91 protein-coding genes and 1 tRNA gene (1 of these 92 running past the window's edge) are annotated in these 115,343 nt (G+C 35.2%); 28 read left to right on the plus strand and 64 right to left on the minus strand.

Features of this window, described 5'->3' with window-relative positions; genetic code table 11:
- Positions 1-193, plus strand: a 193-nt coding sequence (locus FLA105534_RS04895) for a hypothetical protein (protein WP_217427688.1), incomplete at its 5' end; no start/stop codon positions are given.
- A 447-nt stretch (positions 194-640) separates the two neighbouring features.
- Here the strand turns inward: FLA105534_RS04895 and FLA105534_RS04900 are convergent.
- Entirely contained in the window at positions 641-1,042 is a 402-nt protein-coding gene (locus FLA105534_RS04900) for a helix-turn-helix domain-containing protein (protein ID WP_173964917.1), read from the minus strand.
- 168 nt (positions 1,043-1,210) lie between these two features.
- Here FLA105534_RS04900 and FLA105534_RS04905 point away from each other — a divergent pair, with 168 nt between their 5' ends.
- The 10 genes from FLA105534_RS04905 to FLA105534_RS04950 all read left to right on the plus strand — a co-directional run bounded on the left by FLA105534_RS04905 (position 1,211) and on the right by FLA105534_RS04950 (position 12,811).
- Positions 1,211-1,360, plus strand: coding sequence for a hypothetical protein (locus FLA105534_RS04905; protein ID WP_173964918.1), 150 nt, complete (start codon positions 1,211-1,213; stop codon positions 1,358-1,360).
- A 176-nt stretch (positions 1,361-1,536) separates the two neighbouring features.
- Positions 1,537-2,478, plus strand: a complete 942-nt coding sequence (locus tag FLA105534_RS04910; protein WP_246253167.1) for a multicopper oxidase domain-containing protein — start codon at positions 1,537-1,539, stop codon at positions 2,476-2,478.
- 17 nt (positions 2,479-2,495) lie between these two features.
- Positions 2,496-2,924: a hypothetical protein gene (locus FLA105534_RS04915; RefSeq protein WP_173964919.1), complete on the plus strand. Its 429-nt coding sequence runs from the start codon at positions 2,496-2,498 to the stop codon at positions 2,922-2,924.
- 40 nt (positions 2,925-2,964) lie between these two features.
- Positions 2,965-4,431, plus strand: a complete 1,467-nt coding sequence (locus FLA105534_RS04920; RefSeq protein WP_173964920.1) for a tyrosinase family protein — start codon at positions 2,965-2,967, stop codon at positions 4,429-4,431.
- A gap of 211 nt (positions 4,432-4,642) precedes the next feature.
- Entirely contained in the window at positions 4,643-5,077 is a 435-nt protein-coding gene (locus tag FLA105534_RS04925; RefSeq protein ID WP_173964921.1) for a hypothetical protein, read from the plus strand.
- Between the two features lie 129 nt (positions 5,078-5,206).
- Positions 5,207-10,279, plus strand: a complete 5,073-nt coding sequence (locus tag FLA105534_RS04930) for a DUF4132 domain-containing protein (protein WP_173964922.1) — start codon at positions 5,207-5,209, stop codon at positions 10,277-10,279.
- A gap of 98 nt (positions 10,280-10,377) precedes the next feature.
- Positions 10,378-10,536 carry a hypothetical protein gene (locus FLA105534_RS04935; RefSeq protein WP_173964923.1) on the plus strand — a complete coding sequence of 53 codons (159 nt, stop codon included), beginning with the start codon at positions 10,378-10,380 and terminating at the stop codon, positions 10,534-10,536.
- 672 nt (positions 10,537-11,208) lie between these two features.
- A complete protein-coding gene (locus FLA105534_RS04940; RefSeq protein ID WP_173964924.1) occupies positions 11,209-11,817 on the plus strand; it encodes an RNA ligase 1 family protein in 609 nt (202 codons plus the stop codon).
- A gap of 208 nt (positions 11,818-12,025) precedes the next feature.
- The gene (locus FLA105534_RS04945) at positions 12,026-12,649 is read left to right on the plus strand and encodes a hypothetical protein (protein ID WP_246253168.1); all 624 of its coding nucleotides are present in this window, start codon (positions 12,026-12,028) and stop codon (positions 12,647-12,649) included.
- A gap of 21 nt (positions 12,650-12,670) precedes the next feature.
- Positions 12,671-12,811, plus strand: coding sequence for a hypothetical protein (locus tag FLA105534_RS04950; RefSeq protein ID WP_173964925.1), 141 nt, complete (start codon positions 12,671-12,673; stop codon positions 12,809-12,811).
- Between the two features lie 125 nt (positions 12,812-12,936).
- Here the strand turns inward: FLA105534_RS04950 and FLA105534_RS04955 are convergent, their stop codons facing one another.
- From FLA105534_RS04955 to FLA105534_RS05025, 15 genes are all read right to left on the minus strand, one after another.
- Positions 12,937-14,286 (minus strand): ankyrin repeat domain-containing protein, encoded by a 1,350-nt coding sequence (locus FLA105534_RS04955; protein ID WP_173964926.1) that lies wholly within the window; start codon positions 14,284-14,286, stop codon positions 12,937-12,939.
- A 60-nt stretch (positions 14,287-14,346) separates the two neighbouring features.
- Positions 14,347-15,528: an ankyrin repeat domain-containing protein gene (locus FLA105534_RS04960; RefSeq protein WP_173964927.1), complete on the minus strand. Its 1,182-nt coding sequence runs from the start codon at positions 15,526-15,528 to the stop codon at positions 14,347-14,349.
- Positions 15,529-15,549: 21 nt separating this feature from the next.
- Positions 15,550-16,356 carry a hypothetical protein gene (locus FLA105534_RS04965; protein WP_173964928.1) on the minus strand — a complete coding sequence of 269 codons (807 nt, stop codon included), beginning with the start codon at positions 16,354-16,356 and terminating at the stop codon, positions 15,550-15,552.
- 40 nt (positions 16,357-16,396) lie between these two features.
- Entirely contained in the window at positions 16,397-16,957 is a 561-nt protein-coding gene (locus tag FLA105534_RS04970) for a hypothetical protein (RefSeq protein ID WP_173964929.1), read from the minus strand.
- Positions 16,958-17,427: 470 nt separating this feature from the next.
- On the minus strand, positions 17,428-18,756 hold the full coding sequence (locus FLA105534_RS04975; protein ID WP_173964930.1) for an SWIM zinc finger family protein: 1,329 nt from the start codon (positions 18,754-18,756) through the stop codon (positions 17,428-17,430).
- 6 nt (positions 18,757-18,762) lie between these two features.
- Positions 18,763-21,867 carry a DUF6493 family protein gene (locus FLA105534_RS04980; RefSeq protein WP_173964931.1) on the minus strand — a complete coding sequence of 1,035 codons (3,105 nt, stop codon included), beginning with the start codon at positions 21,865-21,867 and terminating at the stop codon, positions 18,763-18,765.
- 21 nt (positions 21,868-21,888) lie between these two features.
- Positions 21,889-24,957 (minus strand): DUF6493 family protein, encoded by a 3,069-nt coding sequence (locus FLA105534_RS04985; protein WP_173964932.1) that lies wholly within the window; start codon positions 24,955-24,957, stop codon positions 21,889-21,891.
- 10 nt (positions 24,958-24,967) lie between these two features.
- Positions 24,968-28,006 carry a DUF6493 family protein gene (locus FLA105534_RS04990; protein WP_173964933.1) on the minus strand — a complete coding sequence of 1,013 codons (3,039 nt, stop codon included), beginning with the start codon at positions 28,004-28,006 and terminating at the stop codon, positions 24,968-24,970.
- A 21-nt stretch (positions 28,007-28,027) separates the two neighbouring features.
- Positions 28,028-31,120, minus strand: a complete 3,093-nt coding sequence (locus FLA105534_RS04995) for a DUF6493 family protein (RefSeq protein WP_173964934.1) — start codon at positions 31,118-31,120, stop codon at positions 28,028-28,030.
- A 315-nt stretch (positions 31,121-31,435) separates the two neighbouring features.
- The gene (locus tag FLA105534_RS05000; RefSeq protein WP_173964935.1) at positions 31,436-33,214 is read right to left on the minus strand and encodes an AMP-dependent synthetase/ligase; all 1,779 of its coding nucleotides are present in this window, start codon (positions 33,212-33,214) and stop codon (positions 31,436-31,438) included.
- 169 nt (positions 33,215-33,383) lie between these two features.
- A complete protein-coding gene (locus FLA105534_RS05005; RefSeq protein ID WP_173964936.1) occupies positions 33,384-33,818 on the minus strand; it encodes a hypothetical protein in 435 nt (144 codons plus the stop codon).
- Positions 33,819-33,950: 132 nt separating this feature from the next.
- The gene (locus FLA105534_RS05010) at positions 33,951-36,353 is read right to left on the minus strand and encodes a TonB-dependent receptor domain-containing protein (RefSeq protein ID WP_173964937.1); all 2,403 of its coding nucleotides are present in this window, start codon (positions 36,351-36,353) and stop codon (positions 33,951-33,953) included.
- 288 nt (positions 36,354-36,641) lie between these two features.
- Entirely contained in the window at positions 36,642-40,295 is a 3,654-nt protein-coding gene (purL, locus tag FLA105534_RS05015) for a phosphoribosylformylglycinamidine synthase (protein ID WP_173964938.1), read from the minus strand.
- A 324-nt stretch (positions 40,296-40,619) separates the two neighbouring features.
- Positions 40,620-42,476: an endonuclease gene (locus FLA105534_RS05020; RefSeq protein WP_173964939.1), complete on the minus strand. Its 1,857-nt coding sequence runs from the start codon at positions 42,474-42,476 to the stop codon at positions 40,620-40,622.
- 352 nt (positions 42,477-42,828) lie between these two features.
- Positions 42,829-44,346, minus strand: a complete 1,518-nt coding sequence (locus FLA105534_RS05025; protein ID WP_173965013.1) for a hypothetical protein — start codon at positions 44,344-44,346, stop codon at positions 42,829-42,831.
- Positions 44,347-44,599: 253 nt separating this feature from the next.
- Here FLA105534_RS05025 and FLA105534_RS05030 point away from each other — a divergent pair, with 253 nt between their 5' ends.
- The 6 genes from FLA105534_RS05030 (at position 44,600) to nadB (ending at position 51,035) form a co-directional block, all read left to right on the plus strand.
- Positions 44,600-45,031 (plus strand): PaaI family thioesterase, encoded by a 432-nt coding sequence (locus tag FLA105534_RS05030; RefSeq protein WP_173964940.1) that lies wholly within the window; start codon positions 44,600-44,602, stop codon positions 45,029-45,031.
- Positions 45,032-45,036: 5 nt separating this feature from the next.
- Positions 45,037-46,107: a chorismate-binding protein gene (locus FLA105534_RS05035; RefSeq protein ID WP_173964941.1), complete on the plus strand. Its 1,071-nt coding sequence runs from the start codon at positions 45,037-45,039 to the stop codon at positions 46,105-46,107.
- 201 nt (positions 46,108-46,308) lie between these two features.
- Positions 46,309-47,025, plus strand: coding sequence for a bacillithiol biosynthesis deacetylase BshB1 (gene bshB1, locus FLA105534_RS05040; RefSeq protein ID WP_173964942.1), 717 nt, complete (start codon positions 46,309-46,311; stop codon positions 47,023-47,025).
- 82 nt (positions 47,026-47,107) lie between these two features.
- Positions 47,108-47,181, plus strand: a tRNA-His gene (locus FLA105534_RS05045).
- 1,397 nt (positions 47,182-48,578) lie between these two features.
- On the plus strand, positions 48,579-49,511 hold the full coding sequence (gene nadA / locus FLA105534_RS05050; RefSeq protein WP_173964943.1) for a quinolinate synthase NadA: 933 nt from the start codon (positions 48,579-48,581) through the stop codon (positions 49,509-49,511).
- 18 nt (positions 49,512-49,529) lie between these two features.
- Complete coding sequence (nadB, locus tag FLA105534_RS05055) at positions 49,530-51,035, plus strand: L-aspartate oxidase (protein WP_173964944.1); 1,506 nt, start codon at positions 49,530-49,532, stop codon at positions 51,033-51,035.
- A 141-nt stretch (positions 51,036-51,176) separates the two neighbouring features.
- Here the strand turns inward: nadB and ypfJ are convergent, their stop codons facing one another.
- The 8 genes from ypfJ to FLA105534_RS05095 all read right to left on the minus strand — a co-directional run bounded on the left by ypfJ (position 51,177) and on the right by FLA105534_RS05095 (position 63,124).
- Positions 51,177-52,022, minus strand: coding sequence for a KPN_02809 family neutral zinc metallopeptidase (gene ypfJ / locus FLA105534_RS05060; protein WP_173964945.1), 846 nt, complete (start codon positions 52,020-52,022; stop codon positions 51,177-51,179).
- Positions 52,023-52,114: 92 nt separating this feature from the next.
- Entirely contained in the window at positions 52,115-56,167 is a 4,053-nt protein-coding gene (locus FLA105534_RS05065; protein WP_173964946.1) for a PAS domain S-box protein, read from the minus strand.
- 89 nt (positions 56,168-56,256) lie between these two features.
- Positions 56,257-57,045: a DUF2189 domain-containing protein gene (locus FLA105534_RS05070; protein WP_173964947.1), complete on the minus strand. Its 789-nt coding sequence runs from the start codon at positions 57,043-57,045 to the stop codon at positions 56,257-56,259.
- Positions 57,046-57,168: 123 nt separating this feature from the next.
- Positions 57,169-58,497 carry an aldehyde dehydrogenase gene (locus FLA105534_RS05075; RefSeq protein WP_173964948.1) on the minus strand — a complete coding sequence of 443 codons (1,329 nt, stop codon included), beginning with the start codon at positions 58,495-58,497 and terminating at the stop codon, positions 57,169-57,171.
- 77 nt (positions 58,498-58,574) lie between these two features.
- On the minus strand, positions 58,575-59,264 hold the full coding sequence (locus tag FLA105534_RS05080; protein WP_173964949.1) for an RluA family pseudouridine synthase: 690 nt from the start codon (positions 59,262-59,264) through the stop codon (positions 58,575-58,577).
- Positions 59,265-59,510: 246 nt separating this feature from the next.
- Positions 59,511-60,329 (minus strand): 3-methyl-2-oxobutanoate hydroxymethyltransferase, encoded by an 819-nt coding sequence (panB, locus tag FLA105534_RS05085; RefSeq protein WP_173964950.1) that lies wholly within the window; start codon positions 60,327-60,329, stop codon positions 59,511-59,513.
- A gap of 50 nt (positions 60,330-60,379) precedes the next feature.
- Complete coding sequence (locus tag FLA105534_RS05090; protein WP_173964951.1) at positions 60,380-61,579, minus strand: SH3 domain-containing protein; 1,200 nt, start codon at positions 61,577-61,579, stop codon at positions 60,380-60,382.
- A gap of 117 nt (positions 61,580-61,696) precedes the next feature.
- Positions 61,697-63,124: an L-serine ammonia-lyase gene (locus FLA105534_RS05095; RefSeq protein WP_173964952.1), complete on the minus strand. Its 1,428-nt coding sequence runs from the start codon at positions 63,122-63,124 to the stop codon at positions 61,697-61,699.
- A gap of 317 nt (positions 63,125-63,441) precedes the next feature.
- Here FLA105534_RS05095 and FLA105534_RS05100 point away from each other — a divergent pair, with 317 nt between their 5' ends.
- The 4 genes from FLA105534_RS05100 to FLA105534_RS05115 all read left to right on the plus strand — a co-directional run bounded on the left by FLA105534_RS05100 (position 63,442) and on the right by FLA105534_RS05115 (position 67,296).
- Complete coding sequence (locus FLA105534_RS05100; RefSeq protein WP_173964953.1) at positions 63,442-65,589, plus strand: cation:proton antiporter; 2,148 nt, start codon at positions 63,442-63,444, stop codon at positions 65,587-65,589.
- Positions 65,590-65,686: 97 nt separating this feature from the next.
- Positions 65,687-66,364: a DUF2625 domain-containing protein gene (locus FLA105534_RS05105; protein ID WP_173964954.1), complete on the plus strand. Its 678-nt coding sequence runs from the start codon at positions 65,687-65,689 to the stop codon at positions 66,362-66,364.
- A gap of 97 nt (positions 66,365-66,461) precedes the next feature.
- Positions 66,462-66,887, plus strand: a complete 426-nt coding sequence (locus FLA105534_RS05110) for an SMI1/KNR4 family protein (RefSeq protein ID WP_173964955.1) — start codon at positions 66,462-66,464, stop codon at positions 66,885-66,887.
- 46 nt (positions 66,888-66,933) lie between these two features.
- Positions 66,934-67,296, plus strand: a complete 363-nt coding sequence (locus tag FLA105534_RS05115) for a VOC family protein (RefSeq protein ID WP_173964956.1) — start codon at positions 66,934-66,936, stop codon at positions 67,294-67,296.
- Positions 67,297-67,323: 27 nt separating this feature from the next.
- On the opposite strand, the gene FLA105534_RS05120 is transcribed toward FLA105534_RS05115, so the two are convergent.
- From FLA105534_RS05120 to FLA105534_RS05185, 14 genes are all read right to left on the minus strand, one after another.
- Positions 67,324-67,692 (minus strand): iron chaperone, encoded by a 369-nt coding sequence (locus FLA105534_RS05120; protein WP_173964957.1) that lies wholly within the window; start codon positions 67,690-67,692, stop codon positions 67,324-67,326.
- 65 nt (positions 67,693-67,757) lie between these two features.
- Positions 67,758-68,225 (minus strand): SRPBCC family protein, encoded by a 468-nt coding sequence (locus FLA105534_RS05125; protein WP_173964958.1) that lies wholly within the window; start codon positions 68,223-68,225, stop codon positions 67,758-67,760.
- Positions 68,226-68,337: 112 nt separating this feature from the next.
- Positions 68,338-68,850, minus strand: coding sequence for an anthrone oxygenase family protein (locus FLA105534_RS05130; RefSeq protein ID WP_173964959.1), 513 nt, complete (start codon positions 68,848-68,850; stop codon positions 68,338-68,340).
- A gap of 138 nt (positions 68,851-68,988) precedes the next feature.
- A complete protein-coding gene (locus FLA105534_RS05135; protein WP_173964960.1) occupies positions 68,989-69,570 on the minus strand; it encodes an LOG family protein in 582 nt (193 codons plus the stop codon).
- A complete protein-coding gene (locus tag FLA105534_RS05140; RefSeq protein ID WP_173964961.1) occupies positions 69,570-70,097 on the minus strand; it encodes a GNAT family N-acetyltransferase in 528 nt (175 codons plus the stop codon). The genes FLA105534_RS05135 and FLA105534_RS05140 overlap by 1 nt, the downstream gene beginning before the upstream one ends.
- A gap of 33 nt (positions 70,098-70,130) precedes the next feature.
- Positions 70,131-70,661 (minus strand): GNAT family N-acetyltransferase, encoded by a 531-nt coding sequence (locus FLA105534_RS05145; RefSeq protein WP_173964962.1) that lies wholly within the window; start codon positions 70,659-70,661, stop codon positions 70,131-70,133.
- A gap of 29 nt (positions 70,662-70,690) precedes the next feature.
- Positions 70,691-71,797 (minus strand): MBL fold metallo-hydrolase, encoded by a 1,107-nt coding sequence (locus tag FLA105534_RS05150; protein ID WP_173964963.1) that lies wholly within the window; start codon positions 71,795-71,797, stop codon positions 70,691-70,693.
- Between the two features lie 2 nt (positions 71,798-71,799).
- Positions 71,800-72,222, minus strand: a complete 423-nt coding sequence (locus FLA105534_RS05155) for a DUF1801 domain-containing protein (RefSeq protein ID WP_173964964.1) — start codon at positions 72,220-72,222, stop codon at positions 71,800-71,802.
- 2 nt (positions 72,223-72,224) lie between these two features.
- On the minus strand, positions 72,225-73,268 hold the full coding sequence (locus tag FLA105534_RS05160) for a serine hydrolase domain-containing protein (RefSeq protein WP_173964965.1): 1,044 nt from the start codon (positions 73,266-73,268) through the stop codon (positions 72,225-72,227).
- 44 nt (positions 73,269-73,312) lie between these two features.
- Positions 73,313-73,681: a nuclear transport factor 2 family protein gene (locus tag FLA105534_RS05165; RefSeq protein WP_173964966.1), complete on the minus strand. Its 369-nt coding sequence runs from the start codon at positions 73,679-73,681 to the stop codon at positions 73,313-73,315.
- Positions 73,682-73,783: 102 nt separating this feature from the next.
- Positions 73,784-74,464 carry an aspartate/glutamate racemase family protein gene (locus tag FLA105534_RS05170; protein ID WP_173964967.1) on the minus strand — a complete coding sequence of 227 codons (681 nt, stop codon included), beginning with the start codon at positions 74,462-74,464 and terminating at the stop codon, positions 73,784-73,786.
- Between the two features lie 287 nt (positions 74,465-74,751).
- Entirely contained in the window at positions 74,752-75,168 is a 417-nt protein-coding gene (locus tag FLA105534_RS05175; protein WP_173964968.1) for a hypothetical protein, read from the minus strand.
- Between the two features lie 109 nt (positions 75,169-75,277).
- Positions 75,278-75,766 carry an SRPBCC family protein gene (locus FLA105534_RS05180; RefSeq protein ID WP_173964969.1) on the minus strand — a complete coding sequence of 163 codons (489 nt, stop codon included), beginning with the start codon at positions 75,764-75,766 and terminating at the stop codon, positions 75,278-75,280.
- 131 nt (positions 75,767-75,897) lie between these two features.
- Positions 75,898-76,683: a hypothetical protein gene (locus FLA105534_RS05185; RefSeq protein WP_217427690.1), complete on the minus strand. Its 786-nt coding sequence runs from the start codon at positions 76,681-76,683 to the stop codon at positions 75,898-75,900.
- Positions 76,684-77,086: 403 nt separating this feature from the next.
- On the opposite strand from FLA105534_RS05185, the gene FLA105534_RS05190 reads away from it, so the two are divergent.
- Positions 77,087-79,594 carry a M14 family zinc carboxypeptidase gene (locus FLA105534_RS05190; RefSeq protein ID WP_173964970.1) on the plus strand — a complete coding sequence of 836 codons (2,508 nt, stop codon included), beginning with the start codon at positions 77,087-77,089 and terminating at the stop codon, positions 79,592-79,594.
- An 80-nt stretch (positions 79,595-79,674) separates the two neighbouring features.
- Here FLA105534_RS05190 and FLA105534_RS05195 read toward each other — a convergent pair whose 3' ends face one another.
- The 8 genes from FLA105534_RS05195 to FLA105534_RS05230 all read right to left on the minus strand — a co-directional run bounded on the left by FLA105534_RS05195 (position 79,675) and on the right by FLA105534_RS05230 (position 84,788).
- The gene (locus FLA105534_RS05195) at positions 79,675-80,079 is read right to left on the minus strand and encodes a hypothetical protein (protein ID WP_173964971.1); all 405 of its coding nucleotides are present in this window, start codon (positions 80,077-80,079) and stop codon (positions 79,675-79,677) included.
- 116 nt (positions 80,080-80,195) lie between these two features.
- On the minus strand, positions 80,196-80,825 hold the full coding sequence (locus tag FLA105534_RS05200; protein WP_173964972.1) for a hypothetical protein: 630 nt from the start codon (positions 80,823-80,825) through the stop codon (positions 80,196-80,198).
- Positions 80,826-80,867: 42 nt separating this feature from the next.
- Positions 80,868-81,299: a GNAT family N-acetyltransferase gene (locus tag FLA105534_RS05205; RefSeq protein ID WP_173964973.1), complete on the minus strand. Its 432-nt coding sequence runs from the start codon at positions 81,297-81,299 to the stop codon at positions 80,868-80,870.
- A gap of 38 nt (positions 81,300-81,337) precedes the next feature.
- The gene (locus tag FLA105534_RS05210; protein WP_173964974.1) at positions 81,338-82,240 is read right to left on the minus strand and encodes a PhzF family isomerase; all 903 of its coding nucleotides are present in this window, start codon (positions 82,238-82,240) and stop codon (positions 81,338-81,340) included.
- Positions 82,241-82,347: 107 nt separating this feature from the next.
- The gene (locus FLA105534_RS05215; RefSeq protein ID WP_173964975.1) at positions 82,348-83,001 is read right to left on the minus strand and encodes a DUF2306 domain-containing protein; all 654 of its coding nucleotides are present in this window, start codon (positions 82,999-83,001) and stop codon (positions 82,348-82,350) included.
- Between the two features lie 80 nt (positions 83,002-83,081).
- The gene (locus FLA105534_RS05220) at positions 83,082-83,471 is read right to left on the minus strand and encodes a DUF1801 domain-containing protein (RefSeq protein WP_173964976.1); all 390 of its coding nucleotides are present in this window, start codon (positions 83,469-83,471) and stop codon (positions 83,082-83,084) included.
- A gap of 87 nt (positions 83,472-83,558) precedes the next feature.
- Entirely contained in the window at positions 83,559-84,467 is a 909-nt protein-coding gene (locus FLA105534_RS05225; protein ID WP_173964977.1) for an arginase family protein, read from the minus strand.
- Positions 84,468-84,602: 135 nt separating this feature from the next.
- Entirely contained in the window at positions 84,603-84,788 is a 186-nt protein-coding gene (locus FLA105534_RS05230) for a SymE family type I addiction module toxin (RefSeq protein ID WP_173964978.1), read from the minus strand.
- 95 nt (positions 84,789-84,883) lie between these two features.
- On the opposite strand from FLA105534_RS05230, the gene FLA105534_RS05235 reads away from it, so the two are divergent.
- Positions 84,884-85,099, plus strand: a complete 216-nt coding sequence (locus tag FLA105534_RS05235) for a helix-turn-helix domain-containing protein (RefSeq protein WP_173964979.1) — start codon at positions 84,884-84,886, stop codon at positions 85,097-85,099.
- A 248-nt stretch (positions 85,100-85,347) separates the two neighbouring features.
- Here the strand turns inward: FLA105534_RS05235 and FLA105534_RS05240 are convergent, their stop codons facing one another.
- From FLA105534_RS05240 to truA, 8 genes are all read right to left on the minus strand, one after another.
- Positions 85,348-85,839, minus strand: a complete 492-nt coding sequence (locus tag FLA105534_RS05240; protein WP_173964980.1) for a TPM domain-containing protein — start codon at positions 85,837-85,839, stop codon at positions 85,348-85,350.
- Positions 85,840-85,988: 149 nt separating this feature from the next.
- The gene (locus FLA105534_RS05245; RefSeq protein WP_173964981.1) at positions 85,989-86,735 is read right to left on the minus strand and encodes a DUF2314 domain-containing protein; all 747 of its coding nucleotides are present in this window, start codon (positions 86,733-86,735) and stop codon (positions 85,989-85,991) included.
- Between the two features lie 485 nt (positions 86,736-87,220).
- The gene (gene lpdA, locus FLA105534_RS05250; protein ID WP_121329580.1) at positions 87,221-88,609 is read right to left on the minus strand and encodes a dihydrolipoyl dehydrogenase; all 1,389 of its coding nucleotides are present in this window, start codon (positions 88,607-88,609) and stop codon (positions 87,221-87,223) included.
- A gap of 312 nt (positions 88,610-88,921) precedes the next feature.
- Positions 88,922-94,765 (minus strand): T9SS type A sorting domain-containing protein, encoded by a 5,844-nt coding sequence (locus FLA105534_RS05255; RefSeq protein ID WP_173964982.1) that lies wholly within the window; start codon positions 94,763-94,765, stop codon positions 88,922-88,924.
- Positions 94,766-94,982: 217 nt separating this feature from the next.
- Positions 94,983-95,567, minus strand: coding sequence for an NUMOD4 domain-containing protein (locus tag FLA105534_RS05260; RefSeq protein WP_173964983.1), 585 nt, complete (start codon positions 95,565-95,567; stop codon positions 94,983-94,985).
- Between the two features lie 546 nt (positions 95,568-96,113).
- On the minus strand, positions 96,114-96,407 hold the full coding sequence (locus FLA105534_RS05265) for a ubiquitin-like protein (RefSeq protein ID WP_246253169.1): 294 nt from the start codon (positions 96,405-96,407) through the stop codon (positions 96,114-96,116).
- Positions 96,408-96,635: 228 nt separating this feature from the next.
- The gene (locus FLA105534_RS05270) at positions 96,636-98,390 is read right to left on the minus strand and encodes an ABC transporter ATP-binding protein (RefSeq protein WP_173964985.1); all 1,755 of its coding nucleotides are present in this window, start codon (positions 98,388-98,390) and stop codon (positions 96,636-96,638) included.
- Between the two features lie 78 nt (positions 98,391-98,468).
- On the minus strand, positions 98,469-99,209 hold the full coding sequence (gene truA / locus FLA105534_RS05275) for a tRNA pseudouridine(38-40) synthase TruA (RefSeq protein WP_173964986.1): 741 nt from the start codon (positions 99,207-99,209) through the stop codon (positions 98,469-98,471).
- Between the two features lie 325 nt (positions 99,210-99,534).
- On the opposite strand from truA, the gene FLA105534_RS05280 reads away from it, so the two are divergent.
- The gene (locus FLA105534_RS05280; protein WP_173964987.1) at positions 99,535-100,029 is read left to right on the plus strand and encodes a metallophosphoesterase family protein; all 495 of its coding nucleotides are present in this window, start codon (positions 99,535-99,537) and stop codon (positions 100,027-100,029) included.
- Between the two features lie 7 nt (positions 100,030-100,036).
- Here the strand turns inward: FLA105534_RS05280 and FLA105534_RS05285 are convergent, their stop codons facing one another.
- The 3 genes from FLA105534_RS05285 to FLA105534_RS05295 form a co-directional block, all read right to left on the minus strand.
- On the minus strand, positions 100,037-100,711 hold the full coding sequence (locus tag FLA105534_RS05285; protein WP_246253170.1) for a sensor histidine kinase: 675 nt from the start codon (positions 100,709-100,711) through the stop codon (positions 100,037-100,039).
- Between the two features lie 275 nt (positions 100,712-100,986).
- On the minus strand, positions 100,987-101,649 hold the full coding sequence (locus FLA105534_RS05290) for a response regulator (protein ID WP_173964989.1): 663 nt from the start codon (positions 101,647-101,649) through the stop codon (positions 100,987-100,989).
- Between the two features lie 166 nt (positions 101,650-101,815).
- A complete protein-coding gene (locus FLA105534_RS05295) occupies positions 101,816-102,232 on the minus strand; it encodes a DUF4293 domain-containing protein (RefSeq protein ID WP_173964990.1) in 417 nt (138 codons plus the stop codon).
- A gap of 184 nt (positions 102,233-102,416) precedes the next feature.
- Here FLA105534_RS05295 and rho point away from each other — a divergent pair, with 184 nt between their 5' ends.
- From rho to FLA105534_RS05310, 3 genes are all read left to right on the plus strand, one after another.
- On the plus strand, positions 102,417-104,342 hold the full coding sequence (gene rho / locus FLA105534_RS05300) for a transcription termination factor Rho (RefSeq protein WP_173964991.1): 1,926 nt from the start codon (positions 102,417-102,419) through the stop codon (positions 104,340-104,342).
- A 249-nt stretch (positions 104,343-104,591) separates the two neighbouring features.
- Positions 104,592-105,173 (plus strand): TetR/AcrR family transcriptional regulator, encoded by a 582-nt coding sequence (locus FLA105534_RS05305; protein WP_173964992.1) that lies wholly within the window; start codon positions 104,592-104,594, stop codon positions 105,171-105,173.
- 53 nt (positions 105,174-105,226) lie between these two features.
- A complete protein-coding gene (locus tag FLA105534_RS05310; RefSeq protein ID WP_173964993.1) occupies positions 105,227-105,718 on the plus strand; it encodes an acyl-CoA thioesterase in 492 nt (163 codons plus the stop codon).
- A gap of 185 nt (positions 105,719-105,903) precedes the next feature.
- Here the strand turns inward: FLA105534_RS05310 and FLA105534_RS05315 are convergent, their stop codons facing one another.
- From FLA105534_RS05315 to FLA105534_RS05340, 6 genes are all read right to left on the minus strand, one after another.
- Positions 105,904-106,926: a M28 family peptidase gene (locus FLA105534_RS05315; RefSeq protein WP_173964994.1), complete on the minus strand. Its 1,023-nt coding sequence runs from the start codon at positions 106,924-106,926 to the stop codon at positions 105,904-105,906.
- Positions 106,927-106,933: 7 nt separating this feature from the next.
- A complete protein-coding gene (locus FLA105534_RS05320; RefSeq protein WP_173964995.1) occupies positions 106,934-107,911 on the minus strand; it encodes a DUF3667 domain-containing protein in 978 nt (325 codons plus the stop codon).
- Between the two features lie 146 nt (positions 107,912-108,057).
- Positions 108,058-108,831, minus strand: coding sequence for a dienelactone hydrolase family protein (locus FLA105534_RS05325; protein WP_173964996.1), 774 nt, complete (start codon positions 108,829-108,831; stop codon positions 108,058-108,060).
- A gap of 102 nt (positions 108,832-108,933) precedes the next feature.
- Positions 108,934-111,132 carry a penicillin acylase family protein gene (locus FLA105534_RS05330; protein WP_173964997.1) on the minus strand — a complete coding sequence of 733 codons (2,199 nt, stop codon included), beginning with the start codon at positions 111,130-111,132 and terminating at the stop codon, positions 108,934-108,936.
- A gap of 2 nt (positions 111,133-111,134) precedes the next feature.
- Entirely contained in the window at positions 111,135-111,998 is an 864-nt protein-coding gene (locus tag FLA105534_RS05335) for a cyanophycinase (RefSeq protein ID WP_173964998.1), read from the minus strand.
- A gap of 36 nt (positions 111,999-112,034) precedes the next feature.
- Positions 112,035-112,487, minus strand: coding sequence for an Lrp/AsnC family transcriptional regulator (locus FLA105534_RS05340; protein ID WP_173964999.1), 453 nt, complete (start codon positions 112,485-112,487; stop codon positions 112,035-112,037).
- Between the two features lie 256 nt (positions 112,488-112,743).
- Between FLA105534_RS05340 and rocD the strand changes: the two genes are divergently transcribed.
- A complete protein-coding gene (gene rocD / locus FLA105534_RS05345; protein WP_173965000.1) occupies positions 112,744-113,997 on the plus strand; it encodes an ornithine--oxo-acid transaminase in 1,254 nt (417 codons plus the stop codon).
- A 66-nt stretch (positions 113,998-114,063) separates the two neighbouring features.
- Here rocD and FLA105534_RS05350 read toward each other — a convergent pair whose 3' ends face one another.
- Positions 114,064-115,343, minus strand: the 3' portion of a protein-coding gene (locus tag FLA105534_RS05350; RefSeq protein WP_173965001.1) for a RagB/SusD family nutrient uptake outer membrane protein. The gene runs 118 nt beyond the window's last position; 1,280 of the gene's 1,398 nt are visible here — the last part of the coding sequence; its start codon lies beyond the right edge, outside the window — the gene reads right to left on this strand; it ends in the stop codon at positions 114,064-114,066.

Below are 115,343 nucleotides of genomic sequence, written 5' to 3' on the forward strand. Positions count from 1 at the left end.
GAGTAATACCATAACAGTAAAAGATAAAAACAGATATTCTTCGGAATTATTTAGAAATACTTTTTATGGAATGCATATAAATTTGATTGATCAATATGAAAATATTCTAAAGAAAGAGTTTAAGTTATTAGGAGATTATTATGAAGAAGTTTTAAGTGAGTTTTATTCAGTAAAAAATCTTTATTTTAAGTAATTTATTAAGAGTGTAAAACAATTTAAATAACAAAAAAAGCGCAAACCTCAAAGATTTGCGCTTTTTCAATTTTATATAAAAGAAAGAGAAAATCCCTATTTCACCTTCAGCCTGAACTCATTTTCAAATCGTCTGGACTTGATGTCTAATACTAAATAGTGCCTCAAGAAATAAAACTTCCTTCCTCAACAAAAAGTTGTGGCAAATTTGATTTTTATTTTTGTTTTGCCACAACTTCTGTGGCAATTTTTTTATGTTTTTTATTTTTGCCACAAAAGTTGTGGCAATTTTTTTTTTAATTTTTATTTTGACACAAAAAGTGTGTCAAAGTTTTTATTTTTTTAAAATTTGACACAACTTTAAAAAAGGAATGACAACAAAAAAATGCGCAAAATCAAAAGGATGATTTGCGCATTTTGTTATCAGAAAGTTCTCTTGGTGAGACTGTTATTTCAATTTCATCAACTTCTCTAAGTATTCCACTTTATCTTTTTCAGCCTGAACCAAACGTTCGTAAAGCTCTATCACTTTATCAAGAGGATTGAAGGTGCAATGATTATTATGAGTATTTCCTTGAGCACCAGTATTAGAACTATTATCGTAAAAGCTATTAAAGAAATTAAAAACAGATTCTTCTGTAAAATTTTCAATTGCTTCTACCGTCACGCCAAGTGCTTTTGCAATTAGTACTAGTTTTTCTTTGTCTATAATTTCGCTGGCTTCAATATTCGAAACAGATTGCTGGCTTACTCCAATAGCTTCTGCAAGAATCTCTTGTTTCATGCCGCGAAGTTCTCTTATTCGGCTGATATTTCGGCCAATATTTTTAGGTCGGGTTTCTGTGCTCATAATTCAAAGATATTTAATTTTTTTGATAAAAACAGCGATCCGTAAAATACAAGACTAATTAGTAATATACTTTCGGGTGTCTTTTTATTTGTTGTAAATATATTCTTTTTCTTACTTTTATAAAAGCAGTATTTGTCGCATAAATCGTAAAGTAGATTATTTAAAAGTATGAATTACAAAATGTCATTTAAGGAAAGAGCGGAGTTGAGTATGAAAATATTAGCGATGCAGAAACCTGTTACCTTAGATCAGGCCAGAGCGCAAGCAAAATGGCTTAGTGAAATCAGTGTTACAAAAGAAAAGAGGAAAAGAATCTAAAAAGAAACTTTTAAACTTCATTACAATCCACGAAGAATTGTATTCTTAAAAAACAAAACTCAAGGCAGATTTTTACTACAAAATCAGGTATTTATACGGGGTCTCAAAACCGACATTAATTCTAAATTTGAATTACGTTGCTGAATGTATTGGCAATGAATGATTTAAGTTAAAAAATGAAAGGATGCCCCAAATCCATATTGACCTTTTGCTTTTTACTAAGCACTATATTTTTGTTCTCTCAAAACGAATATTTAGTTATCGGGAGAACGACAGGAAAACTATTTCTCAAAAATAACGTTCCCATCCGGACTTTTGGCTTTACGAATTCGCTTTCGGGACAGGTCACTTTGCCCGGCTTGTCTATCGAAGCTGTGGAAGGCGAAAATGTGAGTATTGATTTTTGGAACATTTCGCAAGGCAATCCGGTCTCTTTATTCTGCAAAGAAATTGATTTTGTACAGCGGGATAAAGAAAATGTAGTACTGAAGAAAGAAGAAGCGATTCATCATATGGAACACGGCTACTATTCTTTTCAGGCTCAAAAAGCAGGAACGTATTTGTATTACAGTCCCGAAAATTATCCTTTCAATCTTCAGGCGGGAATGTTTGGTGTGATCATCATACGGGCGAAGGACCCTGATTCTGTGGCGCTTCAGCCTTTAAATGAAATACTTTGGTGCAGCAACGAATTGGACACCAAGTGGCATACCGATGCTATTATGGGAACTGAGTATGATTCCAGTAATAAACCCATAGTTCTTCCGAAATACAAACCTGAATACTTCCTCATTAATGGCAAAATTGCAACAGAAAATAAAGGCTTGCAAGCGCTGGATCATAAAAACGAAACGGTACTTCTTCGCCTGGTAAATTCGGGGGTGTACCTTCATGAAATCGTGTTTCCGTCTCAGGTAAAACTTCAGTTGCGTTACGGAAACGAGTCTTCGGTTACAACATTGCCTGACGGATGTAAAATTCAGCTTCATTCGGGGGAAAGTATAGAAGTGCTGGCTTTTTTAGAAAACGTGGGCGAGAAGGAACACATCGTGTACCATTTTAACGATCCGGTTTTAAAAAAGAAAGTATACGAAGCGGCTATTCCGGTTTTTTATTAAAATTTAAACAAACAATCATGAAACAATTCTTTTTTTATTGCATCTTGCTTTTTTCTTTTTCAGCTTCATTCGCGCAAAGCAAACCTACATTTTCTGTTGTAGGTACAGCTGTTAACAAAGAAAGTGTCCTTAAAAATAAACGACTGGATATCTCAAAAATTAAAGTCGAAAATATTTCTAATAAACCGATCTATCTGGTTTGGGAAACGGTATCCAATACGTTTCCCAAGGAGTGGGATTGTTCGATGTGTCAGCATGGAGCCTGCCAGATTGGAATTCCAAAAGGATCGGCTTTTAACAAACTCAATCCGGATCAGCAGGGATTTATTGCCATTCATGTAATCCCCGCCAACAAAATAGGCAACGGAACAGTGAAATTTAAAATCTATGACAAAGCAAATCCTAAGTATGCTCAGATTTTAACTTTTGAAGTCGAAGTGCTTTAATGTTAACTACCAATTTATTAATAACCCAAAAACAAAAAAAATGAAAAAAATTACTAACTTATTTTTAGTTATTCTGATCTCGGGATTGTCCTATGGTCAGAGTAAAGCAGATGCGAAGTATATTCGCTGGAATGCCAATACACCTCAGGGGAAAGCCAATCTTGAGGCGATGAAAGTGGCGTTTAAGAAAATGCGCGAAGCGGGCTGTGAGAAGGGTATTTCCTGGTATTACCAAGGCGCAATTCATAATATCCCCGAAAAGATAACAGGGGATAACAAGCTTTGTCCTAAATATCAGACTATTGATGATAAATTATGGGCTTGGGCAGATTGTACACACACTGACACCAATAATGCGGCTTTAAATTTTCTTTTATGGCATAGAATGTACATCTGGTATTTAGAAAAAATTGTTAGAGAATTGTCCGGAAAAGCAGATTTTGCACTTCCGTACTGGAACTACGGCAGTAAAGAAGAATCTCAGAATATTATGGCCGAACCTTTTAGGGAGCCATCAGGTTCTCTTTATACCGCAGCGCGATATACTATTTTGAACAATGGAAAACCAATCCTTCCCGAGCAGTTGGCTAGTATTCGAAATTCAATAGAAGAATTAAGAAAAAACCCTTCTTTTGCAGGTGAGGCCGGATTTAGTAGTAGTCTTGAAGGTCAGCCTCATGGTTATATGCACAATCTTATTGGTGGGAGATATGCTCATCCGCCTGAAAAATATTACAACGAAATATATCAGGTAGTAACTTCGGGTTTAATGGCCAATGTTGAGTCGGCCGGATTCGATCCTATTTTTTGGCTGCATCATAGTATGGTCGATCGTATTTGGGAATCGTGGGATGTTTCGGATCTTGGTCAGCGTCCAAGTTTAGAAGAATTAAAAGCGAATCCGTGGCCGTATGAGTTTATCACTCCAGACGGAGGTCGTATCACTTATACCATGGAGGAAGTGTACAATATCGTTTTTAATTTAGATTACAAATACGATGATTTGCTTTACGGATCTAAAACTCCGGTATTAGCGGCTAATGAAAATAAAGTAAAAACCAGGATCTCATTTCAGGATGCTAAAGAAGAAGTAATTTGGGAACAGAAAGTAGGTAAAGTATTAGGAACTTCTGCTTTTTCTCATAAAGTGAACAGTACCTTTGCAAGAAATACGAACAAAGTTTTTAGAACTGCCAATTCCAGATTAATTCTGAATTTGGATGTGTCCGTTTACAAAGAGCCAAGTGATTATTATACGGTTTATTTGCGTTATCCCGGAAAAAAAGACCAGTATGTTGGAATGATGACTTTCTTTGGAGTTGCTCATGATCACGGAATTGGGAAGAATCATGAAATTGGTGAAGATGGGGTAAAACTTAAATATGCCTACTATATTTCAGATGACTTAGTGAATACGGATGCGAATTTTCAAGTTATAATTAAAAAGACCGGAGGCGGAGATGCTAAAGTAACATTGGAAAAAATTAGTGTGATAAAAGCAAATTAAAGTCGGTTTGTAATTTTTCAGTAAAAAAAACTTAAGAAAAATACAGTAATAATTACACAAACCCTGCGAGTTTTAATTCGCAGGGTATTTTTTTTAAAATTAAATGCACAAGTATGTTAAAATACTTTTTTTAACAATAAAATACATTGTTTTTAAACCGACCTGTTTTATTATTTATTATTTTACACTTTCAAATAAAAGCCAGTAAAAAATGAATATAAGTATATCAGTCAGGCAATTAGGAAAAAAACATCCTATACTTCAGGAAAAAAATATCAGTTTAGATACTACCACTTCAATCGTTACTGTTCGTACTTTCTTAGAACTAATCGTAAAACATCAGGTAGAGTTGTTTCATTCTTCTTCCTTTGAGTTTGAGGACGAAGACAAAATCCATCTTCCAAAAGAAAATTACCTTCCCATTTTAACCGATACGGGAAAAGTTGGTTTTGGCGCACTTTACAACCACAACAAAGTTGATTTGGTCAAAGCACAGGAAAATGCCATTGTAGCTTTTGAAGACGGTTTATATGCCATTTTCTATGGCGATGATCAGCTGGAAACTTTAACTGAAGAAATCGATTTATCCAAAAACAAATCCGTCACTTTTATCAGGCTTACGTTCCTGGCGGGAAGCTACTGGTAAGATTTCAATGGCAATGTCAATGGCAAAAATCAATGGCAATGACAATTCAAAAATCAATGTCAAACGCAAAATTTAATTTATGTTGTTGCTTAGCGTGCAACTTATAACCTATAACCAAAATAATACAGTATGAAAATAGAAGATCTTATCAAGGGTAAGATAATTGAGAATCCAATTAAGCGATTCAAAAAAGAACTGGAAGAAATAGCAAACAGCAATCTGGTTTCTAAATTATTATCAAAAACAAAACTTAAAAAAGAAGCAGCCGAGTTTGGTTTGGCACTTTTAAAACTCAAAGACAATTATTACGGGACCTATATTTCTTTAGGTTCGAAAGAAGCTACAGCGTTTGAGAAATGGGTAAAAGACGATATGTGGGAAGATAATACTTACCACGAACTTTTGGTTTACTTTTTTGGAAAGGAAATCACTGTTTATGTTAAAGAAGCCTGGAACCGACTGCCGATGAAAATGTATCAGGACGGTTATACCCGACGTTCTTTCAGAGCACCCAATAATAAAAAACAGTTATTAATTAATCGGGTAAATTTTCTGCGATCTCTGCTTCATCCTTCACAAATCTACAGTTATCAGGATGGTGATACCGTTTATTATGATTTGAGTATCGAAGAACAAATTCGTTTTGATACCGAAGTCTCAAATTCTAAAAATCAGTACACGATTTGGTCTGCTGCTATTGATTTGGATAGAGAAAACCTGTTTCAGCTTTTTGAAGATATCATTTTCAACAAAGATTCAAGTGGAAAGGTTTCCCGTAATATTATCAAAGCGCTTTTAAACAGTGAGAAAAAAGAAAGCTGGGAATTGGTCGAAAAACTATTATTGGCGGCACAGCGTCAGGAAGGATTACGTCAGACGGTTTTAGAAGCTCTTGATGAAACCAGTATTGGAGCTTTGCAATACATGATCAAAGTAATCATCGATAATAAACTCACCCGTTTTTCATCTGTTGTTCGCGGAATAGATACCTGGACCGGCTTGGGCTGGGATTCTGAAAAAGAAACTACAGTTCGAAACATCATCAATCTCGCTTCGGGGTATTTCTCTAATCCCGAAACGATTCCGGCCGGTATTCAAAGCAAGAATAACAACGAGGTTTATATGGCACTTTGGGTTCAGGGAGTTTTTGATGTCGAAAAAACGGTTCCCTATCTAAAGGAATTACTAGAGAAAGGTTCGATTGAAAAGAAATCTCTGGCACTAAAATTTGCAGGAGAAACGGGCGATCCTTACATCGAAATGCCTCTTTATTTTAAAGCTTTAGACGACGAAAATTTACAGGTACTGGCATTTGCAGTGCCAGGAATGAACGCATTATTGGAGGCTAATGTTAAGTCGCAGTATTATACGGCGAATACAGATTATCCTGATTTCTTTAATAAGGTGTACAATCTTGCGCAGACGATAACCGTAAAAGAAAAAACATTTGAAGGCAAAGTATTTTCATGGTTAAATGTAAAATTCGAAAAAGATACTTTGTATTCTGCAGCGATTAATTTGGTAGGAGACAATAACGAAAGATTAGAACTTATTTTAAATCAGTTTGAAGGTTTTTCTATTAATTTAAGAGAGAAATTAACCCGTCAGATTCTGGGGGATTATTACTGCTATTCATTTTACAGTTTTAAAAGCAATAGCGGAAAAGAAAAAAAGGCACCAACAGATTTTCAAAGAAGTTTTGCATTGAGAATCTTAAAAGACAGAGGAGAATCTTTGGTGGCTTCGGCTATCTCAACTTTAAGTAATTTGACGTTAACAGAAGATGAACTGGCAATTTTTCAGGAATTGTATAAACGTAAAAATTCTAATTTAAAGAAGAACCTAACAGCAATATTGTTGAAACAGGAAGATCAAAAAGTGACTTCTTTTGTAGATAGAATTTTAGAAAAAGGTGATATGGAGCAGCGTATGTCGGCTTTGGACATTATGTTGCAACTTCAGAAAAATAGCAAACTGACAGATAAAGTTAACGATTGGGTTGCGGCTTACTCGGCAAGACCAAAAATCACAGAGAAGGAAACCAAATTTATCGAACAGCTTGAACCGTCAAAAAAGAAAAGTATTCTAAGTGCCGAAAACGGATACGGTTTTTACACGCCAAATGTCCTTTCTCCTTATGGCCTACCAAAAGTAGAGACAGATTCCCTGTATGCCAAAGCGGTTAAGGCAGAACAATACGGTTTTTCTAAATCGATGTCGCACATTAAGACCGAAATTTCGAAGTTGTACCAATTGTATGAAGACAACAAAAATTACGAATACGAAGTCGAAAACTACGACAACAGCAAATTGACAATTTTATTGGGAAATAGTTTCAGACCAATAAAAAATCTAAAAGACGAAAAGAATTCAGAATTAGCAGCAACAAATTACCCTTTGTATGAGGTTTGGTCCGGCTGGTTTGAAAACTCAGGTCTGGCCGAAAGAGACTTATTTTTACTGACTTTAATAAGCAGCTCCGACAGAAAAACATGGCGTGATTTTCTCGAAAAACATATTTTTTATTATAAAGAATTATTGCCACACCAAAACAAAAGAGGCTATGATTGGGACAATGCAATCTTAAATATTCTGAATGCTTTACAGTTAAAATACTCCTTTAAAGAAAAAACAGATTTCTTAATTGATGCCTGTAGTACTTTGTATGCTGATCTTCCAAAATCGGTATTAGAATTTGAGTACAAGCCTGCAAAAGACGAGTATTATTACAGTTCAGATCGTGGGAATGGCTGGCAAAACCAGAACTTTTTTGATATTTACTTGAATAAAATCAATTTAGATGATTTAACACAGGAGCAAAATGATAAGATTTGGAATCTGTATAGATGGAGACAGTTAAACGGATTAGAACAAAATATAGGTTTAAATAAACCGCCAATTTATCTGTATGCTGTGGCTTTTGAACAAAAAATAATTACCGAAGGTGAATTGTACGAAGGTATTTTAGAAAGTGAAAGAATTTCGGTTTTAACGGGTGAAACCAGACATTATAGACATTTTGGAAGCGAAGAACTCATTAAAAAATTCCCGTTTCTAGTTCCGATGGTTGATAAAATTCGCGAAACATTTTTGGATATCGAAGTTAAAAGGGGAGATTCAAACACTGCTGTAACTCATTTGGTTCAAAGTTTCCAGAAAATTTTTGGAATCAACCGTTTGGTCGAAATGCTTACTGCGCTCGGTAAAGCAAGTTTGTACAAAGGATATATTTATTCGTGGAGTTACACCGATTTAACCAAACAAAAATTGTTTAGTTATTTATTAAAAAGATGTTATCCGATAGAATCAGATACACAGGAGGTTTTTAATGAAGCTATTAAAAAAGCCAAAATATCAGAAGAACGATTGATTCAGACAGCTATATATGCACCGCAATGGCAAAAGTTAATCAGCAATTATCTGGATTGGAAAGGTCTTGATGAAGGAATCTGGTGGTTTCATGCACATACCAAAACGGCAAGCTACAATGCCGTAAATGCGGAACTGGAAAGCGAAATGGCGAAATTCTCCTCAATTGATTTGCAGGATTTTAAAGATGGTGCGGTAGATAAAGATTGGTTCGTATCGGCTTACAAACAATTGGGTAAAGCCAAATGGGAACTTTTATACGAATCAGCGAAATATGTTTCAGACGGAAACGGACACAGACGTGCACGATTGTATGCTGATACCATTACAGGAGATTTGAAAATTAGGGAGGTGACGGCCAAAGTAAAAGACAAACGAGATCAGGATTATTTAAGAGTCTACGGATTAGTGCCTTTAAGCAAAACAGGTCCTGAAAAAGATATTCTGGCACGTTATGAATATTTGCAGCAATTTAAAAAAGAAAGCAAAGAATTTGGTTCGATGAAACAAGCCAGCGAAGGTTTGGCTATAAGAGTTGCACTTGAAAATTTGGCTCGAAATGCAGGTTATCCGGACCCTGTTCGTCTGACCTGGGCAATGGAGACAAAACAAGTGCAGAACATCTTATCAAAAGAAACAGAGGTTAAATTAGATGATGTAACGGTAAGTTTAGTGATCAACAATGAAGGAAAAGCAGATCTGGTTACCTTTAAAGGAGATAAAGAGATAAAAGCAATTCCGCCAAAATATAAAAAAGACAAAGCAATTCTGGAATTAACCAATTACAGAAAAACCATGCGCGAGCAATGGACACGCTCAAGAAAAGGACTGGAAGAAAGTATGATTCGTGGCGATGAATTTTTGTTTGCCGAGATGCAGAATCTTTTTGAGCATCCAATCATTTCCAAACATCTTGAAAAATTAGTTTTTGTGTCAAATGATGCTAAAATAGGTTTTTATATTGATGGGAATCTGGTTACAGCTTTAGGTGAAGTTATAGCACTAAATGACAAGCAGACTTTTAGAATCGCGCATTGTGATGATTTGCATAAAAATAACGTCTGGATTGATTATCAAAGCTACTGTTTTGACAACAAATTGCAACAGCCATTTAAACAAGTATTCAGAGAATTGTATGTTCCAACTCCGGATGAATTAAAAGAAAAAGCAATTTCGAGACGTTATGCCGGACATCAGGTACAGCCTAAGCAAACCTTGGCTTTATTGAAAACCAGAGGATGGAAAGTAGATTATGAAGAAGGTCTGCAGAAAGTTTTTCATAAAGAAGGCTATCAGGTAAAAATGTATGCTATGGCCGATTGGTTTTCGCCGGCAGATGTAGAGGGCGCAACTTTAGAAACCATTGAGTTTCATTCGTTAAAGGACTATAAAAACATTGCATTTGAAGACATAAATCCAAGGATTTTCTCTGAAGTAATGCGTGATATCGATTTGGTGGTTAGTGTAGCACACGTAGGAGGTGTCGATCCTGAAGCCAGTCATTCTTCTATCGAAATGAGAGCTGTTTTATTGAGAGAAACGTTGCGTTTGTTTAAAGTGAAAAATGTAGAAATCACAGGAAGTCACGCCATAGTAAAAGGAGAAATGGCAGAATATAGCATACATTTAGGAAGTGCGGTAGTGCATCAGCTTCCGGGCAAATATTTGTCGGTGTTGCCAATTCACTCGCAGCATAGAGGTCGTTTGTTTCTTCCATTTGCAGACGATGATCCAAAATCAGCAGAGGTAATGTCTAAAGTTTTAATGTTTGCAAAAGACAATGAAATACAGGATCCGACCATTTTAAGTCAGATTGATAAAACCTACGCATAAAACGATTCCGTTTTGTTGGGTTTTTAAATGAAGATTCAGACTAAAATTGTTAGCGTGCGATAAAATTTTTAGTACTAACAAGGTACAAATGTTAAATTATGTTAATAAAAACACTTACTTTTGCTCCTGAAATGGAAATGAAAAATATAAATATCAATTGGTCAGTAGGACTATATAGTGATCGTTTGGCGGGATTTGCCCCTGCTAAAGGCTCAGGATGTGATATGTATTTTAATGAATTGAAGTGTAAATTGTAGTTACAAAGTCAACATAAATATATAAAAGCGTCCTCATCGGGGCGCTTTTTTTGTTTTTAGCGACAACTCAGCAAGGTGAAAAATAACGGAAAATAATTACAAATAAGTATGAACGAAAAAATAATTGAAGAAATAACACATTAAATGTTTAATGAATTATAAAAATACCAAAATATAGTCTTGAAAAGTAATCTGATGAGTAACAGTCATTTGATTTGAAAAAAGAGCTGCTTCGATAAGCGGACAGGGGTTTTTATGGCTCAAATTAAGGATTTAATTATTTGTAATTCAGCTAGTTATGTGAATGATAAATTTGGAAGTATGATTTTTTTGACATTATCTTTGCCGAAGAAAACACGGAGAACGAGTTTCGATTAATAACAATGATTTTATAATACAATACACAAAATGGACTTTAATAAAAATACATATATCACAAAATTATCAAACGCGGGTTTTTTCTCGGAATGTTTGATCATACAGGTGCATGAATACAGGCAATAGGATAGTCATATCTTGTTAGATCTCATGAAGCACCTTTAATCGGGTGCTTTTTTTGTGTCTGTTTTTAAGGAGCAAAGGTACAGAGGGACAAAGGAGCAAAAATAAAACTTTACGGTTTAGCGACTTTGCGAGAAAAGAAAAAACAAGTCTAATTTAAAAAACAAAAAAATGAAAAAGATAGGCACATTATTTGCAAAAGACCCTACGGATTTGGCAAAAGTGATTAATAAAATTTGTGATGAAAACAAATGGGTTATAACCGGAGAGGCTATTGCTACAAGAAAGTTTGATGGCTCGGCCGCTGCGATTATTAACGGAGAATTATTTAAAAGATTTGACGCCAAAAAAGGACGTGTAATTCCCTTCGGTGCGATTGCATGCCAGGAAGCAGATACCATTACAGGACATCATCCGCATTGGCTAAAATGCGATCGTTCGAAATCTGAAGATCGATTTTTCTTTGAAGGTTTTGATAATTTAAAGATCAAAACAGATGGAACATTCGAACTATGTGGACCTAAGGTACAGGGGAATCCTGAAAAATTAGAAAAGCATACACTGATTAAACACGGAAGTGAAGTTTTTGATTTTCCAAATCCAAATTTCGAGTTCGAGGATTTGAAGAACTTCTTATCGGAGTATGATATTGAAGGCATTGTTTTTCATCATGTTTCAGATGGTAGAATGTGTAAAGTTAGAAAATCTGATTTTGGAATAAAACGTTTAGAATTAGTCGAAGAAACAAAATTGTATAATTTGAATAATTCTAGCAAATGAGTAAAAAAAATACGTTTGACCATCATTTTGGTCATACAACTATAATTAGGTCTAAGGAGCGTCTGTTTGCTTTAGTAAAAGAAATGGAATCAGAGCTCACTAGACGAAGGAAGGGAACGAGAGTCCAGGAACGCTGTATATCATTCAGGTGATAGTTGGTCAGTAGATTTTTGAGATTCTCGAAAATTCCTAAAAAAAAAGTAATATTATGAAAACGAATACATTAGAAAAGTATAAAAAAGCGATTCGAATAAAATATGAGATAGAAAAAAACGGAGAAAACTTTGATTATTTGTACAATCCTTCTCGTGGAAAGCTACGTGATTTTTGTTGGCTTATTTTCGAGAACAACCCAACAAAGGATGATTTAAATGTTTTTAGAAATTTATTCTCTTTAGATTTCGATCACACCAAAAAGAATAAGTTTAAGGAGCAAAAAGATAAGTTCAGACCTATCGAAACCTTCTTTAAAGGAGAAACAAATCCATCGAATATTGATGCGATAAATTTGGCGGCGATTATGGTCGATTTTCAGCCACGTCCTTTTAAAAAGTTTAACGAATACTGTAGAACTGAAGAGGCAATACAGATTGAATGTTCTAATAAAGCTGAGGTGCTTGTTGAATTGAAGAAAGAAATCATAAAGGCAGAGCGTTTTGCAGAAAAACAAAATGAAGAGCCAATGAAACATTCTAAATCAGGAAATCTTTTTTTCAATTTTAAAGATTTATCAAAGAAAATGAATCAGGATTCCGATGGGAGAAAACGGCATTGGTCAATTGAAGAAAGTTTTCGTGAAATGAAATCCCGTTATAAGAGAAGATTAAATTAAAAAGAGATAAAAATGAAATTTATGGATAAAATAAGTAGTATCAATTTAGTGACAAAGCATTGGAAGAACACCGTTCTTGAAGAACAGGAAAGTACAATAACCGAATATGGATTGGCTGTTTTAAATGCGAAAAGGAGTAAAATATCTCAAAAGAGATCGTAATTCAACCATAACGCTTAAACGTAAGTCCGCTTTGTACAAGGCTTATATATACAATAATTCAGGATTATAAAATTGCCCCGCTATGGCGGGGCGATTTTTGTTTTCATTAAAGATCCTGACAGTTTTTAGTTACTTCTATTCAGAATTTTTTCTTTTTCAAAGTTAAATTCTTCTTGTGATAAAATTTCAGCATCTAATAATTCCTTTAAATCCATCAAAGCTTGTTTTTTCGAAGCCAGATCGTTTGTATGAATTGGATTTGTTTCCAAAGCAGTTGGCTTTTCTGAAGTTAGAATTGTTCCTGAAGGGCTTAGTTTTAAAAGCATTTCAGTAATTTCATTAAAGCCTTTTATATTAGAATAGTCTATTGCTTTTTGTTCTTTTACGTTTACAGAGCCTACGTCAGCATTGTTGTCTAATAGGTATTTAACAACGTCTTTTTTACCATTTGCGGCAGCATAATGCAAAGGGGTATTTCCTGATTCGTCCTGAATATTTATAGAAGCTCCGTTATCGATTAACAACTTTACCATGCTTAGATTACCGTTTTTTACAGCGATATGCAATAAACTTTCTCCTCCGTATTCGTAATTGTTTAGTGCTAAATCGTCGTCAAAAGCCAGATTATTTGCTGAGATGACCCAATCTAAATAACTATTCATTGAATCCTCGTTTCCGGCAATTGGTTTACTAAAATTAACATCTAGGCCGTTCTCTAAAAACAAACTAACTATTTCTTTTTGATTATTAGAACAGGCATACCAAATAGGGGAAAGGCCATTTTTAGAAACGGTGAATAAATCAGCCCCTTTTTCAACTAATAATTTAGCAATTGCTCGGTTGGTTTCGTAGCAGGCAATTAATAAGGCACTTTCGCCAGATTGATTAACGTAATTAATATCAGTTCCGCTTTCTAATAATATTGTAATTATGGGAATGTTTTTGGTTCTAACTGCGTAGATTAAAGGGGTGCTCCCATTTTTATTTGTAGCATTTATATTTGCTCCTTCATTAATTAATGTTTGTACAATTTCCTTGTTTCTTAAACCGGAAGCAATTAAAAGAGCAGTATCGCCTGCATTGTTTTCAGCATCAATTGTTACCCCTTTAAGAATCAGTTTTTGAATTAATTCTAATTGACCTGTTTGAGCAGTAAGATGTAGAAAACTATTTCCCAGTTTATCGTTGATATCGACTTTAGCGCCATTGTCCAGCAAAAAAATCACGACAGACTTTTGTTTTTGCAAACAGGCAAAATAAATTGGGGTTTCTCCGTCATGATCTTCATAATTTATATCAGCACCTTTTTCTATTAAAATTTTTACTATGTCCTGATAACCGTTATATGCGGCATAATGTAAAGCTGTACGGCCTTTTTCATCAGTATATTTTACATCTATTTCATTATTTTGCAGTAATAATTCTGCTATCTTTCTATTACCATTTTCGCAGGCAATTACAAATGACATTGACATATTCTTATATTTTTTTAATTTAATTTTTATTAGAGTAGACTTTACATTTTGTTACTAAGATTACTTATTTGACATTAGTAATTCTACAGTTTTAATTTTCAAATTGTCCTGTTGCGCTAGTGTAAGAGGCGTTTCATTGTTATTATTTGTGATATCGGGATTTGCGCCTGCTTCTAATAACACTTTCGTTTTTTTGTATAATTCTCTTGTAGCTTCTCTATCATAGTTTAAGTCATAAGAACAGACTTTATGTAGTAAAGTATTTCCTAAGTTATCTTGAAAATCCAGGTCTAAACTATTTAATTTTAAGGCGAACTCTAATATTGATGATTTTTTTTCAGCTAGCCAGTCGTATCCCGATTTTGTGTTTCCGTAATATGAACCAGATTGTTCAAAATTTGCGCCAGCCTCAATTAATTTTTCTAATATTTTTATTTGATTATCGTCATTTTCCATCATGCGTAAAAATTCACAAAATAGATTGTTGCCGTTTTTGTCCTGAATGTCAAAGTCAATTGAATCATACTCAAGTAATTTTGTTAGTGCTTCATAATCAAATTGTTCGTTTACAGCGTAGTAAAAAGTATTATTGCCGTTGTTGTCCTGTTCATTTGCACTTGCTCCGTTCTGTAAGAGAATTTCTAAATAGCTTTCTTTCCGTTTTTTTGCAGCAAGCATAAGTGGAGTTACTCCAGCTATGTTTTTTTGATTTATATCTACACCTTCTCTCGTGAGAATTTCTAAATAATTCATTCCTGTTTCAGAACTCAGTCTGTACTCATTGATTACCTGATAAATAAAGTTTTCGTTTGCATTATTTTTGTAATCAACCCTGCAGCCTCCTTCAATCAGTTCTTCGATAATAGCTGGATCAGTACCCTCCAAAAGACAATATCCTAAAAGTGTTTGGTCATTTACTTCGTCGTTAATATTTTTGAATCTTTTTAGAAGTTCATTTACAAATTTTATAGCAACATTACCAGAGTTGGATAGGTAAGCAATACTTGAAAAGATTGAATTTTCAAAACTATCATATTCATAAATATCAGTCTTTATAAAATCGTTTACAATTAAAAGGTCTATTAGATCGATCGCATTTTTGTCGATTAGGATCTCAAATATTCTGGAAGTATTATTTTTTACATATTGACCTGATAGTTGTTCTCCGTTTTTCATAAGCTCATGAGCTTCTTCCAGATTACCATTTAATATTGCGACAGCAACGTTGTTTTTTTCGTACATAACTTTATTTTTAATTATTGGTTAAGGTCTTTCAATTATATTTACTTCGCCACTCGAACGGTGTAATTGACCGATATACTGACTGACTGCAGCATTGCCACGGGAATTTTTACGAATAGAATCCAGAGTAGTTTTGTTGTAGTATTGCCAAATCGGTCTTTCTGAGATCGTGTCCATAAGTTTTTTAAAACTAATCTTATAGATTCTAGTTTCAAATGCATCATCGTTTCTGGATAAGTTTTCCCAATCACTTTCCTCATAACCATAATTTATAGCATGTTCTTTGTTGCAAACCATCGAAAGGGTATCTCCATTTATCTGTTTTAATTTAAACAAGGTCAATACTTGCTGTTTTCCGACTGTTTTTATATCTGTAAATTGAGGATAAATAGCTACTTTGTAAATATCACCAACCATAGGATGCTCTAAAAATTCTTCATTGTTTAGAGTGTTTTTCTTTCTGATTTCCTGATTTATTAACCCATAGGTCGCAATTCCGAGGATTGCCCAGCAAACGGTCCATGGGTATATCAACTGCCACCATGTTCGTTTGTGGTTAGTTCTGATATTCTTAATGGCTTCAATAATTGCAGGCGAGTAGTTCTTTTTTGCATAAAATGGAGCACTCGGATCTTTTATGACATGATCACATGAGGTACAATAAACTTCAGTTGCCCTTCCCATTCCAAAAAAAGGAACTAATGATCTCAGGTATCTCATGTAAAGTACCACTTCGAGACTATTTTTTTTACCACATACCGGGCATTCTTCGTTAGGTATAAGTTTAGCTGACAGTGGTGTATATTTAATTTGGTAATAATAAATCATCTTTTTTTATGTATTAGATTTAAACAATGTATTTTATAAGTTAATCATGAATCGATATGGAATCTTTTTCGATATTATTTTCTTCAATTTTTTTGTGCAATATTTTTTTTAATGTTATTTCATCATATTCTATTAAGGTCAGATTTAGGGAAAATAAGAGACGATTACCAATACTCTTTTTAATGGCTTTTTTGCGAGTTCTTATATCAGTAATTTTATTGATGAAAATCTCTGATTCTTTGGCATAAATGCACAATGTTTTTTTTTCTTCACTATACCCTTTTAAGGCACTCCACGGAACCAAACCTATTCCTGAATATTTATTCTCAAAAAATTCAATGCCTGAATCAGATAATTTTGCAAAACCATTAGTTAATTGTAAGATTTTAATAAGACGATATAATTGGATTAAAAGGAGAATAGTACCCACTAATCCAATGATTAGAAGTTCGGGACAGTAGTAGTTTTCTGTGAAAAGATGCCTGGATCCTTCCCAAAAGAAACTGATGCTGAGAAGTAACAAAAGACAAAAAAAGATTATAAGACCATAGACGGTTTTCTTTTTTACATTAATTGTCAAGGGTAATATTGGAGTGTTCATTCCGCTTTATTTTTAGAAGTTATGATTATTTTAAAAAGTGCTTTGTCATATTTTAAGTGATGTGTAATTTTTTAATGCTTGAAAAAAGTAATTACGTTATATGTATTTTTTGCATTTTTGCATGTAAAATTTACGCGAATTTAACCCACTGTTATAGATAATAACAGGAGGTTTAAATAACTGGCAGAACGATGAAATAACTGGTCGAATGACCGAATAACTGGTTGTTATTCGTATAAATGGTAAAGCTTAAAAGGACAGTTTGATGTGGTTTTTTTGCAGTTAACAGTATAGATTGAAAAGAAAGGGGAGTAGTGGTTTATTTAGAGATAAATCATAGGATCGTAATTCAACCACAACGCTTAAACGTAAGTCCGCTTTGTACAAGGCTTATATATACAATAATTCAGGATTATAAAATTGCCCCGCTATGGTGGGGCAATTTTTGTTTTAAGAAAAGGGCATTACTGTTAGGAGATCATCATCTTAACGCCCAGAATATGCTTGCAAATTCCTCTTTTGCCCTGATAAGCTGTAAACCAGTCACAGGTGCATTTTTGCGAATTAGCATCGATAATTACTTTGTGTAAAACGCCTGTACCTTTTACTTTAGCTTCGATATAATTGGCTTTTCGTTCTACGATTTGGATATCTTCATTATCGATTAGTTTTTTTGCATTTTTAAGTCTGGGGTTTAATGACAAAATTCGCTCGGTTTTAAACGGGAGACGACGGTAGAAATGTGATTTTTCGCTTAAATCATAGCCTAATAAACCCATTGAAGATAAATTAGAGGTCAGATTATCCATGGTTCCAAAATCAATGTTGTTTTCTATTGAAAGCATTGTTGGGTCAAAAGTTTCATTTGACTTTAGTAAACTGTTTAAACCATAAACCCATTCGATTGGTAAGTTCTCGGTCATGGTTTCCAGAACGTTTCCTTCGCCTGAAAAACCGCGGTAGGGATCTGGCGAAAATGCCATTAGCAGCTGCATTTTGCCAAACTCACAGACAATCGAGCAGGTTTGTTGATCTGATGATTCGTAAACAAAGATTTTATCGACGATAGAAAGAATTCCTTCTAACAATCGTAATCGATGCACTCCTCCTATACGCACGCTGTCAGCTGTTGTCAAAGTCGAAAGCACAAATTTTCCGGCTCTTTTGCTAATAAAAAAATCACCTTTTATATTTCCTTTTGGTAAACTTTGAAACAATTGTATGGTCTGAATTTTATTGAGTTCAAACTTTAGATCCATATCTGCCAGATAGAGCTGAACGCTTGTTAGGCCTTTGATCCAGCGCAGGGGTAAGGTTACTTTTTTTTCGATCACTTTTGCCTTGCTCGTAATTACCTGAACGTCTTGCTGACCTACAGCAAGCGTTACTTTTTCGTTTTTTTGAATGGCATTCAACGCATTAAGCATTGGATCATTAAAATCGACATTGGTTGTTCCGCTGGCAATAAATTCACCGTCAATGGCTTCGGGTTTCATGTCCAGTCGTACATATACGCCATTACAGGACGAAAAGCCTTCAAAACGCAATCGTTCTGATCCTGCCGAAACAATAGGATCACGCAAACTTGGCGGAACGGGACCAAAACTGGTACGAACTACTTTGGCAATTGTAGTCCAGCATTTTGCAGTAATATAAGGATCAGTCAAACTTCCCCAGAAAAAGCAGGGTATGTTATTGATTTCTTCAATTTCGGTTTGGTGCGCCAGAACCAGATTATTGATTCCCTTTGTCTTGCTGTAGGTCGAAATTCCTTTATAATTATATTCTAAATCTGTCATGTTTTGTTATTTTAAAATCTGCTTAATCAAGGATTTAAGCGAAGCATTGTCTTTCCATTGCTCAAAAAAAGTAATTACTTTTTCTGCTGGTTTCTGGTTGGTTTTGATCAAAACATCGACGTAGTTTTCGACCATTTTCTTGAAATTTGTCGGTAGTTCCTGTAACTCCAAATGAGCAAAAAAGACATTGAAGAATTTCAGTAATGCACTGTTTTGTAAAGGCGAAACATCTTTTATGGCGCCTATACCGTCTGCGATACGTGTGAACCTGCCATGATTTCTGGATACCAAAAAAGCTTGTTTTTGAGCAAATGCGTCCATATCTATCTCCTGTCTTTCGACCAGATTAATTAATTCTTCTGCTGCCAATAATCTTATCTCTTTATCTTCCTCAAAGAAACAACTGCAAAATAAAAACAACGTGATATTTGAGAATTGGAATTCCGGTTTACTTGTCAGATTCAAAAATGCCTTTAGTTGCAATTTTGGTTGACCACCATCCCTAAATCGTAATAAAAAAATCCCCAATGCATCTGAATTTTGTGGCGTATAACTGTGCCAGGAATTGACACTGACCCAAATGGCGATCTCATCGTGGTAAATATTAAGACTATACAATAAGCACTCATTTGGAAGTTTATAATAACTAGGTATGTTAAGCCACTCACTATTACGCCTATAACTATAAGCCCCGTATTTTTCATAACTGTCATCCTCGAAAGTCCAGTCACTCCATTTTTTATTAATTATCACTTCTGGATTATAAGGAGCTCCCACAAAGAAAATATTTTTTAAATAGGTAGTCTCAAATTCGGGGAAAACAGCAGTAGGATAAAAAGTTCGTGCCGCAACAGCCCAAACCGCTATCATGTTTTCCTGATTGCCTTTTTCCTCTTCAGGCAAATCTTTTGAAGCTAAAGAGGTCGTATTAAATTCGATTTTTTCGCTTACACCCAGACAAAATGACAACAAAGGCTTAAGTTCCCCTTCAACTTGATCTAATAAAGCAATTGCCTCTTCGACTTTTTCTCTGGGCATACGGGCAATTGCAAAGGCTAAATCTACAAAATCAATTTCTTCATTTGTTTTCTGATAAGCAATGATCCTTTCCAATAAAACCTTCGGAGCAATCCAATAGGGTTTATGGCTAGGAAAAGAAAGCAATGGCAGCTTAGAATTGGATTCCATTTTAAGCTGTATTTTTTCTAATAAGCGTAGACTTAAACCATTGATAGTTTTTTCAGATCGATTTCTAAAACCACCGTCAAATTTTACGTTGATATTGGCTATTTTTTGGCATAAGAATCTCTTCATCTCTCTTTGATGAAGAGATAAAGACTCTCTTTCAATCTGCCGTACATACGGCTGTAATTGTTCACTGTAATCATCAGGAAATAAATCAAGCTGCTGGATATAGGCGTTCATCAGGATTTCAGTATCTAACACTTTTCTCGAAGAAATAAATTTTCCAAACTGAAATAAAATCGCATTCCAATCCTTTGGCAATGTAACTTCTTCTATAAGCAGCAATTCTTTTTTGGGGATATATCTATATTCTTCGAATGAGGTATCAGCAATGGTTAAAGCATCCTGACCTAAGAAGGCAGCTAAATCAAATTTGATGCTTCCCTGTATTAAAGTACCGTACGATAACAGCTTTTCTTTAAGAGCCTCATCTTTTGCATTAGCAATTTTCATAATAATTTTTGTCGCACGTTCCTGCAAAGTCAGGTCTTCAATTACATACACATGTGCAATAATGGATGTTATAGCAGTGTTCAATTTTGGATTAGCCTCACTTAACTTTTCAAGAATAGGCAACACATTTTTGATGGCTGTTTTACAGTCGCTTCGCATCATTAAAGGCTCGAGCCATTCCAGAAATGATTGGGCATTAAATTTAGGATGATCGTATATTTTTTTTACCAAGTCGATTCCGTAGCTGGTTATAGGAGGGAACGAACAATGTAAAAGCGAAAAAATATTTTCCTGATGTATAATCAGTTCGTCTTCTGTTGGATTGAATTCTTCAATTCTTTTTCTAAAGAAAGTCTTCAGATCATTTTTCCATTCTTTGGTTTGAATTTGAATGGTATTTTTAAAAAAGAAAGCACGATCCATTTTTTTCTCATCAAGTAAAGATTTGTAGAAAAGCGCCCAAATACTAAACAGATTATCGCTTTGCTGACCATTATACCTAAAGAAAACTTTATGAACAGCCGTTTCGTAATTGAATATTTCAGGAATGTCTCGCTGATAAGCTGTTTTATCTGCCAAAAACTTAGCAATAACAAATTCTATTCCCTTTTCATATTTCCAATCATTTGATAGCGCCAAACACATAGCAAATAATTCTGGATTGAATTGGATCAATCCCAACTCTTCAAACTGACGCAAAATAGTGTATCTAAACCTTAGCCACTCTACTGATCTTCTCACTTTACCCAGAATAAAAGTTTCCAGCCAATCTGGCCTTGCCCATTGAAGGACTTCTAATACATACGGTTTCTGATCTGCTTCGTCTAACAAGTGAAGCGCTTCATCCCAAGGATTAATCTGGTTTCTGCTAAATAATGCAATAGCGCTCAACGTAATAATTTCTTTTTGAATAGAATCTCCTCTCGTTTCCCCTATCATAATTGGAAGTAAATCTGCACTCATTCCTGGTTTAACTTCAATATTGTAGGTTTCTTTATTTTTGGGAACCCAACGTACGTATTCGGTCCAATAGCTTTTACATTCCTTAATGTGTTTTTTTAAAGCTTCAATATTGTCTTCTGAATTTTTTTTCAGGAAAGGCAATAACCTATCGATATCTTTTGTCTTTATAATATCGTCGTATTCTTGTAAAATAGCTGCGATTACTGCTTTATCCGTTTTGGGCTTTAAAACGATACGAACATCATCCGTTTCAGAATATCCTTTTTTTATTTTTTCTGCCACCAGTTTCTCGGCAGTTTTCAGGCATTCTTCCTCGGTGGCAAAACTTTTAGTTTGCGAAATTCCCGCTGTTCCGTTTTTACCGTAGGTTACTTTAAATTGAGATCCTGTTACTTCGATCTCCCAAAACTTATCGGAATTTCCATCTATGTGTTTTAAACTCTTTTTCATTTTAATATGTTTAAGTAAAGTTTATTTTGAAATCTGCTTAATCAGGGATTTAAGCGAAGGATTATCTTTCCATTGCTCAAAAAAAGTAATTGCTTTTTCTGCTGGTTTTTGATTCGTTTTTGTTAGAACATCGATATAATTTTCGACTAGTTTCTTGAAATTTGCAGGCAGTTTTTCTTTTACATCTAAATGTTCAAAAAGAGAGTTTAACAGTTTTAATAAAGAACTGTTATGTAAGGGTGAGACATCTTTTAAAGTAATAATACAATCTGTCATGCGTGAGAATACCCCGTAATTTCCTGCTAACAGAAAAGCGAATTTTTGAGCTAAAGTATCAACATCGATTGCTTGCCTTTCAACTAAATTAATTAATTCGTCTGAGGCCAATAACTTTATCTCTTTACTCTCCTGAAAAAAACAACATGCATACAAAAGCAAACTGATATCTGAAAACTGAAATTCTGGTCTACTTATCAAATTCAAGAATCCTTTTAATTCCTGTTTTACTCCACTTGTGGTATAGCTGGATTCTAATAAGATCAGTGCCAGTGCATCTGTGTTTTGAGGTGTAAGACTATGCCAGTAAAACATATTTCCAGCTTCGTTTAAATTGTTTTCCCACCTTCTGGATCTTGTATAAATATCCAAACTGTACAACAAATAATTTGGTATTTCTGCATAATTAGGCATATCGAACCTTAACTCATACCAAGAGGGTGATCGAGTTATTTCACCGTTTATATAGTACCATTCCTTCGATTCTTCATTAAATATGATTTCTGGTACAAAAGGACTGACAACAAACGGGACATCTTTTAGATACGTATTTTCAAATTCAGAAAAAGTAGCATTAGGGTAAAAAGTTCGTGCTGCAACAGCCCAAAGAACCATGATTTCAGTTTCTAGATTGCCCTTTCTATCCATAGGCAATCCTTTGGGGAATAAAGATTTCGGATTTAATTCGATTTTTTCGTTTACACCCAAACAAAATGACAGCAAAGACTTGAGCTCCCCTTCAACTTGATCTAATAACGGAATAGCCTCTGCGACATTTTCTCTAGGCATTCTGGCAATTGCAATTGCTAAATCTAAAAGATCAATTTCTTCATTAGTTTTCTGATAAGCAATAATCCTTTCTAATAAAACCTTTGGAGCCACCCAATAGGGTTTATGACTTGGAAAGGAAAGCAATGGCAGCTTCGAATTGAATTCGATTTTATGCTCTACTTTTTCTAATAAGGGTCTAATTAAAAAATAGGTGTTTATTTTTGAGTACTGCCAAAAAGGAGTTTTAACTCCTGTATTACTCATTTTTTCTTGCAAGAATTTACTCATCTCTTCTCTATGAATACAAAAACCGTACGTTCCTCCTTGATAATATGCACTACAATCGGCAGGGAATAAATCTCGTTGCTGAATATAGGCATTCATTAGAATTTCTGCATCCAATATTTCGTCTGAATAAATAAAATTTTTAAAATGAAATAAAAGAGCATTCCAATCCTTTGGTAATATAACTTCTTCTATAAGCAGTAATTCTTTTTTGGGAGCAAATGCATATTCTTCAAAACCGGCATCATCCACAGTGAATGAATCTTTATTCATCAACTGTTTCAAATTCGATTTAATGTTTCCCTGCATTAATGAAGCGTAAGAAGACAGTTTCTCTTTAAGCGCTTTATCCTTCGCAGAACCTATTTTTAAGAGTATTTTACTTGCTCGCTCCTGTAAAGTCAAATCGGCAATCACAAAAATACCTGCTATAATTGAAGCTACCGAATTGTTTAATTTCGGATTGGTTTTGCCAATTTTTTCTAAAATGGGCAAGACGCTTTTTATTGTCGTTTTGCAGTCGCTTCGCATCATAAGTGGTTCCAGCCATTCGAGAAACGATTTCGTTTTGAATTTAGGATGATCGTAGATTTTTTTTACCAATTCGATGCCATAATTCGTAATAAGAGGATAGGTATAGTGTAAAAGATTGAATATATTTTCCTGATGCACAATAAGTTCTTCTACCGTAACATTAAACTCCTCTAATCTTTTTCTAAAAAATAATTTCAGATTATTGTTCCATTCTTTGGTCTGAATCTGAAAAGCATTTTCGATAAAAAAAGATCGATTCATTTTTTTCTCTTCTAGCAACGACTTGTAAATAGTTCTCCATATAAAACTTTCTATGTTCTCTTCATAATTAAAATATTCAAAATACAAATTTGTTTCATAGTTAAATAACTCAGGAATATCTCTTTTATATGCCGTTTTATCATTCAGTAATTTAGTAATGACATCTATTTTTTGTATATCCTTGTTCTCATCACAATACGCCCAAATCCTACTTAAACTTAAAGCATATAATTCCGGGTTAAATTGTATGAAATTATGATCTTCCAACTTGCGGAGATTAAGATAGTTAGGAACTGTTCTGTTTCTTCTTCTTCTAAATCTATCCAGAATGAAACTTTCTAACCAAGTGGGTTTGGCCCATAATAAAATATCAAATGCTTGGGGTTTTAACTCTATTTCTTCTAATAATATTAAAAACTGATCCCAGGAATTGATTTCTTTTTTATTAAATAATGCAAGACCGCTCAATGCGATGATTTCTTTTTGACGAAAATCTCCTCTAGTTCCCCACCTATTTACAATCTTACTGTTTTCCTTTTCAGGAAATTCAGGTTCGCTATATGTTATGCCTTGCGTCCAGTATCTTTTATTTTCGTTAATATGTTCTTTTAAAATTTCAATATTATCTTTTGAATTTTCTTTCAGAAAAGGCAGTAAGAGATCGATATCTTTTGTCTTTATAATATTGTCGTATTCTTGTAAAATAGACTCGATTGCTGCTTTATCTGTTTTGGGCTCTGAAGCGACACGAACATCATCCCTTTCTGAGTAGCCTTTTTTTATTTTTTCTGCGACCAGTTTCTCTGCGGTTTTCAGGCATTCTTCATTGGTAGAAAATGTCTTGGTTTGAGTGGTTCCCGCTGTTCCGTTTTTGCCGTAGGTTACTGTAAATTGAGATCCTGTTACTTCGATCTCCCAGAACTTATCGGAAGTTCCATCTATGTGTTTTAAACTCTTTTTCATTTCAATATTTTTAAGTAAAATTTATTTTTAAAATCTTCTTAATCAAGGGTTTAAGCGAAGAATTGTCTTTCCATTGCTCAAAAAAAGTAATTACTTTTTCTGCTGGTTTCTGGTTGGTTTTGATCAAAACATCGACGTAGTTTTCGACCATTTTCTTGAAATTTGTCGGTAGTTCCTGTAACTCCAAATGAGCAAAAAAGGCATTGAAGAATTTCAGTAATGCACTGTTTTGTAAAGGCGAAACATCTTTTATGGCGCCTATACCGTCTGCGATACGTGAGAAAACTCCATATTTTCCTGATACCAAAAAAGCAATTTTTTGAGCCAAAGCTTCAACATCGATTGCTTGTCTTTCGACCAGATTAATTAATTCTTCCGATGCCTGCAGTCGCAGGTTTTTATCTTTTTCACAAAAGCAACAGACATATACAAGTAAACTAATATCTGAAAATTGAAACTCAGGTCTGTTTATGATGCTGAGAAAACCTTTTAATTCAGATTTAAAACCAAGACCATCAGTGTTATTACAGATTTGCAATAGCATCAAGGATAGAGCGTCTGCATTTTGCGGTGTTAAACTGTGCCAGTAATTGGTATCTCCTGCATGACGTATTATATATATCCAATGCCTGTGATCGACATCATAAATATCCAGACTGTACAAGAAGGAGTTTGGAATTTTAGCGTAATTGGGAAAGTCAAATTTTAATACGTACCAAGATGGTGATTGTTGTTGTGCCTTGCTTAGTAGATATTTCTCGCATTCGTACCATCGTTCTTCAAATGTAATTTCTGGCATTAAAGGTTTGACAACAAATGGAATATCTTTTAGATACGTATTTTCAAATTCAGGGAAAGTAGCATTAGAGTAAAAAGTTCGTGCCGCTACAGCCCAAAGCAATAAGATTGCATTTTCCTGATTGTCTTTTCCCTCTTCAGGCAATTCTTTTGAAGATAAAGAGGCCGTGTTAAATTCGATTTTTTCGCTTACACCCAAACAAAATGATAACAAAGGGCCGAGTTCTCCTTCAACTTGATCTAATAACGAAATAGCCTCTTCAACATTTTCTCTGGGCATACGGGCAATTGCCAGAGCTAAATCGAAAGTATTAATTTCTTCCTTTGCTTTCTGATAAGCAATAATCCTTTCTAATAAAACCTTTGGAGCGACCCAATACGGTTTATGACTTGGGAAAGAAAGCAATGGCAACTTCGAATTGGATTCCATTTTATGCTGTACTTGCTCCAGTATAGGCCTTATTATCCCTAAAGTTCTTGATCTTAATTGGCACGTATAATATATACGACTACTATCAAATTTATTATCAATATTTATTGCTTTACATTCCAGAAATGATTTTATGATTTCTTTGAACGGTTTTCTAAAGTATTTTTTTTCTAATTGTTTTGCGTAAGGCTTTAACTGTTCGGTATAATCTGCTGGAAATATATCTCTTTGAGTGATATAGGTATTCAAAAGAATTTCTGAATCCAAAAAATCGTCTGAAGAAATGAAATTTCCAAACTGAAATAAAACAGCATTCCAATCCTTTGGCAATGTAACTTCTCCAGTAAGCAATAATTCTTTTTTTGGGTTATAGGTATATTCTTCAAATGAAGTATCATCAACGATTAAGGCATCCTGATCTAAGAAGGGAGTCAAATCAAATTTTATATTTCCCTGCATTAAAGTGACGTAAGACGACAGCTTTTCTCTAAGAACCTTATCTTTTACACTTCCAATTTTTGTAATAATTTTTGTTGCGCGTTCCTGTAAGTTCAAATCGGCAATTACATACACATTTGCAATAATGGATGTTATAGCAGCGCTTAATTTGGGATTTGTCTTACTTAACTTTTCAAGAATAGGCAGCACATTTTTGATGGCTGCTTTACAATCGCTTCGCATCATAAGCGGTTCCAGCCATTCCAGAAATGATTTGGTTTTAAATTTAGGATGATCGTAGATTTGTTTTACCAGCTCCATTCCGTAACTGGTTATGGGAGGATAGGAATAGTGTAAAAGCGAAAATATTTTTTCCTGTTGAAGAATAAGTTCATCGACAGTAGGGTTTAATTCTTCAATTCTTTTTCTAAAGAAAGTCTTCAGATCATTATTCCATTCTTTGGTTTGAATCTGTATGACATTTTCTATAAAAAAAGAACGCGTCATTTTCTTATCTTCCAATAGCGATTTGAAAATTAAAGCCCAAATAGAATTACGGGTATTGTTTTCCCAGAAAGTATAGTGATTTAAATTTGTTGGATAGTTAAACAATTGCGGGATATCTCTCTGACAGGTTACTTTATCATTTAACAATGTCACGATAAAATCGCTCATTTTTACTTTTAAGCGATGTTCGCTAATTACCGTTAAACTTAAAGCATATAGCTCGGGATTAAATTGAATTAGCCCCAGACTTTCCAATTTTCGGAGATTAGGATAGTTAATAACCCTCCAGCTCTCTCTTTTGGATTTATCTAGAATAAAGCTTTCCAACCAAGTGGGTTTGACCCACAATAAAAGATCAAGTATCTGAGGTTTCTTATCTATTTTGTTTAATAATTCGATAACTTCATCCTGAGAATTGATTTCTGTTTTATTAAATAGTGCAATGGTATTTAGAGTTATACTGTCTCTAATTGTTTCAATAAATGGTCCATTATTTTTTTTCTTCTTAATATATTTTTTTAACGCTTCAAGATTCCCTTTTGATTTTTCTTTAAAAAAAGTCAGTAATCGGTTAATATCACTTGAGCATATAACTCGATCGTATTCTTCTAAAATTTCATCTGTATTATTAGTTTTCGCCGTTTTCGCCTTCGAAATTATAGTAACCTCACCCGTTTCAGAGTATCCTTTTTTTATTTTTTCTGCCAGCAGTTTCTCTGCGGTTTTCAGGCATTCTTCATTTGTAGAAAATGTCTTGGTCTGCGAAGTTCCCGCTGTCCCGTTTTTGCCGTAGGTTACTGTAAATTGAGATCCTGTTACTTCGATTTCCCAAAACTTATCGGAATTTCCATCTATGTGTTTTAAACTCTTTTTCATTTCAATATGTTTAAGTAAAGTTTATTTTAAAATCTGCTTAATCAATGATTTAAGCGAAGGATTGTCTTTCCATTGCTCAAAAAAAGTAATTGCTTTTTCTGCTGGTTTTTGATTGGTTTTTATTAGAACATCGATATAATTTTCGACTAGTTTCTTGAAATTTGCAGGCAGTTTTTCTTTTACATCTAAATGTTCAAAAAGGGAGTTTAACAGTTTTAATAAAGCACTGTTGTGTAAGGAAGAAACATCTTTTAAAGCGATAATACATTCTGTCATGCGTAAGAATACCCCATACTTTTCTGATGCCAGAAAAGCGAGTTTTTGGGCCAAAGCTTCAACATCGATTGCTTGTTTTTCAATCAGATTAATTAATTCTTCCGATGCTTGTAATCGATGGTCTTTACTTTTTTGAAAAAAGCAACAGGCATAAACAAGTAAACTAATATTTGAAAATCGAAACTCAGGTCTGTTTATGATGCTCAGAAAACCTTTTAATTCTAATTTCAAACCGTCACCATCGGCGTTATTACAGATTTGCAGCAGTGTCAAGGATAGAGCGTCTGCATTTTGCGGTGTTAAACTGTGCCAATAATAAGTGTTTCCTTCAGAATTTAATATGTAGCTCCTGCTATCCAGATTTCTGAATAACTTTTCCCAAGAAGTCAAATTATCCCAATCGTACCTGTCTGATCGCTTAAAAGCATCAAGGCTATACAATAAAAAATCTTGAATTTTTGAATGACTCGGTAAATCAAATCTTAGTTCATACCAGGAAGGTGTTCGCTCTTTTTCTTTAGTCACATAATTCTCCCATTCGTTCCATTGTTCTTTAAAAGTAATCTCAGGTTTTAATGGAGCTACTACAAATGGAATGTCTTTTATTTGTGTATTTTCAAATTCGGCGAAAGTTTCGCTTGGATAAAAGGTTCGTACTGCAACAGCCCATAGTGATAAGTTGTCGTCCTGATTTGTTTTCTCTCTAGTTGTCAAAAGCTTTAATAAAATTGATCCGGTATCTAATTTTATCTTTTTAGTGAGACCTAGACAAAAGGATAATAAAGGTTTGAGTTCACCTTCAATTTTATCGAGTAGAGGAATGGCTTCGCATATATTTTCTCGTGGCATACGTGCTATCGCAATGGATAAATCAACAGGGTCAATCACTTCACCGTTCTTTTGATAAGCAATGATTCTTTCCAGTAAAACATTTGGTGCAACCCAGTAAGGGATATGACTTGGAAAAGAAAGGAGAGGTAGGGTAGAATTGGAAACTATTTTTTGCTGTACTCTTTTTATTAATGGCTGAATTAACTTCAGACTATTAATATTTGTATTTGCCCTGTTGTTAAATACAATTTGACTATTAATATTTTTAATTTTTTGAAGTAAAAAGTCCGACAAATATTCTTTATGAACAATTCCGAAATACTTCTTTTGCAATTGTTTCGCATAAGGCTGCAGTTGTGCAGTATAATCTACTGGAAACAAATTTCTTTGCGTAATATAGGTGTTTAGTAAGATTTCGGTATCCAGGGTTTCGTCTGAAGAAATGAAATTTCCAAACTGAAATAAAACAGCATTCCAATCCTTTGGCAATGTGACTTCTTCAGTAAGCAATAATTTTTTTTTGGGGGTATAGGTATATTCTTCAAATGAAGTATGATCAACGATTAAGGCATCCTGATCTAAGAAGGGAGTCAAATCAAATTTTATATTTCCCTGCATTAAAGTGACGTAAGAAGACAGCTTTTCTTTAAGGGCCTTATCTTTTACACTTCCAATTTTTGTAATAATTTTTGTTGCGCGTTCCTGTAAGTTCAAATCGGCAATTACATACACATTTGCAATAATGGATGTTATAGCAGCGCTTAATTTGGGATTTGTCTTACTTAGCTTTTCAAGAATAGGCAGCACGTTTTTGATGGCTGCTTTACAATCGCTTCGCATCATAAGCGGTTCCAGCCATTCCAGAAATGATTTGGTTTTAAATTGAGGATGATCGTAGATTTGTTTTACCAGCCCCATTCCGTAACTGGTTATGGGAGGATAAGAGTAGTGTAAAAGTGGGAATATTTTCTCCTGCTGAAGAATAAACTCATCAGCCGTAACATTAAACTCATCAATCATTTTTCTAAAGAAAGACTTTAACTCTTTATTCCATTCTTTGGTTTGAATCTGAATTGCATTTTCAATAAAGAAAGTGCGATCCATTTTTTTCTCCTCTAGTAATGATTTATAAATAGTTATCCACATGAAATTTTTATTGTGGGACTTATTATAAAAATATTCATAATGCAAATCTGTTTCATAGTTAAATAACTCAGGAATGTCCCTTTTATATGCCGTTTTATCATTCAGTAGTTGAGTAATGATACCTGTTTTTTGTATACCCTTGTCTCTATTACAATATCCCGAAATTTCACTTAAACTTAAGGCATATAATTCTGGGTTAAATTGTATTAAATTATGCTCTTCCAACTTACGGAGATTAGGGTAGTTAATAACCCTCCATCTTTCCCTTTTTGATTTGTCCAGAATGAAGCTTTCTAACCAAGTGGGTTTGGCCCACAATAAAACATCAAGTACCTTAGGTTTCTGCTCTATCTCGTTTAATAATTCGAAAGCTTCATCCCAGGAATTAATATCCGTTTTATCGAATAATACTATGGCACTAAGAATAATAATGTCTTTTTGTTTCCACCATATAGTTATAGTTCCCGTTTGCCATTGACGTCTGTATTTTTTGATATGCTTTTTTAAGATTTCAACATTTCCTTTTGATTTTTCTTTTAGAAAAGGCAACAGTAAATCGCTATTGTTAGATTGTATGATTTTATCGTATTCCTTTAAAAGTTCATCAGCATTAGTGCTTTTAGCCGTTTTTACTTTTGTATCAGCAGTAATCTCACCTGTTTCAGAATAACCTTTTTTTATTTTTTCTGCCAGCAGTTTTTCGGCAGTCTTCAAGCATTCTTCCTCGGTGGCAAAACTTTTGGTCTGCGAAGTTCCTGCTGTTCCGTTTTTGCCGTAGGTTACTGTAAATTGAGATCCTGTTACTTCGATCTCCCAAAACTTATCGGAGTTTCCCTCTATGTATTTCAGTTGTTTTTTCATGCCTGTTTTAATAAAAAGGTGGTACAAAATTTACGCGAATTTAACCCGCTGTTATCGATAACAACAGTCGGTTTAAATAACTGGCAGAACGATGAAATAACTGGTCGAATGACCGAATAACTGGTTGTTATTCGTATAAGTGGTAAAGCTTAGAAGGGTATATTGATACCGTTTTTGTTTGAGAACTTACCATATAAAATGGAGAATGAAGGAGGGTAGTAGTAGTGGGTATGAAGATAGATTTTGATCTAAAATAAAAAACGGCTATCTCTTGTGAGATAGCCGTTTTTCGGTGGTTGTAATTATTTTGATTTATTAATTCTGGCCGTATATTTTAGTGTAAAGATCTTTGTAAATTTCTTTGATGATTTTACGTTTTAATTTTAGGGTAGGAGTAAGTTGTCCGCCATCGATCGACCAAACATCAGGAGTTAATTCAAAACGTTTGATTTTTTCCCAGTGTCCGAATTTTTCGTTGATTCCTTCTACTTCTTCGTCAATACGTTTGATAACCTGCGCATTGGTACTGATTTCTTTGTCGGTACTTCCTAAAGTTATTTTGTGAATTTTAGCCCATTCTTTTACAAACTCAAAGTTAGGCTGAATGAAGGCAGCAGGCATTTTTTCGCCTTCACCAATTACCATAATCTGCTCGATAAAACGAGATTGCTTCATGGCATTTTCAATCAACTGAGGAGCAATGTATTTTCCTCCCGAAGTTTTAAACATTTCTTTTTTACGGTCTGTAATTTTAAGGAAACCTTCGCTGTCAATTTCTCCAATATCTCCTGTATGAAAATAACCGTCTTGTAAAGCTTCAGCCGTTTTTTCAGGATCTTTATAGTAACCCAACATTACGTTTGGTCCTTTGCAAAGGATCTCACCGTCTTCGGCAATTTTAACTTCGACGTTGCGAATTGGTTTTCCAACAGTTCCAATTTTAAAGCCTCTGTTTCTTTGATCGTTTACGGCAATTACCGGTGATGTTTCAGATAAACCATAACCTTCCATTACCGGAATTTCGGCAGCGGCAAAAACTCTCGCTAAACGCGGTTGTAAGGCAGCACTTCCTGAAACCATTAAGTCTAAATTTCCTCCCAAACCTTCTTTCCACTTGCTGAAAATAAGTTTGCGGGCAATTTTTAACTGAAATTCGTACCAGGCGCCATTGGCTCCGTAGGGTTGGTATCTTAGTCCTAAATCAATAGCCCAGAAAAATAGCTTTTTCTTGATGCCAGTTAATTCAGTTCCTTTTGCATAAATTTTATCGTAAACTTTTTCCAGAAGTCTTGGTACCGCTGTAATTACATTTGGACGAACCTCTTTCAGGTTATCACTAATCTTGTCAATCGATTCACCAAAATAAACCGAGATACCATAATACTGATAGATGTACAGGATCATTCTTTCGAAAATATGACAAATAGGAAGGAAGCTCAATGCAGAACTTTTCCCCGGATCAAACGGAATTCTTGGTGCACTGTCTAAAACATTAGAAACAATGTTTTTGTGAGAAAGCATAACTCCTTTAGGTCTTCCTGTTGTTCCGGAAGTGTAAATAATAGTTGCTAAATCTTCTGCTTGAATGCTGTCTTTTCTGGCTTCAACTTCACTCTGATTACTATCGTCTTTTCCAAGCTCTAATAATTCAGACCAGTGTTTGCAGCCTTCAATTTCGTTAAAAGAATATACTTCTTTTAAAGTTGGAACGTTTGCTTTGATCGCGTTTACTTTTTCAAGTACTTCTGTATCCGATACAAAGCAGAAAATGCTTCCACTATGGTTTAATATATATTCGTAATCTTCTTCGGCAATGGTTGGGTAAATTGGTACGTTTTGTGCACCGGTTTGCAGGATACCAATATCCATAATATTCCACTCCGTACGATTGTTAGAAGTGATTAATGCAATTTTATCATCTTTTTGAACACCCATGCGCAATAATGCTCTTGAAACGGCATTTGCTTTTGCGATATATTCCTGGCTAGATGTTTTTTCCCAGACTCCGTTTTTTTTAGTTGCTAAGGCAACCTGAAGGTTATAAGTTTCTTGTTGATAATAGGGAAAATCAAAAAGGCGTGTGATTGAAACCATGTTTAAAATGTTGAATTTTATCGCAAATTAAATAAAAATTAGGGATAATTTTTATATTTATGGAAATTTATGGGAAAAATTATAACTACTTTAGAAAATTTACGAAAACGTTTTCTTTTTTGTAGTAAAATTTAGAAAAATCAAGAAAAATTGATTTTTTGTGTAGTAATTACTGCACGTTATAATCGGTGTATTCTTTTACTCTTTCTCCCATCAGGAACATTTTTTTCTTGGCAAAATGGACAGAAAATTGAGTGTAATTCCACTCCTCACTATCATTGGTGCGGTACCAGAAAGTATAAGAAGCACTGTTGAAGCCTTCTTTAAAAACCGGAATGCCCTCTTCGGTACATTCAATTCCCCAGTTGATCTTTTTTTTGGTTAAATCGTCATACTGAATAACTCCTGTTCCATCCGGATTTAATACAGTGCTTGGTTCTTTTTTTTGTCCGGCTGGCAAAAATATACCCGGAACCGGATAACCAATTGTAGTAGTAATAAAATGATCGCGAACTTTGTACGTGATTCGGTCTACGTGAATTTGGGAGTGTGATTTTAGGGCAATAAATAATAAAGTAAAAAGAAATACTTTTAGGGTTTTCATTCTATGTAGGTTTAAGGGTTTTTGGAGCTGCCAAAAAATCCGGGGCACGAATTTTTTGGCGAATATAGTTCAATTTTTACTAGAAAAATGAATCCAAATTACAAGAATGATTTTTTTTACTTTAATGTAATGTTACTCTGTCGAAAACTGATTTTCCAGTAATTTTTCCTTAAAGTCAGATTTAAAAGTGTAGGCAAAAGTCACCATCAGTGCGCGGGTATCTGATTTTGATGTACGATTGTTGCTGAATAAGGCTGTGTTGTTTTTAAAGCCGCTTTCGAGCGTGTTAAACATATCGGTTACCACTAAGCCTAATCGGGCGTTGCCTTTGCCAAGCTTTTGCTGAAAGCCCATATCGACATTATAAATCGGAATCCTTTTTCCCTGTGCGGTAGCGAGAGCAGAGTTATAATTTCCGATGATTTGAAGTTTTCCACCTTTCCATGGAACAAAATTATTGATCATTTTTCCGTACCAGCTAAAGGCATTGTTTACTACATCCTGAGCCAGATTAGAAGCGTTTATATTTTGTTGGAAAGCAGTAATGCTGATGTTAGCATCATAAAAGCCAATTGGTTTTAAACTGAAAATAGTTTCAAGACCATAAGTAATGGTGCTTCCAATATTTCTTGGCTGCTGCAAAATCACTCCATTATCCTGAAGTTCGGCATATTGTCTAATGGTGTTGGTTGCGTTTCGGTAAAAAGCATTGGTTGAAAACGAATATTTAGACCATTCTTTGGTATAGCCGGTTTCGATAATATGAATGATTTCCGGTTTTAAATACGGATTTCCTCCATGCGGATTCAAAGCGTCGGTAATATCAATAAACGGATTTAAATTATCCAGATCCGGACGATTGATACGTTTGCTGTACCCCATTTTTAGAAATTCATCTGGAGCTAAATTAAGCTGCAAAGAAGCAGAAGGGAAAAGTTTTATATAATGATTCGAAAAGTGGTCATTATTGTTTTGTGTCTTTCCGTTGTTTGAAACCTGCTCAGCACGCAGTCCTAAATTGTATTTCCATTTAGGAGTATCTTTAGCACCAATGTAGGAGTTTAACATTCCGTATACCGCATTGATCTGCTCGTTGAATTTAAAACCGTTACTGGCCAGAGGATTTACAATGTATTCTCCATTAGTTTGATCGGCGCTTTGAAAATCGGAATTAAAAAATCGAAAGGTTCCTTTGTAGCCTGTCTCTAAAATTGATTTTTCGGAAACCGGAAGCGCATAATTAACAATAGCGTTCGAGATGTTCTCATGCTCGTAATTGTGTGTTCTTTGTAAAAAAGCATCACCTATCTGTTTGTAATACTGATCGTATTGGTACGTGTCGATGTCTGTATTTTCTCTGTGTTTATTAAAAGAGGAAGTAATGCTGGCATTCAGGCTTTTTCGGTCATCGGCAAATTTTCGGTCGTAGCTAAAAGCGAGTTCAGCTACCTTAGAACGTTCAAGTTCCAGAGAGTGCCTTCTGTTGTTAGAGAAAAACTGATTGGCACTGTTGTTTACCTGGGTGTATAAGGTTTCGTCATTGTCCTGACTTTCCATGTTTCCCAAAGCCTCAAAGGAGAAACTGTTGTTTTCGTTAGGGGAAAAATCAATGTTGAATTTCAAATTCTGTAAACCTTCTGTACGCTGGTCACTTCGGTTTTGATTGATGTAATGCTCGTCATCGATCAGGAAATTGGTTCTTTCGCCTTTTATTTTTTTAGTTCTTCCGGCAAAACGATTGTCATATCCCAGTCCAAAATTCCATTTGTCTGTTTTATGGTTTAAGAGCACAGAGCTGTTTAATCTTCCTTTGGCTCCAAATCCGCTTCCCAAAACCACTGCGCCATTCATACCACTTTGGTTGTTTTTTTTGAGTTTAATGTTGATGATACCGCTCTCTGCATTTGCATCGTATTTGGCTGTAGGATTACTTATGATCTCAATGCTTTCAATACTGCTTGCTGCAATTTGATCCATATTGGTAATGGCAGAGTTTTTTCCGTTAATTAAAATCATAGGAGATTTTCCTCTTAGCGTAATTCCTCCGTCTGCATCAACAGCAACGGTTGGAATGTTTTTTAGCATATCTGTAGCTGTTCCGCCTGCTTGCGTCAAATTGGAAACTGCATTAAAAATAAAACCTTCGTCAGTCTTTTGGATTTGTTTTTTTTGAGAATTTACAACAACGGCGTTTAATAGATTAGCATCGGTTTGCAAAGTTATGGTTCCAACAGAAAGTGGAGCACCTGTAAATTTTACTTTTTGAGTAACCGTTTTGAATCCAATTAACTTGAATTGCAGCTGATATTCACCGGAAGCAAGATGGTCTAAAGAGAAGTTTCCCAAAGCGTCTGTAACGGCATATCCGGCTACTTTTGTGGAGTCGGCGGTATTTTTTAAAACCACATCGACAAATTCGACGGCCAGTTTTCCGTCAGAAACAGTTCCTTTTACAGAAGAATTTTGAGCAAATGTAAATTGGCTTATAAGAAATAAGAGTAGTAAAAGCGATAAATTTGGCATCCATTTTTTCATGACACAAAGATATTTATCGCAGTAAAAACAGTTTATAAAAGTACCTTGGGATACTATTCAATTAGTCTTAGAGTCGTTTTAAAGTTTTAGCCACAAATTTCGCGGATTTTCACGAATTGCTAGTTTAAAAAATAGATACAAATTAAAGGATTGGAATGATTTTAAAAGAGGACTCAATTATTTGTAATTAGTAAATAATTAAAAAAAATAATTCGGGAAATTCGTGGAATTCGTGGCAAAAAAAACGCCCGATCAATTCGGGCGCTTTTCATAATAAAAATATATTTTTTAGTTTTTCTCAATCCATTTTCTGGCGTTAACAAAAGCTTCATGCCAAGGCGAAACTTCATCGTTTCTGTCTTTTGGATAGTGTGCCCAGTTCCATTGGAAGGTTGAACGCTCGATGTGTGGCATCATAACTAAATGTCTTCCGGTTTTGTCGCACAGCATTGCCGTGTTGTAATCAGATCCGTTAGGGTTTGCAGGATAACCTTCGTAAGCATATTTTGAAACGATGTTGTAGTTTTCTTCAGCTAAAGGCAATTTGAATTTTCCTTCTCCGTGAGAAACCCAAACTCCTAAAGTACTTCCTGCCAATGTCGATAACATTACCGAATTGTTCTCCTGTACTTTTACAGAAGTAAAAATACTTTCATGTTTGTTACTTTCATTGTGAAGCATTTTTCCGTGCACTTCATGCTCTGGATTAATAACTTCCAATTCCATAAACAACTGACATCCGTTACAGATTCCAACAGATAAAGTATCTTCTCTTTTAAAGAATTTATCCAATGCCGTTTTTGCTTTTTCGTTGTACAAGAAAGCTCCGGCCCAACCTTTGGAAGAACCTAAAACATCTGAGTTAGAGAATCCTCCAACTGCACCAATAAACTGAATGTCTTCCAATGTTTCACGACCCGAAATTAAATCCGTCATGTGAACGTCTTTTACATCAAATCCAGCCAAGTACATAGCATTTGCCATTTCACGCTCAGAATTACTTCCTTTTTCACGGATAATAGCTGCCTTAGGTCTTGGTTTAGAATTGTCGATTTCCGGTTTTTTTCCAGTAAAATGTGCTGGGAAAGTATATTGTAAAACTTGATTTTTATAGTTTTCGAAACGTGCCTGAGCTCTTCCGTTTTTTGATTGTTTTTGATCTAATAAAAAAGAAGTTTCAAACCAGATGTCTCTGTACTTCGCAATATCCAAATTATAATTTCCAAATTCCAAACTAGCAGTTTCTTGAACTGAACCAATTTTGAAGAATTCGATATTGTTTGATTTTAATTTAGCTTCAACAGCTTCATCCGATTTCGCCTGGAAAACAATTCCGATGTTTTCAGCAAAAAGGATTTTCAATAAGTCTTTTTCCGCGAAAGCGCTGAAATCAATTTTAGCTCCAAGATTTACGTCAGCAAAACATAATTCTAATAAAGTAGTGATTAAACCACCACTACCAATATCGTGACCTGCTAAAATCTGGTTGTCACCAATTAATTCCTGAATTGTATTAAAAGCATTTTTGAAGAAAGAAGCGTCTTTAATTGTAGAAGTTTCTTTTCCAATCGTGTTTCTGATTTGTGCAAAAGAAGAACCTCCTAATTTGAAATCATCCTGAGACAAGTTGATATAATAAATAGAATCTCCGTTTTTCTGTAAAACAGGCTCTACTACTTTTCTAATATCAGTACAGTTTCCTCCAGCCGAAATAATTACCGTTCCCGGTGCGATTACTTCGTCGTTTGGATATTTTTGTTTCATCGAAAGTGAATCTTTTCCTGTTGGAATATTGATTCCCAATTCGATTGCGAATTCTGAACAACCTTCGACAGCAGCGTACAAACGAGCGTCTTCACCTTCGTTTTTACAAGCCCACATCCAGTTGGCCGATAATGAAATGCCGCCTAAACCATCTTTAATTGGAGCCCAAACAATGTTTGATAACGATTCTGCAATCGCATTTCTACTTCCCGCAACCGGATCAATCAAAGCAGCGATAGGAGCGTGCCCAATAGAAGTTGCAATTCCTTCTTTACCTAAATAATCCAGAGCCATAACACCAACATTATTCAAAGGCAATTGCAATGGTCCTGCGTTTTGCTGTTTTGCTACTTTTCCACCCACACAACGGTCTACTTTATTCGTTAACCAGTCTTTTGATGCAACCGCTTCTAAACGTAAAACGTCTTGTAAATAACTTTCGAAATCTCCTGCGTTGTAAGCAACATCAGCATATTTTCTGTCGATCGTTTTATCGGTCATTACCGTTTTTGGAGAACTTCCGAAGAAATCTTCCAAAGCATAATCCATCGGTTTAGAACCATTTGATTTAGATTCGAATGTAAAACGGTGATCTCCCGTTACATCTCCCACCTGATACATTGGAGAGCGCTCTCTGTCGGCAATTCTTTGTAATATATCAATATCTTTTTGGGCAATAACCAATCCCATTCTTTCCTGAGATTCGTTTCCGATAATTTCTTTAGCAGAAAGTGTTGGATCTCCAACCGGCAATTTATCTAAATCGATTAAACCTCCCGTTTCTTCTACCAATTCTGAAAGACAGTTTAAGTGTCCTCCAGCTCCGTGATCGTGAATTGAAACAATTGGGTTGTGATCGCTTTCTACCAAACCACGAATGGCGTTGGCAGCACGTTTTTGCATTTCGGGATTTGAACGTTGGATAGCATTTAATTCGATACCTGAACCAAAAGCTCCGGTGTCTGCAGAAGAAACAGCAGCTCCACCCATTCCGATTCTATAGTTTTCTCCACCAAGAATTACGATTTTATCACCTTCCTGTGGTTTCTTTTTGATTGATTGATCCAGTTTTCCGTAACCAATTCCACCCGCCTGCATGATTACTTTATCGTAACCAATTTTACGGTCGTTTTCTGAATGTTCGAATGTCAAAACCGAACCTGTAATTAACGGCTGGCCAAATTTATTTCCAAAATCAGAAGCTCCGTTTGAAGCTTTGATTAAAATATCCATTGGTGTTTGGTACAACCATTTTCTTTCCTCAACCGCATTTTCCCATTTTCTGTTGTCATTCAAACGTGAATATGAAGTCATGTATACCGCAGTTCCTGCCAACGGCAATGAACCTTGTCCACCAGCAAGACGGTCACGAATTTCTCCTCCCGATCCTGTTGCTGCTCCGTTGAAAGGCTCTACAGTGGTTGGGAAATTGTGTGTTTCGGCTTTTAATGAAATAACAGAATCGAATTCTTTGATTTCGTAAAAATCAGGTTTGTCAGCTGTTTTAGGTGCAAACTGCTGCACTTTTGGTCCTTTTACAAAAGCAACGTTGTCTTTGTAAGCAGAAACAATATCGTTAGGGTTTTCCTGTGATGTTTTTTTAATTAATTTGAATAAAGAAGTTTCTTTTTCCTCTCCGTCAATTACAAAAGTTCCGTTGAAAATTTTGTGACGGCAGTGTTCTGAGTTCGCTTGTGAGAAAGCGAAAATTTCAGAATCGGTTAGTTTTCTTCCAAGTTTTACAGCAAGATTGTCTAAATAATCTACTTCTTCCTGGCTTAGAGCTAAACCTTCTACTTTATTGTAAGTGGCAATATCATCAATTTCCAGAATAGGTTCCGGTTGCACATTGATCGTGAAAATTTCCTGATCTAATTGGCTGAATTTTTGAAAGAGCATTGGGTCAAAATCTGAAAAATCAGAGGTTGCCGGATGAAATTCTTCAATTCTGATAATGCCTGTAATACCCATGTTCTGAGTGATTTCTACAGCATTTGTACTCCATGGAGTGATCATAGTGGCACGAGGGCCAACAAAAAAATCCGTCAGTGCGGATTTTTCGATCTTATTGGAGTCGGCAAAAAGCCAGTTTAGTTTTGAAATGTCTTGAGCCGAAATTTCGTTTTGCGTTTGTACTGCAAAAACAGTTTTGCTTTGGTTTTCAAAGAAATGGATCATTGTGATGTGTAGTTTGTTGTATTGAAGTGCAAATTTAGTGTAAATAAATAGCAAGCGCAAATTTGAAAATAAACTCTTTTGAAAAAAAATGAAGGTGCTTTTTTAACCATCATAAATGAGGTGAGTTCCTTTTAGAAGTCGGTGCAATTGTTATTAGTGTTTTAATCTCGCGAAGTCGGTAAGATGCAAAGTCTATTTTTTTAAGTTCGATATATAAAAAACTTTGCGTCTTAGCGACTTTGCGAGCATAGTATAAAAAAATGTTATAACAAAAAAGCAGCGGCAATATTGCCACTGCTTTATTTAGTAAGCACTCGTGTGTAATTAGTTGATTACGATTTTTTTACTGAAATTTTCAGAACCTATGCTAATACGAACAATGTATACGCCTTTTGGTACATTATTTATCGTTGATAATGAATCTGTAGTGTTTAATTTCTCAAACACTTTTTGACCTAATATTGAAATTATCCCGATAGAATAGGGTGCTTCTAAATTATTAAAGTAAACAGTGAAGTTACCCTGAGACGGGTTCGGATATATAGTAAGACTTTTTGATTCGGTGAAAACTTTTTCCGTTACTTTAAGAGTGCCATCGTTTCCTGATTTGGCTCCTAAGTCCGAACAGGTATCCATTCCAAACGAATCCCATTGCGAACTCAGATTAAAAGTGGCGCTAGGTGCAGTTACGGTTGATTTTCTTCTTAAAGTGACATCGGCTGCAAAATTGGCCGTTCCGCCATTAAAAGTACCAATGATGTCGATCAAAACACCATTTTTGAATAGACCTATAGGATCATTTCCGTTATAAGCCAATTCAGTTGCTGTTGTCGATATGTTAGCCGAGCCGGTTGTATAGCAGCTTGATGAGATCTGGTTGTGTACAATAACAAATTTGCTTCCAGTGGTCAATGTTCCGCTTAAAGCCAAACCTGTACTCCACGAGCCTGCACCGTTAGTTTGTTTTTTTATGGTATATGCAGATAGATTTATTGTTGTTCCGGTATTGTTAGCAAGTTCAAGAGCTTTATTGTTTCCGGATCCTTCAATGTATTCAGAGAAAAGCAGATCTGTCGTACTTCCGGTTCCGTTACTGTCGGTTGTTACTGAAATGGTATTGCTTGAAGCAGAAGTATTTCCCGCAGCATCTTTTGCTTTTACATAAATAGAATAAGCTGTTGCTGCAGTCAGGCCTGTAATTGTAGCGGTTGTACCGGAAATAGTTGTTTTTAGAGCGCTGTTCGCATAAATATCATAAGCGGTAACGGCTAAATTATCTGTAGAGGCAGTCCACGAAAGCGTAATGGAAGTGGCTGTTTTTGAAGTGGAAGCCAAACTTGTCGGTGCAGTCGGAGCCTGAGTATCTGAAGAAGGTGTTCCTCCCCAAATTTGATTGACATATTCCGGGTGATCGATATAAGGATTTCTATTGTTCTGACGGGCATAAATGGCATTGTTTCTCGCAATTTCTCTCGCACTTACCGGATCTTGTGCGTTCCATGCTAGAAGAAGATTTAAAAATGCTGTAGTAAAGACTTTGTCGCCTGAACCGTCAAACATCGGATAAGAGTAACCTGCAACCGTATTTTCGTAACGTGTAGCAAAGTAGAAATACATTCGGGCAATATCGCCTTTGAATTCGTTTATAGGCTCAAAAACGGTTCCTGAATATCCGGATACTGAACTTGAACCCAATTTACCGCCATTTTGAGACGTATAAGTTGCAGTACCTACAGTTCCGTGAGGATAGTTGGATCGAATACCATTTACTTTTCCATCGGTTGGAGTGATGAAATGTGCATCGGCTACCATAGGTGATTGTTCGTTAAAAACAGATTGCGGAATGATGTGTTCTCTGTTATAGCAGTCACCTTCTACCACATAATTCCCGCACCTTTGTGTGGTTCCTGTGCTGTAATTGTAAGGGTCGGTTCCAGATGGGTTTTCAGAGTACATGTCTAAAACAGTTCCGTCGTTTTCGTAAAAATTATCAACGTCCGAAGTTTGATAAGTGACGTACAAACCGGCATATCCATTATTGGTATGTCCTTTTATGATGTTGTACAATTGTGTCTTTAAAGTGTAACCCGTGCCTGTTGCTGTGGTGTAATAACCGGTAGGGATTTGAGCAAATGTCGCTGTAATAAAGAATAATAATACATAAGAGTAGATTTTTTTCATAAATAGCGGTAGTTAAATTTGGTTTTTAATAAATGGATGTTTTTTGTTTGAATTTATTAATTGTCTCAAATTTACTACTTTATGGAATACGTTGCGTTAAGGGATGTTTAAATTAAGATAGTTTTTCTTACGGTTGAGGAAATTGCCACGAAGGCACAAAGGCCCTAAGTTTTTTACTTTTTTTGCGCGCGAATGTAAGCAGATTAGTTTTGTTAAGTCTGGATAAAATCTTTAGATATTAAAAAAAATTACATAAAAAAACAGCTGCAAATCAAAAAGGAGATGCATAAAGTAAAAGAACTTTGCGTCTTAGTGATTTTGCGAGCGAAGAAAATGTTTTTTTGGACAGTCTTTACTTCGGAAATGCTGCGCTTTGGTACGCCCCTAAATCAGGTGGAGAAGTTCTGGTTTTTCCAATAATATCCAAAGGAATGTTATAGATCTGATTTCCTTTCGCGAAAGCGGAAGAAGTATTGTCAATATTGAACAGGTTCTTGGATACATTCAAAAACTTTGGATTTTCGTTTAGAATGATTTGGTTGTAGTGTGCAGTGTCTGTTTTAAATTGATAATCAGGATTAGTTGTCGAGCTGCTGAATTTTACCAGGCAATTGTTAAGCTGATAGACAAAAGCAGTCGTAGCATTTTTATTCAGATTAAATTCGTTACTACCCGATCCGTAAATGATGCAATTGTTAAAAGTTGCCTGTGTGAGCGGATTTGTTGCTGGAACAGCATTGGCAAGACTGTTGCTGAGGTTAACCGCAAATTGCGAATTGTTTGACCAGCTGTTGTTGAAAGTACAGTGTGTGAACTTATAGCTCCCGCCATATACGCAGGACAAACTCGCAAGACCGGCATAGTTAATCACTATGTTTTCTCCATTAATGCGTGCATTTTGGGCTAATATCCCGTATTCGGCAGAATTGTAAATCTGCGTATTTTTGATTTCAATAGTCGAAGCGGCGTCAGGATTTTTGAAATTTAAACCAATGATCGCATTTTTAAGGGTAAGGTGATTTACAGTGTGATTGGTGCTGCCGTTTGCAAAAATAACCGAGTTCCATTGCCCCGGAATATTATCGTAAAGAGATTCTAAGCGATCACCTTCAAAAACAACTTCATTTTCTAATTTAGGCGTTGCAGATGTTGTTCCGTTAATGTGTAAAGAAGCTTTGTCATCAATATAAAGTCCTGAATTGGCGTGAAAAAATACACGTGCTCCCGCTTCAAAAGTGACGGTTTTATTTTTAGGAACTCCTGCATATCCGTAGATAACATAAGGTTTTTGTTTGGTAAAAAGCAATTCATTTCCGTTTACAGGATCACTTTCGTCCAGATAAAAACCATCAACTTCTTTGCCTTCGATTTTGATTTTCTCTTTTGTTCCGTCGGGATTTTGCTTTGGATAAAGAAAAACAGCATCCTGAATCAACGTGACCAAAGCGACTTCCTGAAGGTTAGCGCCGCTGTCAAACTGAATTTTATCTGTATATAAAAAGTCGGTTGGATTTGCATCTGTAATATCTGCGGTGGTTTCTACAAAAATATACAAACTGTCTTTGGACAAAAGTGTGACATCTTTGAAGATTTTACCATTGTTTCCACTCATTCCGTCAACCGTCATTCTGTATTTTGAATTCAGACCATTTTTGAGTTGGATGATTGGAATCGAGATGTCATTTTTACTTTTATTGTACACCTTAAGCTGATAAGTAGCGGAGCCGATATTTTTAAAAACAGTATCCAGATAAACAGTGTCTTTTGAAAACTTCAGATCTCCGGAACTGGCAATGGTATCAAAATCAGTTCGGCAAGAGCTGAAAGTTATAAGTAATCCGAAAATAAGAAGTATAAAGTATTGACGCATTTGAATGTGTTCGTTTTTTACCACAAGATTAAAAGGATTAAAAAGATTTTTTACTCTTTGAAGAAATATTTTAATCTGTGAAAATCTGTGCAATCTGTGGCATAAAAAAAATCTTTGCAACAGATCAATATTAATGTTTTTGTAAAAATAGCAAAAAACTTACATGTTTGAAGTTGAATTTTAATTTTAGAATGTGATTTTCGAATTTGTATCTCATCTTTTCTTTAATTTTACGATTTTAAAGTCTATTTTAATGAATTATACGAAAGAACAGATTTTAGCGCACTGTAATGAGTTTTCGAAAAACACATTGATGGAAACGCTGAAAATAGAATATGTTGACGCAGGAACTGATTTTTTAACTGCAAAAATGCCTGTAAATCCTTCTGTTCATCAGCCAATGGGCTTGTTACATGGTGGTGCTTCGGTTGCTCTGGCAGAAAGTGTTGGGAGTGCAGCATCCTTCTTTTTTATCAATCCAAACGAACAAGAAGTACGTGGAATAGAAATTTCGGCCAACCATCTGAAAAGTATTAGAGAAGGATGGGTTTTCGGAACAGCCCGAATCATTCACAAAGGGAAAAGTATTCACCTGTGGGAGATTAAAATTACTGATGAAGCCGGAAATTTGATTTCGCTTTGCAAATTGACCAATATGGTTTTGGACAGAAAGAAAACAGTATAGGAAATATGAATGATTTTTTTTCTAAAATTAAAGTACAACACGAAAAGGGTTTGCCTTTTGTGATGTATTCTAAACCAAATTCCAATAGTGTTTTTGCGCTTTTACAGCATAACGATACATTATATAAAATCTCAGATTATAAAGAAAAAGGTTTTGTTTTTGCTTCTTTTGATGAAAAACAACTGATTCTGATTCCGGAGAATGAATCTGAAATTTTAACAACAGAGCACGAAGAGATTGTATTTGAAAGTACCGAAATAGAAGGGACGGGTTTTGATATTGAAGCCAAAACACAATACGAGTCTTTAGTTTCAAAAGGAATTCAGGCAATTAATAACGATGAGTTTAAAAAAGTAGTACTGTCCAGAAGTGAAAAAGTGACTTTGGCTGAATTTGATTTTGTTGCTACTTTTCAGCATTTGATTCAATTGTATCCGACGACTTTGTCGTATGTTTTTTTTCATCCAAAAATTGGTTTCTGGATGGGAGCAACACCGGAACGATTGCTGAAAGCCAATGGAAATGTTTTTGAAACCATGGCTTTGGCTGGAACTCAGAAAGCGGCATTAGAAACAGATATCTTATGGCAGCAAAAAGAAAAAGACGAGCAGCAATATGTGACCGACTTTATTGTAAAGAGATTACGAGAGGTAGCTTCTTCGGTTGATGTTACAGAACCTTATAGTGTGAAAGCAGGATCTATCTGGCATATTAAAACAGATATTTCGGGAGTTTTAAAAAACAATTCGACTCTGGAAGAAGTAATCGATACGCTTCATCCAACCCCTGCAGTTTGTGGTTTGCCAAAGAAAAAAGCAAAAGCATTTATTATAGAAAACGAAAATTACGACAGAACTTTTTATACCGGTTTTCTGGGAGAATTAAACAGCAGTTTTGCTCACGATGAGATTAGTTCTGATTTCTACGTAAATTTGCGAAGCATGCAAATTCAGGAGAATACTGCAATTTTATATATGGGCTGCGGTATTACCAAAGAAAGTGTTCCCGAAAAAGAATGGGAGGAAAGTGTGAACAAATCGATGACGATGAAAAGAGTGTTGAGAGTTATGAGTTAGAAGTTATGAGTTTTTAGTAGCAGTATACAGTTTTCAGTCGCAGTTTTCAGTTGCTAAGACTTTATATTGCGACTGCAACTAAACTTGAAACTTGAAACTTGGAACAAAACAAAAAAAACAAAAAAGAGTAAAGTAAATAGATGAAAGATCAGTTTTGATTTTCAGAATTGTAATTGATTTTTGACATTGATATTAAAAATTATGAAATTAGATATATTAGCCTTCGGAGCACATCCGGATGATGTAGAATTAGGTTGTGCCGGAACCATTTTAAAAGAAATATCACTGGGTAAAAAAGTAGGTATCGTCGATTTAACACGTGGAGAATTGGGAACTCGTGGTACAGCTGAAACTAGAGATGCAGAGGCAAAAGAAGCAGCAAAAATATTAGGAGTTCTGGTTCGTGAAAACTTAGGCATGCGTGACGGCTTTTTTGCAAATGACGAGAAACATCAGCTGGAGGTAATCAAAATGATTCGGAAGTACAAACCGGAGATCGTGTTGTGTAATGCAATCGACGACCGTCATATCGACCATGGCAAGGGGAGTAAATTAGTTTCAGATGCCTGCTTCTTGTCTGGATTGGCAAAGATAGAAACATCAATAGATGGAGAGCGTCAGGAAGCGTGGAGACCAAAGGTGGTGTACCATTATATTCAGTGGAAAAACATTGTGCCTGACTTTGTAGTGGATATCACAGGTTTTGAAAAGAAAAAGGTAGAAGCAGTTTCGGCATACAAAACGCAGTTTTATGATCCGAATTCGAAAGAACCTGCAACGCCAATTACGAGTAAAAACTTCTTTGAAAGTTTAGATTATCGTGCGAAGGATTTAGGAAGGCTTGTTGGTAAAGATTTTGCTGAAGGTTTTACTGTTGAAAGGTGTTTGGCTGTCAATAGTTTAGAAAATTTACTGTAAATTTTTCATTTTTTTCTTTGTAGAACTCAACATTAGTTATATATTTGCACTCGCTAAGCAGAAATGCACAAGCAGAAAAATGGTGGTTGTAGCTCAGTTGGTTAGAGTAGCGGTTTGTGGTGCCGCGGGTCGCCGGTTCGAACCCGGTCAGCCACCCAGAAATTTAAAGCCTTGAAGAAATTCAAGGCTTTTTTTGTGCGTTTAACTGAAAACGGCAATTTTTATAAATTCCACTTTATTCAATTGTGGAGGTCTGTGAGATGTTATTGTTTGTATATCGTTGTTCGCAGTTTCGACTGTGGGGTAATGGTGTTATTGTGCATTGTGATTCTGTATTGTGTTCCATTATTGTGTTCCTGTGGTTGAAACCACAGGCAATGTTTTTGGATCAATCCAAAATGTTGTGGGGTTGATAGAAGTTATTCTTTTTATTAACGATTTCAGCTCTTCATTTAAGAGATCATTTTATTATAGCTGATTTTGTAATTAGTGTTCTCTTTGGGTATAAATATTTGAAATGTTTAAAAAGGGCTGAAAGCCCAAAAGCATAAAAATAGTGCAACGCACTATAAATTAAGATAATGAATCATAATGCCCTGAAGGGGCATAAGCAGTTATAAATAAAGCATAATATCTTGATTAAAAGTTGCTAAATTTCGGAAATGTCATAAAATAAGATAGGTGCTTTTGGGTTATGCTTTCGCCCTTACAGGGCTTGAAGAAGTGCTCACCATTATTCATGGCACTTCGTGCCATGTTACTGCTAAGGCTCTTTCAGAGCAACAGATTCCAAATACTTGTCTCTTATGGGGTAAGCTGTAAATTATTATTTTTGCAATTAAGAAATTTTAGGAAAATGTAAAACTTTAAAAGATTGCAAAAGGCTGCCACTTTCATTCCTAAAGTCCTTTATGGTAAAGAGAATACTATTTTTATCACTCCAGAACTTTTGAACCTGATTCTTTTTAGACCGACTAATACTTATGTCCAATTTTATAAATCCACAGGTTTTCGTATTGATCCATGTTTTTATTGTGTTGTGCTTGTATTGGGGGCAAGAAATCAGGTTCAAATATTGTTGAATTTTGAATGAGGGGTCTCAGTGTTTATCAAATCTCTGAAGTTTTATTCTCTTATGTTATAGTTCAGAGTTTCAACTGCGGGGTAATTGTAATTCTGAATCTACTGTGGCATAATTAATTAGTCTAGTATTAAGCTAAAAAGAGATAACGTTCTATGATTTTAATCATGAAATACCGGAAAGTCCAATAATATCTTTACAACTCAAAATTGATGTTTAGTCTGGAAAAAGTAGGATTTAATAAATTATAAAATAGCTATACTGTAAAGTAGAGCACGGATTTCTCCTGGGTCGAATACAAAATTTAGAGTTTGAATAATTTGTAATGAACCCCATAAAAAGCAAATAAAATTGTAAAGAATAGTTTCGATTTAGGAGTTTTTAATTTAAAGAACAGTTTTTTAAAATACAAAAGAATATAATCAGGGTGTTCTAAATGTGAAATTTAAGAATATCGATAAAAAATAATCCTATGGATAAGTTATTCTTAGTTTCTGAAATAAACCGTCTAAGGCAGGAGAAAGATGCTATTATCCTTGCTCATTATTATCAGGAAAAAGAAATACAGGATATTGCCGATTTTGTAGGTGATAGTCTTGAATTATCTAAAAAAGCCGCTACTGCTGATGCTGCTATTATTGTTTTTGCAGGAGTGTATTTTATGGCAGAAACAGCAAAAATTATAAATCCAAATAAAAAAGTGCTTTTGCCTGATATCAATGCAGGCTGTTCTCTTGCTGATGGATGTGATCCCCTTCGTTTTAAGGCGTTAAAAGAATTTTATCCCGATCATGTTGTCGTGACCTACATTAATTCTTCGGCAGAGATAAAAGCACTGAGTGATTGGGTGTGTACTTCGTCTAACGCAAAAAAAATTATAGAAGCTATTCCGGAAGGGAAGGAGATAATTTTTGCTCCTGATAAAAATTTAGGAATGTATCTTAAAAAAGTAACAAACCGTGATTTGCTGCTTTGGGAAGGTTCGTGCGTTGTTCACGAAGCTTTTTCACTAGATAAGCTTATCGAAATTTACAATGCAAATCCAACTGCTAAAATTGTCGCTCATCCTGAGTCGGAAAGGCATATCCTGGAGACTGCACACTATATTGGGTCGACATCCGGGATGCTCAATTTTATCAGGAATAATTCGGCTACTACTTTTATCGTTGCGACTGAAGCGGGTATTTTGCATCAAATCGCAAAAGAAACACTGCAAAAAACGATTATTCCGGCGCCCACCTATGAAGATAATACCTGTGCTTGCAGCGAATGTGCTTTTATGAAAATAAACACCTTAGAGAAGCTTTATTTATGCCTGAAAAACGAAAGCCCGGAAATTACAATTGAAGAAGAGCTGAGATTGCAGGCCATAAAACCAATAAACAGAATGCTCCATTTGTCGTAAATATCTAAGTCAGTCAAAATGAAAAAAACAGATTTACTTATAATTGGTTCCGGAATAGCAGGTTTGTTTTTTGCTATAAAAATTGGAAAAAAACGACCGGATTTATCTATTGTTGTTATGACTAAGGATAAAGTTCAAAGCTCTAATACGCAATTGGCCCAAGGAGGTATAGCTGTGGTTACGGACTGTATACAGGACAGTTTTGAAAAACATATTCAGGACACAATACAAGCAGGTGGAGGGCTGTGTGATGAAGAAATTGTAAAAATGGTTGTACATCAGGCTCCTGACCGATTAGAGGAACTTATTTCTATTGGTGTTTCTTTTGATAAAAATAAATCAGGAATATGGGATTTGGGTTTAGAAGGCGGGCATTCGCAACATCGCATCTTGCATCATAGAGATCTATCAGGGGCAGAAATAGAAAAGAAACTGATTGACACAATAAAACAATTGTCCAACATTACACTTCTGGAAGATCATTTGGTTATTGATGTAAATACAAAAATGAAAAGGGGAGAGACGAGATGTACAGGTGCCTTTTATTGTGATAAAATCAATAATAAGGTAAAGTACATAGGTGCTAAAACCATTGTTTTAAGTACAGGAGGATGTGGTCAGGTTTTTAAGAATACTACAAATCCCGAAATTGCAACTGGTGACGGAATTGCAATAGCATCACGGGCAGGAGCCTTAATCAAGGATATGGAGTATATACAGTTTCATCCGACGGCTTTATATGAAGAAAATAAAAATCCTTTCTTTTTAATTTCAGAAGCCGTAAGGGGTTTTGGTGCGTATGTTATTAATGAAAATCAAAAGCGCTTTATATTCAAAGATGATATCCGAGGAGAATTAGCAACAAGAGATATTGTCTCACAATCAATTAGTAAAGAGCTGGAGATCTCCGGAAAAGAATGTGTTTATTTAGATTGCAGACATTTGGACTTCGATGAATTCTACAGTCATTTTCCTTCCATCACAGAATATTGTAAAACAATTGGATTACATCCTAAAACAGATTTAATTCCTATTGTTCCTGTTGCGCATTACCAATGTGGTGGTATCAACGTGAATAAATATTCACAAACAAACATAAAGAACCTCTACGCAATAGGGGAATGTTCGAGAACGGGGTTGCATGGAAAAAACAGACTGGCATCAAACTCCTTATTAGAAGCTTTGGTTTTTGCCCATCAGGCTTCAGATCATATCGACAGTATCATTGATGAGGTATCTTTCTCGTCAAAAAAGTTTATGCTGAAATTCAATGAGTCTTTAATGAGTGCAGATTCTGATTATTTTGTGGAATTAAAAAAGGAACTCCAAACAATGATGACTTTTTTTTATGTCGGAAAAGATTTTGATTTTGAAGAAATAGTAGATAAAATAGAGTCGATGAAAATGTTAACAGTAGCATTACTGCTCAAAAAGCAAAAAATAACAGCACAGCTCGTCGAGTTTACCAATATGCTTACAGTTGCTAAAATTATCATTGGACAGAATGAAAAAAAATGGCTTTAGGAAACACTAAAAGTTTTTAAAATTAATTAACTGTAGTTGTTTTATGGGCTGATTAATTTTAATTGTCGGAAAAAGAAACAAAAAAAAAGCATGACGATTAAGTCATGCTTTTTTGGTTATTATTAAGATGGTTTGTGAATATTATATTTCATCAAAGGTATTTCCCTGTTTGATGTCTCCCGAAGTAAAACCTTTTTTGAACCAATACATCCTTTGTTCAGAGGTACCATGTGTAAAGGAATCCGGGACAACCTGTCCTTGCATTTTACTCTGAATGGCATCGTCTCCAACAGCATTGGCGGCACTTAAAGCTTCTTCAATATCACCTGGATCTAAGTTTTTCTGATTGTAATGTGCCCAAACTCCGGCATAAAAATCAGCTTGTAATTCCAGAGCTACCGAAAGTTTGTTGGCTTCGGCCTGACTTTTTCCTTCCTGAGCCTGATGCATCTTTGCTGAGGTTCTGAGTAAGGTTTGGATATGATGCCCAATTTCATGTGCGATAACGTACGCAATAGCAAAATCGCCGCCCTTGGCCCCAAATTTATTTTTTAACTCCTCAAAGAAGCCTAAATCCATATATACTTTTTGATCACCCGGACAATAAAAGGGCCCCGACGCAGACGATGCGCCTCCGCATGCTGTTTGTTCAGATCCCCTAAAAAGTACTAATTTCGGGTTTTTATAGGTCATGCCATTTTCTGCAAATATTTTGCCCCAAATATCTTCGTTATCGGCAAGATTAACTCTGACAAATTGACCTAATGCTTCATCTTCTTTACTTAATGGAGCAGCAGCTTCAGTTTGTTGCTGTCCTCCTTGCATTTGTTCCAGTATTGGGGTGATCATTTGGGCATTTTCGCCGCCAAAAACATTCAGTAGTAAAATAATAATACCAATAATTCCACCGCCAACTGCAACTTTTCCGCCAGAAATTGATCTTCTGTCTTCAACGTTATCACTTTGTCTTCTGCCTTGCCATTTCATAGTAATTTGAATTTTAGTTGATTAGGATTTGTGTTGTACGAATTTATATTTTTTTTAGGAATAACACAGTAATCGCATGATTTAGTTTTAAACTATTTTAGCCATTTTACTAAAGCTTCCTCGACACTGCCTTTCATTATTGGCTTAGAAATATAATCATCCATCCCTGCTGACAGGCATTTATTGCGTTCGTCTTTTTCGGCGCCAGCGGTTACTGCAATGATCGGAATGTCTTTTCCGATAATGGTATTTCTGATGGCTCTTGTGGTTTCATAGCCATTCATTATTGGCATTTGGATGTCCATAAAAACCAAGTCAGGATTGATACTTTCAAACTGACTCACCGCTTCATAACCATTTTCGCATTCGTGTATGTATGCGCCGCTATACAAATTTTTGATAATTGTTTTTAAAAGCAGCATATTGACCTTATTGTCTTCTACGATCAAAAAGGTAATATTTTTATGATTAGAAGCTAGATTTTCTGAACTTAGTTCAAGGTTGATGCTTTGAAGTTCGGCCTTATATTTGTCGTTAATGCTCTGATTACTGGTTTTTAAATTTAGATCAAAATAAAAATTACTTCCTTCATCGATTTTACTTTCCAGCTGTAAACGGCTTTCCATCAAAGCAAGCAATTGATTTGAAATGGTCAATCCTAAACCGGTACCACCAAATTTTCGCGTTGTAGAGCTATCTTCTTGTGAAAAAGCTTTGAAAATTTTCTTCTGGTTTTTTTCGAGAATTCCAATTCCCGTATCAACCACCGAAAATCTAATGGTGCAGTTGTTGTTTTTGCTTTTTTCCAAAACAGAAACATTCAATTTGATAGAGCCTTCATTGGTGAATTTAACAGCATTGGAAAGCAAATTGATTAAGATTTGCTTGATTCGCACAATATCGGTCCAGATGTATTTCGGTACATCTGGTGCAACATTTAGTTCTAAGCGGAGATTTTTTTGATTGGATTCGTATACGATTAAATCAAAAACCTGCCCCAGTACTTTTTTAATGTCGTATAAGTCGATAAAAAGTTCGAGTTTACCCGCTTCGATTTTAGAAAAATCCAGAATGTCATTTATAATATCTAACAACGAATGTGCTGATTGATTGATCGTGGTCATGTACTTTTCCTGAATTTCTTCGAGACCCGTATTCATCAGTAAATGTGTAAAACCAATAATTCCATTTAAAGGGGTTCTGATTTCATGGGACATATTAGCCAGAAAATCGGACTTGGATTTATTGGCGGCTTCCGCCAGTTGCTTGGCTTTTATGGCATCTTCAGTTTCTTTTTTGTTGGTAATGTCAAAGTAAATTCCACCAACAAATTCAATTTCATCGCCTTTTTTAATAACGTCTCCAAATTCTTCTACCCAAATATATTCGCCGGTTTTACGACGAATACGATAGACATTGTGCAGTGGCATTCCGTTCTGTAAATTATCGATTTGATTGTTGATAACCTCGTCTTTGTCATCAGGATGAATAAGAGATAAAAACGATAAGTTATTCTCTATAAATTCAGATTTGGAGTAGCCGGTAAGGTTTAAGATCTCATCATTCAAGAATATTTTGGTAGAGAACGCATCAAATTTTGACAAATAAACGGTGCCTGGGATGTTGTTGGCTATTAACTTGAACTTTTCTTCGCTTTCAAGAATTCTAGTTTCGTTTCGGTTTCTTTCCAGTGCCGATGAGATGTTATTTGCAAGAACCTGAAAGATATAGATTTCTTCTTCAGACCATTTTCTTTCTTTGGTGCAATCGTCGAAACCTATAAAACCTGTAAAAATATCGTTGATGTACAAAGGTAAAATCAGGATCGATTTGATTTGGTTTGCCATCAGTAATTGTCTGAAAAAGGTGTCGTCGAGTTTACGGGTAAGTGTATTGACTATTTTTTTATTTTGTGCTGCATCATAAATTTCACGTAAGTGATCTTTTGTAAGTCGTTGTAACTTTGTAATCTGATGCTCGATACCTTGTCTGGACCATTTGTATTTCTGACTTACGGTATTGGTTGTGAAATCTTTTTCATAGTAGTACATATGATCTACTTTGGCAGCTTTACCAATTAAATTATAGGTCTCCTGAAACATTTCCTGAGTCGATTTACTCATCAAAAATTTCTCGGTACATAGCGAAAGTGCAGATAATAGCTGACTCTTAAATTCTAATTTTCTTTCGGCTTCTAAACGCATTTGTGAGGAGATGGCCAAGGAGATGACATCCGAAATGGTGCGGGCATAATTGATGTCTTCATTATCCCAGTCTCTTTTTTCTTCTGTGCTTTCAAAACAAATTACACCAGCTAGTTGTCCGTTTAGGAAAATCGGAACATCCAGCATCGATTTGATCTGGTTTTTCGTAAAGTAAAGTTTTTGAAACTCAGATGTTTCGAACTTATCAAAGACGTCAGGCGCATTTATGATAGTCTTGTTTTTAAGTGTTTCAAAATAAATAGGATAGGATTCTTTATCCAGAATATTTTTGTCATTACAATGCTGATTGTCGATACTGAAAAGATTCTTGCAGGTAATTAAATCTTTATGGTACTTCCAGAAACTTACTCTGTTAGTTTTGGTAACGGTTGCGGCTTCTTTTATGATATAATCTATAACCGTGTTTAAATTATTGTATTTACTAAAGTCAGTAGTTGATAATTTGTTAGTAGAATTGTTGTAGGACTCAATTTTCTTGAGACGTTTCTTTTTCTCGTTTTCGATATTTCGGATATCAGTAATATCACGAGCTATTCCGGCAAATCCAATTGTTTGTCCAAGATCATTTTTTCGAACAATGATTTTTTGTGAAATCCATAATTTTCTTCCGTTTTTCTTTAAAATTGGAATTTCAATGGTCGGAAAATTATTTTCATTCAGTTCCAGATTCTCATAAAAATCTACGGCATTTCGTTGGTAATTTTCATGAATGAAATTAGAATAATGGTGTGAAATGATTTCATTTTCAGCATAGCCTAATATCGAAAAACCAAAGTCATTCATAAAGGTAAAGTAACCGTCGGAATCAATTTCAAAAATAATATCTGTGGCAGTTTGAATGAGGTTTTTGTATTGGTCCCGAACGACAATTTGCTCTGTAACATCCTGACCAATACTAATGATTAAGCCTTGGGAAAATTTTTTGTCTTTCCATTGAATGTATTTGTATTCGCCATTTTTGCTTTTTAATTTGCGGATGTAGAGTTTATCTTCTTCGTGAGTTATGTTGCTAAGGTTATCGGGATAGTCGGTTTCGTTAGTCAATTCCCAAAATTTAGACCCCATAACTTCGTCTGGAAGATATCCTAGTATAGAAGTGATGGTTTCACTGCAAAACAAGACTTCATTTTTATCGTTTGTAGCAATTGTCAGTGAATTTCCCTTGTGTACAATTTCATTGGTGAATCTGAAATTATCACTGTTATTCAGTAAAACAGCATATTTGACCTGATTAAGAATGAAAATCAGAATACAATAATTGATTAACAAAATAGAGGATTTTATTGGAACCAATTGATAAATAATAGTAGCAATAAGAAATGTAAAAACTAACGCAATATAAAGCCAGTATAATTTTATGGGTTTTAAGATGCTGTAAGAGAAGTAGAAGGAAATTAGAAAAACAATTAGAGGAATAATATCATCTTCGTGGTAAATGATATTGTGCCCAAGATAAAAAACGTAAATAAAGAAAAAAGAAATGAATATGGACTGAACCCGCTCCCGTAAAAACTGAATTTTGTCGATTATAACGTAAACCAGAAGCACGGAGAAACCAATACATAGATTTACGACAAGTAAGCTTTTGGGTCTTATTTTAAAAATTTCATTGATAATTTCGATTACAATTACCGCAATACCAAAGAACAATATGTAGAGTTGATACTCTTTGTTTAGGGTTTCTGCTTCCGGTTTTTTTTCGATGAAGTAGCCAATTCTGGCTTTGATCCGGAAAAATTGATACACCAGAAGTGCCAGGAAAGCAAACAGAGATAATCCTAACATGATGAGTTTAGGATTGTTGTAAAATATAATATCGGAATTAAGTACATACCACTTCGTAATAATTGATTTCAGGGCACTACCAAGTATGGCAAGTCCTGAGATCAACGAATTGAAGAGACTATAGTTTGCTACCATAGAATTCGGGGGTATGTTTGGTTTAGTAAATAACTTTTGAAAATTTCATCAGAGTAGGTTAGGCTCTTTTTTGAAGGAATTTTCTATTTTTAAAAATCAGACTGACCGATAGAGTCAATAGGATCTTGTTTATCAATATTAAAAATGGAACAATATATTGCATAAGTCATGGAATAACTAAACGGAATGGTAAAAAGTACTCCAATACAAAATGCACAGAAACCAACCAGTATGGCTCCAAGAATGGTGATAATCAGACCTATTAATACCATAGGTTGCTTCGTTATTACAATGAAACTTGATTTGATAGCCTCAACTGCTTTTAGATTCCCAAATACGATAAGGGGAATGGTTAAAAACGTGAAAAAAGATAGTAGTAGAGAAAAGACAAAACCTACTGCATTTAATTTTAGAATTTCCAGAAATGTTGTGGTAACAACACTAAACAATGAAATTAGAAAGGTGGCTACAAAAATCTGTGAAAAATGACTGCTTTTGTAATAGGAGAATATTGTGGAGACATTGAACTCTACATCTTTTTCTGCACAATCGGCCATTTTTAAAAATCCGGCAGTAAAAGGTCCCATAATTGCCGATGCAAATGCCGTTCCAACAATATAAAGTACTAATTGAATTTGCGAAAGGTTTTGAGGCTGAATGTTAAGGAAATTGGCATTCGTTAATTTGTCAATTCCAAAAGCTGTAACCAGTATTAAATAAGCAATAGCACCAAAAAATACTGAAAAAACCAGCAGCATTAATCCGGCGTAAACAGCGATTTTTTTATAATTTTCAAAAGCATGATTGAAAACAGTTGAAAAATCTAAGGTATAACCATGATTTTTAATGTCTTTGATCTGATCGGATGTAGATTTCATTTTAACTGGGTAGAATTATTTTATATCGCCGAAATTTTAGATGATAATTTGAGGCGTAAATATAATATTTTAAATCAAATCCTTATAAAAATCTGCAAAACATTACGAAATTGTTTTTAATCATCACAACCAGTTTAGTAACCGTTTCAATGATATTAGTTTGTCTTTGTAAGGAGCATAGCGCATAGGTAAATCAAGCCAGTTTGCTTTTTTTACGACAGCTTTGTGATGCGAAAAAACATCAAAGCTCAGCTGACCGTGATACGCACCAATACCACTGTGACCAACTCCTCCAAACGGTAGCCTTTTATTCGAGAAATGAACGACTGTGTCGTTGATACAACCTCCTCCGAAAGAATGGGAGGTAATTAGTTTTTTTGTAAAATATTTATTTTCACTGAAAACATAAAACGCAAGAGGTTTTTCGTAACGACTGACTATATTATGAATATCGGCCTCTGTTTCGTAAGTTAAGATTGGGAGTATAGGGCCAAATATTTCTTCTTTCATGATTGGACTATCCAAGGCAGGTTCTTCTATTAAGGTGGGAGAGATGTAGTTGTTTTCCGCATCCGTTTCTCCCCCAAAAATAACCTTTTCACGTTCGATCATGCTGTCCAGACGCACCCAGTTTTTGGTATTGATGATTCGGGCAAAATCGGGAGATTTCTCTATTTTTTTACCGTAGGCCTTAAGAATTTCTTCTATTAAAAAAGAAATAAAATTGACTTTCATGTTTTTTTGAACCAAAATGTAGTCCGGAGCAATGCAGGTCTGACCGGCATTAATGAATTTTCCCCAGACGATTCGTTTTGCAGCCAGTTTTAAATTGGCTGTTTCATCTATAATGCAAGGATTTTTTCCTCCTAATTCTAAAGTTACGGGAGTTAAATTTTCGGCAGCGGCCTTGGCGACGATTTTACCAACAGCAACACTTCCTGTAAAGAAAATATAATCCCAGCGTTGTGCAAGTAATTTGTTGGAAACTTCTACACCGCCTTCAAAAACTTCAACGTGACTCACGTGAAATGTTTTTTCAATAATTTTAGCGATTACGGCTGAAGTATGAGGAGTGAGTTCTGAAGGTTTCAAAACAACCCTGTTTCCGGCTGCTACGGCTGAAATTAGAGGGCATAAAGCCAATTGAAATGGATAATTCCAGGGAGCAATCACCAGAACGTTTCCGTAAGGTTCTTTAAAAATATAATCGGTAGAAGGGAAGTTAAGAAGGGAAGGTAAAACGCGTTTTCGTCCTGCCCATTTATGGATGTTTCTGATTGTATCTTTCAGATCTGAAATCACATAATTGGTCTCGGTTAAAACAGCTTCAAATTCAGACTTTTTAAAATCATCGTACAAAGCTTTTACAATTAGATCCTCGCTTTTTTGAATGTTGTACAACAATTTCTTTAACGTTTCTTTTCTGTATCCGATGTCGTTTTTATAGTCCATAATTTGTAATCCGATTGATTTTTTGCCAATGCAAGTTAATCGATAAAACTTAGAATCTTAACAATTAAATCATAAAATCATAAAGCATTCCAAATTGTCTCGTCGGGAGTAGGGGCAATGATTGTGATATTTTCTTTAGAAACCGGATGCACAAAAACTAATTTTCGGGCATGAAGATGAATTCCGCCGTCGGGATTACTTCGGTCAAAACCATATTTTAAATCCCCCTTTATAGGAGAACCAATAGCAGCTAACTGAGCACGAATCTGATGATGACGACCAGTATGCAAATTGATTTCGAGCGCCACATAATTCTGGAGTTCTTTAAAAACAGTATAATCCAAACTGGCTAACTTACTGTCCGGAACTTCTTTTATATGAGCTTTGGAAGTATTGTTTTTTTCGTTTCTTTTCAGATAATGAACTAATTTGGCTTTCGTTTCCTGAGGTTTATTTTTAACAACTGCCCAATACGTTTTTTGAGTCTCACGGTTGCTAAACATTTCGTTCATACGCGATAATGCCTTACTGGTTCGGGCAAAAACCACAATTCCTGTTGTAGGTCTGTCCAAACGATGAATTACCCCCAGAAAAACATCTCCGGGTTTATTGTATTTGTCTTTTATATATTCTTTTACAATATCTGATAAAGGTTTATCGCCCGTTTTGTCGCCTTGTACAATATCACCCACACGCTTGTTGATGACAATGATATGGTTGTCTTCGTGCAGGATTTGGAGGTTGTTTTTATTGGAAAGAATTTTCATTTTAGACTGTGGGTAATTTTTGATTTTAGATTCAAACCTGTAGCATTTAAATCTCTCGCAAAGACGCAAAGTCACAAAGTTTAAATTTGATTCTTTGTGACTTTGCGTCTTTGTGAGAAATAATTTTAATAGCTTATTTAGTGGAACTAAGAAACCTTTGAACCTTTGCTGCTTTGCATCTTTGAGTCTTTTAAAGAAAAATCTTAGAACCTTAGCAACTCAGAGCCTTAGTACCTTTAAAAAAAATTAATACTGCTCTCTCTCGTTAGGAAAATCCGCAGATTTTACATCGGCAGCATATTGACCGATTGCTTTAGTCATTTCTTCGTATAAATTTAAGTAACGACGTAAGAAACGAGGGCTGAATTCATTGTTCATTCCCAACATGTCGTGAATTACCAGAACTTGTCCGTCTACTCCGCCTCCGGCTCCGATTCCAATTACTGGAATAGAGATGCTTTTAGCAACCTGCTCCGCTAAATGCGCTGGGATTTTTTCTAAAACAATACCAAAACAACCAATTTTTTCCAGGAGTTTGGCATCTTCGATTAGTTTTTCGGCTTCCTGATCTTCTTTTGCACGAACGCTGTAAGTTCCGAATTTATAGATCGATTGTGGTGTTAAACCCAAATGTCCCATTACCGGAATTCCTGCGTTTAATATTTTTTTGATAGATTCTTTAATTTCTTTTCCTCCTTCTAGTTTAACAGCATGTCCACCACTTTCTTTCATGATTCTGATAGCTGAACGCAAAGCTTCTTTTGGATCCGATTGGTAACTTCCAAAAGGTAAATCTACTACTACTAAGGCTCTGTCTACAGCACGAACTACAGAAGAAGCGTGGTAAATCATTTGATCTAAAGTAATAGGCAATGTCGTTTCGTGACCCGCCATAACGTTTGATGCTGAATCGCCTACCAGAATTACATCAATTCCTGCGGTATCAACAATTTTAGCCATTGTGTAATCGTAAGCGGTAAGCATTGAGATTTTTTCTCCGTTGCTTTTCATCTCGATTAATGACTTTGTTGTGATTCTTTTATAATCTTTTTTTGCTACTGACATTTTTGAGTTTTTTTGAATGTGTAAAAGTATTGAATAATTATAGATTGAAATCAGCAATAGAAGATTATTTCAATGGTAAATAATTTTCCATCTTTGAATTCTATTCTAAATTCGCTGTCTTCCACCTGAATAGAATACAAATGCGGACTTTTTATGGAAGCTCCGATATAAGTTCCGTATTTTTCGATAAATGCTTTTTCGGATAGGGTGTGGTCTAAAGAGGCTGTTGGACTAAAAACAAGTTTGTTGTTTTCATTGATAAAAACCTTGGTTATTTCGGCCTTATTTTGTTTTTCGTCTACAGAAGCTTCAAAATTCGGATAATAATAAAAAAGCTCACTTAGGTAAATCCCACATTCATCGTTTACTGTTCCTTTTTTGGACGGTTTTCCAAATGCTTTTACCAGATCTTTTTGTGAGAAATAGAGTGATTTTGTTTTAAAACCGTTCAAAACAAATTCGGCTTTTTTACTGAAAGCTGTAATTTCTTCCGATTTCTTGTGTCTGGCAAGTCCTTTGGTAATGGCGATATTCAGTTCGGTGTCAGCAAGAAGTTTAGGGTCGTTGAGTTGTTTTACAACTTCATAATATCTTTGATAGGCAGGTGCCAGTGTAGCATTGTCGCTGTTCCAGGCCAATTCTACAATTCTTTCACCAATCGTTTTTCGCTCCGAAATTGCATTGACATTCAGTTTGTCAAAGTCTTTTAGTAAAGAATTAAAATCGGGTCTTTTTCCTAGGAACTTTCCAAGTGTATATTTTGCATATTCATTGTCGATTTGGCCTTGTATGTTCACCCATTCCTCTTGGTTTTTAGGAAGATAATTAACCGCTACAGGATCTCCGGTGAATAAGAGTTCTCTGATTTTTGCATTTTTATCAGGAAGAGCTCTTGCTTTTAAACCGGCTACTGAAACAAAAAGATGATTGCCGCCATAGTAATTGTCGTTGCCCTCAATAATAGGGTTTTCAGGGTCTATTATTTTGACATCTTTTGCGTTCAATCTGGTCGCAACAAATTTTTCAGGAACATAACCTTCGGAGAAATTATCGGATCTTACTTTGTACCATCCATTTTTATTTTCCGAAAGCAACTGAACTTCTGCTCCATATTTAAAATAACCTAAAAAATCACCAGTTTCATTGGTTGAAGTATACAAACGTGTATCTGAATTTAGAAAATAACGTTCCTGCGAATGAATGAAAACAGAGCAAAATAGTATTGCTATAAGTAAGAAGTGCTTTTTCATGAAGTTCACTTTAGATTTTTGCCCCGAATTACGCAAATTTCCCTGATTCGCATTAATTAGTGTTTGACTTAATTAAAATTCCGGAAAGTTGTGTAATTCGGGGCAACTATTTAAGATTTAGCAATCTGCCATGTTTACGGCAATCGCTAATCCGCCTTCAGAGGTTTCTTTGTATTTGGAATTCATGTCTTTTGCCGTTTGCCACATGGTATTGATGACTTTGTCTAAAGGCACTTTTGCGTTTTTAGAATCGGTTTCAAGAGCCAGTTCGGCTGCATTAATAGCTTTTATGGCACCCATCGTATTTCTTTCGATACACGGAATCTGAACCAAACCGCCAATTGGGTCACAGGTTAACCCTAAGTGATGTTCCATAGCAATTTCGGCAGCCATTAAAACCTGAGCAGGAGATCCGCCCATTAATTCGCAAAGTGCTGCTGCGGCCATTGATGACGAAACGCCAATTTCTGCCTGACAGCCTCCCATTGCTGCAGATATAGTGGATCCTTTTTTGAAAATACTTCCAATTTCTCCGGCAACCATTAGGAATTGTTTGATTTCTTTTTCGCCTGCATCATGGTTTTCAATTACCAGGTAATACATTAAAACAGCCGGAATTACACCAGCACTTCCGTTTGTAGGTGCAGTAACCACACGGCCTAAAGAAGCATTTACCTCATTCACGGCAAGTGCAAAACAGCTTACCCATTTTAGAATCTGACGAAATTTTACTTCGGTTTTTCTAATTTCTTCCAGCCAGCTTTGCGGATCAGAATAATTAGATAAACCGATTAAATTCTGATGCATGTCAAAAGCACGTCTGCGAACATTTAGTCCGCCTGGGAGAATTCCTTCAGAATGACAGCCAATGTACATACATTCTAACATCGTGTTCCAAATGCGCATTAATTCAGAGTGAATTTCAGTCTCCGGACGCATTGATTTTTCGTTTTCATAAACGATCTCAGAAATCGATTTGTTTTCTGTGATGGTATAATTTAAAAGCTCGACAGCATTTTGAATCGGGAAAGGAAAGGCACATTTAATAACCTCCTTGATTTTGGCATTTGTACGTTCTTCTTTAACAACAAATCCTCCTCCAATTGAATAAAAAGTAGATTCATATTCGGAATCGTCGGCTTTATAGGCCGTAAATTTTAATCCGTTGGCATGAAAAGGAAGGAAGTCTTTATTAAAAACAATATCCTGAAGAAAGTAGAATGGAACTTTATATTCATTCGCCAGAATGATTTCGTTTTGTTCTTCGATGTTTTTAATAATTCCGGCAATATTTTCCACCGGAATATACTCGGGATCCTGCCCGCTTAATCCCAGCATCACCGATAAATCGGTGGCATGACCTTTTCCGGTTAAGGAAAGTGATCCGTATAAATCGACTTTTACACGTTTAATCTGGTCTAAAATTGATTCGTCTTTCAGCTCTTCCAAAAAACGTTCAGCGGCTCTCCATGGCCCTAAAGTATGTGAACTTGAGGGGCCAACGCCAATTTTTAGCATATCAAAAACAGAGATACATTCTTCCATTGTGCAATTTTTATTAAGACAAAGATAATTGAATAATGCAAAGTCGTTTAATTTTCTATTGTTAATGTTGCAGTTTTGTTAAAATAAATATTAAATATTAATAATTTGGCAACGAAACAAAATTAATTACGTAATATCCCATTTATATAGAAAGTTAGTGTTTTTTTTAGTTATTTTTGTAATGAAACAATCACTAAAGAAGCCGTTTTTAGAGCTTTTAGAAGAATCGGCAAATAATAACTTCTGAGATTTTATTTTAGTTTTAGCATTTTTTTTGCGAAAAATTAAATAGAGTATAAAGAAGATAAAATTACATTATGATAGAATTTTTCAAGCATTTTTTACAAGAATTCGAATTACCCCTCAGCAATCCAGTATTGATTTTTTCTTTGATACTTTTCATTATTCTCTTGTCACCTATTTTACTTAAAAAAATAAATATCCCCGGGATTATCGGACTTATAATTTCCGGAGTAATTATCGGACCTCACGGATTGAATATTCTGGCAAAGAATTCGGCCGTTGATTTGTTTTCTACCATCGGACTCTTGTATATCATGTTTATTGCCGGTCTGGAATTGGACATGAATGAGTTTAAAGCCAATAGAAATAAGAGTTTGTTGTTTGGTTTTTTTACTTTTATTTTTCCATTAACGATTGGGTTTCCGGTTTGTTTTTACCTGTTGAATTATGATTTTAATGCAAGTTTTTTAACTGCAAGTATGTTTGCTACGCACACTCTGGTGGCTTATCCAATTGTGAGCAAACTTGGCATCGCAAAAAATCAGGCTGTGGCCATTACGGTTGGAGGAACTATTTTAACAGATACTGCCGTTTTGATTATTCTGGCGGTGATTATGGGAAGCAGTCAGGGTAACTTAAACCAGGCTTTCTGGATCAAACTAACAGTTTCATTGGCCATTTTCTCGGCTATCATGTTTTTGGTTATTCCAAGAATTGCAAAATGGTTTTTTAAGAAATTAGAAAGCGAAAAACACGCTCATTACATTTTTGTACTTTCAGTGGTGTTTTTTGCGGCATTTTTGGCAGAAGTAGCAGGGGTAGAACCTATTATTGGTGCATTCGTTGCGGGTTTGGCATTAAATCCTTTAATTCCGCATTCATCAGCTTTGATGAATAGAATTGAGTTTATTGGAAATTCGCTGTTCATTCCGTTTTTCCTAATTTCAGTGGGAATGCTGGTAGATATAAGTGTGATCCTGAGCGGACCGACCGCTTTGATTGTAGCCGGAACATTGAGCGTTGTTGCCATTTTTGGAAAATGGATCGCTGCCTTTTTTACTCAAATCGTTTTTAGATATACAAAAACCGAAAGACAGCTTATTTTTGGATTGAGCAGTGCGCACGCTGCGGCAACACTGGCTGTTATTCTGGTAGGATTTAAGGCAAAGATATTAGACGAAAACATTCTGAACGGGACTATTATTTTAATTCTGATAACTTGTATTGTTGCCTCTTTTGCTACAGAAAAAGCGGCCAAAAAGATTGCTATCTGCGAAGAAGAAGTTTCAAGTGAAGATGCCAATGGCGATCAGATTTTAGACGAGCATATCTTAATTCCGTTAGCTAAAACTTCGGCTACAGCCAGTTTATTGGATTTTGCACTTTTGATAAAAGATAAAAAATCATCGAATCCCGTGACCTTGTTAACGATTGTTCCAAATAATGATCAGGCGGAAATTAATATTCTAAATTACCGAAAAGCGGTAGACAAATTCGTAATTCAGGGCTCTGCTTCGGAAGTAAAAATTAATACCATTGCCAGAATTGATCATAATCCAGCCAGCGGAATTGCAAGAACCTCTAAAGAAATCATGTCGGATATCGTGATCGTAGGCTGGCCAAGAAAAACTGGTTTTTTGGATAAAATTTTCGGAGAAAATGTAGATTCAATTATCAATAATGTCGATAAATGTCTGTTTATCTGTAGGTTTGAAAAAACTTTTATTGAAGAAAAAAGATTGGTTTTCATTTGCCCGCCTTTTTCAGAAAGAGGGGTTGGATTCCACCTGCTTTTGCAAAAAATATGTAGATTATCACAGGAATTAAGCATTCCGATTGTGATTTATTCCGAATATAAAACGCATCAGGCTATTTTGCAGATTGCAGTCAAATTGAAGTTAAATGCCAAATTAGGATTTAAAAGCATTTTGAACTGGGAAGATTTTGAATCGATTTCGGATGAAATTAAACCAACCGATTTGATTGTTTTCAATTTGTCCAGAAAAGGATCTGTTTCGTACAAGTCGATCTTTGATAAATTGCCACAGAAGTTCGAAAAATCATTCGAGGATAACAATCTGATTTTAGTGTACGCACAAGACGATCACAAAGAAACTGCTATGGACGCGTATGAAGATTTCACCGCAACTCCATTGACAAAAGGCCTTGAAGCAATAGAACAAATTGGTCGCGGTCTGGGGAATATTTTGAAGAAAGGATAAGAGATAAAATAAGTATATAGCTATTCAAGAAATGACACAAAAACTGTTAACGATTACTGTGATTTTGATTACTTTTTTCGCAGGCGCGCAAAACAAAATGAAAACTACAGACGAACTTATAGATAAAAAAGAACCCGGCTGGACAATAGTGGAAGCGGGGATTAAAAAGGCAAAGAATAAGGTAGAGATTTTACCTGTCGATGCCTTAAAAGCAAAGGAAGCCTTATACAAAACGCAGGTAACGACACATTCGCCAATGGGGGCAATTGTTTTTATGACGGGCGGACTTTTAATCGATGATGGCTGGATTCGGATTTTGGGATCAGGAAGTTCTAAATTTAATCGTACACTACCGGATTGGAACAAAGGAAAGTCATTTAAAGAGTTTGGTGAGAAACCCGGTTTTTTGCTAATTGCAGATGATGCAATAGGTGGCTTTTATTTGTTGAATGACGGTGGACTGGGAAGCGATTTAGGAAAGATTTATTATTTTTCTCCGGATAGTCTCGAATACGAGCAGTTGGACGTTACTTACTCAGAGTTTTTAGAGTTCTGTTTTAATAATGACCTGGATAAGTTTTATGAAGGAAGCAGATGGAAAGGATGGAGAGAAGAAGTTTCAAAAATAAAGGGAGACGATGTTTTTAATTTTTACCCGTTTCTTTGGACGAATGCAGGAAGTGATATTAATAAAAATTCACGTAAGGTAATTTCAATTCAGGAACAATATGGGCTAAATCTGGATTTGCGCAAACAACTCGGTTTTGACAAATAGAGATCTGTTTTAAACGGGTGAATAATTTCAAATTCATATTAATAAATCCTTCTTGATTTATTATAACAATGTAGATTTATAAAAGAGAATTTGGCTTATGGAAGACTTAGAAAAAATAATTGCAAAATATAGTTTTCCGAAGAGAAGTATAAATAGTCATGTTAAAATCAATGATGTTGAATTTTATGCCAATTTGAAACTTCCGGAAGATTATGTTTTTTATCTTAAAAACTATTTTGGGATTGATCAATTTATTGGTGTGGAATTTATAAACCTGTGGAGTTTGGAAGAAATTATCGAATCCAATAAAGGTTACAACATAGTTGAAAAAATGACCAGAACTATTGGAATTGGTTCAAATGGAAGCGGAGAATTTATTGGGATTGAAATAGATCAATTTGACAATGTAAAAATAATTCTTTCGCCTTTTATGGATTTGAATAGTAAGTACAATACTGAAATTGGGAAATCATTTACAGACTTTCTCATCCGTCTGGATAATAAAATCGAATGGTTTTCTTAAATTTATTTCGTCAAAAATTATAACTTCATTTATAAAATTTAGGAAAATGAATCACAAAGTAACATCCATTCGACCCTTTATTGGAGCTAAAGATTTTGAAATTTCGAGAAGTTTCTATCGGGATTTAGGTTTTGAAGAAGGCGTTTTAGATCCCATGTTTTCTGTTTTCAAAACAGGCGATTTAGCCTTTTATCTTCAGGATTATTACGATAAAAGCTGGAATGAAAACACTATGATTTTTTTGGAAGTTGAAGATGTTGATTATTACTACAATCAGCTTTTAGCACTTAATCTAACCGAAAAATACGGAGTGAAATTAACACCAACAGTTCATTTAGACTGGGGAAGCGAATGTTTTTTACACGATCCGTCGGGCGTTTTGTGGCATTTCGGGAAGTTTAATAAGTAAAATAAAAGCTGTTACGTTTGTACGGCGTTATTTCTTTTTTGCTTTTTCGAGATTTTCTCTCACTCTGAATTTTACAATTTTGGCAATTAAGTCATAAGGCATGGGCTCGTTTAAAGGAAATTGCACAGAACCTTTTCCGGATTTGTATTTGGATAAATCTTCTTTAAAAGCGGCATGTCCACTTGGTAAAGCATAAAGTCCGATATGATTTTTGAAAGCAGCAAAATAGACTACGATTCCGTTTTGCTCAAAAGCCGGCATTGCATAACTGATTTTTTCTTTCGCATCCGGAGCGGCTTCCTGAATGGTCATCCGAATTTTTTTCAGAACCTCCTGCACTTCCTTTGAAAAACTGTCAATATAGGCATCGATGTTTTCGGGTTTCTTTGTTTCCATAGGGACGTGTTTATTGTTTCAAGTTTCAAGTTTCAGGTTTCAGGTTTTGGAATTTGATTTCCCCTTTATTCCAGTCCTTTAGGGAATCTGTCCAGAACCAGGTTCAGCTGAATTTGATGTTCCAGGTAGGCTTTTGCTCCGGCCAGAACTAATGTAAAACCTTCGGTAGAATTCCGAACCTGATCTATTATTTTGTCGGTATCTCCTTTTAAACCTGAATTTGTAATACTTACAAAGGTTTCATTTTCGTTTAAGGGGCTAAATATCCATTCGACGATTGTTGTTTCGTTAGCGTTTCCCCATTCGATTACGATTTTTTTATTCTCTTCCAAGACATGAGTGGTTACGGTTAACGTAAAGCCATACATTTCCCATGTCCATTCGGTTGTGGTGTCCTGCACTAGTTTTCCGGAGCCTTTTGTAAACCAAAATTTACTGGTAATTTCCGGATCGGTAAAAGCCTGAAAGACTTCTGAAACAGGCTTTCTAATCAGCATTTCGGCTTTTGCAAAGTGGTTGTTTTCTGTTTTCATTTTTTTGTGAGATGTTAGATGTGAAATGAGTCTTGTGAAAACTGAAATTTAGAGCTTTCAGTTTCATTTTTCCCCGACTTCTAATTTATAAAATTTATGGTTTTGTTTGTCGTTAACGAACTGTATTGTTTTTTAGTAAACAGCTAATAATCAAAAGCGAAAAAGAAATTAAGGAAGTAATGATCCGGATCAGGTGGAGATTGTTCCATTTTGCTTCAAATTTACTTCTTAAAATGGCAGCCTGCTCGATTGAAATATGAAGCAGATCTGTTTTATCAAGAATTTTATTAAGCGGGACGTTTCCTATAATGGTAACAAGAATAACACCGGCAAAATAGATAATTGCGGCAGTCACCGTCAGTTTTAAAAGAATAGTATCTGATTTATGACCATAAGCGGCTGCAAAAGAAAACAATAATGGACCAAAAAGGACCAGAAAAAATAAGGGATTTTGGATAGCACGATTCATGTTCTGAAAAGCCCTGAGATAACCGATGTCATCAAGTTTTCCAATTCCCGGCGTCACAGCGTTGCCCCAGGTAAATAATATACCGGCTAAAAGACCTGTAAATAATGTAGCCAGGAGAAATGTAATTGTTTTAGTATCTGTAATAAAAGTATCCATGATTTTATGTTTTAGTTCATACTGTAAAATTAGAAATATTGATTATCTGATACTTGTTCGAAAAGCACTATGATTTGTCTGAAAAGTTTTTTTTGAAATATTCTTCAGGTTCTTTTTGAGGTAAGAAAAATTAAACCGTTAGGATTGCGCTTTATCGATCCATTTCCCGGTGGTCGGCGGGACGTAATTTTTCATTTGTGTTAATAAATCCTCGATGTTATCGCTTACTAAAAGCATTTGCTGATTGACTTCTTTTAGCAAACCTTTCTCTACCATAATTTTTGTCAACTCAATGAGTGAATCGTAAAAGCCATTGATGTTCAGGATGGCGATAGGTTTTTTGTGTAAACCTAATTGTCCCCAGGTAAGCATTTCAAAAAGCTCCTCTAGGGTTCCAAATCCACCCGGTAATGCAATGACACCGTCACATAAATCATTCATTTTGGTCTTTCTCTCGTGCATACTTTCTACCACAATCAATTCGGTTAAACCTAAATGTGCAATTTCTTTCGATCTTAAAAAATTAGGTAGTACGCCTATTGCCTTTCCGCCTTCGCTTAAAACGCCATCGGCCACAGCTCCCATTAGCCCTACATTTGCTCCTCCGTAAACGAGTTCTAAGTTTTGTTTGGCTAAAGTTTTTCCGAGTAGGCTTGCCTGTTCTTTGTAAATTTCATCGGTACCAAAACTCGAACCGCAGAAAACAGTTATTCTTTTCATTATTTTTTTATTTCGTATACAAAATTATGACGGGATGGTTCATTATAATAGGCGACTTCTAGTTCTTCTACTTTTATGGCACCCAATTTTTCTATGGCTTTTTGCGAACGGTAATTTTCTGCTCCAATATGAAACTGAACTTTGTCAACTGCTTTAAAAGCATAATCCAGCATCATTTTTTTCACCTGCGTATTAAATCCGGTACCCCAGAATTTTCTTCCGTAAAAAGTATAGCCAATAAAAACAGTTTTATTTTCGGGGTCGTACTCATAAAATCGGGTACTTCCGGCAATTTCGCCTGTAGTTTTATCCACTATAAGAAAAGCGCCTTTACTTTCTATGGCACCTTCAAAGAAATTTTGAAAGACTTCTTTTTCGTAGCGGTTTTTATTTGGATGCTGTTCCCATATCAAAGGATCTGAAGCCACTTGATAAAGTTTTTCAAAATCACTTTCCTGCAGCGGAATTAATTGGGTCAAATCATCTTCTAAAATTTCAGGCTGTAGGTTTAAAAAAGCAGTATTCATTTTGAGTTGTTTTTTGAGTTACATAATAATTTTTTAGGAAAGAAGTGGTAAACGAAAGCCAAATACGGCCAATTCTCCCTGCATAAAGTCTAAATCTTCAGATCTTGTGAAGCCTAGTTTCTCGTACATTTCCCAGGCTGTTTTCATGGCTAAAGTCGAGTGAATGATAACTTGCTCTCGTTTGTCAGAAGCTGCTTTCTGAATGCATTCCTGCGTTAAAAGTTTACCGATACCTTTTCCTCTTGCAGTGGTAGCAACACCCAGTAATCGAAATCCGGCCGAGTTTTGTTCCTGAGTAGCAATTCCGCCCGAGCCATAGTATTGCATGTCGTTGAAATAAACTACCGCACCGAGGAGGGCATTGTTTTCATCAGTCGCAACTAAAAGTTCTGTTTGCGGGTAATTGGTAAAGTCACCAATATTGGCCAACATTTTATAATAGTTAGGCTGCTCATTTTCTTTTGGAAAACCGTCCAGTTGCGAATAAACGCTGATGAGTAATTTTCCAATTTCTTCAAATTCTGAAGGAAGAGCATTTCGCACGATATAAATTGAAGAAGTCATTTTTTATTATATTAATTATAAGAACTGGTTTATTTGATACCTTTCCACCATTGTTGAAAGGGTTGCTTTTCATTTTTTAGTTCGACTAATTCTCCAATCATTGGAGTAATTAACGGAATCGGATTCCCGGATAAATCATTTAATTCGGTCACTTTTTTCAAAGGTTCATCCCAGGAATGAGGGGCCAGTGAAAATTTAGACGAATGCACCGGAAATACTCTTTTTGCGTTCAGATCTTGCATGGCTTTGATTACATCTTCGGGTAAATTATGAATGTATTTCCATGCAGGATTGTATTGACCATTGTCGATAAGCGCAATGTCGAAAGGGCCAAATTGAGTCCCAATTTCTTTAAAGTGTGTATCATAACCACTGTCGCCGCCCAAATACATTTTAAAGTCTCTGGCCTCTAAAACAAACGAGCTCCAAAGTGTGTTACAGCGCTTGAAACTCCTGCCTGAAAAATGTCTTGAAGGAGTAGTGTAAAGCGTTAAATTCTGATCGAGTTCTATTTTTTCAAACCAGTCTTTCTCGATGATGTTTTCATTTGGGAATCCCCAAAACTCAAAGTGTGAACCCACGCCGAGAGAGCAAATTACTTTTCTGGTCTTTGGTTTTAATTGCATGATGGTTTCATAATCCAGATGGTCGTAATGATCGTGTGTGATTAGTAAATAATCAATTTCGGGTAGATCCTCCACGGTGTAAATATCGGTTCCTTTAAATGCTTTTGCGGTGCCGGGAACGGGTGAGACATTACCGCTGAAAACAGGGTCGATTAAAAAACGTTTTCCTTCAAGCTGAATAAAATACGAAGAATGTCCAAACCAAACCAGCGCATCTTTTTCGGGGGACAATGCTAATAAATTGGTTTTGACTGAAGGAATGAGGTCGGATGGAATCTTTCGGTCTACTTTTTTAATGAGAAAATCATAAAGTACTTTAGAGTATCCATAACCTTCTACGAGTTCCGGTGTAAAGTTCTGATTTTCGAATTTGCCATTTTTAAATTGAGGTGATTTCTGAATCAATGCTAATCTTTCTCCTGAAGGTGCTTTACCAAATTTTGGATGCTGTAGAAAAAAGTAAAGTACAATGCCTAAGACGAGAACTATAATAAGTAAGGGTGTGATCATTTTTATTGTGGTGGATAAAGTTTTTGCGTCAGTTCAAGTGATATCGTAATCATTTTTCTAACAATTTCTAGATCAACATCGCTTAGTTTTTTGATGTAAATACAAGCTTTTGCTGACTTGTGTTTTCCTAGTTTTGATAGAAGCTCTTCTCTTTTTTCGTGCGGAAGATATACATAAAGCGATATAGCAGCTTTTCTTGGTGAGAAACCGGCAAGAGGAGCATCGCCTTCGTGTCCGCTGTCATACTTGTAGTGATAGCTGCCAAATCCAATGATGCTTGGTCCCCACATTTTAGCTTCAAAACCACTTATATTCTGCATGATTTTAATGAGTTCAAAAGCATCATTTCTTTTAACTTCGTCATCAATCGCATTTATAAAATCAACGACACTGCTTTCGGTTGCTGTAGTTTTATTTTTTGCCATTTTTATGGATTTAATAAATTACTGTTTAAGACTGTATTTTTGATTTTGAATTCAGATGCATAAAACAAATCAGGCTCTGTATTCATTTGATTTTCTAAGATAATCAAACTCACATCACTTTGAGGGAAATACAAATTTACAGAAGAAAAACCATCTCCCAGGCCCGTGTGACCAATATATTTCACAGCCTCCTTTTCGATAATCCGAATTCCGTAACCATAACCTTCTTTTTCTTTTCCGAAGAAATTATGCTGCGAAGTAATCTTTGAAGTGATCATTAATTGATAGGTTTCGGGTTTTAGAATTTTTCCTTTATGAAGGTTTTCGTTCCAGGTTGCCAGATCGTTTACAGTTGAGATGATCCCGTCAGCACCTAGGGTTTCAGGTGTGATTTTGGAGTTTTTCATCCGTTCAAAAACACCGTTTTTATTGGTGTACCCTGATACTATATTCTGATTTTTGGTAGTATCATAGACAAAAGTGTTTTTCATGTTTAGTTTTTTGAAAAGCAAATTCGCGTTTTCTGAATAGCTTTTTTTAGTGGTATTTGTTACAATTTTGCCAAGCAGACTAAAACTGAGATCTCCATACTTGAAATCGGTTCCGGGATGAAAAGCCAAAGGCTTTTGTAAATTCGTAATTCCGTGACTGTGGTTTAAAAGTTGTTGAACCGTTATGGAGTCGGCCCAGGATTGGGTTAAATCCGGCAGGTATTTTTTGATAGGGGCATTTAGGTTTATTTTCCCTTTATCAACTTCCAGTAAAATTAAAACTGCCGTGATTTGTTTACTGTTTGACATAATCTCAAATGGACTGTCAATTTTTAAAGGCTTCTTGTTTTCAAAATTACTGAAACCCTGTGCTTTCGAATATATTGTTTTTCCTTTTTTTGAAATCAGAATTACACCATTAAAAACGGGGGAAGCATTTTTAAGAATATTATCAATTTTAAGTGATAAATTGTCTTGCTTCTGTGCAATCAAATTACAGTTTATGAATAGAATTAGAAAGCAGAGTAGTGCTGATTTTTTTTGAATAGTGGTCATTAACGTTTTTAAGTGGTTTTGTGTTGTGTTTTCTGTTTTATTGATTAGAACATTCCATTTTCATTAACCAGTTCAGTTGGGATGGATTGTCCTAAATCCCAAAGCTCTACAATTTTGTCAGATTCAAACCGAAGGATGTGTATCACTACAAAACCGATATCAGTAGGTGTTTGTTTTAAATGCGAATGCACAGCAACCAGATTCTCATCTTCGAGTATATGATGAATGGTAAAAGTTTTATTAGGGTTTTTTCGGGTTGATTCTTCCATGGCAAGCATCAAAGTATCGGCATCTCCTTTAAAATAGGCATTGTGGTGTTTAAAGTTTTCGCCGACATAAAGACGAAAAGCTTCATGCGAATGTCCGTTTGCGGCGAGTTTTAAAAAGTCGCGGGCGATTTCTTTCTTAGTCATGGTTTTAAGATTTAAAAGCTAACTAAGTTATGAAAATAACTTCCTGAAATAAAAACAATTATCAAATTATTAATGTAAGTGATTGTAGAAAATGTTTTGATTTTAAGACAGTATAAAATCTACAATGGCCTCAGAATGTATTTTTGTAGTATCAAAAACCGGAACAGAAAAATCAGACTGATCCAATAGTAAAGGAATTTCGGTACAGCCAAGAATAACGCCTTCAGCGCCTCGTGAAATAAGTTCGTTTGCTATATTGATATAGTTCTGTTTGGAGTCGGGATTAATAATACCTCTTCCAAGTTCTTCTTTGAGAACAAACTGTATGTAATCTCGAGTTTCCTGTTTCTCAGGAATGAGTACGTTCAATCCAAAACTTTTTAGACGGTCTTTATAAAAATTCATTTCCATTGAAAATGAAGTCCCTAAAAGTCCAATTGTTGTGAGTTTTTCTTTTGTTATGACTCTTGCAGTTTCCGTTCCGATATGAATTAGCGGCAATGCTATTTCTTTTTCAATTTCACTGGCATACATATGTGCGGTGTTTGCACACAATACGATAGCATCAACACCACTCTTTTTCAAACTTGAGCAAGCATTTAACAGGAGTTCGTATGAATGAGCCCAGGTTTTTTCCTGAACATCACCAAAATTCAACGAATAAATTAAGCACTCGGCAAATTGGAGTCCGCCCAGTTTTTTATTAACGCCTTCGTTAATTAATTTGTAATAATCTATGGTGGAAACCCAGCTGATTCCGCCTACAAGGCCTATTTTTTTCATTGTTTTGAGGGGCATTTATAAAGCATAACTTTATGATTTTGGAAGAAAAAACAAGTCTTCCTAATTAGTAAAATTATCGGTTAAGCTGTTGTGCTTAATTGTTTTAACACATAGAAACATAGATACTGTGCGCATAAAAAGGCGTTTCACTTTATTTTAGTACACATAGTTTTCCTATGCGAAAGAAATATATTTTTCTTTGTTTTCTTTTTTTACACCTAAAAATCTATGTTTTTATGTGTTAAAATGTTTTTGTGTTAGCTTTATTAGCTAATAAAAAACAGATTTTAAGATTTTTCTTTCACCACCAATTTCGTAGCCAGATAAGCTGCCGGTATATAGGCAAATAATAGGTCTGTGATATTAAACCAAACCGGAGAAGGCAAAGAGCATACATTTACAATTCCTCCCAGTAAAAAGAAAGCGCCAATGACCAGTGCAAGTTTTGTTTTATGACTAATGGCAATTAATGCAGTTGTTCCGGCTCCCGCAAATGTTCCGATGGCATGCGCCAGAAACGGAAACAGAAAATGTTTTGGCTCAAATAAGTGCATCGTAGCTTTTAGTCCTTCAATAGTGGTAACATCTGCGCCATTGGGAGCAGGAATGATAGAACCACTCATCAAAATGATCGCCATATTGACAATACTTCCAACAAAAAGACCAATTATAACGGCTAATGTATTTCTTAAAATAGGATTCATAGTCATAGTTTTAGTACTACGAATTTAGGAAAATTATAGCTGGTATCGCAATTAAATAATGCGCTGGTTTTCTATTGTTATCGTTAAAAAAGGAGTGAGAAAGATTAGGCTATGGTTTTTCAGATAGTTTTTTCTCATTTTCGGTCTGAGGCTTTCCGGTTGCGTTAGGTTCTCCTTTTCCGGTTGTAATCAGCTTAAATAAGCTGTTTTCAATATAATTAGTCCAGGCACCTCTGCAAATTTCAAAACATTCATATTCCGGTACGAGACCAACATGCGTAAAACGAAGTTCTGTTTTTCCGTCCTTTTCTGAGATCTCAAAAGTAGGATAGGTCCCTGTCCATTCGGTTTCGTCTTCCGTAAATTTGAAATAGTTTTGCTCCACCAGCCAGACTATTCTCTGATTCGGAATTACTTCTATTAGTTTTACTTTACAACGGTGAATATCTTCGTAATGATAGTCAAATTCATCGTTTAATTGAGCTGTATTCCCTTCGATTTCTTCAGACCACCAGCCACGAACATTTGTCACAGCCTTAAAAACTTCTTGCGGTGACTGATCGACTAGTATAGTTGTGGTAAAATTTGTTGCACTCATTTTGTTTGGTTTTAAAAAGATGTAACACAAATTTACGGTTTAAAGATCAATGTGTCAGGGCTGTTAAGAGACAAAAATGAGGGGTGAATCGGACAAGATAGTTTGACAATTAGATAATTAGATTGTTGGATTTACTCAATTCTCCTGACTACATTATCAAGGTCATTTACCACAAGTTTTAGAATGATCTTATGATGTGGGAAATATTTTTGCATATCGTTTCTTAATACTACAAAAGGTTCAAAGGCTGACGCGTCATCTTTAACTGATTCGTTGCAGGAAATTGATATTTCGTAGCTGTTATTGATTTTTTCTAAATAGACATACTTGGTTATGGCATTATCAAAAAAGGTAGTTTTCTGAAGAGCTTCAGCAATCTTATCTACTTCGTTTTCATTGATATTACTTTGATAGGCAATTTCATGATTCATTACACCGTATTTTTTCGTTGATTCTGTTAAGCCCCCGTTTGCTGTTTCGGTTAAAAAGGCAATACTGAATATTCCGCCAAGAAGAACCGAAATACCAATAATCGAAATTAAAATGGTTCTCGGCCAGGCAAAATGTTCACCGCCATTTTCAAGGTGTTTGCTAATTTGTTTTTCCTGATATTGTTTGGTGAAATAAGTAGCGATTCCCATATAAATTAAAGGGAAAACGATATTTGGAATCTTGGCACTGATGTGTTCCGGAATTAAGAATATCAGGGCAAAAATAAAGATAGTTGTAAGTAGGGTTATAATCCAGGTTTTTTTGGCTTTCGCTGATTCACCAAAAACTTTAAAATTCTCTGCTAAAAAATAACCGGCAACCAAAGGCCCTCCCAAGAAAGTGCCAACACGAATTGCTTTGTCTGTATAGATTTTTTCTGTTGGTATTTCTTCAAAAATCGATTTTTCAATTACTGCTTCTTCCATAATATAGTATTGAGTTTTTTTATTTTAATAGTTTGTTCCGAAAGGTCTAAAATACAAATTAATGTCTGATGGAAGGTAATCGTTTCCTATTTTACGTATCTGGAAAAACAGGAAATTATTTTTTTAAAACATAAACTTAAGTGAAATCTGTAAAAGTCTTATTTAACATATAAGACATGGATTGTTTTGTACGGAAGAAAAAGGTGTAAAAGAAGCAAACTTCTCTCATATAATACTATGTGGTTTATTACAAGTCTGACGCTTTTTTTTGTTTTAAAATTATGTAACCAAGTGTTTAGAATAATTTTCAGCAACGATTTAAAATGATAATATTCCTGATGATTTTAGAAAAGGGATTGAGTTAATTGTTATTTTTAACCAACTATCCAAATTTTAATCACTTATGAAGAAAGTATTCTTTGTAACAGTTCTGCTGTTAACCATTTCTTTTGCTGCTTTGGCGCAATTAAAAACACCTTCAGAATTTATTCCGAATTACGGAAAACAAATTAGTTATTACCATCAGGTAGAAGATTATTTTAATTATCTGACGGAACAATCCCAATCGATCAAAAAACAGAAGTACGGAACGACCAACGAACAGCGTGATCTGAATGTTTATTATATTTCGACACCCGAAAATTTGGCCAATCTGGAACAAATCCGAAACAACAATTTGGCGGCAATTGGATTATCGGATAAAAAAAATAGCGGAGCCGAAGAAAAAATTATTGTCTGGTTGAGTTTTAATGTTCACGGAAATGAATTTGCCGGAACCGAAAGTGCCTTAACCGTGGCATACGAACTGTTGAACCCGTCAAACGAAGCTACAAAACAATGGCTCAAAAATACCATTGTTATTCTGGATCCTTGCATTAATCCCGATGGCTATTCAAGATATGGAAACTGGTTAAGAGAGATTTCAGGTAAAAAGACACATCCGGGTTTGTACGACAGAGAACATATGGAAGTCTGGCCGGGTGGAAGATACAACCACTATCTTTTTGATTTGAACCGTGATTGGGCCTGGCAAACACAAGCTGAATCGCAACAGCGTATTAAACTGTACAACCAATGGATGCCACAGGTACACACCGATGTGCATGAAATGAGTTACAATTCACCTTACTTTTTTCCTCCGGCAGCAGAACCTCTACATGAATTTATTGAGCAATATCAAAAGGATTTTTATACTGTTTTAGGTAAAAATATTTCACAGAAATTTGACAAGCAAAACTGGATGTACAATACCAGGGAGCGATTTGATTTGTTTTACCCGAGTTACGGAGATACTTATCCAACGTATAATGGTGCAGTTGGTCTAACGCTGGAACAGGGCGGAATAGGCGCGGGGCGCGAAGTAACAATGGAAAATGGTGCAAATGTTACTATAAAAGACCGCTTAACGCATCATGCAACTGCGGTCTTGACAGTGGTAGAAAGTGCCGCTTCACAAAAAGACATATTGCTCAAAGGGTTTAGAGATTTTCACATCAATGCCCGCAAAAAAGCCAAAGGGGTTTACAATACTTATGTGTTAAAAAGCAATCCTAAACTGGAGCAATTGACGGAATTACTTCAAAAAAATGATATTGAATTTAGTTACGCAGATGCTTCCGGGAGTGCTTCCGGATTTCATTATCAGACGAAGAAGAATGAAAGCTTTAAAATCGAGCCCAACGATTTAATTATTAAGGCTGATCAGCCAAGATCGGTTTTAACGCAGGTGTTGTTTGAACCGAACCAAAAATTAAATGATAGTTTGTCGTATGATATTACGGCCTGGGCTTTGCCTTTGGCGTATGGTATTGAAGGTTATGCGGTTAAAAATAGTCTTCCAATCAAAACAAAGAGTAAAGTGGAGACTGCAGATAAAAACATTCCTGAATCGGTATACGCCTTTTATGTTCCGTGGAATAACAGAACTTCTGCACAGGTGATTTCCTTACTGCATCAGGCGGGAATAAAAGTGCGATCGGCTATGAAAAAAGCAGTTTTTGGAACGGTCACTGTCGAACCGGGAGGGTTAATTATCAGTAGGGCAGATAATGCAAAAATTGCTGATTTTGAAAAAACGGTAAGTACTATTATCAAAATTAAAACCGATTTTAGCTTTATAACCACGGGATTTTCGACGAATTCAAAAGATATTGGAGGAGAGAATTTTACACTGCTTAAAGCACCAAAAATATTGATGTTGTCCGGAAAAGGAGTGGTTTCAACAGAGTTTGGCGCAACTTGGTATTATCTTGATGAAACGGTAGCTTATCCGGTAAGTATAGTAGAAACGGCTAATTTGAATCGGGTTAAATTGTACAACTACAATACTTTAATTTTGTCAGACGGTAGTTATGAATTGGGTGAAGATCAAAAAAAACAAATTGATGAATGGGTAAAAAATGGCGGAAAAGTTATTGCTATGGCCAACGCAATTTCGCTATTTCAGGACCGTGACGGTTATGCTTTGAGTTTATTTGCAAGTAAAGAAGACAAAGAGAAATCGGAAAAGGAAGAAAAAGAGATCGAACTTAAAAAGCGTTTTCTGGATTTTGAAGGTTCGGAACGAAGAGAAATTTCGGGTTCGATTCCCGGAGCAATAATCGAAAATAAGCTTGACAAAAGTTATCCAATGGCCTTCGGGTTAGGGAACACTTATTTCAGTCTTAAAAGTAACGAAAGATCATTCTCTTTATTGAAAAAAGCAATAAATGTCGCTTATATCCCAAAAGGTTATTTAAGTTACGGATTTGTGGGTAACGACATCAGGAAAAAACTGGACGAGACCGTAAGTTTTGCCGTAGACAAAAGGGGTGATGGATCGGTAATTTATATGATGGATAATCCGCTTTTCCGAGGCTTCTGGGAAAATGGAATTTTATTATTCAGCAATGCACTTTTTTTAGTTCAATAGAGCGAATTTTAATTTATAAATTCCGCTTTTCAATTTTTTTGAAGAGCGGAATTTTTTTTGGAAGATTAGCGTTTGTACTATTACTGTACGCGGATATAACCTGATCCGTAGCAGTCGTAACATTCTTCGTATAGGTATAGTTTAGGGCCCTCAAATACGAATGACATAGCAACAAATTTTTTTGAAGGCTCATTACTCACAATCATTGTTTTTTCTCCGCCAAAAATTGATTTTTCAGTTTTTATGGTAAATGCGGACTCAGTATCTAATTTTCCGTTAATATATTTTTTAAAAGTAGATCCTGAAAATTCAAGATAAATTACTTTGTTTGTTGATTCTGGCGTTTCGTATGTTCCTGCTATCCCACCGCTGGAACCAATCCAACTCCATTTACCCTCTAATGTTTTTTGTGGAGTAACTTCGGAATCAGCGCTGCTACAAGAGCTAAAGATCACTATTACAAGTATTAGAAAGTATTTTTTCATGTTGATTGGTTTAAAATTTACATTGGTTTAATTAATAGATGTAAATTTTGTTAAATGGTTGCGTTGCTGTTTTGTGTTTTGTTAAAATTTCGTTTGAAAGTATTGAAAAATCTACTTTAATTTGTTAAAACAGCAGGTGTAGGATCATTTTCTTTGATTCGTATCTTGCACTTTTTTTCAATATCATAAATGTTTTCAATTCCTGCGAGATAAATTATATCCGGAACAAATTCATCCGGTTGATTTTTTCTACTGTGTATTTTACCGGTTCTTAATTCATATTCTAAATTGCCAAAGTTGTTTTTTGTGTTGATTTTCACATTACCGGTAAACTGTTCCCAATTAGTAATAGTAGTCTCACCGTTTTGATATTGAATCATTCGTGTTTCAGTGCCTACAATGTAACCTCCTTTTTTTATCAACAGATAAATTCCGTAAATATTTACCCATAACGCTGCTAATACGAAGAAACTTATAATAAGGCCCGGTAATATCAATTCGCTATAATCTGCAAGGCTTGCGGTTACCGGATTCCCGTTTACTTCAAAATGAACTTCTTCATCTTTTAATAATGGACCAAAAAAGGCATAAACAAAAAGGCTTACAAAAGCTGCCATGCCTAAGCCCAAAGCGATAGTGCCAAATGCTTTTTTGAGAGGGTATTTTCTTTTTGCTTTAACTAAAAAATCGACTTTTTCATTTTCAATTATTTTTTTAAGGTCTATTGGTAATTCGGTGTTATTCATTTTTTTTTGATAGGTTTTAATTTGGTATTGGCACTTTAGTTATTAATTTATATTTTCATTCAATTCAAACAAAATATAGCCTCCATGTTCTGATTGGCCTCTTTCGGTAGCAAAAAAGCCTTTTTTGAGATAGAAAGCCACGGCTTTGGAGTTGTTTTCTAAACATTTTAAAGTGATGGGTAGTTTTGTTTTTTTGATTGCCGCCTTCAATAATTCGGTCCCTATGCCTTTACTCTGATATTGTTCGTCGACATACAAATGGTGAATAAAGTAATCCTTCATCCAAATCGAAATAAATCCGACAGGAATTTCATTATGCCTTGCTACTAAAATCAGTTCTCCTTTAGTATCCCGATCAAAATCCTTTAATTGAAATTCAGAAGGATCAAACCACGAAAAAGTACGCTGTCTTTCGTTTAAGAATAAAGTTCTTAAAGCTTCATAGTCGTTTTTTCGAAGCGCTGTTATTTCCATTTTAATTTTTTGAGCAGATTAAGAAGTTGAAAGGAGTACTAAATTTCTATTTCGGTTTTAAAAACAACAACAGCATCACCCTTTATCTGGATTAATTTTGGACTCTTATCTTCAATTGCAACTTTAACCTGTATTTCTCCAAGACGATCTATTTTTTCACCTTGTCTTCCGTTAAACTGAAATTCATTACCAGTAAAAGCAACAAGTTTGTTTTGAATTAAATAACCGCCTAAAGGTCCGTTTGCGTTTCCGGTGACAGGATCTTCATTTATGCCAATTCCCGGAGCGAACATTCGGCCATAGGTCAGAACATCTTTATCATCAGAATCAAATGTAAAGACAAAATAACCGTTGCAGTTAATCTCTTCGCTTAAGTTTGCCAGAGCAGTATAATTTGGAGTTAAAGTATTTAGTTTAGTCCTGCTTTTAATTCCAATCATTACTTTAGAATGGCCTGTTGAAGCAATTTGAATCGGACATTTTTCATCTACTTCTCCTTTTTCCACTCCTAAAGCCATTAACATTTTTTGCGTGATGGTTTCATTAAAGGGTTCACTAAGTTCAAAACTTCCTTGTGTCATTACAATCTGGTAATCGTCATTTTTTCGGATGATTTCAAATGGGAGAATACCAATTTTGGTTTTGTATTTTAAAATACAGGAATCTAATTTCTCTTCGATTGCTTTCGCATACATGGCCGCAATTGTGGCGTGCCCACAGATGGGAACTTCAGTATTTGGTGTAAAGTAGCGTATAATTCCATCACAGTCAGGACCATCAGGGGAGAAAAGAAATGCGGTTTCAGAGTTTTTTAGTTCCCTGGCAATTTGCTGCATTTCATAATCACTCATTCCATCTGCATTTATCACAACTCCTGCTGGGTTTCCTTTGAATTTTTCTTTTGTAAAGGAATCAATTTGATATATTATTCGTTTTTTCATTTTAGTCTAAGGAGTAAATCGTCTTTGTTCTATCTTCTTTGTTCTATCATCTTTGTTCTATCATCTTTGTTCTATCATCTTTGCTCTTTGCTCTTTCTTCAATAATTCTATTCTATTCTTACTGCTGTTTGTTTTTTATCGACTCTTCTCATCCAGTAAACAATATAAAATGCTCCTATTGTTCCGGGGATAAACCAACCATAAAAACTGGGAAAAAATTCATTTACAACAACAAAAGCTGTTGTAGCAGAGATATAACCGCCAAGCATTTTTCCTAAATGCAATTTTAGCCACACACTTTTAAGCCTGGTTTTGTTTTTAAACAGTATTAAATCTCTGCTTGAAAAAATCAGTCCAACAAGACCAAAAGCAGTTAAAACAATATTGATGGTCTGATGCACTATCGGATTGTAAAGGATCATTATAAGTCCTGTAATCATCATAATTCCTGAAATGATTTTATCATTTTTCAGGTTGACATCACTTTTTTTAAAGCGCAAAGCCCTGTAGCCTGTTAGTACAAAATAGGAACTGAAGATTCCGATTGAAAATAAAAACGGACTTTGATGTTGGGGCAGGACCGAAATGATCAAAGCACTTATGGCCGATAAAAGCATGGTGTAATAAAAGAGTTTTCCGAGTTTTTTGTGCGTTTTTTTTCCTTTTTGGGAGAGTAACGAGATGAATCCCGAAACAAGCGCAATAGCGCCAAACAGGGCATGAAAGTAAATTAGTATTTGTATTATTTTTTGGCTCTCCATCTCATTCGGCTAGTTTTAGTTTGGTTTCAGATATAAAAGGAAAATTCCAATATCTTTTTTGTCTTCGGCTCATCGCTAGTTTATTTTAACCACTCTAAAACGCCCTTTCGTTTGACAATGTTTTTATAGTCCCACTGAATTTCTCGTGCTTTTTTAAGCCAGCGTTTTAAGTCGGATGGGTTAATTTGGTCAAGTGAGGTATAGCGAAATTCTGCTGCTTTAAAAGAACCTTCGTTGATAAGCTCTTTTTCTTCAAAAGACTGGCCGCTCCAGAACAATAGTCGAACGTTGTTCTTTAGCTTGCTGTAACCTACAATAGGGTTTCCTTCTAAAAACCAGACGGGATGCGCGTGCCAGATTTTATTCTCGGCCTCCGGCAGATTTTCGTCGATTAGTACCGCCAGTTGGTGGCAGATTTCCTGATCGGAACTGCTTTGTAAATTATTGTAATCCTGTATCGCTGTATTCATGATGCAATTGTTTTGGCTGTGTTTTTTGCTTCAATGGTAGTAGCTAAAATACGGTTTTTAGTTTGACAAAATCAGGACAAAAAGTTTTTATACCTCCAGATTGATATGTGTTTTAAAAGTAGTGGTAAATTGCTGTACAAACTCTTTAGTGTATTGTCCGCTAACGTCGAGATCAGGGTCTAAAATGGTAATTTCAAGTCCGGTTAATTGATTGCTTTGAAAAAGGAGAGAAGTTAGCTCGTTGAACTCTTCATAACTAAGTCCATCCGGTGTTCGGCTGTCTACGCAGGGCATTACAGTATCGTTTAGAACATCCAGATCAATATGCAACCAAAAACCATCTAAATCCTTATTTTTTACTTCTGAAAGAAAAGATTGTACACTCTTTAAAATACCTTGTTTTCGTAAGCTTGCAAGACTAATATAAGTCGCAGAAGAATTGCGGATTTCATTTTCATACGCATCATCATATTCGCGGTTGCCCACACACCAGAGATTTTCTTCGTTGATATAAGGACGCAGATTTAGAATGTTGGTTAGTTTTTCAGTTCCGTTTCCGGTAACTATTGAGGCAGCCATTCCGCCAACACCGCCGGTTTCGGATAACGAAATATCCATAAAATCGGTATGTCCATCCAGATAAAACAGTCCGTAATTTCCCTTTTGCTTTAAAGCCATAGCTGCTCCCAAAAGAATACTACAGTCTCCGCCAAGGATAAATGGAAATTTGTTTTGAGAAAGTAAGTTGTTTATTAAATAGGCCTGTTCTCTGGCATAATCCACCAGTGAATTGCTGTTGAGAAGCTGATTTTCAGGATCACGGCTATTTGAATATTTTGGAGGATCGAGCCTTATGATGTTTTTAGGAAGAATGATTTTATGTAAATTATGTTTCCATAACCAATCTGGCAGTTTTTTTACGCCTGGTTCTTTTCCGGGTTGAGGTTCTTTTAAACCCAAATTCGATGGAAATTCAACAATGCATATTTCTTTCATAACCTTTTTATTTAGTGATAAAGTTATGAAAAATAATCGCGTGTAAAAGTTTGAAAGTGCCAAGTTTGTACCATCTTTTTTTGGAGGAAAATATTGCTTTGAAATGTATCTGATTAGAGAGTTTTATTCGCAAAATCATCCCTTGTGAACAGTAATTATCAATTTGTTTTTCCTTTGTTCTACATTTACCATCAGTCCTGCCATGAAGCCAAGACGACCAAGCCATTTGCCTTCAAGTATTATTTGTGGAATTGTTATAGTTTTTCTGTAAGCCCGTGCTTGATGCTTTCTATGAATTTTCAGTCGTCTTAAATTTTTCATTTGTCATGTAATTGTATGACAAATATAAATTATTTTTTCGGTCTGTCAATCTTTAGTATGACAATTTTGTAAGCAAATTGTATGACATTTGATTAATGACACGAGATATATTAAAAAAGAAAATTGGTCAAAGGATTGTTGAACTTCGAGAAAAAAGAGGTTGGAGCCAATCTGACTTGGCAAGGGCTTGTAGTAAAGACCGCCAAGCTATTGAAAAACTTGAAAACGGAAAAGTTAATCCGACGATTTACACTTTGCTTGAAATTGCAAATGTTTTAGGAATTTCTTTGTCAAAGTTACTTGACTTTTAATTATTGCTTTTGATAAAACATACGCTACCATAATTTTTCGTTATTAGGTGTTGCAAATGATTTGTGTCATTCCGACCGGAGGGAGGAATCACATCCTAAATTCGACAAAGATTGGAGATTCTAGCAACGGAGTTTCTAGTGCGATTTCTCCCTCCGGTCGAAATGACAAAAAAATCCAACCTATTTTCACAAGTCGGATTTACTATTTTTTTCTGATGAAAGCAGTAATTCAATAAAGAGCACTTTTTTTACTCCAGTTTTTTAATAAGCTGAATCGAACCTTCCTGTAAGGCTTTATAATAATCGCCTTTTTTTAGTTCGGGTAATACATAAGCTGATACGATGTCTTTAATTTCCTGATCACTCATTTTTGGACGCAGTTTATTAACGCCCTGAATCTGAATTTGTCTCAATTGTTTGCTTAAAACGATTAAAATAGAAGAGTCAATTTTTAATGTGGAAACCAGATATTTTTCAAAATCTGAAGAATAATCGGTAAGATTGGTGTATGGAGCTATTGAGGAGAGGGTTACAATAGTAATTTTAGTTTTGGTTTTAGTTTCACCGGCTTTCAAAAAGTCGCTCAGATTTTTGGTTTGGCTTGAAGTAAGGATTTTTTCAAAATCATTTACATAATTAGTAGATTTTGCAAAAATATCAGGCGTTTCGGTTTTAGTTTGCGCAATAACCATTGCAGGTAAAAGAAGAGCGAATGTTACTATGAGCAATATTTTTTTCATGGCAGATTTGTTTTGGGTGCCGCAAAATTAGTGCTTTATTATTAAAAAAAGGTCTCTTAATGGTTACTATAAATTAATATTTATTTTCATATAAATTTCAAAAAAAAAGTCCAATTTGCTGAGACAAATCGGACTTTAGATACTGAAAACTACAACAAAGGAATTAAATGTTCCCAGTTCAGTTGTTTTGCAAAGTCAAGGGCGGTCTTGCCATTGTTGGTCTTAACTTTGGTGTCTGCTCCTGATTCCAGTAAAACTTCAACAGAGGTTTTATTTCCTGCAATGGTCTCGCGATGTAAAAAAGTATAACCAAGTTCATCTGTCGCGCTAAGTTCTTCGGGATTATTTTTGACAAAATCAATAAGGCTTTCTTTCATGTTTTTGCTCATTGGGTGTTCTATGAGGTTTTCCGGTTTTTCTTTTTGATCTGAAACAACCAGAATGTCATTGTAATCTCCAAATTCTAACCCCCAGGCTTCGTCGTGATCTTCTCTTTCCTCTTCATTCATTTCTGAACGCATGGCCTGTATCGTAAAGGCTCCGTAGGTTTTTCCCTGACTGGCAAATAACCAATCGCTTATTTGATTGACGGGTATTTGTACTTCGTCGCCGTTATTGACATTGGTTAATTCGTCCGGTTGATTTACTAAAATACCATAAATGGTATCGCCGTCAAAATTGATATCGTTAATCCACATGTGTTCGACTACAGTTTCACCATCAATTTCCTGAGTAAAGGCAAGTTTTACGCAAGCAACGTCAAGTCCCGGAACAATTCGGCGGTATTCCCACGATAATTCTCTCCAGAAGTATTTAAAGGTTTGTTGTGCTTTTTTATAGGCTTCGATCATTTTTGGATTTTCTCCGTCGGCAAAGAATATAGGTGTGTTTTCCATTAGTTATTATTTTAATTAAGGCTGTAAATGTATTTTAACTCCAAGATAAAATATTTCTGATAAATGGTTTAAAATTTAACAAAAAAATCGACCTGTTGTTGTGAATTGAACTTTTGACACAAAGCAATGTTATTTAATTGTGCCTTTACTTTTTTGCTTTTTCATCAGTAATAATAAGTCTGTTTTTGCATTACAATTTCATCTTTATTAGAACCAAGTTTTTTAAGCCATTTGCTATGATAAAAAGGCAATCCGAATATCAAAAATACCTACACGTTTTTGAAAACCTTGCAGGATAACTTGTTTATACTGAAAACAATTTAGCGTGAAGGATGGAAGTGGCATCCTTTTATGGCGGGGTTCGCCATAAAAGATACAGCGGACAGCCTGACCCGGAGGGACACGTCATAAAAAAATCCGACTTGCTTTCACAAATCGGATTCTTTTAAATTGAAAATTATATGTAACCGTAAAACGGTATGTTTTTACAAGTGAATTACTTCGCCGTAAGCATCAGCAACAGCTTCCATAACAGCCTCGCTCATTGTTGGGTGAGGGTGGATAGATTTTAGGATTTCATGACCTGTAGTTTCAAGTTTACGAGCTACAACTGCTTCAGCAATCATATCGGTAACACCTGCACCAATCATGTGGCATCCTAACCATTCTCCGTATTTAGCATCGAAGATTACTTTTACGAATCCGTCTGGAGTTCCGGCAGCTTTAGCTTTTCCTGAAGCTGAGAATGGGAATTTACCAATTTTTAATTCGTATCCTTTTTCTTTAGCTTGTTTTTCAGTTAAACCTACAGAAGCGATTTCTGGAGTCGCGTAAGTACAACCAGGAACGTTTCCGTAATCGATTGGATCTACGTGTAAACCAGCAATTTTTTCTACACAGTTAATTCCTTCAGCCGAAGCTACGTGAGCCAAAGCTTGTCCTGGAGTAACGTCTCCAATTGCATAATATCCAGGAATATTAGTTGCGTTGTAAGCGTTTACTAAGATTTTATCTCTGTCAACAGCGATTCCAACTTCTTCTAAACCGATGTTTTCAATGTTAGTTTTAATTCCAACTGCCGAAAGTACGATGTCAGCTTCAAGAACTTCTTCACCTTTTGCAGTTTTAACAAATGCTTTAACTCCTGCACCAGTTGTGTCAATACGCTCAACAGATGAGTTAGTCATGATTTTAATTCCGGCTTTTTTCAAAGAACGCTCAAATTGTTTTGAGATATCTTCGTCTTCTACAGGAACAACATTTGGCATAAATTCTACAATAGTAACTTCTGTTCCCATTGAGTTGTAGAAATGAGCAAATTCTACTCCAATTGCTCCAGAACCTACGATAATCATAGATTTTGGTTGTGTTGGTAACGTCATTGCCTGGCGGTAACCAATTACTTTTACTCCATCCTGAGGTAAGTTTGGTAACTCACGAGAGCGAGCTCCAGTCGCGATGATGATGTGATCAGCGCTATATTCAGTAACTTTATTGTCTTTGTCTGTAACGTCAAGTTTTTTCCCTGGTTTTAGTTTTCCAAAACCTTCAATAACGTCAATTTTGTTTTTTTTCATCAGGAATTGAACTCCTTTGCTCATTCCTTCAGCAACACCACGGCTACGTTGTACTACTGCCGGGAAATCTTTGTCGAACTCAGAAACTTTCAATCCGTAGTCAGAAGCATGTTTTAGATAATCAAAAACCTGAGCTGATTTTAATAATGCTTTTGTTGGGATACATCCCCAGTTCAAACATACACCACCTAAGTTTTCCTTTTCAACTACAGCTACTTTAAAGCCTAATTGCGAAGCTCTAATAGCTGTTACATATCCACCGGGACCACTTCCTAAAACAATAACGTCGTATTTCATTTTTTTGGTTTTTAGTATTTACTATCGAAAATGAAGTTTAATTCCGAAACTCATTTATCGATTCATTCTTTTGTTATTTGTGCTTGCGAATTTAAGGAATTATTTTAAAAAATACTTTAAAATTTCTTTTCACCCTTGCCGAATTTGATCTTTTCACACAGATATTGAGAAAAGTTATAGAAAAGAATAAAGTTTAATTGGTATTTTATTTTTTTTTAATAACAAAGTAGAGAAAGATGGATCATAAATTTGTAACAAAAAAAAACACATTTTATTTTTTAAAATGTGTTTTTTAGTGAAATAAGAGAATACTTATTTAATGATGATTTTTTTAACGGTGTGTGCTTCAGGGTTTTCGATAAAGATGTAGTAAATTCCTTGGGCTATTCCTTTTAAATCAATGTAATTTTCCTGAGTATCTCCTTTTAAGGATACTACTTTTACAAGTTTACCCAAACTGTCATAGATCGTTGCTTTTGTCAATGAAACGTTCGTAATGTATAACTCGCCCTGAGATGGATTTGGATAAATACTGATGTTGTTAAAAATTTGCTCATTTGTTTCTAAAGTACGGCAAGTTGTCGAATATTTTGCGATTTCATCTTTTGCATCTGCCCAGGTAGCAGTTGAGAAAGAAGGATTGTCGACTTTTATACAAGTTAATTGAGCATTGTTTTTTAAATTTAAGTTGACTAAAATACCGTTGTTTCCACTTTGTAAATTCAAATCGGTTAGAAGGTTATTAGAACAGTTTACTTCTATTAGATTAGTGTTTTTTGATAAATCAAGACTTGACAGCTGATTGTTCGAACAGTTAAAATTTGTTAGCAAAGTATTGTTCGATACATCTAAAGTTGTTAGCCTGCTAGAGGTTGAAGTCGATTTTTTGAGAATAATTTGTATTCCATTACAATAAAATTCTTTTAATAATTTATTTTTAGAAACATTAACACTAGTCAGCGGATTGTTTGAGACGTCCAGATAGTTTAACTGAGTGTTATTTGACATGTCAACTGAAGTAATTAAATTTCCTTTACAGATAAATTTCTCTAAAGCAGTGAAGTTTTCAATTCCTTTTAAATCTGAGATGTTTGAATTTGAAATGTCTAAAACTTTAATATTAGCAATACTGGAGGTGGCAACTTTTCCATTTTTTCCGTCAGTATCAATACCAGCAGCAATTAGAAAATCTTCAAAACTAGAATCTGTTATCAAGGTACTATTGTTGCAATCTTCGCTAAATTTTGCCTTTGGATCTTTTCTTGTTGACCATTTCTGATCTGAATAATAAGCATCATCAACCTGAATACAAGTTAAATCAGGGTTGTTTCTAAAATCTATTCTATATAAAATAAAATTAGGATCAGAGCTTGGAAATGGTTCAAGCATATAATTATTACCATTTTTTAGGTTTAGACTTACCAGTTTGTTGGATTCACATTCAAGCGACCTTAAATCTTTGTTATTAGAAACATCCAGGTTAGTGAGCAGGTTGTTAGCACAATCGAATGTGCCAAGCTTAGTATTTGCAGAGACATCTAAGGTGGTTAATTTATTCTTGTCACAGTATAAAAATTGCAAATCTATATTTTTTGAAACATTAAGAGTGGTGATTAAATTCGTGCCACAATCAAAAGAGCTTAATAGAGTATTGTTTGAAATGTCTATACTTGCTATCTTATTTTGGTAGACTAACAATCTTGTCAATGCAGTATTTTTGGAAACGTCTATTGATGTTAATTGATTTGTATTGCATATTAGCGATTTCAAAGCAGTATTATTTGAAACATCTAACGAAGAGTACAGGTTGTTTCCAGCCCACAGTTCAGTTAATTTTGTATTCGAACGGATGTTTAAGTCTGAAATTTGATTTGAGGTGCAATCTAAAGACTCTAACAGGATATTTTGCGATACATCTAAACTTGAAATCTGGTTGTATCCAAGAGTTAGTTTAGTTAAGGCTTTATTATTTGTAACATCTAAGCTTGTTAACTTATTGGACCCACATTGTAGAGAGGTTAAGTTTGTATTTGAGCTTACATCTAAAGTGCTCAGTTTATTGTAATAACAATTTAAATCAATTAAAGCCGTATTTTTTGATACATCTAATGTTGTTATAAGATAATTATTGCTACAGTCCAATGTAGTTAAATGGATATTTTTTGTAACATCCAGAGCTTTTAAAGTATAATTTGCTTGACATTTTAATGATGTCAAAGAGGTAAAGTCTTCTAGACCGGTCAAATCTGTTATATTGCTTAGGGAGACATCTAAAGACGTTACGGTTTTAACATTAGAGGTTAATACTCTTCCGTCTGGAGTTCCTGAATCAATTCCCAGCTGAATCAGTTTCTTTTCGAAATTGCTGTCAGGAATAAGCGTGTATAGAACAGTCTGACATTCATTGGAGTAATTGGCAGAAGCATCTTTAGCAGCAGACCAGTTTGCAGTAGAATTTGCGGCATTATCAACCTGAATACAAGTTAAATAGGGGTTTTCTTTAAAGTCTATGCTTTGCGCTGCAATCAATTGGTTTTTGCCGTTTTTTAGATTTAAGCTTGTTAAAGTCGAATTGTTACAAAATAATCCAACCATTACCGGATTCGATGAAATATCCAGTGCCGTAAGTTTTGTATAATGAGCGCTTAGGTAACGTAAAGTTGGAATTTTGGAAATATCAAGCTGTGTAATGTGATTATTGCTGATGTTAAGATTATCCAGTTTTGTGTTTTTAGAAACATTAATTGCGGTCAATTTATTAACGTTACAACTTAAAGAAATTAGCAATGGATTATTGGTAACATCCAGATTTGTAATTTTGTTGAATGAGACATCGAGAACAGTCAGTTTTGTGTTTTTAGAAACATCAATCGTGGTCAATTTTCCATTTCCGCCTGTATCCATGTGCCCAAAATTCCCATGACAAATTAACCATTGTAGTGCTGTGAAATCTTGTATTCCGGTTAGATCGGTAATGGTTGCATTGGTTCCTAGATCTAATTTTGTCACCGAAGAAACGTTTGAAGTAGGTACTTTTCCGTCCGGAACTCCTGAATCAATTCCAAGAGAAATAAGAGCATTCTCGAAATTGCTGTCAGGAATAAGGGTGTATGGACCAGTCTGACATTCATTTGAGTAATTGGCAGAAGCATCTTTAGCAGCAGACCAGTTTGCGTTAGAATTTACGGCATTATCAACCTGAATACAAGTTAAATTAGGATTTGCCTTAAAGTTTATGCTTTGCGCTGCAATCAATTGGTTTTTGCCATTTTTTAGATTTAAACTTGTTAAAGTCGAATTGTTACAAAATAGCCCAACCATTACCGGATTAGAGGAAATATCCAGTGAGGTAAGTTTTGTGTAATCAGCGCTTAGGTAACGTAAAGTTGGAATTTTTGAAATATCAAGCTTTGTAATATAATTATTGTTGATATCAAGATTATCCAGTTTTATATTTTGAGAAACGTCAATTTTTGTTAGTTTATTTACGCTGCATTTTAGTGAAATCAGTAAGGGATTCTTGGACACATCTAAAGCTGTAATTTTATTGTATGAGATATCAAGAGCAATTAGTTTTGTGTTTTTAGTAACGTCAATAGTAGTCAGTTTTCCATTTCCGCCTGTGTCCATGTGCCCAAAATTTCCATGACAAATTAATCGTTGAAGCGCTGTAAAATCTTGAATTCCGGTTAGATCAGTAATGGTTGCATTGGTTCCTAAATCTAATTTTGTCACCGAAGAAACGTTTGAAGTCAGTACTTTTCCGTCCGGAACACCTGAATCAATTCCTAAGGAAATAAGAGCACTTTCGAAATTACTGTCAGGAATAAGGGTGTATGGACCTGTCTGGCATTGGTTCGAGTAATTGGCAGAAGCATCTTTGGCAGCAGACCAGTTTGCAGTAGAAAATGTTGCATCATCAACCTGTATACAAGTTAAATTTGGATTTCCCGTAAAGGTTATACTCTGCGGTACAATTAATTGGTTTTTACCATTTCTTAGATTTAAACTTGTCAAATCCGAACTTCTACAAAATAATCCAACCAGTGCCGGATTAGAGGAAAGATCTAATGTGGTAAGTTTAGTAGATTCGGCAGTCAGGAAACGTAAAGTTGGAATTTTTGAGACATCAAGCGCTGTAATTTGATTACTGCCTACATCAAGATCATCCAGTTTTGTGTTTTGAGAAACATCAATTGCTGTTAATTTATTTACACTACATCTTAAGGAACGCAGTAATGGGTTATGCGTTACATCTAAATTGGTAAGTTGATTAAAAGAGCATTCAAGAATCGTTAGATTTGTATTCTTGGATACATCAAGTGTTTTTAGTTTTCCGTTTCCGCCATCACCTGCGCGACCAGTATTTCCTTGGCAAACTAGCCACTCAAGTGCTTTGAAATCTTGTATTCCGGTCAGATCTGTAATGGTTGTATTAGTTCCTAAATCTAATTTCGTGACAGAAGAAACTTTTGAAGTCAGAATTTTTCCATCCGGAACTCCTGCATCGATTCCTAAAGTTATAAGTGCATTTTCGAAATTGCTGTCGGGAAGCAATGTAAATGAATCATTTAGACATTCGGTTGAATAATTTGTAGCGGCATCTTTGGCAGCAGACCACTTTGCAGTAGCATTTACGGCATTGTCGACCTGAATGCATTTTAAATTTGGGTTTCCCTTGAAGTTTATGTCTTGTGCTGAAATTAATTGGTTATTTCCATTTTTTAAATTTAAACTTCTTAAATCCGAAGTGTTACAAAATAATCCAACCATATTCGGATTAGATGAAATATCCAGATAGGTAAGTTTTGTGTCATCGGCACTTAGGTAGCGTAAAGTTGGGATTTTTGAAAGATCAAGTTGTATAATTTGATTACTGCTTATGTCAATATTATTCAGTTTTACATTTTTGGAAACGTCAATTTTTGTTAGTTTATTGACGTTGCAATTTAACGAAACCAGTAAAGGATTATTGGTGACATCTAAATTTATAAGCTGGTTATAGGAGCAATCAAGAGTTGTCAGGTTTACGTTTTTAGAAATATCAATAATTTTTAATTTTCCGTTCCCACCGTTGATTACCTCACCTGTATTTCCATGACAAATTAGAGTTTGAAGTGCTGTAAAGTCCTGTATCCCGGTTAAATCTTCAATAGTTGTATTAACTCCTAAATCTAATGTTGTTACTGAAGAAATGTTTGAAGTTAGTGCTTTTCTGTCAGGGGTTCCCGAATCAATTCCTAAAGCAATAAGAGTGTTTTCAAAATTACTATCAGGTATGAAAGTATAAAGAGGACAGTCGACAGAGTAACTTGCTGTAAGATCTTTTACATCTTGCCAGTTTGTATTAGAAAATAAAGTGTTGTCGACTTGTATGCATGCTAATTGAGGGTTGCGTAGAAAATTTAAATTATTAGTATTTAAGAGTTGATTATTGCCATTCTTTAGGTTTAGATTTATAAGCTCATTTGAACTCAAATTAACGTTTCGGAGTTTGTTTTGTCTAGTAACATCTAAAGAAGTTATTCGATTGTTTTCGCAATATAAATCGACTAAGAGTGTGTTTTTAGAAAGATCAAGACTTTTGAGTCTATTATTGCTGCAAACAAGATTAACAAGAACGTTATTGTTGGTAAGGTTTAAAGTATTTAGTAAGTTATCTGAACAATAAAGCCCCTGAAGATTAAAATTTTTAGTAATATTTAAAGACGGCAGCTTGTTTTTAGAACAATATAATTGAGTTAAATATTCGTTTTGAGATATATCCAAATAATTTATTAAATTGGATTGACAGTCCAAATTTCTCAAAAGGGGATTTTGTTTAAAATCTAAACTTTGTATTTTATTGGAATGACAAATCAAAGTAGAAAGTTTACGACTTAGAGAAAGGTCTAATCCGGTCAATTCGTTGTAGGAACAATTCAAAATCTCAAGATTAATAAAAGCATGAATTCCTTTAAGACTTTTTATGGAACTGGAACTCACATCTAAAGAGGTAACAGATGAAATGTTTGAAGTTAGTACTTTTCCATCGAGAACGGTATCTAATCCAAGAGAGATTAGTTTTTGTTCGAAATTTTGGTCAGGGATTAAAGTGTTTTGTGCAAAAGCAGATAAACTAAGTAAGCACAGTAAGATAAGTAGTTTTTTCTTCATAAAATTATCTTTGAATTTGGTATGCAAGTTTACAATTAATAAAAGTATTAATCCTATTATTCTGCCTTTTTTGATTCTGATTTTTAATGTCTTGGTATGAAATTGTTTTAAGTGCTTAAAAATGAGTAATTTGTTTGTTGGCGGTGGTGCAAAAAAAAAGGAGCTCTTTTTAAGGAGCCCCAGATAATGATAGTTATAGAATGAATTTTTGTATGTATCAGACCTTTATATGTCCCCAGTTTTCACCGCTGGCAATACGTCGTATCTGCATTTCGCTTACGCCAAATTGTTTGGCAATCATTTTCAGACGTGTTTTTTGTTCCGGGCGCGCGAGGATTTTTTTGATTAACATTACTTTGGTGGTTGTTAATTTTCTTCCGTCGGCTTTTAAATTGTGTTCGATCAGGTTTTTCTTGGCCTGGATCACATGCGGGCTTTTGCGGCTGTGTGCCATCATTTCGGCTTTTGTCGCCCAGCATAGATTTTTGACATCGTCATTACTTCGATTATAATCCAAATGAAGCACGTAAGTTTGTTCTTCTGATTCTTTTGGGATGAAATAATGAGCAACTAGTTTGTAGAGAAAAAGATATTTGTTGACAATTTTGTCGTCTTTTTTAACCTTAAATCTAAAAGTAGGATAACCATCACTTAGACCGCCTTTGAGAATGCGTCCGTTTTGAATTTCATCTGAAAAACTAATCAGTCGGCCTTTGTTTGAAATGGCATATCTAAGTTGTAATGAGGCGTTTATTTCTATTTCTTTGAATTCTTCGTTAGGATAAAATCTGTTTTGTGGCATTTTCTTTTGCATTTGAATTTTGTCTCTCAAAGATAAATAATTCAAAAAAAAGGAATGCTATCCTAAGGCCTGTGAACCAGTAGATTTATGATTCTTATAACGCTAATTTAACTTTTTTAAGAACTTTTTTAGCATTTCGAAATCTAATTAGCCACAGCAAATTGAGAGCTGTATAGATTTTTGTAATAACCGTCGGTTTTAAGGAGTAGTTCCTGATGCGTTTCCTGTTCTGTGATAAGTCCTTTGTTCATTACAACAATTTTGTCAGCATTTACAATGGTTACCAGACGATGCGCAATGATGATTGAAGTGTTGCCTCGTCCAAAATAAGTGATTTTGGTTTCGTTTATAGAAAAAAAGGGTTTGACTTTAATTAAAAGTCAAACCCCATTGTTTTTAAACTTACACGCTTTTTAGGACAGTGTCTTTTGGTTTCCTATTTTCCTAATTATCGGTTTTGAAATCGAAGTAGTGAGTGTGTTAAAACCCAGTTTTAAAATGTATTCAAACACATTGTCATCTTCTCTAAGAAACAATTAATTAGAATTAATTACAAGGAGGAGTCCTAAGAACCAAATGTATCGTGCTTTCTTTTAAAATGTTATAGTCGCATACTGTTCTGCCGTCTTCAAGTTGTTTTCCTGCAAATATTAACCTTTGGCAATCAGGAGAAAAACCTTCTTTATCTTGTATTTTAGCCTTAATATTTTCGATAGTATCTGAACATTCAACCTCAATAGTTATAGTTTTTCCAGTCAAAGTTTTGACAAAAAGTTGCATTGAGAATGCATTAGCAGAAAAGGCTAAAAATAAAACGAGAATTAATAATTTTTTTTTCATGGGGTTTTTTTATACTTGTTTATTTCTCAAAAATACTTATTTATTTGTAATACGCAAAATAACATTATTGAGTTATCACCAGTTCACCCAATCAAAAGATATCATAGGCTAAGTTTTGATTATTCTATAGAAGAGAAGCTCTACACGGATGATAGTGAGCTAAATTATTGGCATTATGACCATAGTTTTGGCAGATCCGTGTGAGAGGTTAATTTTTTTATGAAGTAACTAGTTAGCTACGGCAAACTGAGAGTCATATAAGTTTTTATAATAACCATCAGTTTTAAGTAATAACTCCTGATGCGTACCTTGTTCAACAATTAGTCCTTTATCCATAACTACAATTTTGTCTGCATTTACGATTGTTGCCAATCGGTGCGCAATAATAATCGAAGTTCTTCCTTTGGTAATGGTTTCGGTGGCACGCTGAATTAATTCTTCAGAATATGTATCAATCGATGAGGTAGCTTCATCCAAAATCAAAATACTCGGATTGCTTACATACGATCTTAAAAACGCAATTAACTGACGCTGTCCTGACGAAAGCATAACTCCTCGTTCTTTTACATCAAAATCATAATTGTCCGGCAAACTCATGATAAAATCGTGAACACCAATTTTTTTGGCAGCATCCAGAACTTTCTCGCGGGTAATTTCAGGATTGTGTAAAGTAATGTTGTTATAAATCGTGTCAGCAAACAAAAATACATCTTGAAGTACCACCGCAATTTGTTTTCGTAACGAAGCCAAAGTATAATTTTCGATATTATGACCGTCAATGCAAATGGTACCGCTGTTAATTTCGTAGAAACGATTCAATAGATTGATAATAGTCGACTTTCCTGCTCCTGTAGAACCTACAATGGCAACGGTTTGCCCTGAAGAGACTGATAAATCAATTCCTTTTATAACTTCTTCTTCCGGAATATAACTAAAACGGACGTTTTTGAATTCGATACTTCCCTCAAAGATTGGTGCTTCGATCGTTCCGGTATCCTGAATGTGATCCTGAGTGTCGATAATATCAAAAACACGATTGGCCGCAATCATTCCTAATTGCATCTCGTTGAATTTATCCGCAATCTGACGTAACGGGTTGAAGAGCATTCCAATAAACATAGTATACGAAAACAAATCCCCAAAAGTTGTAAAATGATCTCCGTTTAGGATTTTAAAGCCACCGTAAACGACCACCAATCCTAAAGTAATAGAAGAGATAATATCGGCAATCGGGAAAAATATTGAGTTGTATAAAATAGTTTTGATCCAGGCAACTCTGTGTTTGTTGTTGATTTCTTTAAAGTTATCGGCTTCAATTTGTTCACGATTAAAAAGCTGTACGATTTTCATTCCTGTAACGCGTTCCTGTACGAAAGAGTTCATGTTAGAAATCTGGGTGCGGACTTCTTCAAAAGCGACCTGCATTTTGCGTTGAAAAATTCGGGTAATATAAACCAGAATTGGCATCGCGACTACTACAATCCAAGTTAACTTCCAGTTCATATAAAACATGAAGATAAGTACCACTAGCATTTTCATCAAATCACTGATAATCATAAAAAGACCCTGACTAAAAATACGGGCAATTGACTCAATGTCTGAAACTGATCTTGTCACCAATTGACCTACAGGTACAAGGTCAAAATACTTCATTCTGAAGCTTAGTATGTGTTTGAAAAGTTTGGTACGGATATCTTTTACAATGTCCTGCCCAAGCCAGTTGGCCCAGTAAACAAAATAAAACTGGGAGAAAACTTCCATCAAAAGAACAGCTCCCATTAAGATTATATAAAGAAGTAAACCCTCCTTGTCATGTGTCTTGATATAGCCGTCGACCGTTTGTTTTAGTAAATAGGGACGAAGGGCTGCAAAAATCGAAAGGGAGACAGCAAAAAGAATAACGCCGTAGTAGCGCCATTTATAAGGTTTGGTATATTTTAAGATTCGTTTGAATAATCCGGTATCAAATGCTTTTGCTTTCATTTATTTATTGTGGGCATTAAGCTTTAAGCTATAGGCAATAAGCTTTAGGCATAAAGCCTACAGCCTACGGCTTATGGCCTACAGCGATAAATAATCGTAATCAATTTCGGTTAAATATAATCCGTGTGCCGGTACCGAAAATCCGGCTTTTTCTCTGCTTTTACTGGCGATAATGTTTTCAAGATCATCCAGAGAAATTTTATGCAAACCAATATTTACTAATGTTCCAACAATTGCCCGAACCATATTTCGAAGAAAACGGTTGGCCGAGATCGTAAAAATCAGCTTACTGTTTTCCTGTTTCCAGTATGCCTCAAAAATCGTGCAATCAAAAGTATTGACGTCTGTATTTACTTTCGAAAAACACTGGAAGTCGGTGTGGAGCAGTAAAATTTTCGCGGCTTCATTCATCAAATCTACATCTAATTTTTGATTAAAGTACCAACTCAATTCTTCTAAAAACGGATTTTTAACAGTGTTGATGTGGTATTCGTAGGTTCTTCTGGTCGCATCAAATCGGCAATGGGCCTCATCGTGAACCGGAAGAATATTAAAAATAGCAATGTCTTTTGGTAAAAACGAGTTGAGCTTGTGAATCAAATTTGGAACTTCCAACGGGGTTTCAACATCAAAATGACCATACATTTCCTGCGCATGAACTCCGGTATCCGTTCGTCCGGCACCCATTACATTTATGGGAGTGTTCAATAAAATAGAAAGTGCTTTGTTTAAAGTTTCCTGAACAGAAGATGCGTTGGGCTGAAATTGCCAGCCATGATAATGTGTTCCGTTATAAGCAAATTGAATAAAATATCTCAAAATAAAGGTTCAAAGGTTCAGAGATGCAAAGGTACAAAGGTTTTTTTTAAAAGTGACTAAGATGCTAAGGTTCTAAGTTGCTAAGGTAGTCAGATGGTAAGTTTCTTTTTTAGGAGGTGCAAAGGAGCAAAGGTTTTTTTAAAAGGTTCTAAGTTGCTAAGGTACTAAGGTATTCAGATGGTAAGTTTCTTTTTTAGGAGGTTTGAAAGAGTAAGTTTTTTTTTAAGGTACTAAGGTTCGATGTACCTAAGCAACTTAGAATCTTAGTACCTTAAAAGAAAAAAACCTTTGTACCTTTGCATCTCTGAACCTTTGGGCCTAAATAATGAAAAAAATTCTCCTGCTTTCCGATACTCACAGTCATATTGATGATACCATTCTAAAATACGTTGCTCAGGCCGATGAGGTTTGGCATGCCGGAGATATTGGAGATCTGAATGTTACAGACACAATTAAAAAGTTAAAACCGTTACGTTGTGTTTATGGTAATATTGATGATGCTCAGGCGCGATTAGAATTTCCATTACACAATAGGTTTTTATGTGAAGATGTTTCTGTCTGGATCACGCATATTGGAGGATATCCGGGCAAATACAATCCCAATATAAGGGAAGAAATGGCATTGAATCCTCCGAAATTGTTTATCTGCGGCCATTCGCATATACTGAAGGTTATGTTTGATAAAAAAAACAATCTATTGCATATGAATCCGGGAGCGGCGGGGAAAAGTGGTTTTCATCAGGTTCGAACGATGTTGCGATTTGTAATTGACGGTGACAAAATAAAAGACCTGGAAATCGTTGAAATCGGGAAGAAGTAAAATTGAATTAAAGTGGTAATGGAATCTGAATTTTGATAGTGGTTCCTTCATTCGTTTTTGAGGTAATGGAGATGTTTCCTTTGTATTTCTTAATTCGGGCTCTGATTCTGTTCAAACCAAAGCCTTCAACATTGTTTAGTTTTTCGGTTTCAAAACCTCTTCCGTTATCGTGAATTATAATTACAAATTGATTGTTTTTTTCGGATAAGGAAATTTTAGCCTTTTGTGCATCACTGTGTTTTACAATGTTGTTGAAAAGCTCTGTAACAATAAAATAAACCTTCATTTCAAATTTTTCGATGTATCTTTTTTCAGTCGGAATGGCACTTGAAAATTCAAAATTAATATGCGAATTGGAGTTTCTTTCACATAAGTCCTCTAAGGCGTAAATTAGTCCAAAACGAACCAAAAGTGTGGGAACCAGATCGTGCGACATATCTCGTAAAAGGTCATGTGCTTCCTGTAAAATATCCTTTGCTTTCTGAATTTCATCTGATTTTACTTCGTTTTGTGTTGTAAAAGTTTTTATGTGCAGTCCAACAGAAGATAATAAAGAGTTGATATTGTCGTGCAAAAATGATGCGATTTTTTTACGTTCTACCTCTTGGCTGTCAATACCGGCATTAATTACATTTAGTAATATCTTTTGCTTTATGTCTTTCCGCTTTATTTTTCGCCTCAATTTATTGTTTTCATAGAAAAAATAGAATAAAAAGAACAATAGTATTACCAGTACGATGGATAAGCTGATTATTTGCTTATCTCGGATGTTTTTCGGTTGGGAGGGATTGTTTTTTTTTGAATTTTCGACAACAGTAATAGTTTTCTTTTCTGAAATCGACTTTTGCTGATTAGCCGCAAAGCTGCCATTGAAAGAAGTTAATAAAGCAAAAAAAATATAGAATCTGAAAAAAGACATATTGACGCGAATTATTTGAATGTGCTTGTTAAAGGGGGTCAGGAATTGATCAGATTGTTTTTGAGTGCATATTTTACGAGGCCAATGGTGCTTTTTAGCTGTAGTTTTTTCATGATGTTTTTCCGGTGTGTCTCTACAGTGTTTATACTGATAAAAAGCTGCTCACTGATTTCCTTTCCGCTGTGTTCTAAGGCAATTAAAGTGATAATTTCGATTTCACGGGCACTTAAAATAGGGTTTTCGACTTGAATGTTTTTATTGAGTTTTGGATTGTTATGAGAGAAAATATTGAAGATTTTTTCTCTTACCGAATCGCAAAAATATTCCTGTCCCTGATAAACAGCTTCTATGGCTTCGATTATATTTTCTCCGGCACATTTTTTTGTCAGGTAACCTTTTGCACCTAATTTCATTACTTCTTTGATGATTTTTAAATCATCGTAGCTGGATAGAATAATAATTTTGCACTGAAAATCTTTTTGCTGAAGTTCTTTAACTACTTCTATGCCATCTTTTTTGGGCATGCTGATGTCCAGGACCAAAATATCGGGATTACTTTGAATGATATCATTATAAACAGTGGTGCCATCCTGTGAATTGCCCACCACTTCAAAATTTTCAACTGTCTGTAGCAAATTCGTAAGGCCGTCAATAAGCACCTGATGATCATCTGCAAGGTGTATTCTTATTTTGTGTTTCATAATTGTTTAGGGACTGAAACGCAAAAATAAAGAAAAATTATCTTACAAAGTTTATTTTTAAGGTTGTTTTGGCAGTTCTGTTTGAAATTGCAGAAAATGTAAGGCACAAAAAAACCCGAATTTAAAATTCGGGTTCTCTTCGCACAAAAAATTTAAGTTTATAGGTTTACCTCAAACGATCTACAGATTTTACAAGATCTTCATCCTTTTTGATGGCCTTATTAGCTAAAACTAATAATACGATAGCAACAATAGGTAGAAACATCCCAATACCTTTCTCTGATACAATGGTAGTAGTATCTCCAGATAAATTTAGAGAACGATATACAAATAATCCCAATAAAATTAAATTTAATATTATGTTCAGTCTGCCCATTACAAACTGATTTTGTCTTTTTTTGTATGAAATGATACTAATAATAGTAAGCATGGTACTTAATCCTAACAGGATAGTGTAATATTGATCCTGCATAAAGTAAAATGCCTTACCATTATTTAAGGTCCAAAGCGGAATAAAAAACAGTAATACGCCTGTGATTAAAAAGGTAAGAATTAAATATACGGTTTGAATTCGTTGTATCATGGTCTAAAATTGTTTTACAAAAATATATTTTCTTTTTTTAAAATACTATTGTATGATTAAATTTTATTCGTATTATTGCATCATAATACCGTAAGCACTTCATACTGCGGTCAATCGAAAAAAAAATATCTACCTATTCTTTTTACAGTATTTCCGTTAAAATAATTAAATTCATAGAACATTCATGTTTGATATTTCTGCATTAAAAGAAATGAAGCTTTCTGAGCTTCAAGAAATAGCTAAGTTAGCTAAAACTATAAAGTTTAATGGTGTTAAAAAAGAGACTTTAATCAGTCAGATTTTGGCACATCAAGAAGCGACTGTAGCGCCGCCGGTTAATCCTGTGGCAGAAGCGGAAATAGTTGATGATAAACCGAAAAGAGCAAGAATTGTTCCAGCCAAAAAAACACCTATCAGTAAGAATGCACCAGTTCTGGAATTTGATAAAGTAGAGGAAACTCCTGAAAAAACCGCAGCACCGGTTGCAGTAACTAAAATTCCGGCTATTAAAGCAAATCCTAAAACAAATCCTAAGATAAAAGGAAATGCAGTAGCGAAAGAAACAGCAGAAGTTAAAATTACCGAAGCAGCTCCGGAAGTTCAGGAAAATACTGATAATACTGATAATACTGATAATACTGAAAATACAGGGAATACAGGGAATACAGAGAATACAACAGTAGAGAAAAAAGGACCAAAAATCGTAAAATTTAATAAGTCGGCTTACGAGAAAAAGGTCGCTTTGCAAAAAGAAAAAGAAGCGACAAAAGAGGCAATTCCGGAAGGTGAAGCTGTAGCAGAAGTTTCGACGACTGAAAAAACAGAAGCACCGGTTCAAACTAAAAAGGTCAATCCGAACCAAAATAAAAATCCGAATCCTAACCAAAACCCAAATCAGAATCCAAATTCTAATCAAAATGGGAATGGAAATAACGGGAATCAAAATCCAAATCATAAAAATAAAAAGAATAATTTCAGAGATTCAGACTTTGAGTTTGATGGAATTATCGAAAGTGAAGGTGTTCTTGAAATGATGCCGGACGGTTATGGTTTTTTACGTTCATCAGATTATAATTATTTAGCTTCTCCCGATGATATTTATTTATCAACATCACAAATCAGATTGTTTGGTCTTAAGACCGGAGATACTGTAAAAGGAGTAGTTCGTCCTCCAAAAGAAGGAGAGAAGTTTTTCCCCCTTGTTCGTGTACTTAAAATTAATGGTCACGATCCGCAAGTTGTTCGCGACAGAGTTTCTTTTGAACATCTTACCCCGGTTTTTCCTTCTGAAAAATTCAAATTAGCCGAAAAAGGCAGTTCAGTTTCAACCCGTATTATCGACTTATTTTCTCCAATAGGAAAAGGACAGCGTGGTATGATTGTCGCTCAGCCTAAAACGGGAAAAACAATGTTACTAAAAGACATTGCAAACGCAATCGCAGCCAACCATCCTGAAGTATATCTTATTGTTCTTTTGATTGATGAACGTCCTGAAGAGGTTACCGATATGCAACGCAGTGTAAGAGGAGAAGTTATTGCTTCTACTTTTGACAGAGAACCACAAGAACACGTGAAGATTGCTAATATCGTTCTTGAAAAAGCAAAACGTTTGGTAGAATGCGGACACGATGTGGTTATTTTACTGGATTCTATTACCCGTTTGGCAAGAGCTTATAATACAGTTCAACCTGCTTCAGGTAAAGTTTTAAGTGGAGGTGTTGATGCCAATGCATTGCAAAAACCAAAACGTTTCTTTGGAGCTGCAAGAAATGTAGAAAACGGAGGTTCGTTAAGTATCATCGCAACAGCATTGACTGAAACAGGTTCTAAAATGGATGAGGTGATCTTTGAAGAATTTAAAGGTACCGGTAACATGGAACTTCAATTGGATCGTAAAATTGCCAACAAACGTATTTTCCCTGCTATTGATCTTACTTCGTCAAGTACTCGTCGTGATGATTTATTACTGGATGAGAAAACATTACAAAGAATGTGGATTATGCGTAAATATTTGTCTGATATGAATCCTGTAGAATCTATGGATTTCGTAAACGACCGTTTCAAGAAAACCAGAAACAATGAAGAGTTTTTGATTTCTATGAATGACTAGAAAGAAGGTGCTAAGATACTGAGGTTCTGAGATAGTAAGATATATAGGTCTAAGATAAAAGGTCCTGAGTTTTAAAGTGTGGAATGCACTTTGAAACTCAGGACCTTAATTGTTTTAATTTCTCAGTTAATTAATCGCTCGACTTTTAGATAACTCAGAATCTCCAAGAAAAATAATCCAATCCTTTTACATACCGATCGGTATTTTGATTATATTTGTTTTGAAAATATCTAATGAAAATGAAAAATTATGAATACTTCTGAATTTATATTGGATAAAGTGGCTCCAATTTTCAACAAACAGGGATACATCGGTACCAGTCTGACAGATATAACCAATGCAACTGGCCTTACGAAAGGAGCTATTTATTGCAATTTTACAAATAAGGAAGATTTAGCACTGCAGTCGTTTCGGTTAAATGTCGACTTGGCAATAACACCTTTATTCAAACTTGTAGCAACTAAGAGCGGAAGTTTGGAGAAACTCTATGCTATAACAAATTATCAGAGAAGCTATTATGATTTAGTCAAGGACAGAGGGGGATGCCCTATGCTGCGGGTAGGAGTTGATACAAAATTTATCAATCCATTATTGTTTCAGACTGCTCAGAATTTATCTCAAAAGTTTATTGCCGGGCTGACGAATATTATCAGTGAAGGTATTGATAAAGAGGAGATTCTGCGAACTACGGATCCTTTAAAATATGCAAAAATAATGTTGTCTTTAATTGAAGGCAGCTCGCTTTTGGCTTTTACACATAATGATGAGAGTTACATAACTACAGCAATGGACTTTATAGACAGTACAATAATTGATAAAATAAGGAAATAAAATTTTTTAACTCATCAGATACCGATTGGTATTTGATATAATAAATTCAAAGAATGGAAAAAGTATTGAAAACAAAAAAGAAAATCAGATTTCAGGATTGTGATCCTTTTAATCATTTAAACAACGCAAAGTACCTGGAGTATTTTATTAATACCAGGGAGGATCAGATTGCTGAGCATTACAATTTGGATATCTTTAAATATCTTAGGGAAACAGGGCTTAGCTGGGTAGTGGCAACTAATCAAATTAGTTATATGCGTCCCGCTTTTACAATGGAAACGGTACTGATTGATTCGCAATTGGTTCAGTATAGCGATAATTTTCTGCTGGTTGAAATGAAAATGTGGAATGAAAATGAAACCGAATTAAAAGCCATTTTATGGATTAAGTTTTTTCATTACAATATTCAGAGCACAAAACGTGCCTCACATTCTGATGATTTGATGAAACTATTCCAATCGGTTGTTGTGCCGGTTGAGCAATCTATTTTTGAGAATAGATGTTTGGAAATTGTTCAGAAATTAAAGTCAGGAGTACCCGCTTAAATAAGAAATCATTGGGATGGCTTATTTAAAAGTTGCTCTATGATGCAAGAATAATCTTTAAGTAATAGGAGAAATAAGTGAGGCTGTCTAAAAAGACAGCCTCCTATTTATAAAATAAAGTGATAACTTAGTTTCTAAGCACCTAAAAAAATCTCAGAATCTTAGCATCTTAGTACCTCAGTGCCTTATTTAATCGGTTTATCGACTACCGGTCTGTTCTCTCTATTGGCTAAGTCCCAAGCGATCGCGAATGCTAATTTTGTTCTTTTGGTCAAAGCGTCGTATTCTATTTTTTGAGGCTCATCTCCTTTTCCGTGATAGTCTTCGTGAACTCCATTAAAGAAGAAAACTGCCGGAATTCCGTATTTTGCAAAATTATAATGATCAGAACGCTCATAAAAATGATTTGGATCTTTAGGGTCATTAAATTTAAAATCAAGATCTATTTTGGTGTATTTTTCGTTCTGAGCCACCACAATATTGTGTAAGTCGGTTGAGAGTCTGTCGGCCCCAATTACGTACACATAGTTGTTTGTTTTTGCATGATCAACATCACGACGGCCAATCATATCAATGTTGATATCGGTAATGGTATTGGCAATTGGAAATAATGGATTTTCTGAATAATAGCGCGAACCATGCAAGCCATGTTCTTCACCTGTTACGTGTAGGAACAGGATAGAACGTTTTGGTCCGTGTCCGTCTTTTTTGGCTTTTGCAAATGCTTTTGCCATTTCTATGACAGCAACTGTTCCCGAACCATCATCATCGGCACCATTATAAATTTCGCCCTTTTTTATTCCAACGTGATCGTAATGTGCTGAAATTACCAAAACTTCATCAGGTTTTTCAGAACCTTCAATGTAAGCCCAGATGTTCTCTGAATCAGGTAAATTTTCGTTACGTCTGGCATTTAAGAAAGATGCAGGAATGTGCTGATAATAATCCGTTGCTCCTTTAGGAAACGAAATCCCACTTTTTTTGTATTGTTCGATCATGTAAAGACCTGCTTTCTTTTGTCCTTTGGATCCGGTTTCACGGCCTTCCATTTCATCTGAAGCGACCACATAAAGCATTGTTTTTAGATCTTTTTCTGAAATAAATTCAATGTATTTAGACGGATCTGAATTGTCTTTTGAGGTAACTGACTGTGTGTTTTTACAAGAAAATGCAGTACCAATTAATAACAGGATTATAATTTTTTTCATGTGTTGTTTAATGTAAATTGATAAAGGTATAGAAAACGTAAAAGATTAATAAGATTAGGATGAAAGTAAAATTTATAAACAGTAATGCAATGCTTTTAAAAAAGGAAATCCATCTTGTCTCGCCATAAAAACGGTGATGCGCCGGAAAAAAATAATAAAACATCCAGAGACCTCCAAGGAAGTCGGTTATATCTGAAATCACAGCTATAGGACTATCTTCTCCAAATAATCCAACAAGTCTGCGAATTACAAACAAGATGAAGGTTACCAGAAGCAAAAACGAAAAATAGTGTAAAGTGAATATCCCATGATCAAAATAATACCATCTTTTTTTGTTGTGAAAAAGCCATAAAAAGAAAGCAAATAGTGGCATTATGATAAACAGAACTTTAGGAATGTTGTGTACAAATGATTCTGTGAATTTGTTAATTAGTTCTTTTTTGGTATTGTGCTCCTTTACGTATTTTACTTTTTGAACTACCCAGTAGCTAAACGAGTCTAATTTTTTATCTTCAGGGGCATACTTTTGAACTGAATCTACTTCGTGGGTAAATTTATCAAAACCATCTCCGGGTTTTAAATCGTTAAGATTTCCTGTGAAAATGTTTTTTGGAGCTTCTTTCTTGTTGCTTACTTCTAGATTAAAATCAGCTGGAGTTTCCTCTGAATGACCAGGAAATAAAGCAATCATTAAAAAAGTAACAAAACTAATAAAGATGTATAAACGAACAGGCGCCAGATAGGATAGGCGTTTTCCCGAAAGATATTCTTTAGTTAAAGCAGAGGGTTTAAACAAAAGATTTTTGATCGTACGCCAAAAAGCATTTTCGTAATGTGTCAGATCTTCAAAAAAGTGAATAAACAAATGATGAAATGTTTTTCGGGAATCAGTGTTTTCCTGTCCGCAATTGGGACAGAATTTTTGTTCAACAACGTGTCTGCAGTTTAGGCAGGTTTTGTCTTTTCTAATCGGACTGTGTGACATTGGGTATAAATTACTTTGGTTTGATTTTGGTTGTTGCTTTTTGCCCGTGGATGTCACGGATTTAAATGGGTTTATGTTGTTTTTTATGATACGAATTTTACGTAGTATAAATTAATTTTAATCTGCTTAAATCTCTATGCTGTTGTTTATTTTTTTAATACTTCATTTAGGAAAAGCTGTAAATGCTCAAAAGATCTTTTTGCTGCAATAGCATTATAGGCCGCACCCTTTGAATTGTCATTTCCTGCTTCCGGATTTGTGAAAGAGTGTACGGCATTCGCATAATAAATCATTTGCCAGTCGGCTTTTGAATCGCGCATTTCCTGCTGAAAAGCAGTGATTTCTTCTTTTGATTCATAAGGATCGTCGGCTCCATGACAAATCAGTACTTTAGAGGTAATTGGTTCAATCTTTCTGGCAGCATCTCTGGCTAAACTTCCGTGGAATGAAACAACTCCTTTTAGGTTCAAATGTCCTCGGGCAGCTTCAAGAACCCCCGTTCCGCCAAAACAGTATCCTATGGCTACAATATTATCGGCATTAGCTCCGGATTTAACTAATTCCTGTAACGCTGCATTGATGCGTTTTTGGTATACTTCGTAATTCTTTTTGTAATATCCTGCCTGTTTTCCTGCTTCGGCAGTATTGGCCGGATAATTTCCTTCACCATAGATATCGGCAATGAAAACATTATAGCCTAGTTTCGCTAAGTTTTCTGCAATATCTTTAGAAGCTTTATCAATTCCAAGCCAGGCCGGAATAAGCAAAATACCCGGATTTTGAGTGCTTTTTTTAAGAGATTTTGCAAATAATCCATTTAAGACCTGAGAACCATCGTTATATTTTACAGCTTTTAGTTGCGCATTTATACCGTTAGAAAACAGTATGGTAGCAAATAGGAGAAGGGCCGAATTTTTCATAAGGGTACAATTTTTAACAAATATCAGAAATATTATGTTACAAAAAAACCTCGGGATATATTTCTTCCGAGGTTTTCGCCTGTTGTTTTCTTACAATGAAAATCATTCACCGGGATGATAGGTTTTCTCTGCATTTTTGATGACATCTTCCTTGTAAAATAAGACTTCTTTGAAGCTTCCTTTCTGGTACATTTCGCTTTGGTCGTTAAAGTGTCTGGATTTAGGATCTCCGCTATTACCTCCTGCCAATAGTGATTTTGCTTTTATTTTTGGGCCAAATTCTACAGCACAGACAAAACTGTTGCCATTGTAGCCATATCGTTTTTTAGAATCTTTTTGATAGCTGCTTTTAAAGGAAGGTAAGCTTCCCCATGAGCCCGGACCAAAAGCAATAGGTAAACTTGGCTGTGCATCGTCATATTTTAAATCGATGTCACCACTGGAACGCTGAAATCGGTTTATATCTCCCCAGGTCACTTTCCAGGTTCCCCATTTTGAGTTCAGTTCTTTTAAAACGGCCTGCAATTGTGGAAGCATTTGATTGGCAGTTGCATTTTTAGCAAATTTTTTGGTGTTTTCTACCTGATCCAATTCTCCTTCATCGACATAAGCTTTTAGTATTATTGGATCTAGTTTATAAGCCCATTCAACAGCTAATGCGGTTGCTATCGAATTTTCTTTAGCATAATAATCCCAGTTTTTTAATATTGAAATCGCTTCGTTCAATTCTGCATATTCAGGATTCTTAGAGTTGTTGTTGTTGTTGTTTTCGAAAATGGTAATCAAAGACGGAATTAAGATTTCGAAAATTGACAATTTGGTATCGTATCCGTCTGCAATTACTTTGTCTAAAGTGTATTGATTGCCTTTGCTGAAAATTCTAACAGCATTTATTCCTCTAAAATTTTCTCCATCTGGCGCCATATATGGCAAGTAGTTTTGTTTTTTCGGACTGTTTTCTCCGGCAACAGAATAAGGAGTTGAGTTGCAGTTTTGCAGCCAGCCATTTACGGGATTGTATAAATGAACGGTTTCGTTTACTTCGTGCAGGCCTTTCCATTGTGTAGCTGAAACCGAACCGTCAATTACTTTGGACCAATTGAGGTTTTTGTCTCTGATTGGAATAAAATTTCCGTGCCAGTAAGCAATGTTTCCTTTATCGTCTGCATAAACGGTATTGTTGGAGGTATTGGCTTTCAAATCCATTGCTTTTTTGTAATCTTCAAAGCTAGCCGACTTGGTTCTGACCCAACTTTGGATTAAACTGGTCATCGAACGATTGTTTGATTTTAAGGAGATCCATTTCCCATCGCGTTTTGCCATGATCGGACCGTTATTGGTAAAGTAAGTTTTGAATTTTTTTGCAATTAATTTCCCGTTCTCAGTATAGTTTATCGTGATTTCTTTTTCAATAACGGGGATTAGTTTTTTATCGAATTCATAAAATAATTTGCCCTTTTTATCGATAATCTTTTCGGCGTACATGTCGGCAACATCTACATTGGATGAGGTGTGCATCCATCCACAATGGTCGTTAAACCCCTGATAGACGAAAAACTGTCCCCAGGTTACCGCTCCGTAAACGTTTAGTCCCTCATCGCTTGTTACCTGTACTTCGGGTCTGAAGTAAAAGGTAGTATGTGGGTTTATGTATAATATAGCGTTACCGTTAGCTGTTTTTGATGGTGCAAAAGCAAAACCGTTAGAACCTGTCTGAACGTTTTTTTCTCTTTCTACATAAGCTACTTTGTCGGTATTACCGGAATAAAAAGCTTTTAATTCCCCAATGGTAAGATCGGCGGTACTTATGGCTCCGATACTTCCATCTGTCCAGAGTAGAGGGAACCAGGGCTCAAAATGGGTTAGTAGTGCCGGTTTTACTTCAGGATGTTTGTACAAATAAAAGTTGACGGCATCGGCATAACTGTTTAGTAATTTTTTGAGCCACAAAGGAGCTTTTTTATAATCGGCTTTTGCTTCTTCGGTATCTATTAAAAGTTTAATCTCTAAGTCATTGTATAAAACGGATTGTCCTTTTATTTCTGAAAGCCTGCCCAGCTTTTCAATGTAGTTCATTTCAATTCGTTTAAAATCATCTTCGCATTGGGCATAGAGTAATCCGAAAACCGCATCGGCATCTGTTTTTCCATAAACATGAGGAATACCCCAGTTGTCTCTGATGATAGTGACTTGCTGGGCTAGATTTTGAAGACGGATAACTTCTTTGGAATTGATTTTTTGTGCCGAAAGCTGAAAACTGATACAGAAAATTATAGAGGCTAATTTTGGAATTTTAAGCATGCTTATTTGATATTAAATTTTTGTCCGGCGGTATAAATACTCATTTGTAGATTTTCAATCGAAATGAGATTGTTGTTTTTAGATTTAAGGATTCCTTTCGGGTTTCTAACTACGATCACTTCGCTTTCGCCCGCAATTTCAATTTGATTGTTTCGAACGATGATGGCGGTACTTTCGTCAATTCCTATTCCGGTTAAGGCAGGGAATTCGACTAATGCAGAAAGCAATCGATTGTAACGATTTCTTTTTAAAAAGTGTTGGTCGATAATAGCAGTTTTAAGTAATCCTAAGCCTTCAGCGGTTTCAAGATTGTCGTAACGGATGTTGTCAAAGGTTCCGGAATATTCCTTTTGAAGCTTCTGATTTCCGGTGATCATTTTCTCTGACATTACTGCAGCACCGGCGCTTGTTCCGGAAATTGTACTTCCATTTTCATACGCTTTTTGAATTGCCGTTTTGATCGGAGTATTTTGAACTATATGCATAAAGCGTGTTTGATCTCCGCCACTGATAAAAATTAGTTTTGCTTTTTGCAATGAATCTGTTAATCTTTTATTTTGAGCTGTTTCTTTGTTGAAGTTGAGCATCACAATTGGGTGAGGCGTTAGTTTTACCATCTGCGTTTTGAAGAAAATAAACGAGCTGTCCGGTTCTTCGCTCGACATTGGGAGGACGACGATATAATCCTTTTTGGATAGATCGGCAACACTTAAAACCTGCTTCATTAAGGCATCAGACCGATCACCGCCTCCAATGATAAATAACTTTCCTTTTGGAGTTTGCGCTTGCAAGAGATTAGCTAGTAAAAGAAACAGGACCATACTGTATTTATTTGCAGGAAATCTAAAAAGAGATTGGTTTTTCATATCAGGAAGAATTGGTTAATTACGATGACCTAATTTCTACAAAGAAATATTTCGCTTAAAAGCACATCCTAACTCAATAATCGAATCGGTTTTGGCGATGCCAGGAATGCCGTCGATTTTTTCATACAGAATGCGGCGCATGTGTTCGTGATTTTTTGCAATAATTTTGATATAAAGTGTAAAAGATCCTGTTACATAATAACATTCGGTAATTTCAGGAATTTCTTTTAATTCCTCAATAATTCGGTCAGAGTCGGAATCCTTATTTAGGGTGATTCCTGTGAAAGAAGCCCAATCGTAACCTATGTTTTTTTCCTGGATAATAGGCTTGATGCCACCAATTACACCTTGCTCGATCATTCTGTTAATACGCTGATGCACCATAGTATTTGATATTTTCAAATTAGCAGCAATAGCAGAAAAAGCCATTCTTCCGTCTTTTTCTAATTCTTTAATGATACTAATATCAAATTCGTCTAATATATCCATTCTTTTAAATTGTGTTAAAACTTAAATAGTACCCCAAATAATCGGTAGTACTTTTACATTTATAAAAGTAATTATTTTTTTCAATTAAAAGAGTTTAAAAAACGGACTTGTAATAAGTGAAATTGATTTTTTTAAAACTAAAAATAATTGATTTTGACTTTTAAAATGATTTATAAAGTCAAAAAATAAGGTTTGTAGCCCGATAATGAATAATTTTTAATACTTTTGTGCTTTCAAAAAAATAAAATAAAAGATCATGATTCATACTGAAAATAGCCTATCGTCAAAATCAGAGGTTTTGATTGAAAAAGAAAATAAATACGGAGCTCACAATTATCACCCGCTTCCTGTTGTGTTAGAAAGAGGAGAAGGGGTATATGTTTGGGACGTAGACGGAAAAAAATACTTTGATTTTTTATCTGCTTATTCAGCTGTGAATCAGGGGCACTGCCATCCTAAGATCGTAAAAGCAATGGTTGATCAGGCACAAAAACTTACTTTGACTTCCCGTGCTTTTTACAATGACAGATTAGGTAATTACGAAGAATTTATAACTAAATATTTTGGTTTTGATAAAGTTCTTCCAATGAATACCGGCGCTGAAGCTGTTGAAACGGCTCTTAAAATATGTAGAAAATGGGCTTATGAAGTAAAAGGAATTTCTGAAAACCAGGCTCAGGTTATTGTTTGTGAAAATAACTTTCATGGAAGAACAACTACAATCATTTCATTTTCGAATGATGAAGGAGCGCGTAAAAATTTCGGACCTTTTACAGATGGATTTATAAAAATTGAATACGATAATCTGGAGGCTCTTGAAAAAGCACTCGAATCATCAAAGAATATTGCAGGATTTTTAGTAGAACCAATTCAGGGTGAAGCAGGAGTATATGTGCCTTCTGAAGGATATTTGGCGAAAGCTAAAGCCTTGTGCGAGAAACATAATGTTTTGTTTATTGCTGATGAGGTTCAGACCGGAATTGCGCGTACCGGAAAATTATTAGCCGTACACCATGAAAATGTGCAACCTGATATTTTAATTTTAGGTAAAGCAATCTCAGGCGGAGTATATCCGGTATCAGCAGTATTGTGTAATGATGAAATTATGAATGTGATTAAACCAGGACAACACGGATCTACTTTTGGAGGGAATCCTGTTGCTGCTGCAGTTGCAATTGCCGCTCTTGAAGTGATAAAAGAAGAAAATCTTGCCGAAAATGCAGAACGTCTGGGAGTGATTTTAAGAAAAGGATTAAACGAAATCGCAGAGCGTAATGATTTGATTACACTGGTTCGCGGTAAAGGTTTGTTAAATGCAATTGTAATTAATTGTGGTGAAGATTCAGATCTGGCATGGGAAATTTGCCTGAAATTCAGAGATAATGGATTATTGGCAAAACCAACTCACGGAAATAAAATTAGACTGGCACCGCCATTGGTGATGACAGAAACTCAAATTCAGGAATGTCTTGAAATTATCGAGAAATCACTGAATGACTTCAAAAACTAGATTTTTTTTGATTTTAGTATGTAAAAAAACATCCCGCTAAACGGGATGTTTTTTTTGATTTATACATTACTTGCTGTAACCCGGATTCTGGGTGATTTTTTTGTTGGCATCCATTTCCGAGATTGGAATAGGAAATACCAGTATATCTGCATCATAAGATAATAATTCAGATCCGTCACCATCGCCACTTACATCAATGGAGCCTTTTGTTCTTCGGATATCGTGAATGGAAAAGCCTTCCATTGCCAGTTCCAGTTGACGCTCCAATAAAATACCGCCAAGCGTTATTGCGGTTAAATTTTCGGCATTGGCTCTTGTTCGGATGATGTTGATATCGTCAAGCGGAGTATTGCCCACCGCTGTCCCGGCCTGAAAGTTTGCTTCGGCTCTGATGAGGTACATTTCAGCCAGACGAATAACCCCTACATTGGCAAATTGATTAGTAAATTTTAAAGTCAGTAATCTGTCATTTGCAGGATTTACATAATTGAAATTTGCACGATCGTCGTTAGGATCGGTAAATTTTTCCAGATAAGGATCTCTGATCGAAATATCACCTCCGCGTCCTCCTTTATCTTCTGCAGCATAAAAAGTAATGGCATCATTTGTTCCGGTTTGTTTTGTAATCTGGATAGCAAAAACATCCTCGGCCTGATCGGTATCATGATTAAAGGCATCTGCATATTTTGTAGACAAAGAGTGTCCACTGTTTTTGATGACATCATTGGCAGCGTCTCTTGCCAAAGCGTAATTACCCTGTTGCAGATATACTCTCGCTAATAAGGCTTTTGCAGCATATTTATCAGCATAAAAACTATTGTCTTTAGGAAGATTAGTGTAAGCGAGATTTAATCCGTCAATGATTACTTTGTATACTTCAGCGACGGTACTTCTTTCTTTTGATAAATCGGCGTTGAAATCATAAATGGCTTTGTCTCTTAGTACAATTCCTAATTGATTATTGGCCTGACCGCTAACGTATGGTTTTGCAAAAAAGCGCACTAAATCAAAATAAGCAAGTGATCTTAAAAAATTAGCTTCACCGATCATTCGGGTTTGTTTGGCCGGGTCTTTTACTTTGTCGATATTATCAATAACAGTATTGGCTGCGTTTATGATTTCGTAACATCTCGAGTAAGTTCCTGTAATGATTACGTTATCAGCAAGCATTTTTTTGATATACATCTGTCTTAATTCTCCAAAAGTTCCTCTAAACCTAAAGTCAGTAGTAGCGGTAACACCTGTTGCTCCCAGTAAATCGGCATAAACTAAGATCCTTCCTCCATAAGCATTTCCGTATGCGGCAAGAGCATAGGTTCCGGTGAGTACATTGGTAACTCCTTCTT

It is taken from the genome of Flavobacterium collinsii (genome assembly GCF_902804485.1).
GTDB classification, from domain to species: domain Bacteria; phylum Bacteroidota; class Bacteroidia; order Flavobacteriales; family Flavobacteriaceae; genus Flavobacterium; species Flavobacterium collinsii.

What these genes read in the sequence shown, in the direction of transcription:
- FLA105534_RS04900 (WP_173964917.1), bottom strand. Translation starts at nt 1,042, where the DNA reads ATGAGCACAGAAACCCGACCTAAAAATATTGGCCGAAATATCAGCCGA.
- FLA105534_RS04905 (WP_173964918.1), top strand. Translation starts at nt 1,211, where the DNA reads ATGAATTACAAAATGTCATTTAAGGAAAGAGCGGAGTTGAGTATGAAA.
- FLA105534_RS04910 (WP_246253167.1), top strand. Translation starts at nt 1,537, where the DNA reads ATGAAAGGATGCCCCAAATCCATATTGACCTTTTGCTTTTTACTAAGC.
- FLA105534_RS04915 (WP_173964919.1), top strand. Translation starts at nt 2,496, where the DNA reads ATGAAACAATTCTTTTTTTATTGCATCTTGCTTTTTTCTTTTTCAGCT.
- FLA105534_RS04920 (WP_173964920.1), top strand. Translation starts at nt 2,965, where the DNA reads ATGAAAAAAATTACTAACTTATTTTTAGTTATTCTGATCTCGGGATTG.
- FLA105534_RS04925 (WP_173964921.1), top strand. Translation starts at nt 4,643, where the DNA reads ATGAATATAAGTATATCAGTCAGGCAATTAGGAAAAAAACATCCTATA.
- FLA105534_RS04930 (WP_173964922.1), top strand. Translation starts at nt 5,207, where the DNA reads ATGAAAATAGAAGATCTTATCAAGGGTAAGATAATTGAGAATCCAATT.
- FLA105534_RS04935 (WP_173964923.1), top strand. Translation starts at nt 10,378, where the DNA reads ATGTTAATAAAAACACTTACTTTTGCTCCTGAAATGGAAATGAAAAAT.
- FLA105534_RS04940 (WP_173964924.1), top strand. Translation starts at nt 11,209, where the DNA reads ATGAAAAAGATAGGCACATTATTTGCAAAAGACCCTACGGATTTGGCA.
- FLA105534_RS04945 (WP_246253168.1), top strand. Translation starts at nt 12,026, where the DNA reads ATGAAAACGAATACATTAGAAAAGTATAAAAAAGCGATTCGAATAAAA.
- FLA105534_RS04950 (WP_173964925.1), top strand. Translation starts at nt 12,671, where the DNA reads ATGGATAAAATAAGTAGTATCAATTTAGTGACAAAGCATTGGAAGAAC.
- FLA105534_RS04955 (WP_173964926.1), bottom strand. Translation starts at nt 14,286, where the DNA reads ATGTCAATGTCATTTGTAATTGCCTGCGAAAATGGTAATAGAAAGATA.
- FLA105534_RS04960 (WP_173964927.1), bottom strand. Translation starts at nt 15,528, where the DNA reads ATGTACGAAAAAAACAACGTTGCTGTCGCAATATTAAATGGTAATCTG.
- FLA105534_RS04965 (WP_173964928.1), bottom strand. Translation starts at nt 16,356, where the DNA reads ATGATTTATTATTACCAAATTAAATATACACCACTGTCAGCTAAACTT.
- FLA105534_RS04970 (WP_173964929.1), bottom strand. Translation starts at nt 16,957, where the DNA reads ATGAACACTCCAATATTACCCTTGACAATTAATGTAAAAAAGAAAACC.
- FLA105534_RS04975 (WP_173964930.1), bottom strand. Translation starts at nt 18,756, where the DNA reads ATGACAGATTTAGAATATAATTATAAAGGAATTTCGACCTACAGCAAG.
- FLA105534_RS04980 (WP_173964931.1), bottom strand. Translation starts at nt 21,867, where the DNA reads ATGAAAAAGAGTTTAAAACACATAGATGGAAATTCCGATAAGTTTTGG.
- FLA105534_RS04985 (WP_173964932.1), bottom strand. Translation starts at nt 24,957, where the DNA reads ATGAAAAAGAGTTTAAAACACATAGATGGAACTTCCGATAAGTTCTGG.
- FLA105534_RS04990 (WP_173964933.1), bottom strand. Translation starts at nt 28,006, where the DNA reads ATGAAAAAGAGTTTAAAACACATAGATGGAAATTCCGATAAGTTTTGG.
- FLA105534_RS04995 (WP_173964934.1), bottom strand. Translation starts at nt 31,120, where the DNA reads ATGAAAAAACAACTGAAATACATAGAGGGAAACTCCGATAAGTTTTGG.
- FLA105534_RS05000 (WP_173964935.1), bottom strand. Translation starts at nt 33,214, where the DNA reads ATGGTTTCAATCACACGCCTTTTTGATTTTCCCTATTATCAACAAGAA.
- FLA105534_RS05005 (WP_173964936.1), bottom strand. Translation starts at nt 33,818, where the DNA reads ATGAAAACCCTAAAAGTATTTCTTTTTACTTTATTATTTATTGCCCTA.
- FLA105534_RS05010 (WP_173964937.1), bottom strand. Translation starts at nt 36,353, where the DNA reads ATGAAAAAATGGATGCCAAATTTATCGCTTTTACTACTCTTATTTCTT.
- purL (WP_173964938.1), bottom strand. Translation starts at nt 40,295, where the DNA reads ATGATCCATTTCTTTGAAAACCAAAGCAAAACTGTTTTTGCAGTACAA.
- FLA105534_RS05020 (WP_173964939.1), bottom strand. Translation starts at nt 42,476, where the DNA reads ATGAAAAAAATCTACTCTTATGTATTATTATTCTTTATTACAGCGACA.
- FLA105534_RS05025 (WP_173965013.1), bottom strand. Translation starts at nt 44,346, where the DNA reads ATGCGTCAATACTTTATACTTCTTATTTTCGGATTACTTATAACTTTC.
- FLA105534_RS05030 (WP_173964940.1), top strand. Translation starts at nt 44,600, where the DNA reads ATGAATTATACGAAAGAACAGATTTTAGCGCACTGTAATGAGTTTTCG.
- FLA105534_RS05035 (WP_173964941.1), top strand. Translation starts at nt 45,037, where the DNA reads ATGAATGATTTTTTTTCTAAAATTAAAGTACAACACGAAAAGGGTTTG.
- bshB1 (WP_173964942.1), top strand. Translation starts at nt 46,309, where the DNA reads ATGAAATTAGATATATTAGCCTTCGGAGCACATCCGGATGATGTAGAA.
- nadA (WP_173964943.1), top strand. Translation starts at nt 48,579, where the DNA reads ATGGATAAGTTATTCTTAGTTTCTGAAATAAACCGTCTAAGGCAGGAG.
- nadB (WP_173964944.1), top strand. Translation starts at nt 49,530, where the DNA reads ATGAAAAAAACAGATTTACTTATAATTGGTTCCGGAATAGCAGGTTTG.
- ypfJ (WP_173964945.1), bottom strand. Translation starts at nt 52,022, where the DNA reads ATGAAATGGCAAGGCAGAAGACAAAGTGATAACGTTGAAGACAGAAGA.
- FLA105534_RS05065 (WP_173964946.1), bottom strand. Translation starts at nt 56,167, where the DNA reads ATGGTAGCAAACTATAGTCTCTTCAATTCGTTGATCTCAGGACTTGCC.
- FLA105534_RS05070 (WP_173964947.1), bottom strand. Translation starts at nt 57,045, where the DNA reads ATGAAATCTACATCCGATCAGATCAAAGACATTAAAAATCATGGTTAT.
- FLA105534_RS05075 (WP_173964948.1), bottom strand. Translation starts at nt 58,497, where the DNA reads ATGGACTATAAAAACGACATCGGATACAGAAAAGAAACGTTAAAGAAA.
- FLA105534_RS05080 (WP_173964949.1), bottom strand. Translation starts at nt 59,264, where the DNA reads ATGAAAATTCTTTCCAATAAAAACAACCTCCAAATCCTGCACGAAGAC.
- panB (WP_173964950.1), bottom strand. Translation starts at nt 60,329, where the DNA reads ATGTCAGTAGCAAAAAAAGATTATAAAAGAATCACAACAAAGTCATTA.
- FLA105534_RS05090 (WP_173964951.1), bottom strand. Translation starts at nt 61,579, where the DNA reads ATGAAAAAGCACTTCTTACTTATAGCAATACTATTTTGCTCTGTTTTC.
- FLA105534_RS05095 (WP_173964952.1), bottom strand. Translation starts at nt 63,124, where the DNA reads ATGGAAGAATGTATCTCTGTTTTTGATATGCTAAAAATTGGCGTTGGC.
- FLA105534_RS05100 (WP_173964953.1), top strand. Translation starts at nt 63,442, where the DNA reads ATGATAGAATTTTTCAAGCATTTTTTACAAGAATTCGAATTACCCCTC.
- FLA105534_RS05105 (WP_173964954.1), top strand. Translation starts at nt 65,687, where the DNA reads ATGAAAACTACAGACGAACTTATAGATAAAAAAGAACCCGGCTGGACA.
- FLA105534_RS05110 (WP_173964955.1), top strand. Translation starts at nt 66,462, where the DNA reads ATGGAAGACTTAGAAAAAATAATTGCAAAATATAGTTTTCCGAAGAGA.
- FLA105534_RS05115 (WP_173964956.1), top strand. Translation starts at nt 66,934, where the DNA reads ATGAATCACAAAGTAACATCCATTCGACCCTTTATTGGAGCTAAAGAT.
- FLA105534_RS05120 (WP_173964957.1), bottom strand. Translation starts at nt 67,692, where the DNA reads ATGGAAACAAAGAAACCCGAAAACATCGATGCCTATATTGACAGTTTT.
- FLA105534_RS05125 (WP_173964958.1), bottom strand. Translation starts at nt 68,225, where the DNA reads ATGAAAACAGAAAACAACCACTTTGCAAAAGCCGAAATGCTGATTAGA.
- FLA105534_RS05130 (WP_173964959.1), bottom strand. Translation starts at nt 68,850, where the DNA reads ATGGATACTTTTATTACAGATACTAAAACAATTACATTTCTCCTGGCT.
- FLA105534_RS05135 (WP_173964960.1), bottom strand. Translation starts at nt 69,570, where the DNA reads ATGAAAAGAATAACTGTTTTCTGCGGTTCGAGTTTTGGTACCGATGAA.
- FLA105534_RS05140 (WP_173964961.1), bottom strand. Translation starts at nt 70,097, where the DNA reads ATGAATACTGCTTTTTTAAACCTACAGCCTGAAATTTTAGAAGATGAT.
- FLA105534_RS05145 (WP_173964962.1), bottom strand. Translation starts at nt 70,661, where the DNA reads ATGACTTCTTCAATTTATATCGTGCGAAATGCTCTTCCTTCAGAATTT.
- FLA105534_RS05150 (WP_173964963.1), bottom strand. Translation starts at nt 71,797, where the DNA reads ATGATCACACCCTTACTTATTATAGTTCTCGTCTTAGGCATTGTACTT.
- FLA105534_RS05155 (WP_173964964.1), bottom strand. Translation starts at nt 72,222, where the DNA reads ATGGCAAAAAATAAAACTACAGCAACCGAAAGCAGTGTCGTTGATTTT.
- FLA105534_RS05160 (WP_173964965.1), bottom strand. Translation starts at nt 73,268, where the DNA reads ATGACCACTATTCAAAAAAAATCAGCACTACTCTGCTTTCTAATTCTA.
- FLA105534_RS05165 (WP_173964966.1), bottom strand. Translation starts at nt 73,681, where the DNA reads ATGACTAAGAAAGAAATCGCCCGCGACTTTTTAAAACTCGCCGCAAAC.
- FLA105534_RS05170 (WP_173964967.1), bottom strand. Translation starts at nt 74,464, where the DNA reads ATGAAAAAAATAGGCCTTGTAGGCGGAATCAGCTGGGTTTCCACCATA.
- FLA105534_RS05175 (WP_173964968.1), bottom strand. Translation starts at nt 75,168, where the DNA reads ATGAATCCTATTTTAAGAAATACATTAGCCGTTATAATTGGTCTTTTT.
- FLA105534_RS05180 (WP_173964969.1), bottom strand. Translation starts at nt 75,766, where the DNA reads ATGAGTGCAACAAATTTTACCACAACTATACTAGTCGATCAGTCACCG.
- FLA105534_RS05185 (WP_217427690.1), bottom strand. Translation starts at nt 76,683, where the DNA reads ATGGAAGAAGCAGTAATTGAAAAATCGATTTTTGAAGAAATACCAACA.
- FLA105534_RS05190 (WP_173964970.1), top strand. Translation starts at nt 77,087, where the DNA reads ATGAAGAAAGTATTCTTTGTAACAGTTCTGCTGTTAACCATTTCTTTT.
- FLA105534_RS05195 (WP_173964971.1), bottom strand. Translation starts at nt 80,079, where the DNA reads ATGAAAAAATACTTTCTAATACTTGTAATAGTGATCTTTAGCTCTTGT.
- FLA105534_RS05200 (WP_173964972.1), bottom strand. Translation starts at nt 80,825, where the DNA reads ATGAATAACACCGAATTACCAATAGACCTTAAAAAAATAATTGAAAAT.
- FLA105534_RS05205 (WP_173964973.1), bottom strand. Translation starts at nt 81,299, where the DNA reads ATGGAAATAACAGCGCTTCGAAAAAACGACTATGAAGCTTTAAGAACT.
- FLA105534_RS05210 (WP_173964974.1), bottom strand. Translation starts at nt 82,240, where the DNA reads ATGAAAAAACGAATAATATATCAAATTGATTCCTTTACAAAAGAAAAA.
- FLA105534_RS05215 (WP_173964975.1), bottom strand. Translation starts at nt 83,001, where the DNA reads ATGGAGAGCCAAAAAATAATACAAATACTAATTTACTTTCATGCCCTG.
- FLA105534_RS05220 (WP_173964976.1), bottom strand. Translation starts at nt 83,471, where the DNA reads ATGAATACAGCGATACAGGATTACAATAATTTACAAAGCAGTTCCGAT.
- FLA105534_RS05225 (WP_173964977.1), bottom strand. Translation starts at nt 84,467, where the DNA reads ATGAAAGAAATATGCATTGTTGAATTTCCATCGAATTTGGGTTTAAAA.
- FLA105534_RS05230 (WP_173964978.1), bottom strand. Translation starts at nt 84,788, where the DNA reads ATGAAAAATTTAAGACGACTGAAAATTCATAGAAAGCATCAAGCACGG.
- FLA105534_RS05235 (WP_173964979.1), top strand. Translation starts at nt 84,884, where the DNA reads ATGACACGAGATATATTAAAAAAGAAAATTGGTCAAAGGATTGTTGAA.
- FLA105534_RS05240 (WP_173964980.1), bottom strand. Translation starts at nt 85,839, where the DNA reads ATGAAAAAAATATTGCTCATAGTAACATTCGCTCTTCTTTTACCTGCA.
- FLA105534_RS05245 (WP_173964981.1), bottom strand. Translation starts at nt 86,735, where the DNA reads ATGGAAAACACACCTATATTCTTTGCCGACGGAGAAAATCCAAAAATG.
- lpdA (WP_121329580.1), bottom strand. Translation starts at nt 88,609, where the DNA reads ATGAAATACGACGTTATTGTTTTAGGAAGTGGTCCCGGTGGATATGTA.
- FLA105534_RS05255 (WP_173964982.1), bottom strand. Translation starts at nt 94,765, where the DNA reads ATGAAGAAAAAACTACTTATCTTACTGTGCTTACTTAGTTTATCTGCT.
- FLA105534_RS05260 (WP_173964983.1), bottom strand. Translation starts at nt 95,567, where the DNA reads ATGCCACAAAACAGATTTTATCCTAACGAAGAATTCAAAGAAATAGAA.
- FLA105534_RS05265 (WP_246253169.1), bottom strand. Translation starts at nt 96,407, where the DNA reads ATGAAAAAAAAATTATTAATTCTCGTTTTATTTTTAGCCTTTTCTGCT.
- FLA105534_RS05270 (WP_173964985.1), bottom strand. Translation starts at nt 98,390, where the DNA reads ATGAAAGCAAAAGCATTTGATACCGGATTATTCAAACGAATCTTAAAA.
- FLA105534_RS05280 (WP_173964987.1), top strand. Translation starts at nt 99,535, where the DNA reads ATGAAAAAAATTCTCCTGCTTTCCGATACTCACAGTCATATTGATGAT.
- FLA105534_RS05290 (WP_173964989.1), bottom strand. Translation starts at nt 101,649, where the DNA reads ATGAAACACAAAATAAGAATACACCTTGCAGATGATCATCAGGTGCTT.
- FLA105534_RS05295 (WP_173964990.1), bottom strand. Translation starts at nt 102,232, where the DNA reads ATGATACAACGAATTCAAACCGTATATTTAATTCTTACCTTTTTAATC.
- rho (WP_173964991.1), top strand. Translation starts at nt 102,417, where the DNA reads ATGTTTGATATTTCTGCATTAAAAGAAATGAAGCTTTCTGAGCTTCAA.
- FLA105534_RS05305 (WP_173964992.1), top strand. Translation starts at nt 104,592, where the DNA reads ATGAATACTTCTGAATTTATATTGGATAAAGTGGCTCCAATTTTCAAC.
- FLA105534_RS05310 (WP_173964993.1), top strand. Translation starts at nt 105,227, where the DNA reads ATGGAAAAAGTATTGAAAACAAAAAAGAAAATCAGATTTCAGGATTGT.
- FLA105534_RS05315 (WP_173964994.1), bottom strand. Translation starts at nt 106,926, where the DNA reads ATGAAAAAAATTATAATCCTGTTATTAATTGGTACTGCATTTTCTTGT.
- FLA105534_RS05320 (WP_173964995.1), bottom strand. Translation starts at nt 107,911, where the DNA reads ATGTCACACAGTCCGATTAGAAAAGACAAAACCTGCCTAAACTGCAGA.
- FLA105534_RS05325 (WP_173964996.1), bottom strand. Translation starts at nt 108,831, where the DNA reads ATGAAAAATTCGGCCCTTCTCCTATTTGCTACCATACTGTTTTCTAAC.
- FLA105534_RS05330 (WP_173964997.1), bottom strand. Translation starts at nt 111,132, where the DNA reads ATGCTTAAAATTCCAAAATTAGCCTCTATAATTTTCTGTATCAGTTTT.
- FLA105534_RS05335 (WP_173964998.1), bottom strand. Translation starts at nt 111,998, where the DNA reads ATGAAAAACCAATCTCTTTTTAGATTTCCTGCAAATAAATACAGTATG.
- FLA105534_RS05340 (WP_173964999.1), bottom strand. Translation starts at nt 112,487, where the DNA reads ATGGATATATTAGACGAATTTGATATTAGTATCATTAAAGAATTAGAA.
- rocD (WP_173965000.1), top strand. Translation starts at nt 112,744, where the DNA reads ATGATTCATACTGAAAATAGCCTATCGTCAAAATCAGAGGTTTTGATT.